The sequence below is a fragment of the Roseixanthobacter pseudopolyaromaticivorans genome (assembly GCF_043195145.2).
Classification (GTDB): Bacteria; Pseudomonadota; Alphaproteobacteria; order Rhizobiales; family Xanthobacteraceae; genus NCEH01.
Genome location: NZ_CM195539.1, coordinates 2,882,731 through 2,996,103, shown reverse-complemented (window position 1 = coordinate 2,996,103; position 113,373 = coordinate 2,882,731). Strand labels below are relative to the sequence as shown.

Annotated in this window: 106 protein-coding genes, 2 tRNA genes and 2 pseudogenes (2 of these 110 cut by a window edge); 63 read left to right on the top strand and 47 right to left on the bottom strand. The window is 66.0% G+C overall.

Annotated features, from left to right (window positions below):
- The 6 genes from V5F68_RS14395 to V5F68_RS14370 form a co-directional block, all read right to left on the bottom strand.
- Positions 1-66 carry the start of an alpha/beta fold hydrolase gene (locus V5F68_RS14395; protein WP_394013211.1) on the bottom strand. 717 nt of this gene lie to the left of the window's left edge, so the window shows 66 of its 783 coding nt (coding positions 1-66); it begins with the start codon at positions 64-66; the stop codon falls past the left edge of the window.
- Positions 67-69: 3 nt separating this feature from the next.
- A complete protein-coding gene (locus V5F68_RS14390; RefSeq protein WP_394013210.1) occupies positions 70-1,101 on the bottom strand; it encodes a beta-keto acid cleavage family enzyme in 1,032 nt (343 codons plus the stop codon).
- A gap of 22 nt (positions 1,102-1,123) precedes the next feature.
- Positions 1,124-2,341 carry an ABC transporter substrate-binding protein gene (locus tag V5F68_RS14385; RefSeq protein WP_394013209.1) on the bottom strand — a complete coding sequence of 406 codons (1,218 nt, stop codon included), beginning with the start codon at positions 2,339-2,341 and terminating at the stop codon, positions 1,124-1,126.
- A 199-nt stretch (positions 2,342-2,540) separates the two neighbouring features.
- The gene (locus V5F68_RS14380; RefSeq protein ID WP_394013208.1) at positions 2,541-2,969 is read right to left on the bottom strand and encodes a nuclear transport factor 2 family protein; all 429 of its coding nucleotides are present in this window, start codon (positions 2,967-2,969) and stop codon (positions 2,541-2,543) included.
- Between the two features lie 48 nt (positions 2,970-3,017).
- Complete coding sequence (locus V5F68_RS14375; protein WP_394013207.1) at positions 3,018-3,620, bottom strand: TetR/AcrR family transcriptional regulator; 603 nt, start codon at positions 3,618-3,620, stop codon at positions 3,018-3,020.
- Between the two features lie 79 nt (positions 3,621-3,699).
- Positions 3,700-4,158, bottom strand: a complete 459-nt coding sequence (locus V5F68_RS14370; protein ID WP_394013206.1) for a tautomerase family protein — start codon at positions 4,156-4,158, stop codon at positions 3,700-3,702.
- A 254-nt stretch (positions 4,159-4,412) separates the two neighbouring features.
- Here V5F68_RS14370 and V5F68_RS14365 point away from each other — a divergent pair, with 254 nt between their 5' ends.
- The 6 genes and pseudogenes from V5F68_RS14365 to V5F68_RS14340 all read left to right on the top strand — a co-directional run bounded on the left by V5F68_RS14365 (position 4,413) and on the right by V5F68_RS14340 (position 9,611).
- Entirely contained in the window at positions 4,413-4,853 is a 441-nt protein-coding gene (locus V5F68_RS14365; RefSeq protein WP_509274324.1) for an alpha/beta fold hydrolase, read from the top strand.
- 55 nt (positions 4,854-4,908) lie between these two features.
- Positions 4,909-5,439 (top strand): annotated as a pseudogene (locus V5F68_RS14360) (beta-keto acid cleavage family enzyme); the annotation flags it as partial.
- A 30-nt stretch (positions 5,440-5,469) separates the two neighbouring features.
- Positions 5,470-6,504: a branched-chain amino acid ABC transporter permease gene (locus V5F68_RS14355; protein WP_394013205.1), complete on the top strand. Its 1,035-nt coding sequence runs from the start codon at positions 5,470-5,472 to the stop codon at positions 6,502-6,504.
- Positions 6,501-8,288 carry a branched-chain amino acid ABC transporter ATP-binding protein/permease gene (locus V5F68_RS14350; protein WP_394100473.1) on the top strand — a complete coding sequence of 596 codons (1,788 nt, stop codon included), beginning with the start codon at positions 6,501-6,503 and terminating at the stop codon, positions 8,286-8,288. Before V5F68_RS14355 ends, V5F68_RS14350 begins: the two co-directional genes overlap by 4 nt.
- Positions 8,285-9,019: an ABC transporter ATP-binding protein gene (locus V5F68_RS14345; RefSeq protein WP_394013203.1), complete on the top strand. Its 735-nt coding sequence runs from the start codon at positions 8,285-8,287 to the stop codon at positions 9,017-9,019. Before V5F68_RS14350 ends, V5F68_RS14345 begins: the two co-directional genes overlap by 4 nt.
- 34 nt (positions 9,020-9,053) lie before the next feature.
- Positions 9,054-9,611: a DUF302 domain-containing protein gene (locus V5F68_RS14340; RefSeq protein ID WP_394013202.1), complete on the top strand. Its 558-nt coding sequence runs from the start codon at positions 9,054-9,056 to the stop codon at positions 9,609-9,611.
- Positions 9,612-9,902: 291 nt separating this feature from the next.
- Here the strand turns inward: V5F68_RS14340 and V5F68_RS14335 are convergent, their stop codons facing one another.
- Together V5F68_RS14335 and V5F68_RS14330 are read right to left on the bottom strand one after the other, a co-directional pair.
- Complete coding sequence (locus V5F68_RS14335) at positions 9,903-10,664, bottom strand: alpha/beta hydrolase (protein ID WP_394013482.1); 762 nt, start codon at positions 10,662-10,664, stop codon at positions 9,903-9,905.
- Positions 10,665-11,009: 345 nt separating this feature from the next.
- Complete coding sequence (locus tag V5F68_RS14330; protein WP_394013481.1) at positions 11,010-11,474, bottom strand: TetR/AcrR family transcriptional regulator; 465 nt, start codon at positions 11,472-11,474, stop codon at positions 11,010-11,012.
- Between the two features lie 35 nt (positions 11,475-11,509).
- Between V5F68_RS14330 and V5F68_RS14325 the strand changes: the two genes are divergently transcribed.
- The gene (locus V5F68_RS14325) at positions 11,510-11,707 is read left to right on the top strand and encodes a DUF302 domain-containing protein (protein WP_509274321.1); all 198 of its coding nucleotides are present in this window, start codon (positions 11,510-11,512) and stop codon (positions 11,705-11,707) included.
- A 50-nt stretch (positions 11,708-11,757) separates the two neighbouring features.
- On the opposite strand, the gene V5F68_RS14320 is transcribed toward V5F68_RS14325, so the two are convergent.
- Positions 11,758-12,717, bottom strand: a complete 960-nt coding sequence (locus tag V5F68_RS14320) for an AraC family transcriptional regulator (protein WP_394013201.1) — start codon at positions 12,715-12,717, stop codon at positions 11,758-11,760.
- 284 nt (positions 12,718-13,001) lie between these two features.
- Here V5F68_RS14320 and V5F68_RS14315 point away from each other — a divergent pair, with 284 nt between their 5' ends.
- Complete coding sequence (locus V5F68_RS14315; RefSeq protein ID WP_394013200.1) at positions 13,002-13,286, top strand: hypothetical protein; 285 nt, start codon at positions 13,002-13,004, stop codon at positions 13,284-13,286.
- A 236-nt stretch (positions 13,287-13,522) separates the two neighbouring features.
- On the opposite strand, the gene V5F68_RS14310 is transcribed toward V5F68_RS14315, so the two are convergent.
- Entirely contained in the window at positions 13,523-13,957 is a 435-nt protein-coding gene (locus V5F68_RS14310; protein WP_394013199.1) for a VOC family protein, read from the bottom strand.
- A 158-nt stretch (positions 13,958-14,115) separates the two neighbouring features.
- Between V5F68_RS14310 and crtY the strand changes: the two genes are divergently transcribed.
- From crtY to V5F68_RS14290, 4 genes are all read left to right on the top strand, one after another.
- Positions 14,116-15,255 (top strand): lycopene beta-cyclase CrtY, encoded by a 1,140-nt coding sequence (gene crtY, locus V5F68_RS14305; protein ID WP_394013198.1) that lies wholly within the window; start codon positions 14,116-14,118, stop codon positions 15,253-15,255.
- A gap of 125 nt (positions 15,256-15,380) precedes the next feature.
- Positions 15,381-16,934 carry a phytoene desaturase gene (locus V5F68_RS14300; protein ID WP_394013197.1) on the top strand — a complete coding sequence of 518 codons (1,554 nt, stop codon included), beginning with the start codon at positions 15,381-15,383 and terminating at the stop codon, positions 16,932-16,934.
- On the top strand, positions 16,931-17,854 hold the full coding sequence (locus tag V5F68_RS14295) for a phytoene/squalene synthase family protein (RefSeq protein WP_394013196.1): 924 nt from the start codon (positions 16,931-16,933) through the stop codon (positions 17,852-17,854). The genes V5F68_RS14300 and V5F68_RS14295 overlap by 4 nt, the downstream gene beginning before the upstream one ends.
- A complete protein-coding gene (locus V5F68_RS14290; RefSeq protein ID WP_394013195.1) occupies positions 17,851-19,110 on the top strand; it encodes a glycosyltransferase in 1,260 nt (419 codons plus the stop codon). Before V5F68_RS14295 ends, V5F68_RS14290 begins: the two co-directional genes overlap by 4 nt.
- A gap of 21 nt (positions 19,111-19,131) precedes the next feature.
- Here the strand turns inward: V5F68_RS14290 and V5F68_RS14285 are convergent, their stop codons facing one another.
- The 5 genes from V5F68_RS14285 to V5F68_RS14265 form a co-directional block, all read right to left on the bottom strand.
- Positions 19,132-19,944: a fatty acid desaturase gene (locus V5F68_RS14285; protein ID WP_394013194.1), complete on the bottom strand. Its 813-nt coding sequence runs from the start codon at positions 19,942-19,944 to the stop codon at positions 19,132-19,134.
- Complete coding sequence (locus V5F68_RS14280) at positions 19,941-20,438, bottom strand: sterol desaturase family protein (RefSeq protein ID WP_394013193.1); 498 nt, start codon at positions 20,436-20,438, stop codon at positions 19,941-19,943. Before V5F68_RS14280 ends, V5F68_RS14285 begins: the two co-directional genes overlap by 4 nt.
- A 200-nt stretch (positions 20,439-20,638) precedes the next feature.
- The gene (locus V5F68_RS14275; RefSeq protein WP_394013192.1) at positions 20,639-21,844 is read right to left on the bottom strand and encodes an ABC transporter permease; all 1,206 of its coding nucleotides are present in this window, start codon (positions 21,842-21,844) and stop codon (positions 20,639-20,641) included.
- Positions 21,841-22,821: an ABC transporter ATP-binding protein gene (locus V5F68_RS14270; protein ID WP_394013191.1), complete on the bottom strand. Its 981-nt coding sequence runs from the start codon at positions 22,819-22,821 to the stop codon at positions 21,841-21,843. The genes V5F68_RS14275 and V5F68_RS14270 overlap by 4 nt, the downstream gene beginning before the upstream one ends.
- Positions 22,818-23,786 (bottom strand): polyprenyl synthetase family protein, encoded by a 969-nt coding sequence (locus V5F68_RS14265; protein WP_394013190.1) that lies wholly within the window; start codon positions 23,784-23,786, stop codon positions 22,818-22,820. The genes V5F68_RS14270 and V5F68_RS14265 overlap by 4 nt, the downstream gene beginning before the upstream one ends.
- Positions 23,787-23,925: 139 nt before the next feature.
- On the opposite strand from V5F68_RS14265, the gene fni reads away from it, so the two are divergent.
- Positions 23,926-24,960, top strand: coding sequence for a type 2 isopentenyl-diphosphate Delta-isomerase (fni, locus tag V5F68_RS14260; RefSeq protein ID WP_394013189.1), 1,035 nt, complete (start codon positions 23,926-23,928; stop codon positions 24,958-24,960).
- A 28-nt stretch (positions 24,961-24,988) separates the two neighbouring features.
- Here fni and V5F68_RS14255 read toward each other — a convergent pair whose 3' ends face one another.
- The 4 genes from V5F68_RS14255 to V5F68_RS14240 form a co-directional block, all read right to left on the bottom strand.
- A complete protein-coding gene (locus V5F68_RS14255) occupies positions 24,989-25,783 on the bottom strand; it encodes an SDR family NAD(P)-dependent oxidoreductase (protein WP_394013188.1) in 795 nt (264 codons plus the stop codon).
- Between the two features lie 109 nt (positions 25,784-25,892).
- On the bottom strand, positions 25,893-27,377 hold the full coding sequence (locus tag V5F68_RS14250; RefSeq protein WP_394013187.1) for a mannitol dehydrogenase family protein: 1,485 nt from the start codon (positions 27,375-27,377) through the stop codon (positions 25,893-25,895).
- Between the two features lie 40 nt (positions 27,378-27,417).
- Positions 27,418-28,833, bottom strand: coding sequence for a glucuronate isomerase (gene uxaC / locus V5F68_RS14245; protein ID WP_394013186.1), 1,416 nt, complete (start codon positions 28,831-28,833; stop codon positions 27,418-27,420).
- Positions 28,834-28,836: 3 nt separating this feature from the next.
- Positions 28,837-29,682: a GntR family transcriptional regulator gene (locus tag V5F68_RS14240; RefSeq protein WP_394013185.1), complete on the bottom strand. Its 846-nt coding sequence runs from the start codon at positions 29,680-29,682 to the stop codon at positions 28,837-28,839.
- Positions 29,683-29,807: 125 nt separating this feature from the next.
- Here V5F68_RS14240 and V5F68_RS14235 point away from each other — a divergent pair, with 125 nt between their 5' ends.
- Positions 29,808-31,343: a D-arabinonate dehydratase gene (locus tag V5F68_RS14235; protein WP_394013184.1), complete on the top strand. Its 1,536-nt coding sequence runs from the start codon at positions 29,808-29,810 to the stop codon at positions 31,341-31,343.
- A 17-nt stretch (positions 31,344-31,360) separates the two neighbouring features.
- Here V5F68_RS14235 and V5F68_RS14230 read toward each other — a convergent pair whose 3' ends face one another.
- The gene (locus V5F68_RS14230) at positions 31,361-32,044 is read right to left on the bottom strand and encodes a GntR family transcriptional regulator (RefSeq protein ID WP_394013183.1); all 684 of its coding nucleotides are present in this window, start codon (positions 32,042-32,044) and stop codon (positions 31,361-31,363) included.
- Positions 32,045-32,192: 148 nt separating this feature from the next.
- On the opposite strand from V5F68_RS14230, the gene V5F68_RS14225 reads away from it, so the two are divergent.
- The 6 genes and pseudogenes from V5F68_RS14225 to V5F68_RS14200 all read left to right on the top strand — a co-directional run bounded on the left by V5F68_RS14225 (position 32,193) and on the right by V5F68_RS14200 (position 37,151).
- Positions 32,193-33,173: a TRAP transporter substrate-binding protein gene (locus V5F68_RS14225; protein ID WP_394013182.1), complete on the top strand. Its 981-nt coding sequence runs from the start codon at positions 32,193-32,195 to the stop codon at positions 33,171-33,173.
- A 65-nt stretch (positions 33,174-33,238) separates the two neighbouring features.
- Positions 33,239-33,805: a TRAP transporter small permease gene (locus V5F68_RS14220; protein ID WP_394013181.1), complete on the top strand. Its 567-nt coding sequence runs from the start codon at positions 33,239-33,241 to the stop codon at positions 33,803-33,805.
- A gap of 15 nt (positions 33,806-33,820) precedes the next feature.
- Positions 33,821-35,100: pseudogene (locus V5F68_RS14215) on the top strand (TRAP transporter large permease).
- Between the two features lie 23 nt (positions 35,101-35,123).
- Positions 35,124-35,963, top strand: a complete 840-nt coding sequence (kduI, locus tag V5F68_RS14210; protein ID WP_394013180.1) for a 5-dehydro-4-deoxy-D-glucuronate isomerase — start codon at positions 35,124-35,126, stop codon at positions 35,961-35,963.
- Positions 35,960-36,724, top strand: coding sequence for a 2-dehydro-3-deoxy-D-gluconate 5-dehydrogenase KduD (gene kduD, locus V5F68_RS14205; RefSeq protein ID WP_394013179.1), 765 nt, complete (start codon positions 35,960-35,962; stop codon positions 36,722-36,724). The genes kduI and kduD overlap by 4 nt, the downstream gene beginning before the upstream one ends.
- A 76-nt stretch (positions 36,725-36,800) precedes the next feature.
- On the top strand, positions 36,801-37,151 hold the full coding sequence (locus tag V5F68_RS14200) for a cupin domain-containing protein (RefSeq protein WP_394013178.1): 351 nt from the start codon (positions 36,801-36,803) through the stop codon (positions 37,149-37,151).
- A 3-nt stretch (positions 37,152-37,154) separates the two neighbouring features.
- Here the strand turns inward: V5F68_RS14200 and V5F68_RS14195 are convergent, their stop codons facing one another.
- The 3 genes from V5F68_RS14195 to V5F68_RS14185 form a co-directional block, all read right to left on the bottom strand.
- Complete coding sequence (locus V5F68_RS14195; protein WP_394013177.1) at positions 37,155-37,469, bottom strand: DUF167 family protein; 315 nt, start codon at positions 37,467-37,469, stop codon at positions 37,155-37,157.
- 5 nt (positions 37,470-37,474) lie between these two features.
- Positions 37,475-37,765, bottom strand: coding sequence for a YggT family protein (locus V5F68_RS14190; RefSeq protein ID WP_348847856.1), 291 nt, complete (start codon positions 37,763-37,765; stop codon positions 37,475-37,477).
- A gap of 272 nt (positions 37,766-38,037) precedes the next feature.
- Positions 38,038-38,232: a CsbD family protein gene (locus V5F68_RS14185; RefSeq protein WP_348847855.1), complete on the bottom strand. Its 195-nt coding sequence runs from the start codon at positions 38,230-38,232 to the stop codon at positions 38,038-38,040.
- A gap of 217 nt (positions 38,233-38,449) precedes the next feature.
- Between V5F68_RS14185 and ilvD the strand changes: the two genes are divergently transcribed.
- Both ilvD and V5F68_RS14175 read left to right on the top strand, forming a co-directional pair.
- Positions 38,450-40,306 (top strand): dihydroxy-acid dehydratase, encoded by a 1,857-nt coding sequence (ilvD, locus tag V5F68_RS14180; protein ID WP_394013176.1) that lies wholly within the window; start codon positions 38,450-38,452, stop codon positions 40,304-40,306.
- Positions 40,307-40,319: 13 nt separating this feature from the next.
- Positions 40,320-40,664, top strand: coding sequence for an STY0301 family protein (locus V5F68_RS14175; protein ID WP_394013175.1), 345 nt, complete (start codon positions 40,320-40,322; stop codon positions 40,662-40,664).
- Positions 40,665-40,685: 21 nt separating this feature from the next.
- Here the strand turns inward: V5F68_RS14175 and V5F68_RS14170 are convergent, their stop codons facing one another.
- Complete coding sequence (locus V5F68_RS14170; protein WP_394013174.1) at positions 40,686-41,156, bottom strand: CVNH domain-containing protein; 471 nt, start codon at positions 41,154-41,156, stop codon at positions 40,686-40,688.
- An 83-nt stretch (positions 41,157-41,239) separates the two neighbouring features.
- On the bottom strand, positions 41,240-41,743 hold the full coding sequence (locus tag V5F68_RS14165) for a hypothetical protein (protein ID WP_394013173.1): 504 nt from the start codon (positions 41,741-41,743) through the stop codon (positions 41,240-41,242).
- Positions 41,744-42,125: 382 nt separating this feature from the next.
- On the opposite strand from V5F68_RS14165, the gene V5F68_RS14160 reads away from it, so the two are divergent.
- From V5F68_RS14160 to trxA, 21 genes are all read left to right on the top strand, one after another.
- A complete protein-coding gene (locus V5F68_RS14160) occupies positions 42,126-42,746 on the top strand; it encodes a ribonuclease D (protein WP_394013172.1) in 621 nt (206 codons plus the stop codon).
- Between the two features lie 163 nt (positions 42,747-42,909).
- The gene (locus V5F68_RS14155; RefSeq protein WP_394013171.1) at positions 42,910-43,713 is read left to right on the top strand and encodes a hypothetical protein; all 804 of its coding nucleotides are present in this window, start codon (positions 42,910-42,912) and stop codon (positions 43,711-43,713) included.
- Positions 43,710-44,294: an LptA/OstA family protein gene (locus V5F68_RS14150; RefSeq protein ID WP_394013170.1), complete on the top strand. Its 585-nt coding sequence runs from the start codon at positions 43,710-43,712 to the stop codon at positions 44,292-44,294. The genes V5F68_RS14155 and V5F68_RS14150 overlap by 4 nt, the downstream gene beginning before the upstream one ends.
- 130 nt (positions 44,295-44,424) lie before the next feature.
- Positions 44,425-45,378, top strand: coding sequence for an LPS export ABC transporter ATP-binding protein (gene lptB / locus V5F68_RS14145; RefSeq protein ID WP_394013169.1), 954 nt, complete (start codon positions 44,425-44,427; stop codon positions 45,376-45,378).
- 67 nt (positions 45,379-45,445) lie between these two features.
- On the top strand, positions 45,446-46,990 hold the full coding sequence (gene rpoN / locus V5F68_RS14140; RefSeq protein WP_394013168.1) for an RNA polymerase factor sigma-54: 1,545 nt from the start codon (positions 45,446-45,448) through the stop codon (positions 46,988-46,990).
- Between the two features lie 99 nt (positions 46,991-47,089).
- Positions 47,090-50,677, top strand: a complete 3,588-nt coding sequence (locus V5F68_RS14135; protein WP_394013167.1) for a hybrid sensor histidine kinase/response regulator — start codon at positions 47,090-47,092, stop codon at positions 50,675-50,677.
- A gap of 218 nt (positions 50,678-50,895) precedes the next feature.
- The gene (locus tag V5F68_RS14130) at positions 50,896-51,102 is read left to right on the top strand and encodes a hypothetical protein (protein ID WP_394013166.1); all 207 of its coding nucleotides are present in this window, start codon (positions 50,896-50,898) and stop codon (positions 51,100-51,102) included.
- Positions 51,103-51,253: 151 nt separating this feature from the next.
- Positions 51,254-52,024 carry a bifunctional demethylmenaquinone methyltransferase/2-methoxy-6-polyprenyl-1,4-benzoquinol methylase UbiE gene (gene ubiE, locus V5F68_RS14125; RefSeq protein WP_394013165.1) on the top strand — a complete coding sequence of 257 codons (771 nt, stop codon included), beginning with the start codon at positions 51,254-51,256 and terminating at the stop codon, positions 52,022-52,024.
- Positions 52,025-52,079: 55 nt separating this feature from the next.
- Positions 52,080-53,648: a 2-polyprenylphenol 6-hydroxylase gene (ubiB, locus tag V5F68_RS14120; RefSeq protein WP_394013164.1), complete on the top strand. Its 1,569-nt coding sequence runs from the start codon at positions 52,080-52,082 to the stop codon at positions 53,646-53,648.
- A gap of 129 nt (positions 53,649-53,777) precedes the next feature.
- Positions 53,778-55,331 carry a hypothetical protein gene (locus V5F68_RS14115; protein WP_394013163.1) on the top strand — a complete coding sequence of 518 codons (1,554 nt, stop codon included), beginning with the start codon at positions 53,778-53,780 and terminating at the stop codon, positions 55,329-55,331.
- Positions 55,332-55,471: 140 nt separating this feature from the next.
- The gene (gene coaBC, locus V5F68_RS14110; protein ID WP_394013162.1) at positions 55,472-56,686 is read left to right on the top strand and encodes a bifunctional phosphopantothenoylcysteine decarboxylase/phosphopantothenate--cysteine ligase CoaBC; all 1,215 of its coding nucleotides are present in this window, start codon (positions 55,472-55,474) and stop codon (positions 56,684-56,686) included.
- Positions 56,683-57,162, top strand: coding sequence for a dUTP diphosphatase (gene dut / locus V5F68_RS14105; protein WP_394013161.1), 480 nt, complete (start codon positions 56,683-56,685; stop codon positions 57,160-57,162). Before coaBC ends, dut begins: the two co-directional genes overlap by 4 nt.
- A gap of 10 nt (positions 57,163-57,172) precedes the next feature.
- Positions 57,173-57,613: an RrF2 family transcriptional regulator gene (locus V5F68_RS14100; RefSeq protein ID WP_394013160.1), complete on the top strand. Its 441-nt coding sequence runs from the start codon at positions 57,173-57,175 to the stop codon at positions 57,611-57,613.
- Between the two features lie 54 nt (positions 57,614-57,667).
- Positions 57,668-58,648, top strand: coding sequence for a cysteine synthase A (gene cysK, locus V5F68_RS14095; protein ID WP_394013159.1), 981 nt, complete (start codon positions 57,668-57,670; stop codon positions 58,646-58,648).
- 197 nt (positions 58,649-58,845) lie between these two features.
- A complete protein-coding gene (locus V5F68_RS14090) occupies positions 58,846-61,350 on the top strand; it encodes a PAS-domain containing protein (RefSeq protein WP_394013158.1) in 2,505 nt (834 codons plus the stop codon).
- Positions 61,347-62,900 carry a tRNA (adenosine(37)-N6)-threonylcarbamoyltransferase complex ATPase subunit type 1 TsaE gene (gene tsaE, locus V5F68_RS14085; protein ID WP_394013157.1) on the top strand — a complete coding sequence of 518 codons (1,554 nt, stop codon included), beginning with the start codon at positions 61,347-61,349 and terminating at the stop codon, positions 62,898-62,900. The genes V5F68_RS14090 and tsaE overlap by 4 nt, the downstream gene beginning before the upstream one ends.
- 17 nt (positions 62,901-62,917) lie before the next feature.
- Positions 62,918-63,619, top strand: coding sequence for a nucleotidyltransferase family protein (locus tag V5F68_RS14080; RefSeq protein ID WP_394013480.1), 702 nt, complete (start codon positions 62,918-62,920; stop codon positions 63,617-63,619).
- Positions 63,620-63,717: 98 nt separating this feature from the next.
- On the top strand, positions 63,718-64,965 hold the full coding sequence (locus V5F68_RS14075) for a lytic murein transglycosylase (RefSeq protein ID WP_394013156.1): 1,248 nt from the start codon (positions 63,718-63,720) through the stop codon (positions 64,963-64,965).
- A gap of 112 nt (positions 64,966-65,077) precedes the next feature.
- Entirely contained in the window at positions 65,078-68,122 is a 3,045-nt protein-coding gene (addB, locus tag V5F68_RS14070) for a double-strand break repair protein AddB (protein ID WP_394013155.1), read from the top strand.
- On the top strand, positions 68,119-71,643 hold the full coding sequence (gene addA, locus V5F68_RS14065) for a double-strand break repair helicase AddA (RefSeq protein ID WP_394013154.1): 3,525 nt from the start codon (positions 68,119-68,121) through the stop codon (positions 71,641-71,643). The genes addB and addA overlap by 4 nt, the downstream gene beginning before the upstream one ends.
- A gap of 108 nt (positions 71,644-71,751) precedes the next feature.
- A complete protein-coding gene (trxA, locus tag V5F68_RS14060) occupies positions 71,752-72,072 on the top strand; it encodes a thioredoxin (protein ID WP_348847818.1) in 321 nt (106 codons plus the stop codon).
- 63 nt (positions 72,073-72,135) lie between these two features.
- Here the strand turns inward: trxA and V5F68_RS14055 are convergent, their stop codons facing one another.
- The 4 genes from V5F68_RS14055 to def form a co-directional block, all read right to left on the bottom strand.
- The gene (locus V5F68_RS14055) at positions 72,136-72,498 is read right to left on the bottom strand and encodes a hypothetical protein (RefSeq protein ID WP_394013153.1); all 363 of its coding nucleotides are present in this window, start codon (positions 72,496-72,498) and stop codon (positions 72,136-72,138) included.
- 116 nt (positions 72,499-72,614) lie between these two features.
- Positions 72,615-73,352 (bottom strand): tRNA pseudouridine(38-40) synthase TruA, encoded by a 738-nt coding sequence (gene truA, locus V5F68_RS14050; protein WP_394013152.1) that lies wholly within the window; start codon positions 73,350-73,352, stop codon positions 72,615-72,617.
- 4 nt (positions 73,353-73,356) lie between these two features.
- A complete protein-coding gene (gene fmt / locus V5F68_RS14045) occupies positions 73,357-74,280 on the bottom strand; it encodes a methionyl-tRNA formyltransferase (protein ID WP_394013151.1) in 924 nt (307 codons plus the stop codon).
- Positions 74,281-74,426: 146 nt separating this feature from the next.
- Positions 74,427-74,945 carry a peptide deformylase gene (gene def / locus V5F68_RS14040; protein ID WP_394013150.1) on the bottom strand — a complete coding sequence of 173 codons (519 nt, stop codon included), beginning with the start codon at positions 74,943-74,945 and terminating at the stop codon, positions 74,427-74,429.
- 80 nt (positions 74,946-75,025) lie between these two features.
- Between def and V5F68_RS14035 the strand changes: the two genes are divergently transcribed.
- The 4 genes from V5F68_RS14035 to V5F68_RS14020 all read left to right on the top strand — a co-directional run bounded on the left by V5F68_RS14035 (position 75,026) and on the right by V5F68_RS14020 (position 78,560).
- The gene (locus tag V5F68_RS14035) at positions 75,026-76,288 is read left to right on the top strand and encodes a DNA recombination protein RmuC (RefSeq protein WP_394013149.1); all 1,263 of its coding nucleotides are present in this window, start codon (positions 75,026-75,028) and stop codon (positions 76,286-76,288) included.
- A 130-nt stretch (positions 76,289-76,418) separates the two neighbouring features.
- Entirely contained in the window at positions 76,419-77,300 is an 882-nt protein-coding gene (gene mutM / locus V5F68_RS14030) for a bifunctional DNA-formamidopyrimidine glycosylase/DNA-(apurinic or apyrimidinic site) lyase (protein ID WP_394013148.1), read from the top strand.
- 136 nt (positions 77,301-77,436) lie between these two features.
- The gene (locus V5F68_RS14025; protein WP_394013147.1) at positions 77,437-78,210 is read left to right on the top strand and encodes an enoyl-CoA hydratase; all 774 of its coding nucleotides are present in this window, start codon (positions 77,437-77,439) and stop codon (positions 78,208-78,210) included.
- A 263-nt stretch (positions 78,211-78,473) separates the two neighbouring features.
- Positions 78,474-78,560 (top strand) — tRNA-Leu (locus tag V5F68_RS14020).
- Positions 78,561-78,895: 335 nt separating this feature from the next.
- Here the strand turns inward: V5F68_RS14020 and V5F68_RS14015 are convergent.
- The 5 genes from V5F68_RS14015 to V5F68_RS13995 form a co-directional block, all read right to left on the bottom strand.
- On the bottom strand, positions 78,896-79,381 hold the full coding sequence (locus V5F68_RS14015) for a hypothetical protein (protein WP_394013146.1): 486 nt from the start codon (positions 79,379-79,381) through the stop codon (positions 78,896-78,898).
- Positions 79,382-79,840: 459 nt separating this feature from the next.
- Positions 79,841-81,205, bottom strand: a complete 1,365-nt coding sequence (locus V5F68_RS14010) for a C2 family cysteine protease (RefSeq protein ID WP_394013145.1) — start codon at positions 81,203-81,205, stop codon at positions 79,841-79,843.
- Positions 81,206-81,351: 146 nt separating this feature from the next.
- Complete coding sequence (locus tag V5F68_RS14005; protein ID WP_394013144.1) at positions 81,352-83,337, bottom strand: ABC transporter permease; 1,986 nt, start codon at positions 83,335-83,337, stop codon at positions 81,352-81,354.
- A complete protein-coding gene (locus V5F68_RS14000; RefSeq protein ID WP_394013143.1) occupies positions 83,334-84,422 on the bottom strand; it encodes a quaternary amine ABC transporter ATP-binding protein in 1,089 nt (362 codons plus the stop codon). Before V5F68_RS14000 ends, V5F68_RS14005 begins: the two co-directional genes overlap by 4 nt.
- A 74-nt stretch (positions 84,423-84,496) precedes the next feature.
- On the bottom strand, positions 84,497-85,435 hold the full coding sequence (locus tag V5F68_RS13995; protein WP_394013142.1) for an ABC transporter substrate-binding protein: 939 nt from the start codon (positions 85,433-85,435) through the stop codon (positions 84,497-84,499).
- A gap of 290 nt (positions 85,436-85,725) precedes the next feature.
- On the opposite strand from V5F68_RS13995, the gene V5F68_RS13990 reads away from it, so the two are divergent.
- Positions 85,726-86,565, top strand: a complete 840-nt coding sequence (locus V5F68_RS13990; protein WP_394013141.1) for a helix-turn-helix transcriptional regulator — start codon at positions 85,726-85,728, stop codon at positions 86,563-86,565.
- A 15-nt stretch (positions 86,566-86,580) separates the two neighbouring features.
- Here the strand turns inward: V5F68_RS13990 and V5F68_RS13985 are convergent, their stop codons facing one another.
- The gene (locus tag V5F68_RS13985) at positions 86,581-87,825 is read right to left on the bottom strand and encodes a D-arabinono-1,4-lactone oxidase (protein WP_394013140.1); all 1,245 of its coding nucleotides are present in this window, start codon (positions 87,823-87,825) and stop codon (positions 86,581-86,583) included.
- A 25-nt stretch (positions 87,826-87,850) separates the two neighbouring features.
- On the bottom strand, positions 87,851-88,618 hold the full coding sequence (locus tag V5F68_RS13980; protein ID WP_394013479.1) for an SDR family NAD(P)-dependent oxidoreductase: 768 nt from the start codon (positions 88,616-88,618) through the stop codon (positions 87,851-87,853).
- A 295-nt stretch (positions 88,619-88,913) separates the two neighbouring features.
- Here V5F68_RS13980 and V5F68_RS13975 point away from each other — a divergent pair, with 295 nt between their 5' ends.
- The 4 genes from V5F68_RS13975 (at position 88,914) to V5F68_RS13960 (ending at position 91,661) form a co-directional block, all read left to right on the top strand.
- Positions 88,914-89,840 (top strand): sulfite exporter TauE/SafE family protein, encoded by a 927-nt coding sequence (locus V5F68_RS13975; protein WP_394013139.1) that lies wholly within the window; start codon positions 88,914-88,916, stop codon positions 89,838-89,840.
- Positions 89,837-90,604 (top strand): TIGR02186 family protein, encoded by a 768-nt coding sequence (locus V5F68_RS13970; protein ID WP_394013138.1) that lies wholly within the window; start codon positions 89,837-89,839, stop codon positions 90,602-90,604. Before V5F68_RS13975 ends, V5F68_RS13970 begins: the two co-directional genes overlap by 4 nt.
- A 105-nt stretch (positions 90,605-90,709) precedes the next feature.
- Positions 90,710-91,495 carry an enoyl-CoA hydratase-related protein gene (locus V5F68_RS13965; RefSeq protein ID WP_394013137.1) on the top strand — a complete coding sequence of 262 codons (786 nt, stop codon included), beginning with the start codon at positions 90,710-90,712 and terminating at the stop codon, positions 91,493-91,495.
- A gap of 91 nt (positions 91,496-91,586) precedes the next feature.
- Positions 91,587-91,661, top strand: a tRNA-Gln gene (locus V5F68_RS13960).
- A 26-nt stretch (positions 91,662-91,687) separates the two neighbouring features.
- Here V5F68_RS13960 and V5F68_RS13955 read toward each other — a convergent pair.
- Positions 91,688-91,843 carry a hypothetical protein gene (locus V5F68_RS13955; protein WP_394013136.1) on the bottom strand — a complete coding sequence of 52 codons (156 nt, stop codon included), beginning with the start codon at positions 91,841-91,843 and terminating at the stop codon, positions 91,688-91,690.
- Positions 91,844-92,016: 173 nt separating this feature from the next.
- Here V5F68_RS13955 and V5F68_RS13950 point away from each other — a divergent pair, with 173 nt between their 5' ends.
- Positions 92,017-92,274 carry a hypothetical protein gene (locus tag V5F68_RS13950; protein ID WP_348847788.1) on the top strand — a complete coding sequence of 86 codons (258 nt, stop codon included), beginning with the start codon at positions 92,017-92,019 and terminating at the stop codon, positions 92,272-92,274.
- On the opposite strand, the gene V5F68_RS13945 is transcribed toward V5F68_RS13950, so the two are convergent.
- Together V5F68_RS13945 and meaB are read right to left on the bottom strand one after the other, a co-directional pair.
- Positions 92,240-92,872 carry a pyroglutamyl-peptidase I gene (locus tag V5F68_RS13945; protein WP_394013135.1) on the bottom strand — a complete coding sequence of 211 codons (633 nt, stop codon included), beginning with the start codon at positions 92,870-92,872 and terminating at the stop codon, positions 92,240-92,242. The two genes, V5F68_RS13950 and V5F68_RS13945, sit on opposite strands and share 35 nt — an antisense overlap.
- Before the next feature lie 3 nt (positions 92,873-92,875).
- Entirely contained in the window at positions 92,876-93,889 is a 1,014-nt protein-coding gene (meaB, locus tag V5F68_RS13940) for a methylmalonyl Co-A mutase-associated GTPase MeaB (RefSeq protein ID WP_394013134.1), read from the bottom strand.
- Between the two features lie 134 nt (positions 93,890-94,023).
- On the opposite strand from meaB, the gene V5F68_RS13935 reads away from it, so the two are divergent.
- On the top strand, positions 94,024-94,230 hold the full coding sequence (locus V5F68_RS13935) for a CsbD family protein (protein WP_348847785.1): 207 nt from the start codon (positions 94,024-94,026) through the stop codon (positions 94,228-94,230).
- Between the two features lie 71 nt (positions 94,231-94,301).
- On the opposite strand, the gene folK is transcribed toward V5F68_RS13935, so the two are convergent.
- The 3 genes from folK to V5F68_RS13920 are packed head-to-tail and all read right to left on the bottom strand — an operon-like array spanning position 94,302 to position 96,043.
- Positions 94,302-94,787, bottom strand: a complete 486-nt coding sequence (gene folK / locus V5F68_RS13930; protein WP_394013133.1) for a 2-amino-4-hydroxy-6-hydroxymethyldihydropteridine diphosphokinase — start codon at positions 94,785-94,787, stop codon at positions 94,302-94,304.
- Positions 94,784-95,623, bottom strand: coding sequence for a dihydropteroate synthase (folP, locus tag V5F68_RS13925; protein WP_394013132.1), 840 nt, complete (start codon positions 95,621-95,623; stop codon positions 94,784-94,786). Before folP ends, folK begins: the two co-directional genes overlap by 4 nt.
- Positions 95,624-95,662: 39 nt before the next feature.
- Positions 95,663-96,043 (bottom strand): DUF2267 domain-containing protein, encoded by a 381-nt coding sequence (locus V5F68_RS13920; protein WP_348847781.1) that lies wholly within the window; start codon positions 96,041-96,043, stop codon positions 95,663-95,665.
- A gap of 152 nt (positions 96,044-96,195) precedes the next feature.
- Between V5F68_RS13920 and V5F68_RS13915 the strand changes: the two genes are divergently transcribed.
- The 4 genes from V5F68_RS13915 (at position 96,196) to V5F68_RS13900 (ending at position 101,020) form a co-directional block, all read left to right on the top strand.
- Positions 96,196-97,755 carry a helicase HerA-like domain-containing protein gene (locus V5F68_RS13915; protein ID WP_394013131.1) on the top strand — a complete coding sequence of 520 codons (1,560 nt, stop codon included), beginning with the start codon at positions 96,196-96,198 and terminating at the stop codon, positions 97,753-97,755.
- Positions 97,756-97,903: 148 nt separating this feature from the next.
- Positions 97,904-98,341, top strand: coding sequence for an ANTAR domain-containing protein (locus V5F68_RS13910; RefSeq protein WP_394013130.1), 438 nt, complete (start codon positions 97,904-97,906; stop codon positions 98,339-98,341).
- A gap of 242 nt (positions 98,342-98,583) precedes the next feature.
- Complete coding sequence (locus V5F68_RS13905) at positions 98,584-99,966, top strand: M20/M25/M40 family metallo-hydrolase (protein WP_394013129.1); 1,383 nt, start codon at positions 98,584-98,586, stop codon at positions 99,964-99,966.
- Positions 99,967-100,036: 70 nt separating this feature from the next.
- Positions 100,037-101,020 (top strand): zinc transporter ZntB, encoded by a 984-nt coding sequence (locus V5F68_RS13900; RefSeq protein ID WP_394013128.1) that lies wholly within the window; start codon positions 100,037-100,039, stop codon positions 101,018-101,020.
- 126 nt (positions 101,021-101,146) lie between these two features.
- Here V5F68_RS13900 and V5F68_RS13895 read toward each other — a convergent pair whose 3' ends face one another.
- Complete coding sequence (locus V5F68_RS13895; RefSeq protein WP_394013127.1) at positions 101,147-102,778, bottom strand: ArnT family glycosyltransferase; 1,632 nt, start codon at positions 102,776-102,778, stop codon at positions 101,147-101,149.
- Positions 102,779-103,125: 347 nt separating this feature from the next.
- Positions 103,126-103,722 (bottom strand): superoxide dismutase, encoded by a 597-nt coding sequence (locus V5F68_RS13890; protein ID WP_348847773.1) that lies wholly within the window; start codon positions 103,720-103,722, stop codon positions 103,126-103,128.
- Between the two features lie 194 nt (positions 103,723-103,916).
- Between V5F68_RS13890 and V5F68_RS13885 the strand changes: the two genes are divergently transcribed.
- Positions 103,917-105,128 (top strand): hypothetical protein, encoded by a 1,212-nt coding sequence (locus V5F68_RS13885; RefSeq protein ID WP_394013126.1) that lies wholly within the window; start codon positions 103,917-103,919, stop codon positions 105,126-105,128.
- A gap of 289 nt (positions 105,129-105,417) precedes the next feature.
- Positions 105,418-107,226 (top strand): sulfatase family protein, encoded by a 1,809-nt coding sequence (locus tag V5F68_RS13880; protein WP_394013125.1) that lies wholly within the window; start codon positions 105,418-105,420, stop codon positions 107,224-107,226.
- A 54-nt stretch (positions 107,227-107,280) separates the two neighbouring features.
- On the opposite strand, the gene V5F68_RS13875 is transcribed toward V5F68_RS13880, so the two are convergent.
- A complete protein-coding gene (locus V5F68_RS13875) occupies positions 107,281-108,237 on the bottom strand; it encodes an amidohydrolase family protein (protein ID WP_394013124.1) in 957 nt (318 codons plus the stop codon).
- A gap of 191 nt (positions 108,238-108,428) precedes the next feature.
- On the opposite strand from V5F68_RS13875, the gene V5F68_RS13870 reads away from it, so the two are divergent.
- Positions 108,429-109,175 (top strand): carbonic anhydrase, encoded by a 747-nt coding sequence (locus V5F68_RS13870; RefSeq protein WP_394013123.1) that lies wholly within the window; start codon positions 108,429-108,431, stop codon positions 109,173-109,175.
- Between the two features lie 73 nt (positions 109,176-109,248).
- Here V5F68_RS13870 and V5F68_RS13865 read toward each other — a convergent pair whose 3' ends face one another.
- A complete protein-coding gene (locus V5F68_RS13865; RefSeq protein WP_394013122.1) occupies positions 109,249-111,348 on the bottom strand; it encodes a S9 family peptidase in 2,100 nt (699 codons plus the stop codon).
- Positions 111,338-111,808 carry a peptide-methionine (R)-S-oxide reductase MsrB gene (msrB, locus tag V5F68_RS13860; protein WP_394013121.1) on the bottom strand — a complete coding sequence of 157 codons (471 nt, stop codon included), beginning with the start codon at positions 111,806-111,808 and terminating at the stop codon, positions 111,338-111,340. Before msrB ends, V5F68_RS13865 begins: the two co-directional genes overlap by 11 nt.
- 378 nt (positions 111,809-112,186) lie before the next feature.
- On the opposite strand from msrB, the gene V5F68_RS13855 reads away from it, so the two are divergent.
- Positions 112,187-112,603, top strand: coding sequence for a Ros/MucR family transcriptional regulator (locus V5F68_RS13855; RefSeq protein WP_348847769.1), 417 nt, complete (start codon positions 112,187-112,189; stop codon positions 112,601-112,603).
- A 758-nt stretch (positions 112,604-113,361) separates the two neighbouring features.
- Positions 113,362-113,373, top strand: the 5' portion of a protein-coding gene (locus tag V5F68_RS13850; RefSeq protein ID WP_394013120.1) for a hypothetical protein. The gene runs 447 nt beyond the window's last position; only the first 12 of its 459 coding nucleotides appear in the window; its start codon is at positions 113,362-113,364; its stop codon lies off the right edge, out of view.

The window sequence follows — 113,373 nt, the reverse complement described above, 5'->3', positions numbered from 1 at the left end:
CCAGCTGTGCGCCGCCATCACCTTGCGGGGGCCGTTTCCAACCACCGTGTAACCGAGGGGTGCCATGCCTCACTCCGCCGCGTTACGTGCGGGGCGCGCCTTGGCCAGCGCGAGATATTCGTGCGCTGGCATGAGATCGCGGCCGAGGTTTTCGGCGATGTCCCGCACCATGCGGAACAGGCCGGCGTTGCTCTCGATGAGGTCGTCGCGGTGCGGCCACTTCCACACCGTATCCTCCATGCCGACGCGTACATGAAGGCCCATGAGCAGGCCGAGCGTCGCCATGTGGCTGCTGGCGCGGCCACCGGCGCAGACCATGATCACCGCGCCCGGATCCACATGGCGGATGAGGCGCACCTGCCGCATCAGGCACTCGATCATGCTCTCCGGGCTGTACATGGGGCTGCATCCCGGCAGTCCGGCGAGCACCAGCCAGGTGAGGGGGCCGCAGATGAGGCCGCTGTCGATGAGCAGGCGCCGCGCATTGTCGATGTCGCCGTCGGTATAGACCGCGATCTGCGGGGTGAGGCCCGCCTCCAGCACCAGCCGTGTCTTCTCGATGATGGCATGGGGCGGCTTGACGAAAAGGTTGTCGCCCAGAATCAGCGCCGTGGTGTTGACCGGCACCGCATCGATGAGCCCCAGCTTTAGCATCTGCTCCAGCCCATCGCATTCCTCGTCATCCACGGCGACGAGGCAGGCATCGAAGGCGAGGGTGGGATGCGACGCCCTCAGGTGGCGCAGCACGTCGCCGAACAGCTGCGGGTCCAGCACGTTGTAGCCCTTGGCATCGCGCGCATGGACATGGATGACCTGCGCGCCCTCCGCAATGCAGGCCTCGGCGGAAGCGATGATCTCCTCCGGCGTCGTGGGCTGGTTGGGGTTCTGGGCCTTGGTGAAGAACGCGCCATTGATGGCGGCGGAGATGATCGCCTTCGGCGGGATCTCCCAGCGGGGCATGGGATCCGCGCCCGAGATGTGGCTCTTCGCGGTGTCCATGATGTCCGGCAGGCCGTAGGGACGCCAATAGGTGCGGATACGCTCGCGCTCCACGTTCTTGGCGACGCGATCCCAGTTCACGGTGTTGGTGTTCAAGGTCATGGCTGTCTGTCCTGTCTCGGGGTCACAGGGACGCGAGCGGGCATCCGCCCTTGTCGAGCGGGCGGAAGGCCTCAGGGCCGGGCACGGTGCGCAGGATCCTGTAAAGGTCCCATTCGCCCTTGCTCTGCGCCGGAGTCTTCACCTGTGCGAACAGCATGTCGTGCACCATGCGGCCGTCGGGCCGCAGGCGGCCGCCGCGGGCGAACATGTCGTCCACCGGCATCTCGCGCATCTTCTCCACCACCTTGGTGGTGTCGTCGGTATTCGCCGCCGCGATGGCCTTCAGATAGTGACGCACGGCGGAATAGGTGCCGGCCTGGAAGGAGGTCGGCATAGCCTGGCGCCGCTGATAGAATTTCTGCGACCAGGCGCGGGTGGCATCGTCATAGTCCCAATAGAAGCCCTCGGTGAGGTAGAGGCCCTGCGCCGCCTTGGTGCCCAGGGACTTGGCCTCGCTGAGGGTGATCAGAAGGGCGGCAAGGCGCTGCTTGCCGTCCGCTCCCACACCGAATTCGTTCGCCTGGGTCAGCGCGTTCGCGAAATCCTTCCCGGCATTGGCGAAGGCGATGATCTTCGCGCCCGACTGCTGGGCCTGCAGCAGGAAGCTCGAGAAATCCTGCGTGCCGAGAGGATGGCGCGCCGCGCCCAACACCTTGCCGCCGTTGGCTTCGATGAGGGCGGTGGCATCGGCTTGGAGCGCATGGCCGAAGGTGTAATCGGCCGTGATGAAGTACCAGGTGTCGCCGCCCTGCCGCACCAGTTCGCGCGCCGTTGAATTGGCCAGCGCATAGGTGTCGTAGACCCAGTGCATCCCCGTGGGCGAACAGGCCTTGCCGGTGAGGGCGGAGGTGGCGGCGCCGGTGGCCACCGAGATGCGGTTCTTCTCCCGTGCGATGTCCTGCACGGCGAGGGCAACGGCCGAGGAGACCATCTCGAAAATCGCACCGACACCTTCCACGTCGAACCAGCGACGGGCGATGCCGGCACCGATGTCCGCTTTGTTCTGGTGGTCGGCCTGGAGCAGCTCGACCGGGCGCCCGAGGACATTGCCCCCCAGCTCCTCGATCGCCATGCGTGCAGCCTCCACCGCACCCATGCCCGCAGGGTCCGAATAATTGCCGGACAGGTCCGTAAGCACGCCGATGCGGATCGGCTTTTTGTCCTGGGCGCGGGCAACGCCGGCTGCGCCAAGCGCCAGAACGGCTGCACCGCCGCGGATGAAGGCGGAACGCGTAATCATGGCTTCCTCCCGGGTTCTCTGTTTTTTGTTCAGGCTGTCGCCAGCCGTTGATGCGGACGACGCATCTCGGCGCGGCGGGGCCGGCCTTCGGCCAGGCGATCGGCAAGGCGCGCGTGTCCCTTCCGCGCCCTTGCCGATGCGCGGTGACTGCGCGGCATACGCGATGCCGCGTCAGGTCCTTGATGTCAGTGTGGGATGATCAGGCCGAAGCGCGCGAGGGGTGCTGCATCATCCCCTCCATCACATCGCGGCCCTTGGCTGTGTCGGCATAGATGCGGCCATAGACGATGCGACCGTTCTCGACCTTGAAGAGCATGCAATGCTCGTTTTCCATGAAGCGGCCGTTCTTCGCCTTGGCGCGGGCGACGACCGGAACCACCACGTGGCTGCCCGCATCGAGAACCGCGTGGGCGTCATAATTGAAATAATCGTAGTAATTGTCGTAGAGATCGGCCCAGAAGGCCTTGAATTCGTTGATACCCTTGTACTTTCCCCCATAGGGCAGGGAGGTTGGGAATTCAAACACCACATCCGGTGCCAGAAGCTCGACGAGCTTGCGCTTGTCGTTCGCCTCGAAGCCGGTAAACGCGGCGCGGCATGCCTCGATGATTGTGCTGTTGTCGCTCATTGGTTTCCTCCTGATTTTTGTGTCTCACCAGACCTTCTGCTTTTTGCTTCACACCAGAATGGTCTCGAAGATGATCTTGGTGGCCTCCTCCAGGGGCTTTACGCTCTGTGCGGCCTTCATGCGCAGCAAGGCTCCTTCCCAGCTGTTCAGGATGAAGTCGGCGAGGATCTCCGGATCGGTCTTCGACTTGATGTCGCCGCGGCGCTGCGCCTCGGCGATGGTCGCTGCCAACAGACCGCTCCAGATGCTGAAGTTTTCGGCCAGCCGCTGGCGCATCCGCTCGCTATGATCGGCGGTTTCCAGGCTGAGATTTCCCATCATGCACCCCTTCTTGAAGCCGAGGCGGACGAAGAAGCCGATGCGCTCATGGAAATAGCCGCGGAGCCGGTCGAGGGGCGGCAGCTCCGCCTTGTCGAAGAATTCCGCGATCTTGCTCCGGTGCCGCTCGAAATAGAGGTCGATGATCTCGGCTGCGAACGCTTCCTTGCTCTCGAACAAATTGTAGAAGGAGCCTTTCGGCACCTCGGCGGTCTTGGCGATGACATCCACGCCCGTGGCGTTGAAACCGCGTGCGTGAAACTCGGAAAGTCCCGCCGCTAGAAGCTTGGAGCGGGTCTCCGCGCCGCGCCGGTTCGGTGCGCGATTGGCCATCGTCAACATCCCTCTTGTCGGTCCAGTCGGCACGATCAATCAACAAGCCGACCGGTCTAATTTATCATGCTCCACGGGCTCATTCCACGAAATCCTGGGGAGAGACCGCAATCTGGCTGGCGCCGGAGAGATAGCCGGACGGGGGGAAGGGATAGCCCGCGATGCCCCAGTTCGCCCGCGGATATTCCCGCAGGATGCACCACACGCGCCCGGCATTGTCGGCGTCGATCGGCACGCCCTCCGTCTCCAGGACGAGCCGTGTAAGATCGCGCATGACGCCCTGCTTGGCACGGTCGTCCATGAGGCCCTCGATGGTGTGGACGCGAAACCGATAGCGCGGTCGACCGGGCGGCATGCCACCAATGAAGACGTGGCGCGGTTCGAGCTCATTCACGAAGGCCCAGGCGATGTTTCTCGCTTCGGGTGTGTCGGGGATCTTCTCCCACCACATCAGCGTCTTCACCGCCCGGTGCATCATCGCTTCCAGCTTGTCGGCCGGCAGCGCGCCCTTGGGCAGGGACAGGTCGATCATCGGCATTGCAGATCCTCCAGCCGGCGTCGTTGCACCGGGGTCCTGACTGTGTCTTCCGACTTGAGGGGGCGCCGGAATTGATATAAATTTGACCGGTCATCTTAAAGAGTCAAGAGCCTTGTTTCGCCTTGATGAAATACCGGGCCCGGAGAGCGGTTATGGAAGAGAGCAGGTTGGGCGGGCGCGTGGGGGAGGCTGCCGGCGGATCGAGATCTGAGTGTCGAAGCGTCGTCATCGCCACCAGTGACGGAGCCCGCCTGGTGGGCACGCTCTATACCCCACCGAACCACGCGGATCATGGCGCTGCGATTGTGATGTCCCACGGTTTTGCAGCGCTCGCGGCCCACTTCCTCTGGCGCTTCGCCGAGGCGTTCGCGGCGGCGGGCTTTGCGGTGCTCGTCTACGATCACCGCAACTTCGGCGGCAGCAGCGGCGAACCGCGCCATGAGATCGACCCCTGGCAGCAGATTCGCGATGCGCGGGACGTCATCACCTGGCTCAGCCTTCAGCCCGGTGTGAATAGCGACCGCATCGGGCTGTGGGGATCGAGCTACAGCGGTGGGCATGCACTGGTGCTGGGGGCTATCGACCGTCGGATCGCCTGCGTGGTCGCGCAGGTTCCGACCATCAGCGGCTATCAGCAATCCCTCCGTCGCGTGCGTCCGGATGCCATCGCGGCGGCACGGGCGCTCCAGTTATGACGGCCCCTTCGCAAGTCAATCCGAAGGACAGAACGGCCGCGCTCGAGGACAGGCAATGCAAACCAAGGTCATCATCACCTGCGCGGTGACGGGCGGCATCCACACGCCCACCATGTCGGACGCGCTGCCTATTACCCCCAGCGAGATCGCCGAGCAGGCCATCGCCGCCGCCGAGGCCGGCGCCGCCATCCTGCACCTCCACGCCCGCGACCCCAGGGACGGTCGGCCATCCCCGGATCCTTCTGTTTTCATGGAGTTTTTGCCCCGCATCAAGCAGGCCACCGACGCCGTGATCAACATCACCACCGGCGGCGGGCTGAATATGAGCGTGGAGGATCGCCTTGCGGCCCCACTGAAGGCGGCGCCCGAGATGTGCTCGCTGAACATGGGCTCCATGAACTTCGCCCTGCATCCTTTGGCGAAGCGATATTCGGGCTGGAAATACGATTGGGAAGAGCCTTACCTAACCGGAACCAAGGATTTCATCTTCCGCAATACGTTCGGGGATATCGAACGCATCTACAAGATGTTGGGCGAGGAACACGGCACCAAGTTCGAGCATGAATGCTACGACGTGGGCCACCTCTAAACCCGCAGATGTTCGGGAGACCGCACAATGGACATCCAGATTGCCTCTATCCTGGCCCAGGACGGAGCGGTGAATGGCGCCATCTATGCGCTGGTCGCGCTGGCGCTGGTGCTGACCTTCAGCGTGACCCGCGTCATCTTCGTGCCCCAGGGCGAGTTCGTCACCTACGGCGCGCTGAGCCTCGCCATGCTTCAGGGCGGGCACGTCCCGGCGACCTTCTGGCTGCTGGTGGCGATGACCATCTGGGCAGGCGGCGCCGAATGTGTGGCCCGTCTTGCCATGCCGGGCGGCACGGCCGGCCTCGCCGGCGCGCTTCTGCGCATCGTCGCGCCCACCGTCGTGGCCGCGGTGCTGCTCTTCGGGATTGACGCGCCGCGGGCGGGCTTTGCCGTGCAGGTGCTCGCAACCCTTTTCGTGGTGGTGCCGCTCGGGCCGCTTCTCTACCGCACCATCTATGCGCCGATCGCCGATTATTCGGTGCTGTTGCTGCTTATCGTCTCGGTGGCGGTCCACACGGCGATGGTCGGCTTCGGCCTGTATTTCTTCGGGGCCGAAGGCTTCAGGACGCCTGTTCTCATCCCGTTCGACGTCCAGATCGGCGATCTGCACCTCTCCGGCTCCGAAGTCTCGATCCTCGCCGTGACCGCGCTGGTGATGGCCGCGCTCGCCCTGGCCTTCGCCCTCACCACCTTCGGGAAGGCGTTGCGCGCCATGGCGTCAAACAGGCTCGGCGCGCGCATCGTGGGCATCCGGCCCGAGCGGGGCGGCAGCATGGCCTTCACCCTCGCCGCGCTGCTTGGTGCCGTCAGCGGCCTGCTGATGGGGCCGCTGACCACGCTCTATTACGACACCGGCTTCTTCATCGCCCTGAAGGGGTTCGTCGGCGCCATCATCGGCAACCTCGCGAGCTTCCCCATGGCGGTGCTCGGCGCCCTCTTCGTCGGGCTTACCGAGAGCTACGCCTCCTTCTTCGCCAGCGCCTTCAAGGAAGCCATCGTTTTCTTCCTGGTCTTGCCGGTGCTGCTCTGGCTGTCGGTTCGACACGGCTATTCGGAGGAATGATGAAAGCCCTTGCTCTCCTCCTCGTCAGCCTCGTGCTCGCGGTGCTCGTATCGCGCGTGCTGCCCGAATATTGGGTGACGCTGCTTGTCTATATCGGCCTTGCCGCATTGGTCTGCGTCGGCCTGGTGATGTTGACCGGCATCACCGGCGCCACCTCCTTCGGTCAGGCAACCTTCGCCGGCCTCGGCGCCTACGCCACGGCCATCGCGACGACCCAATACGGCCTGTCGCCCTGGATCGGGCTTGTGATCGCGCTGGCCGTCACGGGTGTCGCAGCGGTCTTGCTCGCGCTCGTCACGCTGCGCCTCTCGGGCCACTATCTGCCGCTCGGGACCATCGCCTGGGCCGTGGGCTTCTATATCGTCTTCGGCAACTTGGACATGACCGGCCGCTTCACCGGCCTGTCGGGCATCCCGCCCCTCTCCATTGGCTCCTATGTGCTGTCCACCGGGCGGGACATGCTGCCGGTGGTCATCGCCGTGCTCGCTTTCGCCTGCTGGATGTCCGCGAACCTGCTGAATTCCCGCGCGGGGCGGGTCCTGCGTGCCATCAACGGGCAGACGGTGATGGCCGAGGCCATGGGCGTCGACACCGCGCGCTACCGGCTGAAGGTGTTCATCTATGCGGCTCTGCTCGCCGGACTGTCGGGGTGGCTCTATGCGCATTTCCAGCGGTTCGTGAACCCGACCCCATTCGGCCTCGGCATGAGCATCGAATATCTCTTCATGGTCGTCATCGGCGGCATGTCGTCCATCGCCGGCGCGGTGCTGGGCTCGGTCATGGTCACGCTGCTGAAGCAGTGGCTGCAGGACCTGCTTCCGGCGCTGATCGGCGATGGTGCCCAGTTCGAGGTGATCGCCTTCAGCCTCGCGGTCATCGTGCTGGTGTGCTTTATGCCAGAGGGTCTTTGGCCGCGACTGGCGCGGCTCGCCGGCCGCTGGCTTTCGCGGGCGCCGACGCTGGCCTCGACTGTCACGTGCGATGCCGCTGCGCCTTCGGTGCTAACGCGCGGCCGGGACGCAGCCGGCGAAACCCTCCTTTCAATCACAGGCGCGCGCAAGGAGTTCGGCGGTCTCGCCGCCGTGCAGGACGTGGGGTTTGAGGTTCACCCCCGCGAGATTGTCGCGCTCATCGGGCCGAACGGTGCCGGCAAGAGCACCATGTTCAACCTCATCACCGGGGTTCTGCGGCCGACCGCCGGTGAGATCCGGCTGCGTGGCGCGCGGATCGACCGCAAGCCCGCCCGCGCCATCGCCTCGGACAGGATGGCGCGGACCTTCCAGCACGTGAAGCTGCTGGCGGATCGTCCAGTGATCGAGAACGTGATGCTCGGCGCTCATCGCGCCGCCTCGTGCGGCTTCGTCCGCAACGGATTGCGGCTCGACCGCACGGAGGAGGCGGTGCTGCGCGCCAGCGCCGAGCGCGCGCTCGGCGAGACCGGGCTTCTCGCGGAACGCGACCGGACGGCGGGCCAGCTTTCGCTGGGCCAGCAGCGCATCGTCGAAATCGCGCGGGCGCTCGTGCTGGAACCGGCGATCCTGCTGCTCGATGAGCCGGCCGCGGGCCTGCGCTATGCGGAAAAGCAGAGGCTGGCGGACCTGCTCGCCGGACTAAGGGCGCGCGGCATGAGCGTTCTGTTGGTGGAGCATGACATGGAGTTCGTCATGAACCTCGCCGACCGCATCGTGGTGATGGAATACGGCATCAAGATCGCCGAGGGCGTGCCCGCCGCCATCCAGAACGATCCGAAGGTCCTGGAAGCCTATCTGGGAGGCGTCGCATGAGCCTTCTTGAGATCACCGGCCTGCGGGTGGGCTACGGCCGCGCGGAGGCGCTCTTCGGCCTGGATCTGAAGGCCGAGCAGGGGCAGATCACCACCGTCATCGGCCCCAACGGCGCTGGGAAGACAACGCTTCTGGGCGCGACGGCCGGGCTCAACCGGCTGATTTCCGGCACCATCGTGTTCGACGGCACCGACATCTCGCGCATCCCCATCGAGGACCGTCTCGAAGCCGGGATCGCGCTGGTGCCGGAGCGGCGGGAATTGTTCTCCGACATGGCGGTGGAGGACAATCTCGCCCTCGGCGCCTATCTGAGGGGACGCGCCGGTGCGGCTAGCACCCGCGAGCGCATTTATGCGCTGTTTCCCCGGCTGAAGGAGCGGCGCCGCCAGCTTGCGGGCACGCTGTCCGGCGGCGAGCGGCAGATGCTGGCGCTCGGCCGGGCCCTGATGTGCGAGCCGCGGCTGCTGATGCTCGACGAGCCGAGCCTCGGGCTCGCGCCCCGGATCATCGCCCAGACCATGCAGATCATCGGCCAATTGCGCGACGGCGGCACCTCCATTGTGCTCGTCGAGCAGAATGCCCGCGCCGCCCTCGCCATCGCCGACCGGGGCTACGTGCTCGAATCCGGCCGCATCACGCTGGAAGGAAGCGCCCGCGATCTTGCCTGCGATCCGCGTGTCGCGGCGATCTACATCGGCACGTACGGCGGTGCCACCGCCACCGCCCGCTGACAAGACAACCAAACCATAAACGAAGGAGGGAACTATGAGGAAACATGTGACGGGACTGGTGCTTGCGGGCATCCTGTTCGCGGTGCCGGCGCTTGCCAGCGATGACGTGCGCGTGGTGTCCACGCCACTTCCGGTGGAGCACATCAAGGTGATCTCGCCGCGCGCCTACAAGGACGTGAAGGCCGACATCGAAAAGCTCGGGCGCCTGGACGAACTGCGCCAGTTCATCCGCAGCAACGATGTCGAATCCTTACGGGCCGGCGCCAAGCGCATCGCCGGCGAGGACGGGCTGGCGATCCACTACATCGCGCTGCATGGCGACCTGCTCGCGCTCAAGGGCGAGAAGCGGGAGCTCATCGCCTACTACATCGGGAACATTCTCTCCGCGACGGAGATGATGAACATCGACCCCGCCGCCGGCCTTTACGCCCCGCTGCGCGTCGTCGTCTACGCCAATAAGGAAGGGGGCACGACGTTGGAATACGACAAGCCGACCACGCTGTTCGGCCAGTTCAAGAATGCCGAGATCGATGCGGTGGCCAAGTCACTCGACGAGCGTATCCAGCGCCTTGTGCTGAAGGTGAGCCACTGACACCGGCACCAGCCGATCATAGACGCCGTGCGGCTTATGCCGCGCGGCGTTCCTCTAGAATGGATTCGGAAAAATCGCGTATGTCCGCCGGTTCCAAGGCAACGCTGCATTATGTCCGGGCTCGGAGGGGCAACGACCATCTGCGCTGGGAAGGCTGATGGCGTGAGATCAAAGGCCGGGCAGGCGAAAACCTGTCGGCCTTTGCGAAGTTGCCGTGATTAAAGCTCTCCAGGGTGCCGGCGACGCTATCGATTCCAGAACCGGGTCCAATAGCGTCGCACGGCGGTAAAATTACTTCGCGCCGGCCGCAGCCTCTATGACCGCCGCCACTTCTTTGGCATGCGAGGCGAGCGATGAATGGCTGCCTTCGACTGTGGTCACCTTGGCCTTGATGCGTTCGGCGAAGAAGGCCTGCGCGTGCGGATCGAGCAGCAGATCTTTCGCGCTGAGGACATACCAACTCGGCTTGACGTGCCACGCGGCGACCTCGGCCGGAGCATCGAACGCAGTGTGGTTGATGGGCATCTGATGCGCCGCCAGGTGCTCTCCGATTTCCTTCGGCAGATCGCCGGCCACCGCACTCGGGAACACGGCCGGATCGATGGTCAGATAACCCTTATTGTCCGGCCGGATGGCCTTGACGCCAGGGGTCGCAGGACCGCTTTTGGACAGCGCCGAAACGCTCTCGCCTTTATCGGGTGCGAAGGCTGAGACATAGACCAAGGCGGACACCTTGGCGTTGTTGCCGGCTTCGCCGATCACCACGCCGCCCCAGGAATGACCGACCAGGACGGTCGGTCCGTCTTGAGCGTTCAGCACCGCATTCGTCGCGGCGACATCGTCGGCGAGGGAGGTCAGAGGATTTTTGACGGTGGTCACATGGTAGCCCTTCGCCTTGAGGATTTCCGCCACGCCATTCCAGCTGGTCTCATCGACGAAGGCGCCATGAACCAGCACGATGTTCTTGATCGGTTGGCTCGACTGTGCCGAGGCCGTACCCGTGCCGAGCATGGCAGTGGACATCATAACGGCGGATAGAAAGAGGGTTTTCATTTTGGTCTCCATTGGCAGCGCCTTGCTGCGGATTGATTTCAGTCCGGATGATTTGCAATACTCAGGAATGTGCTGGCCGCCGCGATTTAACATCGGTTTCACGCCGGAAATGCTCTGAGTAATCCAAATTTCATTCGCTGAACGCATTCAAAACATAGGACTTGGCCAAATAAGACTCCATGATCTGAACCCCGCAAGTCATGCTCGATCGTCCGGATTTGCGAGCGTCCTGAGCCTTGGGCGCACCTCCCGTCACGCATGCCTTGGGCGTGAGGGTGACTGGGTCGTGTGGGAGAGCTAAGTCGCGTCTGGGCGCCGGGCTTTTGAATCCTGGAGCAGATTCCCTCAGCCGATGAGAGAGACGGCGGTTTCGAGAGCATGCTCGATGGCGCAGTTGGCCGCGTCGCCGTCCGGCATGGCGCGCGAGATCCCAATGGAGCCGACCATCATGGCAACGATGCTCCATGCACGCTGTTCGCGATCCTCTTCGGCGCCGCCGAGGACAGTCGACACTTTACAGATCAGTTCCAGCATCTTGAGCTTGTATGTCTCTCGAACCGCCGGGCTGGCGCGCGCGACGTCGGCGCTCAGAGTTGGCATGACGCAGCCCACTGCCGGATTCTCCCGATGATAGGCGCTGATGTATTCGTGGAGCCATGTCCGGAGAAGTTCCCGCCGTTCGGCTATGGCCCCGGTAGAATCGATGAAGGATTTTCCCAGACAAGCCTCGATGACACCTTCGAGGAGGGCCTCCTTGTTCGGGAAATTTGAATAGAACGCACCCGACGTCACACCGGCCGCGGCTGCCAGTCCGTCGACTCCGATCCCGTTAAATCCATTCGACGATGACTCGGCACAATCTTGGCGCTGCGCTCTATGCGCCTCTCCGCGTCGCCCTCTTTGAAACCGAAAACGGAGAGGCCGTGTTCGAATACGACAAACCTTCCACGCTCTTCGGCCAATTTGGAGACGAGCGGATTACGCAAGTCGGGCTGTATCTCGACCGAGAACTGGAAGCCGCACTCATCAAGGCGGCCGGCTGAACGGCAATGGCGCGCATGCGCTCGACGCACCTGGCAACCGCATCACGCGCTTAATAACTGTCACGACGAGTGATGGCTCTGGCCTCGCTTGGCGCATACCCGAAATGTGCCTTGAAGGCACGGCTGAAGGCTGCATCCGAGGCATACCCGCTTTGATACGCCGCTTCCGTCACTTTCAATCCGCCGCTGCGGAGCAGGTCGGCGGCTATGGTGAGGCGCCATCGCGACAGATAGCGTAGCGGCGGCTCGCCGACCGCAGCGGTGAACCGCTCAGCAAAAATCGAGCGGGACATTGTCGCGATCTCGGCAAGTGACTGAACCGTCCAGCGCCGGAAGGGATCGGCGTGCATGGCGCTCAGGACGCGTCCGATGCGCTCTTCTCCCAATCCTCCCAGCCAGCCTGTTCGGTTGGCTTCGCTCGCCGCCCAACTGCGCAGCGTGCGAATGACCAGCAGATCGATCAGTCGGGAAATCATCAGCGACGAGCCGGGATTCGGTTGCTGCGCCTCCGCGACGAGGAAGCGAGATATCGCAGCGAGCCAAGGTGGCGCACCAGCCTCGCCCCGAGGGATATGGATCAAGGGAGGAAGCGCGGACATGACCGCCGGAAGCGTGCTTCCCTCGAAGCTGAAGAAGCCTCCAACCAATTGGCTGACCGGCCCGTCGCCGCCATGCCGCAACACCAGTTCGTCGCGATCAAAATGGTCCGCAGCGACGACCCCGATATTTTCAGCCGGTGATTCCAAGGCATCGGTGATCACATGGCCCTTTCCCAGCGGCAACAAGACAAGATCACCCTGATTGATCCGCGTTGGCCTTTCGCCGGCTGGTGTCACCCAGACTTCGCCAGTCTCGACGAAATGAAAATGGGCGGGCCCGGGTTGAAAGCGGAGGCCCCAGGGCGCTCCTAGAAACGCCGTGTAGACCAGCTCTCCGCGCAGACGGATGAGCGTTAGCACCTCTGACAGCACATCATTTCGTGCCGCCGACATCCCAAAATCCGGCGTCATTCCGGACGATCCATCATGCAATCTGGAAATCGCGGCATATTCTGCCCGATCTCCACCGATTAGTTTTTGCCTATCGCAGGCCCAAACTACCAACGTAGCGACAAAAGAACAATGAAGTGATCTTCAGAAATTCCGCACCATCTTCTTCGGCGGACACCACCGGAGTGATTGCAGAAAAGCTGCTGCCGTCCTCGTATTAGGCGCTTTGTGCGCGGCTTTGAGTGAGGGCATGTTGCAGCGAAGCAGCAGGTCCTTGTGCACACTTTTAAGTCCGCAGGCGGCGTATGGCGGCAACCGCATCCGGTCGCATCGCATGGGACTTGAAACGCGTCGGTCGACCGCTTCGCCAAGGCCACCGCAAAAGCGACGGGCAGGGCGGAGCGGTCGATCCGGCAGGGACCGATCGTGATTTAGAGAATCGGGCCGTGTCCCAGGCCGCCGGTCAGCAACAGAACGACCAGGAGGACCAGGAGAATGCCGCCGATCCCGAAACCATGGTTTCGGTAGCGGCCGCCTCCATAGAACATTCCTCCGCCTCCAAAAACGAGGATGAGGACAATGACGATTAATAGAAGGCTCATAGCGATATCTCCAGCACCAAGCTCAAGCTAGTAATGCTGGAGGGGGCGATTTGTTCCTTCTTGCGTATTTTCGGACCGAAAAATCTCAAGCTGCAAACGAGAAATAGGCTTCCGAAACGCAGATATCGAATCGCATTCGCGCTGAAATCTTGCGCCAAATGGGCCGCGCGACCCGCGCCAACCCGCGAAACGATTCCATGCGGGATAAAGGCGAACGGGGCGGTTTATGCGGGCTCGCTCTTTCCTTTCGCTTTCGCGCCGCTCTTCTCGCCATACTTCATTCCCTCCAGCTTCATGCCGTCGGGATCGAGGAAGAACACCGCGTAATAATCCTCGTAATATTCGGCGGCGGGATCGACGATCTCCACCTTTTCCTGTTTGAGGAAATGCTCCAGATCATCCACATCCTGCCGGCTGCGCAGCTCGAAGGCGTAGTGGTGGAAGCCCACGTCGCCGATGCGGTATTTGTGTTTGCGGCCTTCCGCGTCGCACGGGCCGATCCAATAGCGTGTCTTGCCGTTGGTCCAGCCGATCATGTCGCCATAATCGCCCAGAACCTCGAAGCCCAGAAACGCGAACAGGCGGCCGTAGAAGGCCTTGGATTTCTCATAATCGCTGACGCGGACCACCAGATGATCGATGCCGACAACCTGAACCATGGCCGTTCTCCCGCTGGTTCCCTCTTGCGAACAATGTGGGGCAGAGGCCGGGGTTCCGGAATGACCGGCGTCAATCGCTGCCCCGCTGACCTCGGGCTTGTGCCCGCCCGATGGACGTGGGAGCGATAGAGCGGTGAGATGCGGGAGATGGATCGGCGATGGATATGGTGCTGGTGGGCGGCGGGCTCGCCAATGTGCTGCTCGCCCTGCGGCTGAAGCAGGCCCGGCCGGAGCTGAAGCTCGCTCTGTTGGAGGCGGGCGCGCAGATCGGCGGCAATCACACCTGGTCCTTCCACCAGACCGACGTGACGCCCGCGCAGCTGGATTTTCTCAAGCCTATGATCACGTCGCGCTGGCAGGGGCACAGCGTGCGTTTCCCCGCCCGCCGCCGCGCCCTCGCCGGCGGCTATGCCTCGATCGCCTCCCATCGTCTGGCGCAGGTGGTGCAGGACAGTCTCGGCGCGGCAATCCGCACGCATGCGCCGGTTGCCGAACTGCATGCCGACCGCGTGGTGCTGGAGGGCGGCGAGACGATTTCCGCGCGCGCCGTGGTGGATGGGCGCGGGCCGGGCGAGAGCCCGCATCTCGTTCTGGGCTATCAGAAATTCCTCGGCCTGGAGGTGCGTCTTTCCGCCCCCCACAGGCTCGCCGGGCCGGTCATCATGGATGCCACGGTGTCCCAGCTCGACGGCTATCGCTTCATGTATCTGCTGCCGTTCACGGCCGACACGGTGCTGATCGAGGACACCTATTATGCCGACGGGCCGGGCCTCGATCCCGGTTCACTGCGCGCGCGCATCCTGGCCTATGCGCTCGCCCAGGGCTGGCAGGTGGAGGAAATCCTGCGCGAGGAGGAGGGCGTGCTGCCGATCGCCTTGGGCGGCGATCTCGAGGCCTTCTGGCGCGCGGGGCCAGCGGGCGTGGTGCGCTCCGGCTTGCGCGCGGCGCTCTTCCACCCCACCACCGGCTATTCGCTTCCCGATGCGATGGGATTGGCCGATCTTGTGGCCACCCGCGCGGACCTGTCCGGGCCGGGGTTGGCGGATCTAGTGAAACATCACGCCTTCGCGACGTGGGAACGGCGTTCCTTCTTCCGCCTGCTCAACCGCATGCTGTTTCGTGCCGCGGCGCCGGCGCAGCGTTACACGGTTCTCCAGCGGTTCTACGGCCTGCCGGAGCCGTTGATCGCGCGCTTTTACGCCGCTCGCCTCACTCTGGCGGACAAGGCGCGCATTCTCACGGGCCGTCCGCCGGTACCGCTGGGGGCGGCGCTGCGCTGCCTGCCGGAGCCGGCCTGAAGGCCTCGGGCCGAGGCTGCGATATGCATTTCCGCACAAGATGCTGTATCGCAGGCGCGAGACGGCTCCGCCGAGTGAAATCGGCCGGATGAAACCGGCGACGTGAAACACGGATCCCGCGTGCCATGATGCTGACGAAGACGCACCCCAACGGCCATCGCAAGGCGGCGGTCATAGGCTCCGGCTTCGGTGGCCTCTCGCTTGCGATCCGCCTTCAGGCGGCGGGCTTCGACGTGACCCTGTATGAGAAGCGCGATAAGCCGGGCGGTCGGGCCTACGTCTATGAGGGTCAGGGGTTCACGTTCGACGGCGGACCGACCGTCATCACTGATCCGAGCGCGCTCGAGGAGCTGTTCGCCGTCGCCGGCCGCAAGCTCTCCGATTACGTAGAGCTGATCTCCATCTCGCCCTTCTACCGGCTGCTGTGGAGCGACGGCGCCCAGTTCGATTACGTCAACGACCAGGACGGACTGGACCGGCAGATCGCCGCCAGATCGCCGGTCGATGTCGAGGGCTACCGGAGGTTTCTCGCTTATTCCAAGGCGGTGTTCGAGGAGGGCTACATCAAGCTCGGCGCCGTGCCCTTCCTTTCGTTCAAGGACATGATCCGTGCCGCGCCGCAGCTCATGCGGCTGGAGGCCTGGAACAGCGTCTATGCCATGGTCTCGCGCTTCATCAAGGATGAGCATCTGCGCGAGGCCTTCTCCTTCCACTCGTTGCTGGTGGGCGGCAATCCGTTTGCCACCTCTTCCATCTATGCGCTGATCCATGCGCTTGAACGCAAATGGGGTGTGTTCTTCCCGCGCGGCGGCACCGGCGCGCTGATACAGGGCATGGTGCGCCTGTTCGAGGATCTCGGCGGCACGCTGAAGCTCTCTGCGCCGGTGGACGAGATCGTGCTGGAAAACGGCCGCGCCACGGGCGTGCGCATGGCGGACGGCAGCGTCACCAAATTCGACCTCGTCGCCTCAAACGCGGACGTGGTGCACACCTACGCCAAGCTGCTGCGCAACACGCCGCGCGGCAAGGCCGAGGGCAAGCGGCTCGGCAAGATGCGCCATTCCATGTCGCTGTTTGTGATCTATTTCGGCACGAAGCGCACCTATGACCATCTCCAGCACCACACGGTGCTGTTCGGGCCGCGCTATCGCGGGCTGATCGACGAGATTTTCGCGGGGCCCGATCTGCCGGAGGATTTCTCGCTCTATCTGCATGCCCCCACGGTCTCGGACCCGAGCCTCGCGCCGGAAGGCTGCACCGGCTTCTACGTGCTTTCCCCCGTGCCCCATCTCGGCAAGGCGGATATCGACTGGGACGTGGAAGGGCCGAAATATCGCGACCGCATCCTCGATTATCTCGAAGCCCGCCTGCTGCCGGGCCTCAAGGCGGATCTGGTGACGAGCCGCATCCTCACCCCTTTCGGCTTTCGCGACGAGTTGAACGCGCACATGGGCTCGGCCTTCTCGGTGGAGCCGCTGCTGACGCAATCGGCGTGGTTCCGGCCGCACAATCGCGACGACAAGATCCCCAATCTCTACATCGTCGGGGCGGGCACCCATCCGGGTGCGGGCGTGCCGGGCGTGGTCGGCTCTGCGAAGGCGACCGCCGGTCTCATCATCGCGGATTTTCCCACCCTTTCCATGGACAGGGTCGGTTCCGCAAAGGAGGGCCGGGCGTGAGCGATGTTCTCACCGCGAGCGAAGCGGCCATCGCCAACGGGTCGAAAAGCTTCGCGGCGGCGGCCAAGCTATTCGATCCGCGCACGCGGGCGGACGCCGTGATGCTCTACGCCTGGTGCCGCCATTGCGACGATGTGGTGGACGGACAGGAGCTGGGTCATGGCCGGGTGGCGCAGACCGAGAGCGCACAGGCGCGCCTGGATGGCCTGTATGAGGAGACACACCGCGCCTATCGCGGCCTGCCGACCGCGCACCCCGCCTTCGCAGCCTTCGCCGAGGTGATCCGCCGCAACGATATTCCCGAGCGCTATCCCCTCGATTTGCTGGAGGGATTCCGCATGGATGTGGAGGACCGCAGCTACGAGACAATCGAGGACACGCTTTCCTATTGCTACCATGTGGCGGGAGTGGTCGGCGTGATGATGGCGCTGATCATGGGCGCGCGCGAGGAGCAAGTGCTCCATCGCGCTTGCGATCTCGGCCTCGCCTTTCAGCTCACCAATATTTCCCGCGACGTGGTCGAGGATGCCGGCATCGGCCGCGTCTATCTGCCGGCGGACTGGCTGCGGGCCGGCGGCGTGGAGCCGGGCGACGTGGCGTTGCCGGAAAACCGCCAGAAGGTGGCGGATGTGGTGGCGCGGCTGCTCGATCTGGCCGAGCCTTATTACGACTCGGCGCTGATCGGCATGCGGGCGCTGCCGTTCCGCTCCGCATGCGCCATCGCGACCGCGCGGGCGGTGTATCGCGCAATCGGCACCAAGGTGCGCGCGGCGGGATCTCACGCCTGGGACGAGCGACGCTCCACCAGCAAGGCCGAGAAGATCGGCTTCGCCGCTTCCGGGGCAGTACAGGCGGCGCTGTCCCGCCTCGCTTCGGCCGAGGTCTCCCGTCCCAAGACCCTCTGGACCCGCCCGGCATGACCTCGCTGCATTTCGCGGTCGTTGCCCCGCCGCTCTCGGGCCATTTCAACCCGCTGATGGCGCTGTCGCGCACGCTGGTCGCGCGCGGGCATCGCGTGACTTTCTACCACATGGCGGATGCGGCCGACATGGTGCGCGATGCGCCGGTCGGCTTTCGCGCTGTGGGCCTTTCGAGCCACCCGGCAGGTGCGCTGAAGGCGCATCTCGATACGCTCGCCAATCCCACCGGGCCGCTCGGCCTGCTGCGGGTGATCCGCGAGACCGCCGACATCACCGACATGCTCTGCCGCGATCTTCCGGATGCGTTTCGCGCCGAAAGGATCGACGCGGTGATCGCAGACCAGACGGAAGCCGCCGGCGCGCTGGTGGCACGGCATCTGAAGCTGCCGTTCGTTTCCACCGCCACAGCCCTGCCGCTGAACCGCGAGATCGGCCTGCCGCCGCCGTTCGTGGACTGGCCTTACGACCCCACGGAGAAGGGGCGGTGGTGGAGCGAGGGCGGCTGGAAGGTCACCGATTTCCTCATGAAGCCTATGGCCAAGGTGGTGGCGCGCCATGCCGAAGCCTTTGGGCTCGATCCGCTGGCGGACCAGGGCTTCTCGCCGCTGCTACAGGTGGCGCAATGCGTGAAGGGGCTGGATTTCCCGCGCAACGAACTGCCGCTGTGCTTCCATTATTGCGGCCCGTTCCGCACGCCGGAGGTGGACGCGCGCCTGGATTTCGATCTGCATGGCGACGGGCGGCCCTTGGTGTTTTGCTCACTCGGCACCTTGCAGGGCGCGCGGGCGGACCTGTTCCAGGCGGTGGCGAAGGCGGCGCAGAAGCTGAACGTGCGCCTGGTACTCGCCCATGGCGGGCTTCTGAGCGATGAGGCAGCCCGCGCGCTGCCGGGCGATCCCGTGGTGCGGGCCTTCGTGCCGCAGCGCCAGGTGCTCGCCCATTGCAAGGCGGCAGTGATCCACGCCGGCTTCAACACGGTAATGGACGCCTTGAGCGTGGGCGTGCCGCTGGTGGCCATGCCAATCGCCTTTGAGCAGCCCGGCATTTCCGCGCGCCTGCTCTATAGCGGGGTCGCGCGCATCTTTCCGGCCAAGAAGGCATCGGCGCGGCGGGTGGAAGAGGCCCTCGGCCTCGTGCTATCCGACCCCGCCTATGCCATCGCCGCGCGGCGCATCCAAAGCGAGATCACGGCGAGCGGCGGAGTGGGCGAGGCGGCGGACCTGATCCTGTCGGCGGTGGCCCGGGCGCAGGGATAGACAGAGCGCCGGGCGAAACGCTCAGCCGCGTCCCGCAGTATTCTCCCGCCGATATTTCGGCAGCCGCCACCACGGCACATAGGGCGCCTCGTGGTGTTCGTGGTGATAGCCGAAATGAAAGCAGGTCAGCAGCGACCAGACATAGCTGAACTCGTTGCTGCGGGCATTGTGGGCGTCAGCGAATCCGGGTTCGCCGTGGCGGTGCGGCCGATAGGTGCCGAAATAGAACAATTGCAGCGCCGAGAGCAGCGCCGGCAGCGCCCAGAACAGCAGCACGTTCACCACCGGCGCGCCGATAACGAGGATATAGACCGCCAGAACAGCGGTGAGGATGCCGAACTCGCGCCAGCCGAAATAGGTACGCATGAAGCGCAGGAACCAGGGCCAGAAGCAGTCGGGATGGTCGGCGTCGAAATCGGGATCGTCCGCCGTGCCGGAATGCCGGTGGTGGTCGTGGTGCTTCGGCAGGAGGCGATCGTAGCTGAAGGCCGCATAGAGGCCGAGCGCGATCCGGCCTACCCAGAGGTTGATCTTCGGCCGGAACGGCGCCAACGAGCCATGCATGCAATCGTGCGCGATGATGAACAGGCCGACATCAAGCCAGGTCTGGAGCGCGATCACCAGCGGCGCGGCGTAGATATCCGGCGGCGCGAGGCGTAGGAAGAAGACGCCGAAGATGTGCCCCGCCAGCCAGCCGCCGATGACGAGCGCCGCGAGGGCGAGGCCGATGGCGCCCTGGCGGGCATAAGCGCGCTTCATCTCCACCGCCGCCGCGCTGGGTGCGCGCGGGCGGCGCGGGTTTTCGCCGGTCCGCTCGGAAGGTGCGAGACTCACGAACGGGTGTCCAGGTTCTTCAGCGAACCGCCATGGGTCTCTCGCAATTGGTCGCGCAGCTTCTGCACCGGCTGGGCATAGAGGAAGCCGAAGGAGACGCAGCCCTCCTTGCCGTCCACCGCGTGATGCAGTCGGTGCGCCTGCACGAGGCGCTTGAGATAGCCGTTGCGCGGCACATAGCGGAACGGCCAGCGCTGGTGGGTGAGCCCGTCATGCACGAAGAAATACAGGAAGCCGTAGACCGTCATGCCCACGCCGACCCAATAGATCGGGCCGAAGCCGTTCGCCCCATAGATGATCAGGCCGATGGCGAGCAAAGCGAACACGACGGCATAGAGATCGTTGCGCTCGAACACATCCTCGTGCGGCTCGTGGTGGGAGCGATGCCAGCCCCAGCCCCAGCCGTGCATGATGTATTTGTGCGCCGCCCAGGCGACGCCTTCCATGATGGCGACGGTGACGAGGACGATCAGCGTATTCAAGGCGATGGTCATGGTTCAAAACTCAGGTTCAGGATGCCCGCCCCGGATGCTGGATTGCGGTGGAGGCCGCTCCCGGACAATGCGGGCGCAACAAATGCCCCCATCATGCGAGCAAAATGCGGACCCGCGTGCCTTGTTCTGCCTCAAGCTTCCGTTAGCGGCCTGGACTTGGGCGCGGCGGCCGCACGCGACGCCTCAGCCAAACCGCGCCTTCAGCCAAGCCGCACATGGCGCCGCGCAAGCACCATGCTGATTATAAGGCCGGCCACAGCATAGCAAATAAGAACGAAAAGCGCAGGCGCCAACTCGTTCAATGCGGCGCCCCGCCACAGGCTGGCCTGATAGGCCTCGATCACCCAGGCATTGGGCGTGATCCAGCCGGCGCTCTGCAGCCACGCGGGCATGAGGAAGCGCGGCACCATGCTGCCCCCGATCGCCGAGAGCATCAGCACGGCGAAGGTGGAGAGCGTCTGCGCCTGCTGCCGCGTGCGCGCGGCGCAGGCCAATGCCAGGGCGAGGCTGGAAGTCGCGGCGGCCGCAGCGATCGTGGTGATGAGCCAGCTGCCGAAATGCGGCAGCACCGCCACACCATAGACGAGCCCTGCGACGGCGAACAGAAGCGTCACCTGCAACACCCCCTGCAGGGTAATGAAGGCGAATTTGCCGAGCACCATCACGCTGCTGCCGCCGGGCATCATGACGAGGCGGTCGAAGATGCCGGAGCGGCGCTCCTCCACCAAAGAGGCGGCGCCCTGTACCGAAGAGAACAGCAGGAACAGCACGGCGATGGCGCCGGCATAATAGGTGACGGTGGGCAGGGCCTTCAGCGAATCCACGGTCTGGCGGGCGAAGAAATCGCCGCCGCGCGGCTTCTCGCCCTTGGCGACGCTTTCCGCGCTCGCCTCCAGGGCAAGGTTGAACTGCTCGGTCTGCTCGGGCGTGAAGGTGCCGACGATGGACTGCATCTGCGCGCCGAGCCGCTTCAGCCCGACCTCCGGCAACCGCTCGGAAATGAGGCTCTGCACATGGGCCATCAGCAAGCCCGCAGCCGCCGCCCTGCCGGGATCGGCCAGGATCAGCAAGGGCGCCGCATTGCCGCCCGCCGAAGGGTCGGAGACGATCACCAGCCCGGCGTCGGCGTCGCCGGAGCGCACCGCTTCGCGCACGGCGGCTTCATTCTTGACCGGGATCGCCTTCACCAGCGGCGCGTTATGCATGGCCAGGAAAAGCGCATGTCCGCCTTCGCTGCCGGACGCGTCGGCGATCGCAGTCTTCACCGGCGCATCGTCGCCGCTCACGCCGGTGAAGACCGCGGCGAACACCAGGAACATCAACGGCGGCAGGATGAAGGTCATGACCAGCGCGCCCTTGTCGCGCAGCAAGGTGAGCCCCATGGCTTTCATGATGGCGCCGATCATCGCCCCGCCTCGGCGAGCACGTCGGCATAGAGCGCCGCAAGGTCCGGCTCGCGCACGGAGACTTCGCGCGGCATCACCTGGCGCTGCTCAAGGGTGAGCAGGAGATCGGCCAGCGCCCCGGTGCCGGCGGGGAGCCTGCCGACATAGGTGGCACCGGTCGCGTCCGGCAGGATCGCGAGAGCGGTGAGATGGGCGCGAGTGTCCGCGTCGGGCGGATGCGACCACCGCAATTCCACCCGCCGCGCACCCTCGAAGCGCCGCGCCACGAGCGCGCGCACCGGACCCTCCAGCGCCACATGCCCGTTCACCAGAACGGCGACGCGGTCCGCCACCGCCGCCGCCTGCTCCAGATCGTGTGTCACGATCAGCACCGCGAGCCCGGCTGCCGCGAGCGCGCGCAGCAGGTCGGCGAAGCCCGAGAGCGCGTCGCGGTCCACGCCTACGGTGGGCTCGTCCAGCACCAGCAGCGCCGGTTCGCCCACCAGGGCCGCGGCGATATTGGCCCGGCGCTTCCAGCCTCCGGAAAGGCGGTCGATTCGCTCGTTCGCCCGCGCGCTCACGCCGGCGGCCTCCATCACGGCGGTCACCCGTCCGGGGATGCCGGCGCGCGGCATGCCGGCGAGGCGGGCGAAGACGTCGAGATTTTCCCGCACCGTGAGGCTTGGATAGAGCGCCAGTTCCTGCGGCACGAGGCCGATGCGCCGGCGCGCTTCGCCCAGATGGGCGTCATGGCCCTTCACCCGCACCGTGCCGTGGGCGGGGCGCAGGCGTCCGCAAATGGTGCGGATCAGCGTCGTCTTGCCGGCGCCGTTGGGGCCGAGCAGCACCGTGATTTCACCTGCCGCGACCGCAAGCGAGGTGTCGCGCAGCACCGCGCGGGCGCCATAGTGGGCGCTCACATGGGAGACCTCGAGCACGGGTGCGCTGCGCGCCGCCGATGGGGCCTCGGCAGCCCGCAGGGGCAATGGGGCGTTCACGGCAAGGCGACGCCCGGCAGGCCCGCGAAGGCATGGCGCAGGAAGTCCCGCAGCGGGTCGGCGACATCGCTGCGGCGGGAGATGCGGTCGGAGGCGTCCGCCGCGCCGCGCAGATGGCTGTCGAGCAAGCCCGCCGCGCGCGAGGCGCCGAGGGAGGCGATGACCGTGGCCTTGCCTTCGTCCTTGCCCACGTCCTTACCGAGCGCGGCGGCGGAGGATTGCACATCCAGCAGATCGTCGAGGATCTGATAGGCGCGGCCCACATGATTGGCGAAATCGCGTAGCGCTTCCATGTCGTCCGCGCGGGCCTCATGCACGAGGCCCGCCGCTTCCACTGCGGCCGTGAACAGCAGGCCGGTCTTGCGGCGGTTGACGTCTTCTGTGGCGGCGAGGCTCCGCCCGGGGACCGGCCGCAGATCGTCGAACTGCCCGCCGCACAAGCCGAGGGAGCCGACCGCGCTCGTATAGATCGCGAGGATCTCCACCCGCGCCGCCGCGGGCACGGCGGCGGACGTGGCGACCACCCCATAGGCGCGCGTCAGCAAGGAGATGGCGGCCAGCACCGCCACGTCCTCGCCGAACTGGACGTGGGTCGCCGGCTGGTTCCGCCGCAGCTTCGCGTCGTCCATGCAGGGCAGATCGTCGATGATGAGCGAGGCGGCGTGGATCATCTCCAGCGCGCAGCCGCAATCCAGCACCGCATGCTCGTCGGCGCCGAGACGCAGGGCCGCCGACATGGCGAGCAGGGGGCGCAGGCGCTTGCCGGGTGCCAGCAGGATATGGCGCATGGCGGCATGCAGCGTGGCGGGATTGGAGGCCGTGGTCGGCAGCAGCAAGCCCAGGCGGCGGTCGACCACCGAACGCAGATAGCTCAGATCCGGCGAGCGCTCGCTCGCGCCCACCATCGCCGACCCGCCCTCGACGGCATGCAGCACTTCGCCGTCCCGGGATTTGCCATGGGTCATCAGGCCGGCCCTTCCTCGCTCTCCGGCCCGCGTGGCCCCTTCGGGGCGGGCTCGGCAGATTCCATGCGCTTGCATGATGTTAGATCAGACCCTAGAACCCTTGAAGGTGGCTTGCTGTCAAGCAGAAGAGATTCAGGCGATGAACGCGGAAAGCGAGATCCAGCGCCGCAAGCAAGACCATATAGACATCGTGATGGCGGACCGGCGTGCCGCGTCCAGTGCAAAAACCGGTTTCGAAAGCCTGATTTTCGAGCACCGCGCGCTGCCTGAACTGCATCTGGACGATGTGGATCTCACAACGACGTTTCTTTCGCGCCCGCTCGCGGCACCTCTGCTTATTTCTTCAATGACTGGCGGACCGGCGGCCGCGGGGCTGATCAATCGCCATCTGGCGGAAGCGGCGCAGCATCTTGGCATCGCGCTCGGCGTCGGCTCCCAGCGTGTGGTGCTGGAGGGGGGGCAGGCGGCCGGGCTCGATGCCGGATTGCGCCGGATTGCGCCGAATATTCCCCTCTTCGCCAATCTGGGCGCGGCCCAGCTCGCACAGGGCTATGGGCTCGACGAGGCACGCCGCGCGGTGGATATGATCGAAGCGGATGCCCTGATCCTGCACGTCAACCCACTTCAGGAATCGATCCAGGCGGGCGGCGATCGGGATTGGCGCGGCCTGTTGTACGCCATCGGCGCGCTCGCGCGCACCCTGTCGGCTCCCGTGATTGTGAAGGAAGTGGGCTTCGGAATCGCCGCCGATCTTGCGCGCCGGCTTGTGGATAACGGCGTCGCCGCGATCGATGTCGCCGGTGCGGGGGGCACGAACTGGGCGCTGGTGGAAGGCGCGCGCGGCACGGGGGCCCAGCGCGCCGTCGCGGCAGCCTTCGCCGATTGGGGCATCCCCACCGCGCGGGCGCTGGCCGAGGTGCGGGTGGCGTGTCCACACGTGCCCTTGATCGCCTCCGGCGGGTTGAGGGATGGCGTGGACGTGGCGAAAGCGATCCGCCTCGGCGCGGATCTTGCGGGGCAGGCGGCGGGGGTGCTGTCCTCCGCCGTATTGTCGAGCGAGGCGGTCGTGGCGCATTTCGAGGTGATCATCGCGCAATTGCGCATCGCCTGCTTCTGCACCGGGTCCCGCGATCTCGCCGCGCTGCGCACCGCACGGCTTCTGGCGGGGGAATAGGGCGCGCGGCAAGGCGCGCCCGTCATCGTCACGGCATGTATTGGCCGCCGTTCACCTCGACCACCTGTCCCGTCACGTAGCCGCTCGCAGCCGCCGAGGCGAGATAAAGGAAGGTGCCGACGCATTCATCCGGCACGCCCAGCCGGCCCATGGGAATGGTGGCTTGCATGGCCGTCATCTGCGCCGGGGTCGAATAGCGGTCGTGGAACGGGGTTTCGATCACGCCCGGTGATACGGCGTTCACGCGGATGCCGGTCTGCGCCAGTTCCTTCGCCCAGCCGTGGGTGGCGGTGGAAATGAACCCCTTGGCCGCCGCATAGAGCACCGATCCGCCCGCCCCGCCGTGGCGCGCGGCGATGGAGGAGACGTTGATGATCGACCCGCCGCGGCCTTGGGCGAGCATCAGCGGCACCGCTTGGTGCATGAACGCCACCACGTGCCGTACGTTGAGGTCGAGCACGGCGTCATAAAGCGCATCGCTATATTCGCCGATGGGCACCCGCTTCACGAGGCCGCCGGCGTTGTTCACCAGCACGTCGAGGCCGCCGAAGGCCTTCAAGGTCGCGGCCAGAATGGCCGCGGGCGCATCCTTATGTGTGACGTCGCCGCCCACGAGTATGGCGTCTCCGCCGGCCGCGCGCACGCGCTCGGCCACCTGCTCGGCCTTGTCACGGCTGGCGTTGTAATGCACCGCCACGCGCGCGCCGCTGCGGCCGAAGCCCTCGGCGGCCGCAGCGCCGAGGCCGGTGCTGGCACCGGTGATGAGCACCGCCTTGCCCTTGAGATCCGGGAAAACGGGGAGGGCGTGCTGAATGTCCGTCATGAAAAACTCCTGAGGAGAAAGACCGGCGAGCGCCGGCGTGATGGGGTTCGAGGGGAGATCTGGCAGGGTAAAATGGCAGAGCGGGGCCACGTGCTAAAGCGCACGCGGATCAAGAGGTCGTGGCGGCAACGGCTCGCGCGGCGCGGGCAATCGCGCCCTCGCGATACAGATCCGCAAGGGCCTGGGCGACGGCGCCGGTGAACCGGCCGTCGGCGGGAAGATCGGTGCCGAACACCTCTCGCACGCCCATCAGGCCGCCGGCGAGGCGCCCGGGATCGCCCTGCGCTTCGGACGCGATGGCGGCGAAGCGCGCGGCCAGCGGATCGCGCACGTCGATGGGCTGGCCGGCCTCGTCGCTGCCCGCCACATAGCGCATCCAGCCCGCGACGCCGAGCGCCAGCAGCTCAATGCCAGCCCCAGCCGCCAGCCGATCACGGATCGGCGCCAGGAGGCGTTGAGGCAGTTTCTGAGATCCGTCCATGGCGATCTGCCACGTGCGATGCTGGAGCGCCGGGTTGGCGAAGCGTTCGCGCAGTGCGCGCTTGTAATCTTCGAGATCGGCGCCCGGCGGTGCCGGCACGGTCGGGGTGACCTCGCTGTCCTGCACCGCGCGCACGAGCGCCGCGAAGGCGGGCTCGGCCATGGTATCGGCGATGGTCTCCTTGCCCGCAAGATAGCCAAGATAGGCGAGGGTGGAATGGGCGCCGTTCAGCAGTCGCAGTTTCATCAGCTCGTAGGGCCGAACGTCCGCGACCATCTGCACGCCGACCTCTTCCAACCGCGGGCGGCCACTGGGGAAATGATCCTCCACGACCCATTGGGAGAATGGTTCGGCCATCACGGGCCATGCATCCTCAAGCCCGAGGCGCGTGGCGATGCGGGCGCGGTCTGAAGATGTCGTGGCGGGCACGATGCGGTCCACCATTGTGCAGGGGAAGGCGACCTCGCCGGATACGAACCGGCCGAGGTCGGCATCGCGCAAGGCCGCGAACCGCGCCACCACCCGCGCGACGACCTTGCCGTTGGCGGGAAGATTGTCGCAGCACAGTACGGTGAACGGCGCGATGCCGGCGGCGCGGCGGCGGGCCAGCGCCTCCACCAGGAGCCCCGGTACGCTACGCGGGGCATGGGGCGCCGCAAGGTCGGCGATGATGTCGGGATGGGCTTCGTCCAGCGCGCCGGTCGAGGGATCGTGGCAATAGCCCTTTTCCGTCACCGTCAGGCTGACGATGCGCACGCGCGGGTTGCTCATCGCCGCCAGCAGGGCTTGGGGATCGCGCGGGGCGACGAGCAGCCGGCGCAGCGCGCCGATGACCCGCAGGTCTTCTCCCGCGCCGGAGCGCACCGCGAGCGTGTAAAGACCATCCTGCGGATCGAGCGCGTTCGAGGTTTCGGCGGACCGCAGGCTCGCTCCGCAGATCGCCCAGTCGCGCGCGCCCCGCGCCAGGCAATCGTCGAGATAAACCGCCTGATGGGCCCGGTGAAACGCCCCGCCTCCGAGATGGACGATGCCGATTTCGACGGTGTTCAGATCATAGGCTGGCAGCCGCACGTCGGGGGGCAATCGGGCAAGGGTGGTGGACGATAGGCGCATCAAGGATCTCTCGGGCTTGGAGCGGGACGCAGAGCGCCCCTCACAGCTTGTAGGCGGCCTTGGCAAGGCCATAGGCAAGGGCGTGCGCGACCTCGTGCGCCTCGTCCTCATCCAGGCGATGGGTGGTGACGAGATCGGCGAGATACGCGCAATCCACCCGCCGCGCGACATCATGGCGGGCGGGAATGGAGGGGAAGGCGCGGGTGTCGTCGTTGAAGCCGACCGTGTTGTAGAAGCCCGCGGTCTCGGTCGCCAGTTCGCGGAAGCGACGCATCCCCTCGGGGCTATCGAAGAACCACCAGGGCGGCCCAAGTCGCAACACGGGATAATGGCCCGCCAGCGGCGCCAGTTCGCGGGAATAGGCGGTCTCGTCCAGGGTGAACAGCACGATGGTGAGGTCGCTTTCGTTGCCGAAGCGGTCGAGCAAGGGCTTCAACGCGTGGACATATTCGGTTCGGCTCGGGATGTCGGCCCCCATGTCACGGCCGTGGCGGGCGAAGACGCCGCCATTGTGGTTACGCACCGCGCCGGGGTGGATCTGCATCACCAGCCCGTCCTCAAGCGAGAGGCGCGCCATTTCAGTGAGCATCTGCGCCCGGAACAGTTCGGCATCATCCGGACGAGCGCCTTCCGCGCCGGTGACGCGGGCGAACAATGCCTCTGCCTCGGCATGGGGCAGGTCCGCCGTACGGGCGCTCGGATGGCCGTGGTCGGTGGAGGTGGCGCCGAAACTCTTGAAGAAGGCGCGTCGTTTGCGGTGCGCTTCCAGATAACCGTGCCAGGAAAAGGTGTCTTCCCCCGTCACCTCGCCGAAGCGAGCGATATTGGTGCGGAAGTTCTCGAATTCAGGGTCCACCACGGGATCGGGCCGATAGGCGGTGACGACCCGGCCGGTCCAGCCGGACTCGCGGATCATCCGGTGCCATTTCAACGGGTCGAGCGGGCTCTCGGTGGTGGCGATGGCCTCGATGTTGAAGCGCTCGAACAGTGCGCGTGGGCGGAAGGCGTCGGTCGCGAGCTTATCCGCGATCAGATCGTACAGGCGGTCGGCATTTTCAGCGTTCAGGCGCTCCTCGATACCGAACAAGGTGGAGAACGCATGGTCCATCCACAGCCGCGTCGGGGTGCCGCGAAACAGATGATAATGGGCGGCGAATAGCCGCCAGATGGCAGGGCCGTCGGTTTCCGCCGGGCCGCCGTCGCGGCGCGGAACACCGAGTTTCTCTAGGGGGATGCCTTGGCTGTAAAGCATGCGGAAGATGTAATGATCCGGCACCACGAACAATTGCGCCGGGTCGGGGAAGGGCGCGTTTTCGGCATACCAGCGCGGGTCCGTGTGACCGTGAGGCGAGATGAGCGGCAGATGCGCCACGCGCTCATAAAGGCGGCGGGCGACGGCGCGGGCGGTGGGATCAGCCGGAAACAGGCGGTCCGGGTGAAGCAGGGCGCGCGTCATGGTCTATGAGGTCCTTTTCTTGGCGGCCATGGCCCCGGTGCCGTGGCGCGGTGCGGGCTCGACCGGGCGCTGGTCGCAGTGCGCCTCTGGCTCGCTTGACGGGGGCGGCTCCGGCGGGAGCGAGGATTCCTCGAAATAGGTGGGATGCGCCTCCACCAGTGCCGCCACCGAAGGCAGCACCTTGCCGAGATGGTGGAGCAGCGCCTGTTCCGCTGCGTCGGGATTGCCGGAGGCGATGGCGTCCACGATCGCGGCATGGTCCGCCACCACCCCGGCGCGGCGCCCCGGCTGGGGCAGGGTGAGGATGCGGCAGCGGTCCACATGGGCCTTTTCCTGCCGGATCACGCGCCATAGATTGGGATGGCCCGCGACTTCCGAAATCGTCTGGTGGAACGTTTCATCGGCCGCGTGGAAGGCGGGGAGGCGGCCGGCTTCGTGCAGGGCGCGCTGTTCCACGAGCAGCCCGCGCAGGGTGGCGATATCCTCCGCCGTGGCGCACGCCGCCGCCGCGCGCACGGCCGCACGCTCCAGCGCTTCGCGGATCACCATGGCATCGTGTATGGCCGGGATGGAGATACGCGCGACGAAGGTGCCGTACTGGGGGAAGATATCCACCAGCCGCTCGTCCGCGAGCTTCAGCAGCGCTTCACGCACCGGCGTGCGGCTGACGCCGCAGGCGAGCGCGATCTGTTTTTCCTGGAGCAGTGCACCAGGGGCGATCTCCATGCCCACGATCTGCTCGCGCAGCGCGCGGTGGATGCGGGCAGAGGCGGGGATCGCCCGCATGCTCTTGCCGGCGCTCGCGTTTCTCGTCCCCTTCTGCCGCGTCGTGCCGCGCGCCGTGGCCACGCTCGCTTCCTCCCCGAGAGGTGTGCGGCCGCTTCGGGATCCGCTTTTCTTTACTAATATATTAGCATATCATTGTGTCAACATCCATGGCGGAGCCGGGCATGGGCTTGCTCGCGGGAAACGAGATGGCTGCAACGAGGACGCATTCGGCGCCCCGCGCCCTACGCCTGGGGGCGAGCGACAATGTTGCCGTGGCGTTGGACGGGTTTCCGGTCGGCGCGCGGACCCTGGGAGTCGAGATCACCGGGCGCATTCCGCGCGGGCACAAATTCGCGCTGGGGCCGATCGCCGAGGGCGCTCCGGTGCTCAAGTTCGGGCAGATCATCGGCTTTGCCGCATCGTCCATCGCGCCGGGCGCGCACGTGCACGAACACAATGTGGTGCTGCACGATTTTGTCCGCGATTATGCCTTCGCCGCCGATGCGCGCGACGACCGCCTGCTGCCGGAGGCGGAGCGCGCCACCTTTGAGGGGTTTCGCCGCTCCAACGGGCGCACAGGCACGCGCAATTATCTCGGCATCCTCACCAGCGTGAACTGTTCGGCCTCGGTGGCGACGTTCGCGGCCCGGGCGCTGGAGCGCTCCGGCATTCTGGACGACTTTCCGGGCATCGACGGCATCGTCCCCATCACGCACGGCACCGGCTGCGGCATGGCCGGAAAGGGCGAGGGCTTCGATGTGCTCAGCCGCACCTTGTGGGGCTATGCGACCCACCCGAATTTCGCAGCGGTGGTCATGGTCGGCCTCGGCTGCGAGATGTTCCAGATCGCCCGGTTCAAATCCGACTACCAGGTGAGCGAGAGCGACACCTTCCGCACCCTCACCATCCAGGAGGAAGGCGGCACGCGCCGGGCCGTCGATCATATCACCGGCGCGCTTCGCGAGATGCTTCCCGCCGCCGGCGCGCTGCGGCGCGAGACGCGGCCTGTGTCGGAACTCGTGCTGGCGCTTCAATGCGGCGGATCGGATGGCTATAGCGCGCTCACCGCAAATCCCGCGCTGGGTGTCGCGTCCGATCTACTGGTGCGCCACGGCGGCACGTCCATCCTTTCCGAGACGCCTGAGATCTACGGCGCCGAGCATCTGCTCACCCGCCGCGCGGCCGACCGCGCCATCGGCGAGAAGCTGGTAGAGCGCATCCGCTGGTGGGAGGACTATACCGAGCGGAACCGTGGCGAGATGAACAACAATCCCTCACCCGGCAACAAGGCGGGTGGCCTCACCACGATCCTTGAAAAATCGCTCGGTGCCGCAGCGAAGGGCGGGGCAGCGACGTTGCGCGCGGTCTATGAATATGCCGAGCCCGTTGAGGCGCGCGGCTTCGTCTTCATGGATACGCCAGGCTACGACCCGGTGGCAGCCACCGGGCAGGTGGCGGGCGGCGCGAACGTCATCTGCTTCACCACAGGCCGCGGCTCGGCCTTCGGCTGCAAACCCACGCCCTCGCTGAAGCTGGCCACCAATACCGACCTTTATGCCCGCATGAGCGAGGACATGGACATCAATTGCGGGGACGTGCTCGACGGCGTGCCGCTGGAGGCCAAGGGTCGCGAAATCTTCGACGCGGTATTGCGGACCGCCTCCGGTGCGCGCACCAAATCCGAGGCGCTCGGCTATGGCGACGCGGAATTCGTGCCCTGGCAGATCGGCGCGGTGATGTGATGGCGCGCTCGCCCGCTCTATTCGAACAGGTCGGGATGCTCCGTCTCCACCCTGGGCAGGGCGCGCAGGATTTCCCGCAGATGCCGGTGCATGGCTTCGCCCGCCGCGTCCGGCGCGCGCGCATCCACGGCCGCGATGATGGCCCGGTGCTGTGCGACGAGGCTCAGCATGGTGGCGCTGTCGCTCAAGGTCAGGTGACAGGCGCGGTCCATATGGGCTTTGATGTCGCTGATAGCCTCCCAGGCGAGGCCGCAGCCAGCGCCTTCAGCGAGGGCGATGTGAAACATCTCGTCATAACGCTGGAAGGTGGCGTGATCGTTGCGGCCGGCGGCTTTCTCCTGGAGGTCCAGCAGGTCGTCGATCCGCACGCGGGCGACGGGGTCGAACGCCTCAGCGGCGCGTTGGGCGACAGCGGTCTCGATGGCCTCGCGCACGAAGCGGGCCTCCATCATTTTCCGGGTAGAGATCTTCACCACCACCGTGCCGCGCTGGGGCAGGATCTCCACGAGGCGCGTGCGCGCGAGCCCGATGAACGCCTCGCGCACCGGCTGGCGGGAGACGCCGTGGGCGGCCGCGATCTCGTGCTCCGACAGGCGCGTGCCCGGCGGAAGATCCATGGCGATGATGGCCCGCCGCAACTCCGCTTCCAGCCTCTGCGCCACCGAGCCCTGGCCCGGCGATATCATCGCGTCCACGTCCATTCCCCCTGTTGCAACCTGAATAATACTACCATACAAGTTTAAGAAAAGCGCCTCCTTCCGCACTGGGGACAACATCCGGGCGGCCGGGGCTCCAAAAAGAACAGGCCTTGAAGGCCTTCGCAAAAAAACAGAGTCAGGGAGAACGCCCATGCTGAACCGACGCCACGCGCTGGCGCTGGCCGCTGCCTTTTCGCTCGCCCCGCTGTCCGGGGCCCTTGCGCAAACCGTAACGCTCCGTTCCGCCGACATCCACCCCGACGGGTATCCGACCGTCGAAGCGGTCAAGTATTTCGGCGATCTGGTCTCGCAGAAGACGAACGGAAAATACAAGGTTCAAGTGTTCAACTCCGGGCAGCTCGGCCAGGAAAAGGACACCATCGAGCAGACGCGCTTCGGCGTCATCGATCTCAACCGGGTGAATACGGGCCCCTTCAACAATCTCATTCCCGAGACGGCGGTTCTCGGCCTGCCGTTTCTGTTCCGCTCCGTCGACCACATGTATCACGTGGTGGACGGCCCCCTCGGTGCGGAGATCGGCAAGGCGTTTGAGCCGCACGGACTGATCGTCCTCGGCTTCTTCGATAGCGGCGCCCGTTCCATTTATAATTCCAAACGGCCCATCCGGACCCTGGAAGACATGAAGGGCCTGAAGATCCGGGTGCAGCAGTCGGATCTGTTCATCGCGCTGATCAATGCGCTGGGGGCGAATGCGACGCCGATGCCGTTCGGCGAACTCTATGGCGGCCTTCAGACCGGGCTCGTCGACGGGGCGGAAAACAACTTTCCCTCGTATGATTCCGTGAAGCATTACGAGGTCGCCAAATACTTCTCGCTCACCGAACATTCCATGGCGCCGGAAGTGTTCGTCATGTCCAAGCGGTCCTGGGACAAGCTTTCCGCGGCGGATCAGGCGATCTTCAAGGAGGCGGGCATTGCCGCCACGAAGAAGATGCGGGAATTGTGGGCGCAGCGCGACACCGAGGCGCGGGAGCGCGTGGTCAAGGGCGGCGCCATCGTCAATGAAGTGGACAAGCAACCCTTCATCGACGCCATGAAGCCGGTCTACGACAAGTTCGTTACCACCGAAAAGATGAAGGACCTCGTGGCCCGCATCAAAGCCACGCAATGAGCCGTGCGGCCCGGCACCGGAACGGGATTCTGCGTGCCGGGCTTGCCCTTTAGAGGATGCTGCCGATGAGCGATCACTCTCTTCGAAGGTCCCAGGCCATGGGCTTCATTCCCGCCCTCGTCGTCTTGCGCCATCTGGTGCGATGGTGCGCCAGGGCCGCGCTATACATATCCGGCGCGGGCCTCGTCATCATGACGGGCGCTGTCTTCTATCAAGTCGTCGGCCGATACGTGATGAACGATTCGCCGAGCTGGACCGAACCTTTCTCATTGCTCCTGATGAGTTGGTTCATTCTGCTGGGCGCGGCGGTCGGCGTGCGCGAAGGCGACCATCTCGGCTTCGAGATCGGCCTGCATTTCGCCTCTCCGCCGGTCCGGCGCGGCATGGAGCTCATCACCCACGTGCTCGTCACGCTGTTCGGCGGCGCCATGGCCTATTACGGCTGGGATCTCGCCATGGAAACCTGGTCGGCCAAGATGGCCGGCATCGATCTGCCACAAGGCGTCGATTATTTGCCGCTGGCCGGTGGCGGCGCGCTTATCGCCTTGTTCTCTTTCGAGAAAATGCTCTCCGATCTGCTGATGCCGAACGTCGCCCGCGTGCCGCTCGGCGCTGATCATTCCACCGATTGAGCCGGGACACCCGCCATGGCCATGACCATCCTGTTCGGCGTCTTCGGCGCTCTGCTGCTGCTGGGCACACCGGCGCTTTCTGCCTCGGCCTCGCCGCGTTGGCGACCGTCATCTACATGGATCTGCCGCCGATCGTGGTGTTTCAGCAGATCAACTCCAATATGAACGCCTTCTCCATGCTGGCGATTCCGTTCTTCATCTTTGCCGGCGATCTGATGATGCGTGGCGGCATTGCCGACCGGCTGATCAGCATGGCCGCCTCCATGTTCGGGCACCTGCGCGGCGGTCTTGGGCAGGTGAACGTGGTTGCCTCTTTCCTGTTCGGCGGGGTCTCGGGATCGGCTGTGGCGGATGCCTCGGCGATCGGCGGCATCATGATTCCCCAAATGGCCAAGCACGGCTATGCGCGTGATTACGCTGTCAATGTGACCGTGAACGCTGCGATCATCGCGCTGATGGTGCCGCCCTCCCACAACATGATCATCTATTCGCTGGCGGCCGGCGGCACGATTTCCATCGCCGATCTGTTCACGGCCGGCATCGTTCCGGGCATTCTGCTGGCGATCGCCTTGATGATCACGGCCTATATCGTGGCGCGCCGGCGCGGCTATCCCGCGGGCGTGTTTCCAGGATGGTACAATGTGCTGCGCTCGGTGGTCGCGGCATCCCCGGGCATCGTGCTGATCGCCATCATTTTCGGTGGCGTGCGCTCGGGCGTGTTCACCGCGACCGAAAGCTCCTGCATCGCGGTGATCTATTCGCTGCTCATCACGCTGCTGGTGTATCGCGGGCTGAATTGGAACACCTTTGTGCATTCGGTGCTGGGCGCGGTGCGCACCACCGCCATGGTGTTGCTGGTGATCGGCACCGCCGGCGCGTTCGGCTGGCTCATGGCCTTCCTGCAGGTGCCGGCGGCCACCATCGAGCTGATGCAGACCATTTCCTCGAACAAATACGTGATCCTGCTGCTCATCAACATCCTGCTACTGGTGCTGGGCACGTTCATGGACATGGCGCCCATGATCATCATCTGCACGCCGATCTTCCTTCCGCTCATCAAGGCGTTCGGCATCGACCCTGTGCAGTTCGGGATCATCCTGATCCTGAATGCCGGCATCGGGCTGAACACGCCGCCGGTGGGCTCGGTGCTGTTCGTCGGCTGCGCGGTGGGCAAGATCTCTATCGGCGAGGCCATGAAGACCATATGGCCGTTCTTCGGCGCCAGCATCGCGGTGCTGATGATGGTGACCTACATTCCGGCCATCACCCTGTGGCTGCCCTCGCTCTTCCGCTGACCTTTGCCTTTTCGAGGTTTCTCATGATCATCGACGTGCGCCAGGCCTCCCATCCCGAAGCCGTGTGTGGTTTCGATACCGAGCAACTGCGCCGCCATTTCCTGGTCGAACGGCTGTTCGAGCCGGGCGTGGTGCTGCTCACGTACAGCCATATCGAACGGTTCGTGATCGGCGGTGCCATGCCGCTGAGTTCGCCTCTGAAGCTGGAGAGCGACAAGGCGACCATCGGCGCGCCGAACTTCCTCGACCGGCGGGAGCTGGGCGTGTTCAACATCGGCGCGCCGGGCAAGGTGGAGGCGGATGGCGTACCCTACGCGCTCGGCCATCGCGACGCGCTTTATGTGGCGCAGGGCACGAAGGAGGTGCGGTTTCTTTCCGACGATCCCGACCACCCGGCAAAATTCTATTTGCTCTCGACCCCTGCCCATGCGCGCCACGAGACCAAGGTGGTGAAGGTCTCGCAGGCCAAGGCGCTGACGGTGGGCGACCAGGCGACGGCCAACAAGCGCACCATCTTCCAGATGATCCATCCCGACGTGGTGCAGTCCTGCCAATTGGTCATGGGCATGACGAGACTGGAGGAGGGGAACATCTGGAACACCATGCCCTGCCACGTCCACGACCGGCGCTCGGAAGCCTATCTCTATTTCGACGTGGCGCCCGACGCGCGCGTGATCCACATGATGGGCGAGCCGGACCAGACGCGGCATCTCGTGGTGGCGGACGGGCAGGCCGTTCTGTCGCCGCCTTGGTCGATTCATTGCGGTGTCGGCACGCGGGCCTATACCTTCATCTGGGGCATGGGCGGCGACAATATCGACTATACGGACATGGACGCGGTTTCCATGGACCAGCTGCGGTGAGCGCCGTGACCTCTCCCTTCGATCTTTCCGGCAAAAGGGCGCTCATCACCGGCGCCAATACGGGCCTCGGGCAGGCCATCGCGGTCGCGATGGCGCGGGCCGGTGCAGCGGTGGTGGCGGTCGGCCGCTCGCCCATGGTCGAGACGGCGCCCCTCGTGGCGCCGACGGGCGTGCCATTCACCGAGGTGCGCGCCGATCTTTCGACCCTGGAGCCGATCCCGCGCATCGTCGAGGAGGCGTGTGCCGGCGGTCGCATTGATATTCTGGTCAACAATGCCGGCATCATCCGCCGCGCCGACGCCCTCGATTTCACCGAGGCGGATTGGGATGCGGTGATGGATGTGAATCTGAAGAGCACTTTCTTCCTGACCCAGGCGGTGGCGCGCACCATGCTGGCGGACGGGCAGGGCGGCAAGGTAGTGAACATCGCCTCGCTCCTGTCCTTTCAGGGCGGCATCCGCATTCCCTCCTATACGGCCAGCAAGAGCGGCCTTGCGGGGCTGACGCGGCTTCTGGCCTGCGAATGGGCTGGAAAGGGCATCAATGTGAATGCAATCGCGCCGGGATATTTCGTCACCAACAACACCGAGGCCCTTCGGGCCGATGAAAAACGTTCTGCCGATATCCTCGCCCGCATCCCGGCGGGCCATTGGGGCGATCCGTCCGAGTTGGGCGGGGCGGCGGTGTTCCTCGCGTCCGCGGCCGCCAATTATGTGCACGGCGTCGTGCTGCCGGTGGATGGCGGGTGGCTGGCACGCTAAAACGTTTTAACCCATTGGCGGATCGCAAGTGGAGCCGCGCGTTTCGCGCGCCCGGCTGATCCGGAAGGAGCATGTCATGTCGCAGGAAAAGGGCGCGGTTTTCGCCTTCGCCGCAAAGGTGCCGGTTGAGGTGGTGGATGACGTCGTCCAGCGTCAGATCCTGACCTACAATGACGAAATCATGGTTGTGCGGGTGATTTTCACTAAAGCCGGTCCCGGCGGGGTCCCGCACAGCCATCCCCACGTGCAGGTCACCAGCGTGGAAAGCGGCGTCTTCGACATCACCATCGACGGGCACACCGCGCGGCTTTCGGCGGGGGACAGCTTCTATGTCCCCTCGGACGTGCACCATTCCGCGGTCTGCGTTGAACCCGGCGTGCTGGTGGATGTGTTCACGCCCATGCGCGCGGATTTCGTGGCGGCGTAACGCTCAGCCTTCGGAAACGGCGCGCGTCAGCGCCGCCTCGAGTGCGGGTGCATCGCCGCTGATGCGGAAAACCTTCAGCCGCGCGGTTGCCCCGGACAGCAGCGCGACGCGGGAGGGGGCCACCCCGGCCGTTTTCGCGAGCACCCGCGCCACCGCATCGGTCGCGGCGCCGTCCTCAGGCGCGGCGCGCACGCGGATCTTCAACACCTCGCGCCCGTCGGACAGGGTCACGATTCCATCCAGAGCATCGCGGCCGCCCTTGGGCGTCGCGCGTACGCTGACGTCCAAGCCGCCCGCATGGATCTGGAAGAAGGCCACAGCCGCTAGAAGACGTAAGGATAGATATAAAGCCCGATCACCCGCTCGATGAAGATGATGAGGAGAATGAGCACCATGGGCGAAAGGTCGAGCCCGCCTAGAGAGGGCAGGATGCTGCGCAGCGGCGCAAGCAGCGGCTCGGTGATGCGGTAGATGAACTCGCCGATGGTGCGGACGACGGGATTGTAGGCGTTCACCACATTGAAGGCGAGCAGCCACGACAGCACCGCGGCGATGATGAGCACCCAGGTGTAGAGTTGCAGGACAAGCAGGATCACGTCGAGAAGGGCGCGCATCTTGGGACAATTCCTCGCGGCGGCAGGGTCAGGGCAGAAATAGCCAAGCCGGCGCCGCTTGAACAGGGCGTTCCGCCTGCCGAACGGTCAATAGCGCGTTTGTGGCACATGGTGGGACGCAGTGGCGCGCCAGACCCATATTGCCGAAAAGCCGCCCGGAGGGGCGGCTACGCATTTCGCGGTCCTGTCGGTGAAGCTCCGTTCAACACCGTGAACGGCACGCGGCCGGGCGATGGGGAATCGCCCGGCCGCGTGTCACCAATCGGTGGAAATCACAGGTTGCGGTTGACGGTGTCCTTCACCGCATCCTTGGCCTTGCCCATGGCCTGCTGGCCTTCGCCCTTGATTTCCTGCACCTTGCCCTCGGCCTGGAGCCGGTCGTTTCCGACGGCCTTGCCAATGCCTTGCTTCGCATTGCCGACGGCTTCGTTGGCGGTGCCCTTGATCTTGTCGCTGGTGCTGCCCATGGGGTATTCCTTTCGACTTGGTGAACTTGCCCATACAACGGTGGCGGGCGACATGCGTTCCGTGCCGGGGTGAAAAAGCGGCACCGATGCCCTGAACGCATGGCCGGGCGGACAGCTCTCGCGCCGAAATGATTCCGTTCAGCCTGAATTCGCTCTAAGAGAGCTGTCACAATGTTGCGCAGGACACCCCTGTCGCGAATATAAAAGGTAAGAGGACATGCCTGCTTATCGTTCCCGCACCTCCACCCACGGCCGCAACATGGCCGGCGCACGGGGCCTCTGGCGCGCCACCGGCATGAAGGACGGCGATTTCGGCAAGCCCATTATCGCTGTGGTGAATTCCTTCACGCAGTTCGTGCCGGGCCATGTCCACCTGAAGGATCTCGGCCAGCTCGTTGCGCGCGAGATCGAGAAGGCCGGCGGCGTCGCCAAGGAATTCAACACCATCGCGGTGGATGACGGCATCGCCATGGGCCATGACGGCATGCTCTATTCCCTGCCTTCGCGCGAGATCATCGCCGACAGCGTGGAATATATGGTCAATGCGCATTGCGCGGATGCGATGGTCTGCATCTCCAATTGCGACAAGATCACCCCCGGCATGCTGATGGCCGCCATGCGCCTCAACATCCCCGTGGTGTTCGTCTCCGGCGGCCCGATGGAAGCCGGCAAGGTGATCCTCTCCAACGGAGAGAAGAAGTCGGTCGACCTGATCGACGCCATGGTCTACGCCGCCGACAGCCGCGTCTCCGACGAGGACGTGAAGGTGATGGAGCGCTCCGCGTGCCCCACTTGCGGCTCCTGCTCGGGCATGTTCACCGCCAATTCCATGAACTGCCTCACCGAAGCGCTCGGCCTGGCGCTGCCGGGCAACGGCTCCGTGCTCGCCACCCATGCCGACCGTGAGCGGCTGTTCGTGGAGGCCGGTCATCTCATCGTCGATCTCGCGCGCCGCTATTACGAGCAGGAGGATGCGAGCGTCCTGCCGCGCAACATCGCCACCTTCAAGGCGTTCGAGAACGCCATGACGCTGGATATCTCCATGGGCGGCTCCACCAATACGGTGCTGCATCTGCTCGCTGCCGCCAACGAGGGCGAGGTGCCCTTCACCATGGCCGACATCGACCGCCTGTCGCGCGGCGTTCCGGTGTTGTGCAAGGTCGCCCCTGCGGTTGCCAATATCCATGTGGAGGATGTGCACCGCGCCGGCGGCATCATGGCCATTCTCGGCGAATTGGATCGCGCCGGCCTGATCCACACCGACCAGGCCACGGTGCATGCTCCCACCATCGGCGATGCGCTGGACCGCTGGGACGTGATGCGCACTTCCTCCGAGAGCGTGCAGACCTTCTATCGCGCCGCGCCCGGCGGCGTGCCGACCCAGGTCGCGTTCAGCCAGTCGCGCCGCTGGGACGATCTCGACATCGACCGGGAAAAGGGCGTGATCCGCGATCTCGCCCACGCTTATTCCAGGGATGGCGGCCTTGCGGTGCTGTATGGCAACATCGCGGAAGAGGGCTGTATCGTGAAGACGGCCGGCGTGGATGCCGCCTCGCTCACCTTCTCCGGCCCTGCGCGCATCTTCGAGAGCCAGGATGCGGCCGTGGAGGCCATTCTCGCCAACGGCAAGGTGGTCGCCGGCGATATCGTGCTGATCCGCTATGAGGGGCCGCGCGGCGGGCCGGGCATGCAGGAGATGCTCTATCCGACCTCCTATCTGAAGTCGAAGGGCCTCGGGAAGGTGTGCGCGCTGGTCACTGACGGGCGCTTCTCGGGCGGATCCTCGGGCCTGTCCATCGGCCATGTCTCGCCGGAAGCGGCCGAGGGCGGCGCCATCGGCCTGGTCGAGGAAGGCGATATCATCGAGATCGATATCCCCAACCGCCGCATCCATCTCGCGGTCTCGGACGAGGTGATCGCCCATCGCCGCGCGGCCATGGAAGCGAAGGGTGACGCCGCCTGGAAGCCGGCGGCCCGCACCCGCGTCGTTTCCCAGGCGCTCCAGGCCTATGCGGCGCTCACCACATCGGCCGCCCGCGGCGCGGTGCGCGACGTGAAGGCGCTGCGCCGCTGAGCAGCGGCGCGCCATGCCCCGCGCGGCTGTAGCATTCCTCGGGGCACTCGTCGGTGTCCTGATGGGTGCTGCCGCCGCTTGGGGCGCCGTGGAATGCCCCCCATCCATGGACGGTCATCCGTTGGAACGGGTGTCCGTTTTCGATGGGCCGCCTTCGGAGATGGTGGACCTGCGCCCGGACGGGCGCGGGCGCACCGATGTGTGGGCAGACCTCGACAAGAGCGACCGTCTCGCCACCCTGGTCTGCCGCTACAAAAGCGTCAGCCGGACAGCTGCATTCGTCCTGCCGGCGGGCACCCGCACCTGCGAGGGCGTGCGCAGGCCGGATGACACCTATCGGAGCATCGTCTGCCGTTAGAGCGCAGGTGGTGGACGCAGCTCAGCGGCAGGTGAGCCGGCCGTCCATATTGGCGATGTCGCGGCCGGCACTGCACCAGCTCGCCGCGGTCGTGGCATCCACCCAGCGGCCGCGTGAATCCTGACACGTGGCCTTCAGCCAGCCCGCCACCATGCGGATGTCCCGGCAGGTTGCCATGTAGGAGCCGTAAGGGATCTTCTCACCATAGCTGGACGGCGCCGACGGGCTGCCAAATCCGGCGGATGCGGTCTTGCAGACCAAGCGCCCGTTCTCGTTGGCAATGTCATTGCCAAGCGGGCACCAGCCTGGAACCGTGCTGGCCTCGGCCCAGCCCCCGAAGCCGTTCTGGCAGGTCGCCTTCAGCCAGCCCGCTTCCTCGCGGATGTTCGTGCAGCTCGCCAGATAGCTGCCCTGCCGAACCTGTGCACTGGCCGGCACCGGAGCGAAGGCAAAGAACAGGATGAAAGCGGCTGAGAAAAGTCTCACGAACATCGTCATGTCCGGTCCCTTCATCATCTGGATCGCAGGCCGATCAGCCCGCATAGCGGGCTGATCGGATGATGGATGGGGCTAAATCAGCGGCAGGCGAACTGCCCGTTGATGTTGGCGATGTCGCGGCCCCGGCACAGGCTCGGGAAGATGCTGGTTTCGCGCCACCGGCCCCGCTGGTCGCGGCAGAGGGCATTCAGAGTGCCACCCGCCATATTGACGTCGCGACAGGAGGCCAGATAGGAGCCCTGCGGCACCGGGCCGGGGCCGCGGCCGCCGCCGTTATAACCGGGCCCGGGATTATAGCCGGGTCCAGGATTATAACCGGGATTGTAGCCCGGTCCGGGCATGGGGCCCGGGCCGCCGCCATTTCTCACGCGGCAGGTGAGGGTGCCGTTGGAATTCGCGATGTCGGAGCCGGGCACGCAGCCGCCCACCATGAGGAATGCCGGCACCGAAACGCCGAGCTGGTTGCGGCAGAAAGCCGTGAGCATGCCGTTGGCGATCTTCGCCTTCTGGCAGGAGTACAGGTAGCTGCCCGGAGGTACCTGCTGGGCCTGGGCCAAAGTGGAGAAGAGCGAAAGGCTCAAAAGCCCAGCCGCGATACTCAAAATCTTCGCGCGCACCCGCATGATCCGTCATACTCCAATCGATCGCCATGGCCATTCGCAGAGGGGCCGCCGTGCCGCGCCGTCAGCGCCCCCTGTTTCTGTGCTTTCACACCAAAATTCGACCCGGTGACAGAATAATTTCCATAATCCGCGCAGAATATTACACGGGCCTGACAAGGCGCTCGAAAATCCCTGTCGGTGCCTGAATAGCGTGAGGCTGTGTCGATCCGGCCGCGCCGGTGTCTTCGTTTCGTTGGCTAGGCTCCTGTCGCGGTCTCGATTGCGGGGCCTGTCGGCATTGGACGGCGGGCGCGGTGTCCGCTAGAAGCCGTCAGCTCCTGCAAATTCGAAAAGCGCATCCATGACCATCCGCCTGCATCGCGGCGACTTGCCCGACACGTTCCGGCCGGCCGCCACCGTCGCCATCGATACGGAGACGCTGGGCCTCAACCCGCATCGCGACCGGCTGTGCCTCGTGCAGCTGTCCAATGGCGACGGCAGTGCCGATCTGGTGCAGATCCCGGCCGGTGCGACCGCCGCGAGCGCCCCTAATCTGGTGCGGCTGCTCAGCGACCCGGCGGTGCTGAAGCTGTTCCACTTCGGCCGGTTCGATATCGCGGTGCTGAAGCACACATTCGGCGTCACCACCGCCCCGGTGTTCTGCACCAAGATCGCCTCGCGCCTCGTGCGCACCTATACCGATCGGCATGGTCTGAAGGATCTGGTGCGCGAACTGGTGGGCGTGGACCTCTCCAAGCAGCAGCAGAGCTCCGACTGGGCGGCGGCGGAGCTTACCGACGCGCAGATGGCCTATGCGGCCTCCGACGTTCTGTATCTGCACGAGTGCAAGGCGAAGCTGGAAGCCATGCTGACCCGCGATGGGCGGGCGGAGATGGCGCAGGCCTGTTTCACGTTCCTGCCGGCGCGGGCCACGCTGGATCTCGCCGGCTGGGCTGAAGAAGACATTTTCGCGCATTCCTGAGGCCGCGTGAGATTCCACCCGCCTTGCCCGCACCCCATTGTGCCCCCATATGGGGCGCGCGAAGCGGGGGCGTTCGTGGCATCCCAGCGGGTGTTTGGCGTGGCGCGCCGGTCGTTCCGGTGGGGGTATGCCGTTTGTCCGCCGGCCGGTTAGAATGCGAGACATGAGCGAACAGCCAACGCCCCACGGCAGAGAGCAGATCAGCACCTACGGGGCGCGGGCGCTGCCGGATTTCCGCCGCGCCCAGCGCCACAGCGCCTTCGTGCGGTTCGTGAAGCGCGCATTGCCCATCGGGCTCATCGTCGCCCTGGTGGCGATGATCGCATTTCCCTTGATCGCCCAGTTCGGCATGAAGATCGAGCTGCCGTTCGAAGTGGGCGCCATGCATTTCAGTGGCACGCGCCTGACGATGGAAAAGCCGAAGCTCTCCGGCTTCACCGACGACAATCGCGCCTACACTGTTAATGCCGCCACCGCCTCGCAGGACCTGACCAATACCGACGTGCTGGATCTGACCGTGGTCTCCGCCCGCATGGAGCTGGCGAACAAGGGATGGGCGACGGTGAAATCGGCGACGGGCACGGTGGATATGAAGCGGCAGTTCATCATGCTGCGGGGCGGGGTGGACCTTGCCACCAATGGAGGCTATGCCGGATTCCTCAAGGATGCGGACGTTGACGCGAAGGCCGGCTCGCTGACAACCGACAAGCCGGTGCTCCTGACCTATATGGACGGGCGCCTGGTGGCAGACAGCATGAAGGTGTTCGACCGCGGCACCCGCGCCTTTTTTGAGGGGAATGTGCAATTGGATTTCCGCCTGGCCAATCTGTCCAACCCCGCCGCGCCGGGCGCCCCGGCTTCGGCGCCTTCTGGCGCGCCCGCAGCGGCGCCGCCCGCCGCCACACCTCGCGCCACGCCTGCCCCCGCCGCCACTCCCGCCCCCTCTGCAGCGACACAGAAGCGATGATCCGCACCCGTCTCTTCGGCCTCATTGTCGCGGCTGCGACATGCACCGCAGCCCTCGCCCTTCAATCTGAGGTTGCCGTGGCGCAGGGCAGCAATGTCCCGAATGCGCTCCAGGGCTTCGCCAAGAATCGCGACGAACCCGTGCGGATCAATTCCAACACGCTGGAAGTGCGCGACAAGGAAAAGACCGCGGTGTTCGCCGGGAACGTCATCGTCACCCAGGGCGACACGACCTTGAGAAGCCCGCAATTGCTGGTTTTCTACGATGGTTCGGCGGCCCCGGCCGACGGCCAGCCCAGCAAGTCGAACCAGATCCGCCGGCTTGAGGCGACCGGCGGCGTGGTGGTGCAGACCAAGGACCAGACCGCAACAGGCGATATCGGCGTGTTCGACGTCAAGAGCAACACCGTTACGCTGACTGGCAAGCCGGTGATCCTCACCCAGGGGCCCAATGTCATTCGTGGCCAGAAGCTGACAGTCGATTTGACGACTGGCGTGTCGCGTTTCGAGGGCGGGCGCGTTGAGAGCCTTATCTTGCCCGGCAGCGTGAAGCAAGAAACGCCAGCAGCGCCAAAGCGTTAGCATTTCGGGGTTAAAAACTCCCGGCATTTTGGCGCAAGTTTAATTCGCGGCCTGAATTTTGCATGTTGCATTGCGGCGCTGACGGGAGAAGACTAGCCGGGTCGGAGGGGCTCCGTCTCGGAGGTATCGGGTGAACGTCTTTTCCATGTTCGGTAAAAGCAGGCCGCGACCTGCCCAGCAGGCGGCCCGAGACCTCGGGTCCGATGCGCCGTACGATCCGATTGAGGCGGACGAAGACGCCGCGTGGGACGACGATGTCGTCCTGGATGAAGCCTATGCCGCTTCCGCCGCTCCAGTCGGCGATGCCGAGGACGAGGCGAGTGCCCATCTCGGCTACGGCACGCCGCATGCCGATCTCGTGCAGCACTCCCTCGCCGCTTTCGGCCTCGCCAAATCCTATGGCGGCCGCAAGGTGGTGCGTGACGTCAGCGTGCACGTACGGCGCGGCGAGGCGGTGGGCCTGCTCGGCCCAAACGGCGCCGGCAAGACCACGGTTTTCTACATGATTACCGGCCTCGTGAAGGCCGACGCCGGCCGCATCGAGCTGGAGGGGCATGACGTAACCCCCATGCCCATGTACCGCCGCGCGCGCCTCGGCATCGGCTATCTGCCGCAGGAAGCCTCGATTTTTCGGGGCCTGTCGGTGGAGGACAATATCCGCGCCGTGCTGGAGGTCACCGAGCCCAACCGCAAGCTGTGGCGGGAAGAGACCGACAAGCTGCTGGAGGAGTTCAAGATCACCCACGTTCGTAAGTCGCCCTCGATCGCGCTTTCGGGCGGCGAGCGGCGGCGCCTTGAGATCGCGCGCGCTCTGGCGAGCCGGCCCGCCTTCATGCTGCTGGACGAGCCGTTCGCGGGCATCGATCCCATCGCGGTGGGCGACATCCAGGCCCTGGTGCGCCATCTCACGACACGCGGCATCGGCGTGCTCATCACCGACCACAACGTGCGCGAGACACTAGGCCTGATCGATCGCGCCTACATCATCCACACCGGCGCGGTGCTCATGGAAGGCGACCCGGATTCCATCGTCAACAGCCCCGAGGTGCGCCGGCTCTATCTGGGTGAGGAGTTCCGCCTGTGAACCGCCTGACCTATATGGCTGAAACCCGGGTGCGGAGCGGCACCCACAGCTGCGGGGAGTGCGGCTGATGGCTCTCTCGGCGCGGCTCGAATTCCGGCAGAGTCAGTCGCTGGTGATGACCCCGCAGCTGATGCAGGCCATCAAGCTGCTACAATTGTCCAACCTTGAACTCAGCGCCTATGTGGAGGCGGAGCTGGAGCGCAACCCGCTGCTCGAGCGGGTGGCGGAGCCGGAAGGCGGCGCGCCCGAGCCCGAGCCGGAGGCACCCGCCGCGGCGGCAGCCGAGGAGCGCGAGATTCCAGCCTCCGGGGATTTTCTCGACGGCGACGCCGAGCCGAGCCGGGCGAAGATGGAGGACCAGCTCGACACCGATCTCGGCAATGTGTTTCCCGACGACGTTCCCGCCGAACCTGGCGTGGGGGCCGGCACCTCGAGCGCGGTGGAATGGGGCAGCGGCGGCGGTGGGGAGCGGGGCGAGGATTACAATCCCGAAGCCTTCCTCGCCAGCGAGAGCACGCTCGCCGACCATCTGGAGGCGCAGCTTTCGCTCGCAGAAACCGACCCGGTGCGCCGCATCATCGGCCTCAACCTCATCGGCATGATCGACGAGACCGGCTATCTGGTCGGCGATATGACGGCACTGGCCGAGCAGATGAAGGTGTCCATTGAGGAGGTGGAGAGCGTGCTCCGCCTCATCCAGACTTTCGAGCCGACGGGCGTCGGCGCGCGCACACTTTCCGAGTGCCTTGCGCTGCAATTGCGGGAGCGCAACCGCTGCGATCCGGCCATGGAAGCGCTGCTCGCCAATCTCGAACTGCTCGCGCGTCATGACCGCAACGCCCTCAAGCGCGTCTGTGGGGTGGATTCCGAGGATCTGGCGGAGATGATCGGCGAGATCCGTGCGCTCGATCCCAAGCCGGGCCTGATCTTCGGCAGCGGCGTGCTGCACCCGCTGGTGCCGGACGTGTTCGTGAAGGAAGCGTCCGATGGCTCCTGGCTGGTGGAGCTGAATTCCGACACTCTGCCGCGCGTGTTGGTGAACCAGACCTACCATGCCTCCGTGGCCAAGGCCGTGCGATCCTCGGAGGAGAAGACGTTCCTCGCGGACTGCCTGCAAAGTGCCGGCTGGCTGACGCGCTCGCTTGACCAGCGCGCCCGCACCATCCTGAAAGTGGCGAGCGAGATCGTGCGCCAGCAGGACGCCTTCCTGGTGCACGGCGTGCGCCACCTGCGCCCGCTGAACCTGCGTACGGTGGCGGATGCCATCGGCATGCACGAATCCACGGTCTCGCGCGTGACCTCCAACAAATATATCTCGACCCCGCGTGGTGTACTGGAGCTGAAGTTCTTCTTCTCCTCATCCATCAATGCGTCCGGAGGGGGCGAGGCGCATTCCGCGGAGGCCGTGCGTCACCGCATCAAGAGCCTGATCGATGCGGAAAACGCGAGCGACGTGCTCTCCGACGACACGCTGGTGCAGAAGCTCAAGTCCGACGGCATCGACATCGCCCGCCGTACCGTCGCGAAATATCGGGAGAGCATGAACATCGCTTCCTCGGTCCAGCGCCGGCGCGAGAAGCAGGCACAACGCGCGGAGGCATCCTACAGCTAGAGGGCAGCCGGTGCGGCTGGTGGATTTGCCGCCCGCCGACCCTGGACGTGCAGGAGATAAGAACGCCGCAATAGAAACAAGCGCGGTTGGATGGGGGATATGCTTCAGGTCTGGGTCGTTGTTCTGGTGGCGCTCGGCTATATCGGTTTCCTGTTCGCCGTGGCGAGTTTCGGGGACCGGCAGCGCGGCCGCGCCCTGTCCGGCGCCGCCATGCCGGAGGGCGGTGGCGCGGCGCCCGGGAGCTCCGGCGGCCGGCTCCTGCAGCTGTGGCGCGGAAAGCCACGGGGCGTGCGGCCCTTCATCTATTCGCTGTCGCTTGCGGTCTATTGCACCTCCTGGACCTTCTTCGGCTCGGTGGGCCTCGCCACTCTCCAGGGCTTCGACTTTCTGACCATCTATGTCGGGCCGATCCTCGTGATCGCCATGTGCAGCCCGCTGCTGATTCGGGTTGTGGAGCTGGCGAAGGCGCACAACATCACCTCCATCGCCGATTTCCTGGCTGCCCGCTACGGCAAGAACCAGGGCATCGCGGCGCTGGTCTCGGTGGTCGCGATCGTCGGCTCAATCCCCTACATCTCCCTGCAGCTGAAGGCGGTCTCTGCCTCGCTGCTGGCGGTGATGGGGCCGCTCGGCACCACGCCCCTGGCGCTGCCGGTGGGCGGCGACCTGGCGCTGTTCGTGGCCTTCGCCATGGCGGCATTCGCTGTGCTGTTCGGCACGCGCCACACCGATGCGACCGAGCATCAGGACGGGCTGATGCTGGCGGTCGCGACCGAATCCATCGTCAAGCTGGTGGCCTTCCTCACAGTCGGTTTCGCCGTGACCTTCATCATTTTCGATGGGCCCATGGCGTTATGGTACGCGGCCCGCGAGACCGGCGTGACCAAGCCTTTCGAGCAGGGCATCTCGCTGGAAAACTGGGTGACCATGACGGTGCTCTCGGCCGGCGCCTTTTTGCTGCTGCCGCGCCAATTCCATGTCGCCGTCGTTGAGAACAAGGGGGTCGCGGAAATCCGCCGCGCGCGCTGGCTGTTTCCGCTCTACCTCATTCTCATCAATCTCTTTGTGGTGCCGATCGCGCTTGCCGGCATGACGCTGTTTCCCCTCGGCACGGTGGATCGCGACGTGTTCGTGCTCGCGGTGCCGCTGTCTGCGGGACACGATTTCCTGGCGATGCTGGCGTTCGTCGGCGGCCTGTCCGCCGCCACCGCCATGGTGATCGTCGAGACGGTGGCGCTGTCGATCATGATTTCGAACGATCTCGTGATGCCGCTGCTGCTGCGGCGGCGCGCCTCGGGCCATCTCACGCAGCAATCGCCCCACGACATGGTCGGGGTGCTGCTGCTGGTGCGCCGCGCCGCCATTTTCGTGCTGCTGCTGCTGGTTTATCTCTATTACCGCACCACCGGCGAGGTGCAGCTGGCGCAGATCGGCCTGCTCTCCTTCGCCGCGATCGCCCAGGTGGGGCCGGCGTTCGCCGCCGCCTTGTTCTGGCGGCGGGCGACGGCGGCGGGCGCGATCGCGGGCATCGTCGCGGGCATGGTTGTGTGGATCTACACCTTGCTTGTGCCGAGCCTCGCCGACGCCGGGATGTTCTCGCAGGCGCTCATCGCGCGCGGGCCGTTCGACATCGCTCTGCTGCGCCCTACAAGCCTGCTCGGCCTCTCCGCTTCGCCGCTCGCTCATGGGGTCGCCTGGAGCCTCGGGCTGAATACGCTGCTGCTGTTCGTGGTGTCGCTGCTCACCAAGCCCTCGGCCATCGAGCAGGTGCAGGCCGGCCTGTTCATGGCGCGCGACCAGGCGCTGGTGCGCCCAGCCTTCCGCCGCTGGCGCTCTTCGGTCACGGTCGAGGAATTGATCGCCACCGTCGCGCGCTATCTTGGCGAGGATCGTGCCCGCTCCGCCTTCGCGACCTTCGCGCGCGAACAGGGGCTGTCACTCGAGCCCAAGCGCGAGGCCGACGCGCAATTGGTGCGCCAGACCGAGCATCTGCTCGCCTCCGCCATCGGCGCGGCGTCCTCGCGCCTCGTGCTGTCGCTGCTGCTGCGCAAGCGCGCGGTCTCCACCAAGGCCGCGCTGCGCCTGCTCGACGACGCCTCGGCTGCAATTCAATACAATCGTGAGTTGCTCCAGACCGCCATCGATCATGTGGGCCAGGGCATCGCCGTGTTCGATCGCGAATTGCGCCTAGTGTGCTGGAATCGCAGATTCGGCGAAATGCTGGACCTGCCGCCGGAATGCTATGCGGTGGGCGTGCCGCTGCGCGAGATTCTTACCCATTCCCAGATGGAGGACGAGGACGCGCCGAGCGACCTCGACCATCGCCTGGTGCTCTACGCCGCCCAGAGCGGGCCCTGCCAGGAGCGGTTGCGCCATGGCGCCATGATGATCGAGGCGCGGTCCGATCCGTTGCCCGACGGCGGCATCGTCGTAACCTTCACCGATATTACCGCCTCTGTGCATGCCGAGATGGCCTTGGAGCGGGCCAATGAGACGCTGGAGCGGCGCGTGCGCGAGCGCACCGAGGAATTGGAGGACCTCAACCAGGCGCTGGAAAAGGCCAAGGCCAATGCCGACGATGCCAACCTTTCCAAGACCCGGTTCCTCGCCGCCGCGAGCCACGACATCCTCCAGCCGCTGAATGCGGCGCGCCTCTATGTGACCAGCCTGGTGGAGCGCGCGCGGGGGCCGGAGGAGGGCCGGCTTGCCGCCAATATCGATTCCTCGCTGGAGGCGGTGGAGGAGATCCTGGTCGCGCTGCTGGACATCTCGCGCCTCGACAGCGGCGCCATGCGCCCGGAGATCGCCGCCTTCCGCATCGGCGACGTGCTGAAGCAGCTGGAGCTGGAATTCGCGCCGCTTGCCGCCGAGAAGCAATTGCAGCTCACTTTCGTGCCGTCCTCGCTTGCCGTGCGCTCGGACCGGCGGCTGTTGCGGCGGCTGTTGCAGAACCTGATTTCCAACGCGGTGAAATACACGCCCAAGGGGCGGGTGCTGGTGGGCTGCCGCCGGCGCAAGGGCAAGGTGCGCATCGAGGTGATCGATACCGGCCTCGGCATTCCGCGCTCCAAGCACAAGCTGATCTTCCAGGAGTTCCAGCGCCTCGACCAGGGCGCACGGGAAGCGCGCGGGCTCGGGCTCGGCCTTTCCATCGTCGAGCGCATCGCCCGCGTGCTGGGCCATCCGGTGGCGATCCGTTCCGCCGCCGGGCGCGGCTCCAGCTTCACGGTGGAACTGCCCGTGGCGGTGCCCCTGCCGGAGGAGGACGTGCAGCAGTCGCGTCCCGCCCGCGCCACCGCGCCGCTCGATGGGCTGTGCATCCTCGCCATCGACAACGAGCCGGCCATTCTCGATGGCATGGAACTGCTGCTCACGGGCTGGGGCTGCAAGGTCATCAAGGCCGGAGACGTGCAGACCGCCCTGCGCGAGGTGCGCGCCGCCAAGGCGCGGCCGGACGTGTTCCTGATCGATTATCATCTCGACGGTGGCCACGGCATCGATGCCGTGATGAGCCTGCGCTGGAAGCTCGGCAAGATGCCGGCCATCCTCATCACCGCAGACCGCAGCCGCAAGGTGCGCGATGCCGCCGCGGCCGTGGATATGGCCGTGCTTCACAAGCCGTTGAAGCCGGCAGCGTTGCGCGCAATCCTCGCGCAATGGCGTTTGTCGCGCGCCGCCGCAGAATAGTTTTCATCCTTAATATTTGATGAATATCCCCAATGGTGGATGGCGCCATGGGATGATCTTGCTTCGCCCCCATCTCGGACAAATAATCGCCCCGATCCGCAGGCGTTCTTGGGGTGTCGCGGCAAGCGGGTGTTTGCACAGAGGTGTGAAACATTCGGAAATATTTGCCGGGATGAGTTGAGACCGTTTCGGTTCCCCTAACGTACCTGGAGATCGCCATGACCTTCACGATTCATGTTCCGATCTTTCCCTTGCGGCGGGAAATCATGCTGCGCAAGCAGCGCAAGGGTGTGGCGGGGGTTTCTCCCTCCGGCGCGCCGAAGTCACGCTCGCGCGATGAGGACGGCTTTCTGGAACTGGAATTGCTGCCGGTGGACGAGCTCAATCTCCTCGGCCGCAAGGCGCGGCGGCGTCGCGGCAGCTGACGGCGCCGGCCACCCGACCGGCTTCGGCGGGCGGCCCCTGCGGCGGGCGGCCGCTTGAGGCGGGTCGCCACACGCGCGGCGCGTGGCGTCCGGCGGGACGATCCGGTAAGGTTCGGCGCAATCGTCGCCACGAAGTTCGCCGGAACCCCTGATGCAAGCCTCTTCCGAAGACCAGCCGGACACCCATTTCGGTTATCGCACCGTGCCGCTGGGTGAGAAGCAGACCCTGGTGGATGAGGTGTTCCACAAGGTCGCCCGGCGCTACGACATCATGAACGATTTCATGTCCGGCGGGCTGCACCGGGCCTGGAAGGACGCCATGGTCTCCAAGGTGCGGCCGCCCCAGGGCACGCGGCCGTTCCGCCTGCTGGATCTGGCCGGTGGCACCGGCGATGTTTCGTTTCGCGTGGTCGGCGCGGGCGGCGAGGGGACCCGGGCGGTGGTCGCCGACATCAATCGAGAGATGCTGGCGGTGGGCCGCGAGCGGGCCGAGAAGCGCGGCCTCTCCGACAAAGTGGAATTCGTCGACGCCAATGCCGAGTCGCTCCCCTTCGCGGATTCGAGCTTCGATGCCGTCACCATCGCCTTCGGCATCCGCAACGTGCCCCGCATTCCCCTTGCGCTCGCTGAGATGAAGCGGGTGCTCAAGCCCGGCGGGCGTGCGCTGGTGCTGGAATTCTCGCGGGTCGACGTGCCCCTGCTCGACAAGATCTATGATTTCTACTCCTTCCGCGTGATCCCCGAGCTGGGCCGTCGGGTCGCGGGTGAGGCGGAGCCCTATCAATATCTTGTCGAATCCATCCGCCGCTTTCCCCCGCCCGCGACCTTCGCGCAGATGATGCGCGATGCGGGTTTCGGCCGCGTGGATTTCACGCTCATGACCGGCGGCGTGGTGGCGCTGCATTCCGGTTTCCGGATTTGAACGGCTTCGTTCTTCCGCTTTCCTCCGGGAGCGGGAAGGACAAAAGGATGTGCGCGTGATCTTTCTTCTCGCCGATGCCGCCCGCCTGGCGCGGGCCGCCTATGTGCTCGCCCGCGAAGGGGTGCTGAGCTTCGTGCCGCCGCTTGCGGTGCCGCCGCCGGCGCGGCCGCTGCTGAAGCTCGCGCGCCTGATCGCCCGGCCCGACGCTGGCCCGCGCTCCGCCCGCCTCTCGGCGGCGCTCAGCCGGCTCGGCCCGTCTTATGTCAAGCTCGGCCAGTTCCTCGCCACCCGGCCGGACGTGGTGGGCACCTCCATCGCCCGCGATCTCGAAGTGCTCCAGGATCGCATGCCCGCCTTCGGGCAGGAGATCGCCGAAGCCATGGTCGCCGAAGCCCTCGACCGGCCGGTGTCTGCGGCGTTCGCGGTGTTCGGCCCGGCGGTTGCCGCCGCGTCCATCGCCGAGGTCCACAAGGCCGAGGTGGTGGAGGAAGATGGAACGCGCCGCGACGTGGCGGTGAAGATCCTTCGTCCCGACATCGGCCGCCGCTTCGGGTCCGACATGGCGACGTTCCGCCGGGTCGCCGCCTTCGCGGAGCGCACCTCACCGGAAGCCCGCCGCCTGCGCCTGGAAGCCGTGGTGGAGACGCTCGCCCGCTCGGTGAGCATGGAGATGGACCTGCGGCTCGAGGCAGCGGCTTACGCCGAACTCGCCGAGAACACCCGGGACGACGCCGAGATCCACGTCCCCGCCGTGGATTGGGAGCGCTCCGGCCGCGAGGTGCTGACCACCCAATGGATCGATGGCATAAAATTGTCCGACCGCGCGGCGCTGGAAGCCGCCGGCCATGACCTGAAGGCGCTTGCACGCATCGTCATGCAGTCGTTCCTGCGACAGGCCATGCGGGACGGCTTCTTCCATGCCGACATGCATCCGGGGAACCTGTTCGTCGATGCGCAAGGGCGCCTCGTGATCGTCGATTGCGGTATCATGGGCCGGCTCGGTGCGCGCGAGCGGCGCTTTTTGGCGGAGATTCTCTACGGCTTCATCACCCGCAATTGGCGCCGCACCGCGCAGGTGCATTTTGATGCCGGATACGTGCCGCGCCATCATTCAGTGGAGGATTTCGCCCAGGCCATCCGTGCCATCGGCGAGCCGATCCATTCCCGCAGCGCCGAGCAGATTTCCATGGCGAAGCTGCTCTCCCTGCTGCTGGAGGTCACCGGTCTGTTCGACATGAAGACCCGGCCCGAACTTCTGCTGCTGCAGAAGACCATGGTTGTGGTGGAAGGCGTCGCGCGCTCGCTCGACCCGCAGTTGAACATGTGGACCACCGCCGCCCCGGTGGTGGAGGATTGGATCGCGCGCAACCTCGGCCCGGTCGGCCGCATCCAGGAAGCGGGCGGCGCCATTGGCGAAGTCGGCAGCTTCCTCGCCGATGTGCCGGATCTGCTGGGCCGCGCCGGGCGCGTGGTCACACAATTGGACGAGGCGACCCGCGAGGGGCTCAGCCTCTCGCCTCAGACTCTGGAAGGCATCGGCCGGGCCGAGGCGCGGCGCGCGTTCTGGGGCAATGCGGCCCTGTGGGTGATTGCGCTTTCGCTGCTGATCCTCGCGCTGAAGTAGGACGCATGCACTGCGGTCCGTATCCGGCCACGAAGGATGCGAGAATACACGTTTTCAGATTAAATTTTGTTTAAATGCAACCTGTGGTTTGTTGCGCTTTCCCCAGTCGGACGACTGGGGGAGGGGACGATGCGTATCCTGCCGGCATTTGCCTTTGCCGCGGTGTTAGGGGCGGCCAGCTTTTCCACGCAAGACGGCTTTGGTCAGGGGACGTACGTGCCAAAGGCGCAATTGTGCGCGAACGGCACGCAGACGCTCTGCTCCACCATCCCGGCCTATATCGGCCCGGACCCCGAGCTTTCCCCAGGCCTCGGTTACAACGGCATTTTCGGGCAGATCACCAGCGCGGCAAACGATTCCCAGACACCGTTCGACAATATGTCGTGGCAGAGCTTCATCGGCCTAAACTGGGTCGAGGGCTCGCAATCCGCGCCAGCGGCCCGCGGGCTCGCGGCGACCGGCGCGCGGGTGTGGCAGAGCTGGGTGAAGCCGGATTTCCTCTTCGGCAGCGGGCCGGTGAAACCCTCGTGCGGGGCGACGGCTTTGCCGGTGATCACCATCGCCAGCGACGGAAAGGGCGCGCCCTCGGTCAAGAATGACGAATATTATCAAGCTTCGACCAACCTGCCGCTGATCGACATCTACGGCAATTGGACCCTCTACGAGCGCCGCCTGAACACCACCGAAATGCTCTATCTGGTGGCCCCGAACGGCCAACTGCTGGACAATCTGGTGACCATCGCGGGCCAGACCAAGTTTGTCACGGACAAGAACAAGGTGGCCTTCCCGACCTCCGCGATCGATCCCCTGGGCTCGCGGGGCGCCATGGAGCTGAAGATCGCCTGGCGGATCCTTGGGCCCAATGACACAAAGAGCCGCTATTTCACCATCGACGCCCAGCTGGCCGTTGCGGGCGATCTGGTCAGCGGGGGGCAGCAGATCTGCGAGACCGTGACGCTCGGGATGGTGGGCATGCACATCATCCAGCGCAATCCTTATTATGACGGCAACAAGGTGCTGCTGGCGCAATGGATCTGGTCCACCTTCGAGCATGTGGACAATGCGCCCGTCGCCGCCGCCGCTTGCGATCCGGCCACGCCCGGCCCCTGTCCCACGATCAACCAGCCAAGCTGCGGCGCGGCGCCGGCGTCATCTGGAAATTATTCCTATTTCGTCGGCGGATCGACCGCGCCGACGAATAATCCGCCCTCGGCCGGCGCGCAGAAGAACTTCGCCTGGAATGCGAAACCGCCTTATGCGGGCGCCTATGCCCAACCCGTCACCAGTGGCGGGCAGACGCTCTATGTCGCCCCGCAGGTCGTGCGCTGCTGGAGCATCTACGGCCTGACCGCGAGCCTGAATACCCAGTGGCAGGGGGCTTTGGCCCAGGCGGGCTCGGTGTTCGCCAATTACGCGCTGGTGGGCACGCAATGGGGCACCTCGGGCCTCGAAGTGCGGCTGCCCAATTACCCGATCGATGCGGTGCCGGGCCTGCTCTCCAACCTGACGCTGGAAACCTATATCCAGAACAATGCCGTGGCCACAACCAGCGGCGGCGTCGGCTCCTGCGTCGGGTGTCACGGACAGGCAACGCTGGCGGTCGGCAATGCGCCGTCCGACTTCAGCTTCCTGCCCAGCCTCGCCTCGCCCCTGCCGGCGCGGCCGGTGTTCAGCGTGAAATAGCCAATGGCCGGCGCGGGGCGGGTGTCTTGCCCGCCCTTCTGTCATTGAGGCGCCGGTTCTCCCCCACGGGCAAAAGTCTCCCCTGCCGCTGAGGCGATTTTTCGGCTATCGCAGGGGCTTCGCCCGGCCGGGAGACCGCCATGCTGCATCAGCGACGCATTCTGCTCATCATCGGCGGCGGCATCGCCGCCTATAAGTGCCTGGACCTGATCCGGCGGCTCAAGGAGCGCGGTGCCACGGTGCGGGCCATATTGACCCAGGCGGCCCAGCATTTCGTAACGCCGCTTTCGGTCGGTGCGCTGACCGGCGAACGGGTGTTCACCGATCTGTTCGACCTCACCGCCGAGCACGACATCGGCCACATCCAATTGTCGCGCGAGGCCGATCTGATCGTGGTCGCGCCCGCCACCGCCGATCTCATGGCCAAGGCCGCGAATGGCTTTGCGGACGATCTCGCCACGACAGCGTTGCTCGCCACCGACAAGCCGGTGCTGATGGCGCCCGCCATGAACCCGCGCATGTGGGCGCACGCCGCCACCCGGCGCAACGTCGCGCGGCTGAAGGAGGACGGGGTCTATCTCATCGGCCCCAATTCCGGCGCCATGGCGGAGCGGGGCGAATTCGGTGAAGGGCGCATGGCCGAGCCGCTGGAGCTGCTCGCCGCGATCGAGGCCCGCTTCTCCGATCAGGGGTTGCTGCTGAAGGGTCGGCGCATTCTCATCACCTCCGGTCCCACCCACGAGCCCATCGACCCGGTGCGCTATATCGCCAATCGCTCCTCCGGCAAGCAGGGCCACGCCATCGCCGCCGCCGCCGCCGCCGCCGGGGCGGAGGTGGTGCTGGTCTCCGGCCCGGTGGCGGTCGCCGATCCGCGCGGCGTGCGCATGGTGAAGGTGGAGAGCGCGCGCGAGATGCTGGCGGCGGTGGAGGAGAATCTTCCCGTGGACGCCGCCGTGTTCGCCGCGGCGGTCGCCGATTGGCGGGTCGCCGGCGCCGCCGACCAGAAGATCAAGAAGGGCGAGGCGGGCACGCCCGAGCTTGATCTGGTGGAAAATCCGGACATTCTCGCAAGCATCGCGCGGCACGGCACGTTGCGGCCGCGCCTTGTCGTGGGTTTTGCGGCCGAGACGCAGAACGTGGTGCCCCACGCCCAGGCCAAGCTTGCCCGCAAAGGCTGCGACTGGATCGTCGCCAACGACGTTTCGCCGGAAACCGGCATCATGGGCGGCGATCTCAACACCGTGCGTCTGGTGAGCGCCGACGGGGTGGAGGATTGGCCTTCCGCCAGCAAGACCGAGGTAGCCCGCCGCCTCGTTGCCCGCATCGCCGGCGCGCTTGCGGGAGAACGGGCATGAGCGCGGCGGTCGGCGTGCCCGTCCTCCGCCTGCCCCACGGGGCGGACCTGCCGCTGCCGGCCTATGCGACCGCCGCGTCCGCCGGGCTGGACCTCATGGCCGCCGTGCCGGCCGATGCTCCCTTGGTTCTGAAGCCCGGCACGCGCGCGGCCATTCCCACCGGCCTGTCCCTCGCTCTGCCGCCCGGCTTCGAGGCACAGGTGCGTCCGCGCTCGGGCCTCGCGCTGAAATTCGGCGTCACGGTGCTCAACGCGCCGGGCACGATCGATGCCGACTATCGCGGCGAAGTTCTGGTTCTCCTTATTAATCATGGAGATGCCCCGGTAGAGATCAGCCGCGGCATGCGCATCGCGCAGATGGTGGTGGCGCCGGTGACGCATATTCTGCTGGAAGAATCCGGCAAATTGGGAGAAACTGCACGGGGCTCCGGTGGTTTTGGGTCAACAGGGCTCGACGGGGCGCACGGATCGAGATAGCCACAGTCCCATGCCGCGTTTATCCGATAAAAGCTTGCTCGCCATCGCCGCCGTCGTGGATGTCGCCGTCCATGCCCGTGGCGTTCCCGTTGCCGCGAAAGCCTTGGCCGCCCGCCACGGTTTGCCGCCCCGCCGGCTGGAGCCGGTGTTGCAGGCGCTGGTGCATGCCGGTGTGCTGAAGGGGGTGCGCGGCCCGCGCGGCGGTTATGAGCTGGCGCGTGAGCGCCGGCGCGTCTCGGTCGCCGAGATCGTCCGCGTGGTGGAAGGTGCCGAGGAGGAGAAGGAGATCATCCTTCCCCCGCTGGTGCTGGAAGTGGTGCAGCCTGCTGTCGCCTCCGCCGAGGACACGTTCGATAAGGCGCTCGACACCGTGACGCTCGAAGACCTCTGCCGCTCCGCGGACGACAAGGGCCATGGCTCCGAGCACGATCGCATCGACTTTACCATCTGAACCCGGCGGCGCCCCTCAGGGCGCGACGCCAAGAGACAATCGAGGGAGAATCCAATGGCAGAATCGGCAAGCAAGCCGGCCGGCGACATCGCTCCGGGCCGTGGCCGGGTGTATGATTCGATCACCCAGACCATCGGTGATACGCCCTTGGTCCGCCTGCAGCGCCTCCCGCAATTGCGCGGCGTGAAGGCCGAGATCCTCGCCAAGCTCGAGTTCTTCAATCCCATCGCGAGCGTGAAGGACCGCATCGGTGTCGCCATGGTGGACGCCATGGAAGCCGAGGGCGTGCTGGATGCCGACACGGTGATGGTGGAGCCCACCTCGGGCAACACGGGCATCGCGCTGGCCTTCGTCGCCGCCGCGCGCGGCTATCGGCTGATCCTGGTGATGCCGGAATCCATGTCGGTGGAACGCCGCAAGATGCTGGCGCTGCTCGGCGCCGAACTGGTGCTCACCCCGGCCCAGCTCGGCATGAAGGGCGCCGTCGGCAAGGCCGAGGAATTGCTGCGCGATCTGCCCAAGGCGGTGATGCCGCAGCAGTTCAAGAACAAGGCGAACCCCGCCATCCACCGCAAGACCACCGCCGAGGAAATCTGGAACGACACGCACGGCAAGGTGGATGTGGTGGTTTCCGGCGTCGGCACCGGCGGCACCATCACCGGCATCGGTCAGGTGCTGAAGCCGCGCAAGGCCTCGCTGCGAATGGTGGCGGTGGAGCCGGAGGACAGCCCGGTGCTCTCCGGCGGGCAGCCGGGCCCGCACAAGATTCAGGGCATCGGCGCCGGCTTCGTGCCGGAAGTGCTGGACCGCAGCGTCATCGACGAGGTGGTGACGGTGGGCAACCAGACCGCGTTCGACACCGCCCGCGCGCTTGCCCGCTATGAGGGCATTCCCGGCGGCATTTCCTCCGGCGCGGCGATTGCTGCGGCGCTGGAACTCGGCGCGCGGCCGGACTATGCCGGCAAGGTCATCGTCGCCATTGTCCCGTCGTTTGCGGAGCGCTACCTCTCCACCGCTCTGTTCGAAGGACTCTGAGCGCAAGGCGCCGTACGCGCGGCGCCTTCTTCTCCGCACCGGGCGGCTTCGCTAAAGTCGAAAGTGATTCGGCGCCGGCCGAAGGGCGCCCGTGGCGGGGCGCCGGCTGAGGGAGGTCGCGAGAGCGCATGGAGGGTGGACCTGCGGACAGGGCCGCGAAGGCCGCAGGCGTTGCTTCGGCGCGCGCGCGATCGGCCGTGCGTGCACTGGCGCCCGTGCCTCGGGCGCCGCTTCTGGCCCGGACCTTCCGCCGGGCTTCCCTCCGCCACTTTGCCCGCGGCCTCCTGTGCGGTTCGGTGCTGGCGGGCGGCACGGCTCACGCCTCCGCAGCGGCATTTGGCAATCTCGATTCCAATGTGGTGCTGCTGAGTGCGCTCGGCATCGGTGGGCTTGCGGCTGCGGTGGTGATGGCCGTCGCGTGCAGTTTCTGGCTCGGGCGCATCTCGCGCAGCGAAAAGGCCGCCTTGCGCAGTGCGGCGCACGCGCGGGCCGATGCCTATGCGGTGAAGAGCCTGCTTGCCGGAGATACGCTCGGCACCGTGCTTTGGGTGGTGGGCGACCCGCTGCCCCATCTGCTCGGCGCCGCAGCCGTGCTGGACCGCCAGATCCCCTCCGGCGGAAAGCCCTCGGAAGATCTGGTCCGGCTGGATTTCGCACCCTGGCTCGGTGCACCGGCCGCGGCCGCGCTTGCCGCGCCGCTGGAAGCCCTGCGCGGGCAGGGGCGCGCCTTCACGCTTCCGCTGACCGGCCCCGACGGCGCCCACTGGATCGCCGAGGGCCGCGCCCACGACGGCAGCCGCATGCTGAGCGTGCGGACCGCGCCCATGGCGGGGGCGCAGGCCGAGCGCGTGCAGGAAGAGGATACCGCGCGCGGCATCCTTGCCGCCCTGTTCGCCGCCGCACCGTTTCCCGTCTGGCTGCGCAACAAGGCCGGTGCGCTGATGCGGACCAATTCGGCCTTCGCCCAAGCCGTGGGCGCGCCCACGCCCGAGGAGGCGGTGGGACGCGGCATGGAATTGCTGGACCTCAGCGCACGGGAATCGGCCGCTGCCACGCGCCGGGACGGCAAGCCTTATCAGACGCGGGCGCGGCTCGTGGTGGGCGGGCACAGGCGCGTGCTGGAGGTGCTGGAGGTGGACGACCCCGCCGGCGCCGGCGGCCTCGCCATCGACATCACGGAGGCGGAGGCGGCGCGCGCCGAGGTGGCGCATACCATCGCCGCCCATCGCCGTACGCTCGACCAATTGGCCACCGCCGTGGTGATGTTCGGCGCCGACGAGCGCCTGGCGTTCCACAATTCCGCCTATGAGGGCCTGTTCGGCCTGGATGCCGCGTTCCTCGACACGCGCCCCACCGAGAGCGAGATCCTCGAGACCCTGCGCACCGCCCGCAAGGTGCCCGAGCAGGCGGACTTCCGCGCCTGGCGCGAGCAATTGCGCGAGGCCTATCGGGCGCTGGAGCCGATCCACGATTGGTGGCACCTGCCGGGCGGGCAGATGCTGCGCGTGGTGGTCACCCCCAATGCCGAGGGCGGCATCACCTATCTGTTCGAGGATGTCTCCGAACATATGGCGCTGGAGAGCCGCTACAACAGCCTGATCCGCATCCAGGGCGAGACGCTGGACGAACTGGCCGAGGCGGTGGCCGTGTTCGGCAGCGACGGCAAGCTGCGGCTTCACAACCACGCCTTCCTGTCGCTCTTGTCGCTGAGCGCCCAGGCGCTGAGCGACAAGCCGCATATCGATGCGGTCGCCGCCATGTGCCGGCCGCTCCATGCCGACCTCGACAGCTGGGCGCGCATCCGCGCCGTGGTTACGGCGCTCGAACATCGCAGCGGCACCCATCTGCGCATGGAGCGCGTGGACGGGCTGGTGCTCGACGGCGCCGCCCAGCCCTTACCCGACGGCGGCACGCTCGTGACCTTCCGAGACGTGACCGACAGCGTGAAGGTGGAGCGGGCGCTGATCGAGCGCAACGAGGCGCTGGAAGCCGCCGACGCGCTGAAGAATGCGTTCGTCCGCCATGTCTCCTACCATCTGCGCACGCCGCTCAACACGCTGATCGGCTATTCCCACATGCTCGGCGAGCCGAGCGTCGGCCCACTCAACGGCAAGCAGCTGGAATTCCTCGACCATGTGCGCCAGTCCTCGGACGCGCTGCGCGCCCTGATCGACGACATTCTGGACCTCGCCAGCATCGATGCGGGGGCCATGGCGCTCGATCTCGGCGAGGTGGACGTGCGCGCGACCTTGGAAGCGGTGGGCGAGGCGGTGCGCGACCTCCTGGCCGAACGGCAGGTGAGCCTGCAGATCGACGCCCCGGCCGAGATCGGTACCTTCACGGCGGACCGGCGGCGGGTGCGGCAGATCCTGTTCAACCTGCTGTCCAACGCCATCGCGGTCTCGCCGCCCCACGGCGTCGTGACGCTGAGCGCGCGACGCACCGAGGGCGCGTTGAACGTGGAGGTGCGCGACCAGGGGCCGGGCATTTCGGGCGAGATCGCGGGCAAGGTGTTCGAGCGGTTCGAAACCCATGGCGCCGGCGCCGAGCACGGCGGGGTGGGCCTCGGCCTCTCGCTGGTGCGCTCGTTCATGGAATTGCACGGTGGCTCCGTCTCGCTCGCCACGGCCGAGGGCGGCGGCGCGCGCGCCGTGTGCCGGTTTCCCCTTGCGGCGGCGCGCCGCGATGAGGCTGCGGAATGAGCCCCCTGATTTCCCGTGTTCCCGGCCTCCCCAATGCCTTCCGCATGGACCTTTCGGATCTGCAGGCGACGGGCCAGTTGGCGGCGCTGCTTGCGCCCTGGCTGGCGCCGGGGGATCTGGTGGCGTTGCGCGGCGATCTCGGCGCAGGCAAGACAGCCTTCGCCCGTGCCCTGGTGCGGGTGCTTGCGGATGATCCGCTGCTGGAGGTGCCGAGCCCCACCTTCTCCGTCCTCGTGGGCTATGAGTTCGCGCGGGTGAAGGTGGTCCATGCCGATCTCTACCGCGTCGAGGACCCGGACGAACTGGACGAACTCGGCTGGGATGAACTTTCCGCCGATGCCATCGTCATCGTCGAATGGCCCGACCGGGCGGCCGAGCGTCTCGCCGCTGACCGGTTGATCCTGGAATTTGATCTCGCGCCGGATCTCGGCCCGGAGGGGCGGCGGGTAATCCTGTCCGGAAGCGGGGAATTCATCGAGCGTCTGGACCGCCTCCACGTGTCGGAACTGTTGATCGATGCCTCCGGCTTCGGCGCGGCGGAGCGGCGCTTTATGCAGGGCGATGCCTCGAGCCGTTCCTATGCGCGCCTCGTGCTGCCGGATCGCTCGGCGGTGCTGATGAACGCGCCGCGCCGGCCCGACGGCCCGCCGATCCGGCGCGGTCTGCCATACAGCCGCCTTGCCCATCTGGCGGAGGACGTGCGTGCCTTCGTTGCCGTGGCGCGGGGCCTGCGGGCGCAAGGCTTCTCCGCGCCGCAGATCTATGCCGCCGACCTCGACCGGGGCCTGCTGGTGATCGAGGATCTCGGTGACGGCGGTGTTCTCGGCGGAAGTCCGCCCGAGCCCATCAAGGAACGTTATGAGGTCGCGGCGGAGGTGCTGGCTGCCCTGCACACACGCGCGCTGCCGCACGTGCTGCACATCGCTCCGCAAAGCGAATACGTGCTGCCGGTCTATGGGGTCGAGGCGTTCCTGATCGAGCTGGAACTGATGCTCGACTGGTATCTGCCGTTCCGCAATGTGCGCGCCGATGCGGTGGTGCGCGACGAATTCCTGATGCTCTGGCGCAATGCCCTGAGCCCGGTGCTCAACGAGCCGCAGACCTGGGTGCTGCGCGACTACCATTCCCCGAACCTGATCTGGCTGCCGCAGCGCGAGGGGCTCCAGCGCATGGGGCTGATCGATTTCCAGGACGCTGTGCTGGGGCCGGCGGCCTACGACCTCGCGTCCCTGGCCCAGGACGCGCGGGTGGATATTCCCGAGACCCTCGAGTTGCATCTCGTCGGCCATTATGTGGCGCAAAGGCGCGAGGTGGATCCCACCTTCGATGCGCGCGCCTTCACCCATCTCTATGCGCTGATGGGCGCGCAGCGGGCGACCAAGATTCTCGGAATTTTCACCCGTCTCCACCAGCGCGACGGGAAACCGCAATATCTGCGTCATCTTCCTCGGGTTAGGCGCTACCTTGCGCGTTGTCTCGGGCATCAGGAACTCGGTTCGTTGCGCATGTGGTACGAGGCTGTTCTGCCATCTAAGGACCTTCAGACGTGACGACCGTTCAAAAAGCCATGGTGCTCGCCGCCGGCATGGGCACGCGCATGCGTCCGCTCACCGAGACCATTCCCAAGCCGCTGGTCAAGGTCGCGGGACGCCCGCTGATCGACCACGTGCTCGACCGGCTGGAGGCCGCGGAGATCCGCGACGCGGTGGTGAACGTGCATCACCACGCGGACCTGCTGGAGGCGCACCTCGCGACCCGCACCGCGCCGCCCCACCTGCACATCCGCGACGAGCGCGGCCTTCTGCTGGATACCGGCGGCGGGGTGAAGAACGCGCTGCCCCTGCTCGGGGATGCACCGTTCATTGTGATCAATTCCGATACCATCTGGATCGAGGGCGTGACGCCGAACCTGGTGCGTTTGCAGCACCAGTTCGATCCCGCCCGCATGGACGCGCTGCTGCTGGTGGCGGCGAGCGCGCTCTCCATCGGCTATGACGGCACCGGCGATTTCACCATGGACGCCGAGGGCCGGCTCGCCCGCCGCAGCGAGCGCATGGTGGCGCCCTTCATCTATGCCGGCGCCTGCATTCTCGCGCCCGCTTTGTTCGAGGGCGCGCCGCAGGGGCCGTTCTCGCTCAATGCCATCTTCGATCGCGCCGGCGAGGCGGGGCGCCTGTTCGGCCTGCGGCTGGAAGGCCTCTGGATGCATGTCGGCACTCCCGACGCGATTCCCGCCGCGGAAGAGGCGATCCGCCGCTCGAGCGACTAATCCTTGGAACCGTGCGGCGTGCCGGCTGGCTCCCCGCGGCGTTCACGATCGGACCGCTGCGTGCTAGCCTTGCCCATGCATCATCTGGATCCCAAGGAATGAGCGGTTCCGTGCAATCAGCTTGCCGCATCATCCTTCTCGCCCTGCTGGCCGTGGCTCTGGGCCTGCCATCCATCGCCCATGCGGCGGATGCTGCCTTCGCGCAATTCATCGCCTCGCTCTGGCCCGAGGCGCAGGCGGCCGGGGTTTCGCGCGCGACGTTCGAGCGCGAAACGCGCGGCCTCGAACCGGACTACAAGCTGCCCGACCTCGCCCTGCCGGGGCGGCCCGTGACCGGGGCGCGGGCGCAGGCCGAATTCGTCCAGGTGCCGGCGGACTATGTGAAGGAGGCCACCATCGCGCGGCTGGCTGTGGAAGGGCAGCGGCTGATGCAGAAGCACCGCGCCGCGCTCGACCAGATCGAACGGCAATTCGGCGTGCCGGCCACCATGGTGCTCGCGATCTGGGGCCGAGAGACTGATTTCGGCCGCTATACCGACCCCTATGACACGCTGCGCGTGGTGGCAACGCAGGCTTATGTGGGGCGGCGCAAGGATCAGTATCGCGAGGAATTCATTCTCGCGCTGAGAATCCTCGACGAAGGCGCGGTGACGCGCAAGGAGTTTCGCTCGTCCTGGGCCGGCGCCACGGGCCTGACGCAATTCCTGCCGTCCGAATATTACAAGCACGGTGTCGATCTGGACGGCAGCGGGAGGGTCGACATCTGGCATTCAGTGCCCGACGCGTTGGCCTCCGCCGCCAAGCAATTGGCCGACAAGGGCTGGCAACCGGGCCTGCGCTGGGCCTATGAGGTGCGCGCGCCGGCCAACGCCGATTGCACGCTTGGGGTCCCCGAGGTCCAGCGGCCGATGGGCGAGTGGCTGCGCGCGGGCTTCGTGCCCGTGGGCGGGGCTTCGCCCTCGTCCGCCGAGCTCGGGCAGCCCGCCTCGCTGCTCCAGCCCGAGGGGATCTACGGCCCCTCGTTCCTCACCACGAAGAATTACTTCGTGATCAAGCAGTATAATTTCTCCGATCTCTATGTGCTGTTCGTCGGCCATCTGTCCGATCGCATGGTGACTCCGCAGCCGTTCGCGACCCCCTGGGCGGCGTCCACGCAGATGCGCACGACCGCGGTGGAGGCGATGCAGAAGCATCTGACGCGGATCGGCCTCTATGGCGATAAGATCGACGGCAAGGCCGGTATGCTGACCCGCGCGGCGCTGGGTGCCTATCAGAAATCCGCCGGGCTCAAGGTGGATTGCTGGCCGAGCGAGGCGGTGCTCCAATCCATGAGCGCGGCGCGATAGCCGCTTGGACACGCTGCGCCCCCATCCCGCGCCGCCGCGCCCCGCTTGCGACTCGCTGCCCCAGCGTGAAAGGTGAGGGCGCGTTCCGGCCGTCGCGCTTTCATGGGTGTTCATGACACGGGTTTTCTCCATCCCCACTTCGGCGCCGTTCCTGCCCACGCTGGCGCGCGCCTTGCTGGATGGGGACTTGGTGCCGGGCTTCGCGCCACGCGGGGATCCCCTGGCGCTCGCGTCGGCCACGCTCTATCTGCCCACCCGGCGCGCGGGGCGCATGTTCGCGGACGCCTTGCTGGAGGCGAGCGGTGGAGAGGCGCTGCTGCTGCCGCGCATCGTGCCGCTCGGCGATGTGGACGAGGACGCGCTCGTGTTCGCCGAGGAAGCACCCCTGCTCGCGCCGCCGCGCGCGGTGGCGAGCGTGCACCGGCGGGTGGCGCTCGCCGCTTTGGTGGAGCGCTGGCGCGATGCCTTGGCCGAAGGGGCGGGGCAGGCGGCGGTGGCGGCGGGCCCGGCGGCGACCGTCGCGCTCGCGGATGAACTCGGCCGCCTGTTCGACCAGATGAGCACGGCCGGTGTCGCCTGGGAGCGACTCGACGGCCTGGCGCCGGAAGAGCACGACCGTTACTTCGAAATCAGCCTGGATTTCCTGCGCATCGCTCGGCGCGCCTGGTTGGCGCACCTGGATGCTTTGCAACTGGTGGAGCCGGCGGTGCGGCGCGACGTGCTGGTGGGGGCGGAAGCATCCCGCCTCGCCCGGCTCGGGATCGCGGCGGGGCCGGTGATCGCCGCCGGCTCCACCGGCTCGCTTCCCGCCACCGCGCGGCTGCTGGCCGCCATCGCCCGCTTGCCCCAGGGCGCGGTGGTGCTGCCGGGCCTCGATCTCGACGCGGAAGACGACGCCTTCACGATGCTCACCGCGCCGGCGACGCTGGCGCCCGACCATCCGCAATACGGCCTTGCCCATCTGCTGCCGCTGCTCGGCGTCGCGCGGCGCGACGTCATGGAGCTGGGGCCGCGGGCGCGAGACGGGCGCGAGCGGCTGCTGAGCGAAGCCATGCGGCAGTCGGAAACCACTGACCGCTGGACCTCGCTCGCGACCCGCCTGCCGGACGCCGCACGCGACGCGGCTCTGGAGGGGCTGACCCTGATCGCCGCCGCCGATCCGCGCGAGGAGGCGCTTGCCATCGCCTTGGTGCTGCGCGATACGCTGGAGCGTCCCGGCGAGACGGCGGCGCTGGTGACGCCGGATCGGGATCTTGCCCGAAGGGTCGCGGCCGAATTGAACCGCTTCGGCATTTCCATCGACGATTCCGCCGGCGTGCCGCTGGCGGAAACCGCGCCCGGCCGGCTGGCGCGCTTGGTGGCGCGGGCGGCGGCGGAAGCCTGCGCGCCGGGGCCGCTGTTCGCCCTTCTGACCCATCCCTTGGCGCGGTTCGGCCTTGAGGCCGACGCCAAGCGTGAGGCCGTGGCGGCGCTGGAGCTGGTCGCCTTGCGGGGGCCGCGCCCGCGCGCCGGCATCGCCGGGCTGGCGGCGACGGTGACGGCCTTCGATCCTGCGTCCCTGCGCGAGGGCGATCCGCGCCGCCGGGTCGATGATGCGGGCCTCGCGGCGGCCTCCGATCTGGTGGCGCGGCTCGGCGCGGCGCTGGCGCCGTTGTTCGCCTGCACGGGAAAGGCCCCGCTGCCGGATCTGGTCGCCGCCCATCGCGCGGCCGTCGAGGCCATGGCCGGACCGTTCGACCCGGCGGATGCGGACCCGGCGTCTGCCGCGCTCGCCCACGCCTTCGAGGAGATCGCCGCCGGCGCCGCTGACGGCCCGGCGCTGCGGCTTGAAGATTATGCCGAGACCGTCACCGCTTTGTTCGCCGACCAGATGGTGCGTCCGCCCCGCCAGGCGCAGGAGCAGGTGCGCATTCTCGGCCCGCTGGAGGCGCGCCTGGTCCATGTGGACCGGATCATTCTCGGCGGGCTGGTGGAAGGCGCATGGCCGCCGCAGACCCGCACCGACCCCTGGCTGAGCCGGCCCATGCGCAGCGAATTGGGGCTCGACTTGCCGGAACGGCGCATCGGCTTGTCCGCCCACGATTTCGTGCAGGGGTTCGGCGCGCGCGAGGTGATCCTGACCTATCCCGGCAAGGTCGCGGGCACGCAGACCGTCGCTTCCCGCTTTCTGCAGCGGCTCGCCACCGTGGCGGGCAAGGACCGCTGGGCGGTGGTGCGGGCGCGCGGCGAGGGCTGGCGGCTTGCAGCAGCTTCGCTCGACCAGGGGCCGAGCGTGCCGCGCGCCGAGCAGCCGGCGCCCGCCCCGCCGCTGGAGTTGCGGCCGCGCCAGCTCAGCGTCACGGAGATCGAGACCTTCCTGCGCGATCCCTATTCCATATTCGCGCGCCACGTGCTGCGCCTGCGGCCGCTCGACCCGCTGGATGCCACGCCGGGGGGCGCGGAGCGGGGCAGTGCGCTCCACGAGGCGCTCGGAGCCTTCACCGCCGCCTTTCCCGAGGATTTGCCGCCGGACGCGCTCGACCAGCTTCTGGCCCATGGACGGGCCGCATTCGCGCCGCTCGCAGTCTATCCGGCCGAACATGCGGTGTGGTGGACACGGTTCGAGCGGGTCGCCGGCTGGGTGGTGGCCTTTGAGCGCGAGCGCCGCGCGGGGCTGCGCCGGGTGGTGCCGGAAGTCTCCGGCCGCCTGGATATCGCGCTGACGCGCGGGCCGTTCCGCCTCACCGGCCGAGCCGACCGCATCGAGCTGCGCACGGACGGGCGATTGTCCATTCTTGACTACAAGACCGGCTCCGTACCAAGCACGCGCCAGGGCGCGACCTTCTCGCCCCAATTGCCGTTGGAAGCCGCCATGGCGGCGCGCGGCGCATTCAGGAATGTGCCGGCGGCCGAGGTGGAGGATTTTCGCTATGTGGAGCTCAAGGGCGGCGCCGAGCCCGGCCGCGAGAAGCCCGGCGTGCACAAGGAGACCACCGCCACCCAGATGGCCGAGGATGCGCTGGCGCGGTTGACCGAGCTTCTGCTCGCCTTCGAGGATCCGAACCAGGGCTATCGCGCGCTGGCCGCGCCCCAATGGCAGGGGCGCTTCGGGGCTTACGATCATCTGGCGCGGGTGCGCGAATGGGCGCTCGGCGGCGGCGAGGAGGGCGAGGCGTGAGCGAAACCGCGCAGATCGCCAATGCCGCAAAGGCGGACGCCACCCGCCGCCAGGGGGAAGCTTCCCATCCGCACACCTCGGCCTGGGTCTCGGCCAATGCGGGTTCGGGCAAAACCCATGTGCTGGCGCAGCGGGTGATCCGCCTGCTGCTCTCCGGCACCCCGCCGGGCCGCATCCTCTGCCTGACCTATACCAAGGCGGCCGCCGCCAATATGGCGAACCGCGTGCTGGACATTCTCGGCCGCTGGGTGGGCCTGGGCGATCGCGAACTCGATGCCGAGCTGGTGCGCATCGATGACCGCCCGCCCAATGGCGATCTGCGCGCGCGGGCGCGGCGTCTGTTCGCGGCAGCGCTGGAGACGCCGGGCGGTTTGAAGATCCAGACCATCCACGCTTTCTGCGGCGGGCTGCTGCATCGCTTTCCGTTCGAGGCAGGGGTCGCGGCGGGCTTCTCCGAGCTGGACGATGCCGGCCGGCTCGATCTCATGGCGCGCATCCGTGCCGCGCTGATCGTGGAGGCGACCGGCGCACCCGCCGGTCGGCTGGGGCAGGCGCTGTCCGCCCTCATCGAGAGCCTGTCGGATGCCGGGGTCGATGCGCTGCTGGAGGCGGCGGTGGATGCGCGCGCGCTCATCGAGCCGCTGGGCGGCGACGCAGACGCGCGGCGCGCGGCGGTGGCGCGGGTGCTCGGCGTAGCGCCGGAGCAGTCCCCCGAGGAGGTGCGGCGGGAGATGCTGGCGAGCCCGCATGTGCCGCGCAGCGAATGGCCGAGCATCGCCGCCTGTCTGCGCGAAGGAGCAAAGACCGATCAGGCATTGGGCGAACAGCTTGCGCTTGCCGCAACCGCCGGTTCCGAGGCGGAGGCGCTGCCGGCTTATCTCGGCGTCTTCCTCACCGACAAATACGAGCCGCGTGCCGCCTCACGCTTTCTCACGAAGGGGCTGCGCACCGCCTATCCCGCGCTGTGCGGCCGGCTGGACGCGGAAAAAGAGCGCATCGCCGGCCTTTTGGACCGCCTGCGCGCGGTGGAGACCCTGGCGCGGACCGATGCCGCCTTGACCCTGGGCGCAGAAGCCTGCCGCCGCTATGCGCGCGAGAAGGCCCAGCGCGGCCTGCTGGATTTCGATGATCTGATCGGCCGTACCGCCGAGCTGTTGAACCGGGTGCCCGCCTCCTGGGTGCATTTCAAGCTGGATCGCGGCATCGACCATGTGCTGGTGGACGAGGCGCAGGACACGAGCCCGGAGCAATGGAAGGTGGTCGAGGGGCTGATCGCCGATTTCTTCTCCGGCGAGGGCGCCCGCGAGGGGCTGACGCGCACCCTGTTCGTGGTGGGGGACGAGAAGCAGTCCATCTTCTCCTTCCAGGGCGCCGATCCGCGCACCTTCGGCGACATGCACGCGCGCTTCGCCGGCGCGGCGGGGCCGCAGGATTTCCGCAACGTGCGCCTGCCCCATTCCTTCCGCTCGGCGCCCGGCGTGCTGGAGGCGGTGGACCGCATCTTCGCCGCCGAGGCGGCGCGGCGGGGCCTCACGGGCGATAATGCCCCGCCCGTCCATGCCGCCATCCGCGCCGATGCGCCCTCCCTGGTGGAGGTGTGGCCCACCACCGTGCCGGCCCCCAAGCCCAAGGTGGACGATTGGCGCCGGCCGCTCGATGCGGTGCCCGCCGACGACCCGGTGAACCAGCTCGCCCAGCGCATCGCCGCCTTCGTGCGGGCGGGCATCGAGGAGCGCCTCGCCATTCCCTCGCGCGAGGGCCGCGCCATGCAGGCGCGCGACGTGCTGGTTCTGGTGCGCCGGCGCGGGCGCCTGTTCGAGGCGGTGATCCGCGCTTTGAAGACCGCCGGCCCCGGCGTGGACGTGGCCGGCGCCGACCGGCTCGTGATCGCCGACCATATCGCCGCGCTCGATCTGATGGCGCTGGGCGATGCGCTGCTCTCGCCGGACGACGACCTCGCCTTGGCCAGCGCGCTGAAAAGCCCGCTGTTCGGCTTCACCGATGACGACCTGATCATACTCTGCCCGCCCCGCGCCGGGCGGCTCGGCGACGCTCTGGCCGGGGCGGCGGGGCGGTTTCCCCATTGGGGCGCGGCGGCGGCGCGGCTGGAGACATGGCGCGGGGAAGCCCCGCTGCTGCGGCCGTTCGATTTCTACGCCCGCGTGCTCGGCCGCGACGGCGGGCGCCGTGCCATGCTCGCGCGCCTCGGGCCGGAAGCGGCGGACGTGCTGGACGAGTTCATGGCGCTCGCGCGCACCTATGAGAGCACCGAGCCGGCGACGCTCGCCGGCTTCCTCGCCTTCCTGCGACGCGGCGGCGCGGAGACCAAGCGCGACATGGAAAGCGGGCGCGACGAAGTGCGCGTCATGACCGTGCACGGCGCCAAGGGCCTGGAGGCGCCGATCGTGATCCTCGCCGATACGGTGGACGTGCCGAAGGCGCGCACGGCCGGCGGCCTGCTGCCGGTACCGGACGGGGCGGGCGGCATCGTCCCCATCCTCGCCGGGCGTAAGGACGACGGCCCCGCGGTGCTCGGCCTCGCGCGGGGCGCGGCGCTGGAGCGCGAGCGCGAGGAATATCGCCGGCTGCTCTACGTGGCGCTGACGCGGGCGGAGGATGCGGTGATCGTCTGCGGCGCCGAGACGCGCCTGCCCGGCAAGGACAAGCCGCACGCGCGCCCGGAGGGCTGCTGGTACGATCTCGTGCGCGACGCCTTGGCCGACGAGGCCGTGGAGGTGGAGGCGCCCTATGCCCAGGGCCCGGTGCTACGCTGGCGCAAGGGCGAGGGCTTCGCGCCCGCCCGTGCCGCGCCTTCGTCGGCGGTTTCGTCTGCTGCGGGCGAAAAGGAAGCGGGGCGAGGTGCAGGCGTCGCCTTCCTCCAAGCCAGTCCGTTGCCTGCTGTGCCTTTGCATGTCGCGCCGCTGCGGCCCTCCCGTGCGGCAGAACAAGCTCCGCGGCCGCCCAGGCAGCGCGCTGCGGCCGAGAGCGACGGACTGGATCCGATCCTGCGGGGCGATCTCGTCCACCGCCTGCTGGCCGGCTTGGCAGGTCTTGAGCCGGCGATGCGGGGCGATGCCGGCCGCCAGCTTCTGCGGCATGTCGCCTCTGCCCTGCCGGCGGAGATCCACGACGCCCTCGCGGCCGAGGCGCAGGGTGTGCTGGACCATGCGGAGCTCGCGGAGCTGTTCGGCGAGGGAAGCGTGGCGGAAGTGCCCATTGTCGGCCGTTGGCGTGCGCAGGGCGGCAGGTTGATGTCGGTCTCCGGGCGCATCGACCGGCTGGCGGTGAGGCCCGACCGCATCGTGCTTGCGGATTTTAAGACCGATTCGGTGCCCCCGCGCCGGTGGGAAGAGGTCGGCGGCGCCTATGTTTCCCAACTGGCGATCTATGGCGAGGTGCTGCGGCGCGCTTTTCCTGGCAAAGCGGTGGAGGCCATGGTGGTCTATACGCGCGGGCCGGTGATCCATTCCCTGCCGCCCGAGGCGCTTGCCGCCGCATTGGCGCGCAACGCGGATCTGTGACCCTGGGGCAGTGGTCACGAGGGCGCGACTTGCCTTGACGGGAGGGGGAGGGGCTACCTACGTTGGAGCCATATCGGGATTCCCCCTTCGCCCCCTTCGAGGTGTGCCATGGCCGTTGAAAAAGTATCTGATCAGAGTTTCGAACAGGACGTCCTCAAGTCCGGCGAGCCTGTTGTGGTGGATTTCTGGGCCGAATGGTGCGGCCCCTGTCGCATGGTCGGCCCGATCCTCGATGAAGTGTCCGGCGAGCTGACCGGCAAGGTGAAGATCGTGAAGCTGAACGTGGACGAGAATCCCGAGACGGCTTCGAAGTATGGAATCATGTCGATTCCCACCCTGCTTCTGTTCAAGGACGGCAAGATCGCCTCCCGCCAGGTCGGCGCCGCTCCCAAGGCGAAGCTGGTGCAGTGGATGACTGCCGCCATCTGAGCGGGTCTCTTCAATAGAAAAAGGCGGGCTAGGCCCGCCTTTTTTGTTGCCCGGATATTAACCCTAGTCCTCGGCGAGGTCGCGCACCGACACCGCCCGCCACAGATCCCCATGACCGGGGGCGAAGGCATTCAGCCGGTTGGCCTGCGCCTGCGCGGCACCGCTGTCGCGGAACGGCCAGGCCTCGTCGACGAAAAAGGCAGCGCCCGGAATAATGACCGGCGCGCCCTTGGCCGTATCCACCGTCTCCTCGCCGTCGAAAAACAGCCAATTGGACGGGGCGGCATGGGCCACGCGGGCGACGACGAAGTCCGTATCGCGCACGCTTGCGCGCGCATGGAAACCGCTGCGCCGCAGGAGGGTCCGGTCGAGAAGGGGCAGGCTGAAGTTCATCATGGTCTCACGCACCTGAGGCGGAACAGACATCTTCAGCCTCTTGAATGAGATAAATGCGGACCGGGCCTTCTTGTTCCGCCCGGCTCAGGCCGTGTTTGCAGATCTGCTCCGCGTCGCACACAAGGCGGAGGGATGGGGTGCCCCGCTCAATAGCTCACGGCTGCCAGATAGAGACCGGCGGCGGGCGCCATGGGGCCGCAGCGCCGGCGGTCGCAGGCGGCGAGGGCGTCGGCGAGATCGTCCGCGCTCCAACGCCCTTCACCAACCCGCAGCAGGGATCCCACCATGGACCGCACCTGATGGTGCAGGAACGAGCGGGCGCAGGTGGTGACGCGGATTTCGTCTCCGCTGCGCACCACATCGAGCTGGTCCAGCGTCTTCACCGGAGAGGCGGCTTGGCACTCGGCGGCACGGAAGGTGGTAAAATCGTGATTTCCCAGCAGGCGCTGGGCGGCGACATGCATCGCCTGCGCATCCAGCTTCTGGGGAATGCGCCACGCCCGGTCCCGGTCCAGGGCCAAGTCGGCACGGCGGTTCACGATACGGTAGAGGTAATGCCGTTTGGTCGCTGAAAAGCGCGCGTCGAAATCCTCCGCCACCCGCTCGGCGGCGAGCACCGCCACCGGATGGGGCCGCAGATGGGCGGTGAGCGCATCTCGCACCACATCCGGGCGCCAATCCCTGGCGAGATCCACATGGGCCACCTGTCCCGTGGCATGCACACCCGCATCGGTGCGCCCGGCACCGGCCACGTGGGTCTTGCTCCCCGTCAGCCGCTCCACCGCCTCCGCCAGCACGCCCTGAACGGTGGGCAGGTCCGCCTGCATCTGCCAGCCCGCGAAGGCGGTGCCGTCATATTCGATGATGAGCTTGTAGCGGGGCACGGGTTCAGCCGAGCCGCGTGCCGGCGGACAGCGCGTTGCCGCGCAGGAACATCTCCGCGCCCATGGGCTGCTTGCCGGCCTTCTGCAATTGCACCAGCCGCACCGCCCCTTCGCCGCAGGCGATGGTGAGGCCGTCGTCCAATACAGTGCCCGGCGCGCCGGCGCCTTCGGCGAGGGTGGCGCGCAGCACCTTCACGCGCGCCTCGTCCGCGCCCAGCGGGAACCAGGCGCCGGGGAAGGGGGAGAGGCCGCGAATCTGGTTGTGCACCTCGCGCCCCGGCCGGCTCCAATCGATGCGCGCTTCGCTCTTGGCGATCTTGGCGGCGTAGAGCACACCCTCCTCGCTCTGGGGCGTGAAGTGCAGTCCGCCGCGCTCCAGCGCCGCCAGCGCCCGCCCCATGAGGTCGGCGCCGAGCACCATCAATGCATCATGTAGTTCGCCAGAGGTCATGTCCGGGCCGATGGAGACACGCTCCAGCAGCCCGACCGGGCCGGTATCGAGCCCGGCTTCCATCTTCATCACGGCGATGCCGGTTTCCGTGTCTCCGGCCATGACCGCCCGCTGGATCGGCGCCGCTCCACGCCAGCGGGGCAGCAGGGAGGCGTGCAGGTTCAGGCAGCCGAGTTCGGGCGCGTCGAGAATCGGCTGGGGCAAGATCAGCCCGTAGGCGACCACAACCGCCACGTCGGCCTTCAGCTCGCGCATCTGCGCCGCGGCTTCCTCGGTGCGCAGGGTCTTGGGGGTGAAGACCGGCAGGCCGAACTTTTCGGCCACCGCATGGACGGGCGAGGGCGTGAGGTCGAGCCCCCGCCGGCCGGCGGGGGCGGGCGCGCGGGTGTAGACGGCGACCACGTCATGGCCGCGCGCGACGATCTCGGAGAGGGTCGGCACCGCGAAGTCCGGCGTGCCCATGAACACGATGCGCATCACACTGGTCTCCGCCGCCGCCCCGCGCCGGGCGCTGCGGCAAGCTGTGGTTTGGGCCGCGCGCAAGGGGCAGCGCGGCGTCGCGTTTTAGGGCAAGGGGTGGGGGCGCGGCAATGCGGAACGCGCGGGCGCTCGGCTCCGGCCGCTCAGCCCTCGGCCTCCCGGCGGGCGGCCTTGGCGAACTTCTTCGTCACACGGTCGCGCTTAAGCTTGGAGATGTGGTCGATGAACAGCACGCCGTTGAGATGGTCGATCTCGTGCTGGATGCAGGTCGCGAACAGGCCGTCCGCCTCGGTCTCGACGGTCGCGCCCTCGAGGGTTTGGAACCGCACCGTCACCCGCGCCGGCCGCTCGACCTCCTCATAATATTCCGGGATCGAGAGGCAGCCTTCGCTGTAAACCGAAAGTTCGTCCGAAAAGGCGATAATTTCCGGATTAATCAGGGCGAGAGGCTTCTTCTCCTCGCCTTCGCGCGTGGCATCGATGGTCACCACGCGCCGCATCACGCCCACCTGTACCGCCGCGAGCCCGATGCCGGGCGCGTCGTACATAGTCTCGAACATGTCCGTGACCAGCTTCTTCACCTCGTGATCGATCTTGGCGACCGGTTCGGAGATGAGCCGCAGCTTGGGTTCCGGGATGATGAGGATGGGGCGTATGGACATAAAACGCAGATAGGCGAAGGTCCGCGCGGCGTCAACATGTTCGCGCTTTGTTCGGTGCAAGAATCGGGTTATGGAAGCTGATGAGCGACGTGCTGTTTTTCCTCGCAGGTCAACCCATAACCGCTGGGGCCGCCCTCGCAGCAATTGCAGCGGGCGTTTTCCTCTTGCTGTTGCTCATGCTTTTCGCGTCCCGGCGCACCGCGCGCCAGCGGGCCGAGGAGGCGGACGAGGCTGCGGCGCGGGCCCTGGAGATGGAAGCGCGGCTGCGCGATCTGGCGCGAATCCAGGCGGAAACCTCGGGCCGGGTCCAGACCATGGCGGAAGTGCTGGCCCAGCGGCAGAGCGAGCTGGCGCGGGCGGTTTCCGAGCGGCTCGATTCCACCTCCCACCGGCTCGGCGAGAGTTTCAACACCTCCGCTCGCGCCACCCATGAAAGCCTCACCAAGCTGGCCGAGCGGCTGGTGATGGTGGAGAAGGCCGAAAAAAGCCTGACGGATCTGTCGTCCCAGGTCATTTCGCTGCGCGAGACGCTGTCCAACAAGCAGGCGCGCGGCGCCTTCGGGCAGGCGCGCATGGAGGCGATCGTCGCCGACGGACTGCCCAAGGGCAGCTTCGCCTTTCAGCACACGCTGTCCAACGGCCGGCGGCCGGACTGCGCGATCTTCCTGCCGGGGGATACCCGCCCGCTGCTGGTGGATTCCAAATTTCCCCTGGAGGCCGTCACCGCCTTCCGCGAGGCCCCCACGCCTGAGATACGAAAGCTTGCTGGAGCGCGTCTGACGCAGGACATGATGAAGCACGTCAACGATGTGGCGGAACGCTATCTGTTGCCGGGAGAGACGCAGGATATCGCGTTGATTTTCGTGCCGTCTGAGTCGGTCTACGCTGAAATCAACGAGAATTTCGACGATATCGTCCAGCGCGCCTTTCGCGTGCGCGTGGTGCTGGTCTCGCCCTCGCTGCTGATGCTGGCGATCCAGCTCGTCCAGGCCATCTCCAAGGACGCGCGCATGCGCGAGCAGGCGGATCGTATTCGCGCCGAAGTGGGCGCCCTGGTTTCGGACGTCGGGCGCCTGCGCGAGCGGGTGGGCGAACTTTCCCGTCACTTCGGCCAGGTCGGGGACGATGTATCGAAGGTGCTGATTTCTGCCGACAAGATCGCCAAGCGCGGAAACCGGCTGGAGCAGCTCGAATTCGAGGTTCCGCCGAGTCCGCCGGCCCGATCCGTTGGGCAAAATGATGGGGACGGTACGGACCCCCGCGCAGAGGCGCCCGCCATCGCGCCCAGCCCTGCCGCGGTGCGATCTTCCCCCCGTCTTGGGCTGCACGGCGCTGCGGAATGAACGCACGCGTGCGGGTGTGAGCAGCCAAGATTGCACCTTGCGTCGTCGTGCCGCGTAGGTAGCTTCATAGGAGCGTTACGAATCGAGGCGGATGACTGGGAGACCGGCGCCGCGGAGTGTAAAGGAAGAAATGCCCGAATTACCCGAGGTGGAGACCGTCCGCCGCGGTCTTATGCCGGTGTTGCAGGGGGCCGTTATCGAATCCGCGGAAGCGCGCCGGCCGGATCTGCGTTGGCCCTTGCCGGAGAGCTTCGCCGAACGCCTCGCAGGCCGGCGTGTCGAAGCCGTGGGCCGGCGGGCCAAATATCTCCTCGCGGACCTCGACGGCGGCGAAGTGCTTGTGGTGCACCTCGGCATGTCGGGCTCGATCCGCATCGAGGGCGGCGACAATGTGCGCCGGCCCGGCGTGTTTCATTATCCGCGCGGCGAACCGGGCCCGCACGACCATGTGGTGCTCCACCTCTCCAGCGGCGCCACCGTGACTTTCAACGATCCCCGACGCTTCGGCGCGATGCTGCTGGTGCCCTATGATCGGCTGGAGAGCCATCCGCTGCTGCGCAATCTCGGCCCTGAGCCGCTCGGCAATTTATTCGACGCCGCGCATTTGGCGCGGGTGTGCGCGGGGCGGCGCGCCAATCTGAAGGCGACACTGCTGGATCAGAAAGTGGTTGCGGGGCTTGGCAATATTTACGTCTGCGAGGCGCTACATCGCGCCCATTTGTCCCCCAGGCGCCTCGCCACCACTCTCGCCACGACGGCCGGTGGCCCGACCGCGCGCGGCGAGCGCCTGGTGATGGCGATCCGGGACGTGCTGCGCGAGGCCATACAGGCCGGCGGATCGAGCCTGCGCGACCATCGGCAGGTCAATGGGGAACTGGGGTATTTCCAGCACGCCTTCCGGGTCTATGACCGGGAGGGCCAGCCTTGCCCGACGCGCCATTGCAAGGGCACGGTCCAGCGCCTGGTGCAAGGCGCGCGCTCGACCTTCTTCTGTCCCATGTGCCAGCGCTGAGCTCCTGCGCGGTGTTCCTCGCCTGGCCAAATCCGTCAGGAAGGCAGGCTGTTCCGGGCATTGGGCACCTCTCGCTTGAGTGCTACAGCATGGGGCGCGCGTGCGCTTTAAGCCCGCGCGTGAGGGAGGATGAAGAATGGCGTATGAGACCATCCTGGTGGAGACCCACGGCCGCGTCGGCCTGATCCGGCTGAACCGGCCGCAGGCGCTGAACGCGCTGAACGCGCAGATCATCAGCGAGCTGAACACGGCGGTGGACCTGTTCGAGGCGGACCGTGAGATCGGCTGCATGGTCCTCACCGGTTCCGAGCGCGCCTTTGCTGCCGGGGCCGATATCAAGGAGATGAAGGACTTCAGCTATCCCGCCACGTACCTGGATGATTTCATCACCTCCTGGGAGCGTCTTTCGCGGGCACGCAAGCCGGTGATCGCGGCGGTGGCCGGCTTTGCACTCGGCGGCGGATGCGAACTCGCCATGAGCTGCGATTTCATCCTGGCGGCGGATACGGCTAAGTTCGGGCAACCCGAGATCAAGCTGGGCGTCATGCCCGGCGCCGGCGGCACCCAGCGGCTTACGCGCTTCGTCGGCAAGGCTAAGGCCATGGAAATGTGCCTCACCGGCCGCATGATGGGGGCAGAAGAGGCGGAGCGGGCAGGGCTCGTCTCGCGCATCGTGCCGGCTGCCGAGCTCGTGGACGAGGCGTTGAAGGTCGCCGCCACAATCGCCGCCATGTCGCTGCCCGTGGCCATGATGACCAAAGAAAGCGTCAACCGCTCCTACGAGACGACACTGTCGGAAGGCATCCGCTTCGAGCGGCGGGTCTTCCACGCCCAGTTCGCCCTGGCGGATCAGAAGGAAGGCATGGCCGCCTTCTCGGAAAAGCGCCCGCCCAATTTCACCAACGGCTGAGGCGCTTAGCACCGGGCGGGGCAGTCCCCTTCCGCCCGGTGCCCGCGTCGGGCAGAACGAGGGGCCGGCGAAAGGCGTCGGCCCCTCGGCCCGAAATCAGTGCCCTTAGCCATTGAGGCGGCTTGGGGAGGGGCCCGGCGGAAAGTTATCCACCGCACGAACGCTGATCCGGCAATCTTTCTTCGCAAGCCGCCTGGAAGGCGTTGACAAGGCGGGACCTCCCCCCTTATGTCTCGCCTCCTCTCGACGGCCAAGGCCTTCGAGCCCAGGTGGCGGAATTGGTAGACGCGCTGGCTTCAGGTGCCAGTGGCTTAACGGCCGTGGAGGTTCGAGTCCTCTCCTGGGCACCATTCGCTCTTCTCAGAGCGTCTCGCAAAGCTTCAAATTCATTTAAGAGCAACGGCTTGAACCCCTTTCAAGGGGTCGTGGCGTATCTCGCTCTCCCGTTGCATCTCATCGATTTGTAGGCACGTTCGTAGGCATCGGTCTCGTGCCTACAAAAGAGATGCCTACACAGGTCGCTCACCGACCTCGCGCTTCGCAACGCCAAGCCGAAGGACAAAGCCTACAAGCTGTTCGATGGCGGCGGCTTGCATGTGCTCGTCAGCCCGAACGGCAGCCGTATCCGGCGCCTGGGCGCGTGTTCGGGACCCCTGTCACATGACCCGCTTCCGGGCCATCATCCTCAGCACGCAACGCCCCAGGTGCCGCGCAGGATCCGCGAAACGCCGCCTTGGCCGCTCGATAGCTGCGCCGGCCCGGTGCTGCTGTCGCTGGCGGGGTGATGCTTGATGCTCCCTGTGCGACGAAGCTTCAGGCTGATCCCATCGCAAACTGCGGCTTCTCTTGCATCCATGAACGCGTCGGCATTCGCGATGTGGCAAACATGAAGTCCCGAAAGCGTGCGGAACATCAGCTCCCCGTCGATCAGTTGGACATAATCCTTGGGAGGAACGCTAAACAGAAACATGCAGCCGCTCTGCTTCGAGCTCGTCTCGTCCGCCTCGGAAAGCGGCACCAAACTCACGGCATCTTGTGGCGATGGCGGGCTAGAAGTGCTTTGAGTGTGCCTCGTCTCCCCAGCAAAAGCACCATGCCCCACAATGAGCGTGACCGCTGAAATCGACAGAACAAGCACGGCGATGGCCGCGAGGGCACGAGATCCATTCATGAACGCGGCTCCCAAGAGCTAAGCGGCTTAAGGTGGTTCGACGTTCGCTTTTCACAGCAGGTTTGAATTCACATTTCAACCTGCTGATGTTCGCTCGTGACCTTCTGCCGAGGCTCGGAAGCCCCGATTTTGAGCAGATACCTCTACGGTTCACCGAAGGGGTGCAAATGACTCCATTCCTTGCGGCTGAAGGCTAAGTTTTTGCAGTCTCTAGTTGAAAGTTGAGGCTGTTCGTTAAGGTAAATGGGGAGCGGAATGCGATTTGACGAAATGCGGGAATTCGACGATGGCGGCAAATGCGCGTCGCACGCATACAGGAACGCTTTACGGAAGCTGCAGCAAGTGTGTAACGAAAATTTTCGACAAAGATTTGGATGTTCCGGGGGAAGCGAAGGTTACCCTTCCCATCAGATAAGCTGAGACGAGAGAAGACAGAGCGCGGGAGGCCGCGATGTCGTTTCAGGCGGTGGGCGCTTTGACCGGGCCGTTGGAAATCGTGATCTTTTGAAAACGCTTGGCTAGGTCGGTGATTTCCAGCAAGAAGGCGCCGTGTTCAAGCTTACCGACCTTGTTGCAATAGGCATCGACATTGGAAATCTCGCGCACCTGACGCGCCGAGAGAACAGTGACGTTCTGTTGGTTCCCACTGGCGTTGGTTACGGTTTTGACCTTGGCATCATAAGTTCGCACATCCTTAATCCAAGGATTGCGCAGCATGACGAAGCGCAATTGCGTGGTATCGTCGATACAGGCGCCAAAAACTTGATATTCGTGGTTCTCCGCAAGGCCCCGCGTGGTGCTTGAATTTGGATCTTCCCGTCCGATCTTGATGTTTGTAGAGGCTGTTATGAATGCCTTCTTTTGAAGCGCAGCCTGTATTTGGGTAAATAGAAGCTCATCCTGGCAGGAATAAAGCCCGGTGCCTCGTTTTCCGGAAAAATTCTTCTGCACATAGGTCGTCAGGGCAAGAGCGGCGGACTTATCGAGGTTGGGGAAGCGATTGTTCACGAACTCAATCACATCATCGCGCCGCAAGAAGTTGGCATTCTTGAAGTGTGTGACGAAATCATCGTGAATCGTGCTGTTTGCGATATATTTCAGGAAGTTCGTGCAATCCTTGATGTTGTTGGTGCCGAATATTCGGTCGAGATAGAAATTCGCATTCGCGCGGGTGACAGGATTCTTGCTCTCATACTGCGAAAGCGGGATCCGCAGAACTTCCTTCAGCGTGTAATAGGGCGAATCAATATCGTCATTGACGGTGGAGCTGTAGATTCTAAGGACTGATGCGGACTTATCGCCGAGCAAAATGCGGAACGATTCTTTCGCTTCGCCACCGTCGAGCGCTTCGCGATATTCCAGCGTTTTGCCATTACGCTTCGCCTTGCTGATGCGCGCCCAGGCAAAGGCCTTCTCAATCATGTAGACCCAATAGGCGTTGTGATGCTGCAATCCGCTGCGCTTCAGAAAACCAGAGCTGAAAGTAACGTAAGTCTTCTCAAACTTGTAAAAAACGGGCGCCCCGTTGTCGTCATACAGTCGAACAACGACACTTCCCCCACGCAGATCCTTCATCATTCCCGAAATGAGCGTTGGATCAATCTGGATGATGCTGTTGAGGGCGGACAGCAGGAAGCAATTGCCGAGCCGTCCCTGGGCCGCGTCGGAAATCTGCGGCGGGTGGGGAAACAGGTCCGTTTTATAGAGGAATGTGCTGATCTTCGAGAAGCTGTCGCCGCGCTGGAGGAGGAACTCGCTGTCGCGGACCGTGGTGAGGGTCTTGGTATCAAATCCGTTCAGGTCACCGTTGACATCATGCGGCATGGTTGAATCCGTCCATACACGCGATCTGGCTGTCGTTTCGCGTCGCCCGCGAATAGATCAAACAAGGCTGACAATAATATAACCGGAGCGCGGCCCGGATCGACGGGTGCGAGCAGGTGCCCGCACCCGAGGAAGAGGCGCAGCGTTCACACCAGCCCCATCTGTGCCTTGCGAGCCGCCACCCATCGCCCGATCATGCGGTCGGTCAAAATGCCGAGGAAGGCGATGGCGAGGCCGGCCGAGAGGCCCTTGCCGGGATCGGCCTGGGAAATGGCCACCTGGATCTGCTTGCCGAGATCGTTGGTGCCGACGAAGGAGGAGACCACCAGCATGCTCAGCGCCATCATGATCACCTGGTTCACTCCCAGCATGATCTCGGGCAGAGCATAGGGCAGCTCCACTTTCAGCAGGCGCTGCATGGGCGTGCAGCCGGCCATCGTCCCCGCTTCGGTGAGGCTGGGCGGCACGCGGCGCAGCCCGTGGTCGGTGAAGCGGATCGCCGGCACCAGCGAATACAGCACGATCGCCACCATGGCCGAGACATCACCGATGCGGAACAGCATCACGACCGGCAGCAGGTAGACGAAGGCCGGCATGGTCTGCAGCGTGTCGCACAGGGTGCCGAGGAATTTGTGCAGCCGATCCGAGCGGCTGCCGAGCACTCCGAGCGGAACGCCGATGAGAATCGCGAGGATCGCTGAGATGCCGCACAGATAGATGGTGGTCATTCCGCGCTCCCAGAGCCCGGCCACCGGGATGAAGGCGATGAGCGCCATCATGCCGAGCGCGAAGCGCCAGCCGCCGAGCCGCCAGGCGCCGGCGCCCACCACGGCGATCAGCGCGGGCCAGGGCAGTCCGATGAGGGCCTTCTTCACCGGCAGCAGCAGGTTTAGCAGGATGAAGGTGCGGAACGCCTCGGCGGTGGTGAACAGATGGGTGTTCACGAAACTCACCACTTCCGACCACATGCTGCCGGTGGAGACGCGCCAGTCGCGCGGGAGGACCTCCAGTTCGGGTATGGCGAACGACAGGAGCGTGAAGCCGAGCAGGGCGATGAGCCCCGCCCAGAAGAAGCGACGGCGCGTAATCGCTGCGCTTCCGTGCACGGGCCGCAGTTCGACCACCGCGCGGCTCATGCGGTCGAGCACGATCGCGAGCGCCACCACGGCCATACCAGCTTCCAGGCCCTTGCCGAGGCCGTTCGGCTGGCGCAGCGCGTTGAGCACGTCGAAGCCGAGCCCGCCGGCGCCCACCATCGCCGCGATGATGATCATATTGAGCGTCAGCATGATCACCTGGTTGACGCCGATCAGCAGGTCGTCGCGGGCCGAGGGGACGAGCACTTTCCAAAGCGCCTGGCGGGTGGTGCAGCCGGTCATGCGGCCGAGTTCGTCCAGTTCCGGCGGCACGGCCTTCAGCGCCATCATGGTCACGCGCACCATGGGCGGCATGGCGTAGAGGATGGTCGCCATGAGGCCGGAGACCGGGCCGACGCCCACCAGGAAGATCAGCGGCACCAGATAGGCGAAGGTGGGCACCGTCTGCATGAAGTCCAGCGTCGCCACCACGGCGGGCTGCGCACGCGGGGTCCGGAAGGCCCAGATGCCGAGCATCAGGCCGGAGGCGACGCCGAATGCCACGGCCAGGACAACCTGGGACAGCGTCACCATGGCGCTGTCCCATTGCCCGAACAGCGCGATATAGCCGAACCCGAGCGCCCCCAGCGCCGCGAGCCGCACCCCGCCCAGCATGTAGCCCCAGATGCCCATGGCACATACGATGCCGGCCCAGGACAGCCGGGGAATGTGGAACCCGCCCTCGCCGAAGGTAAAGCCGGTGGAGAAGATTGCCTTCGGTATCTCCAGCGCCCCCGCGAAGAGGGAGGAGACGAAGCGCGTCATGTCCTTGAAGGTGAACAGGCCAAAGGAAAGATCCCGCACCAGCCAGAACAGGAAGGCGCGCAGCCAATCGGAGATCGGCACCACCCAGGCGGTGGGATAGACCAGCGCCCATTGGAACAGATTCGGCGCGGCCAGCGGTGCCACCAGCACCACCGCCACTGCGACGGCGATCAGCCAGCCGACGGAGAGGCGGATGCCCCGCCGGGCGGGGGCGACGGCGACATCGCTCATGCCCGCGCCCCGCTGACCAGAACCTCGATGACATCGGCGCGCTGCAGCTTACCGACGAGGGCGCCGGCATCGTCCAGAACCGCGAGTGGCGCGGTGCTGTCCACGGACATCGCGGCGATCTCCGCAATGCGCGCGCTGGCGCTCACGGCGGCGCCGAGATGTTCGCCCGCGAACGTCGGCACCGCCACGGTGCCGACGCGCAGCACCTTGGCGCGCGAGACATGCTTGGTGAAGGCGGAAACATAGTCGGATGCGGGAGCGACCACGAGCTGCTCGGGCGTCCCCACCTGAATCACCGCGCCGTCCTTCATGATGGCCACCCGGTCACCGAGGCGGATGGCCTCGTCGAAATCGTGGGTGATGAAGACGATGGTCTTCGACAACAGGCGCTGAAGGCGCAGGAACTCGTTCTGCATCTCGTGTCGGATCAAGGGGTCGAGCGCGGAGAAGGGCTCGTCGAGGAACCACAGGTCCGGCTCCACCGCGAGGCTGCGGGCGATGCCGACGCGCTGTTGCTGGCCGCCGGAGAGTTCGCGCGGATAATGGCCGGATTTCTCCCCGAGCCCGACCAGCTCGATCACCTTGAGCGCACGCGCCTCGCGCTCCGCCTTGCCCATGCCCTGGACTTCCAGCGGGAAGGCCACATTTCCGAGCACGGTGCGGTGCGGCAGCAAAGCGAAATTCTGGAACACCATGCCCATCTTGTGCCGGCGCAACTGGATCAGCTCCTCGCTGGTCATGCGCAGCAGGCTCTTGTGCTCGAAGAACACGCCGCCGGCGGTCGGCTCCACGAGGCGCGACATGCAGCGCACGAGGGTGGATTTGCCGGACCCGGACAGGCCCATGATGATGAAGATCTCGCCGCGCCCCACTTCCAGCGTTACGTCGCGCACGGCGGCAAACAGTCTCGCCTGCCGGATGTCCTCGGGGGTCGGGGTTTCGTTCGCCTGCATGAAGGCTGCGGCGCCGTCGCCATAGACTTTCCAGAGATTGCGGCAGGTGAGCGCCACCGGGCGCTCGGCGGGGGCCAAGGTCTTTGCTGCGACGGGCGGCGCGACGGTGGCGGCCTGGGAGGCTGCGGCCATAAGCTCTCATTCCAAGATCAAAAAGGGAAAAGACGCCGGCCCCGCGGGGCCGGCGGTTCACTGTTCAATTCGGATCAGTACTGACCCTTGTGATCGGCCATCCACTTCGCCACGACGTCGTCGATGGACTTTCCATCCACATCCACCGCCTTCACCATCAGGTTCAGCTCGGGGCCGTCGACCTTGAAGTCCTTGAGCGCCTTATAGGCGTCGGGCCACTTGGTCTTGGCCTTGGCGGAGATATATTTATAGATCTCGCCATGCGGCTTGCCGCAATCGAAGGCGAGGTCGGGGTTCACGCCCCATTTCGGGTCGGTGTAGCAGGCGTCGGTATATTCGGGGAATTGTACCCATTCGCCTTCGAATACCGAGGGTACCCAATGGGGCGAATACACCCACAGGATGATCGGCGCCTTGCGCTCGTAGGCGGACTTCAATTCGGCGAACATGGCGGCTTCAGTGCCGGCATCGACGGCGACGAACGGAAGGTTGAGGGCCTTGATGCGCTCCGGATCATGCCCGCCCCAGGTGGCTTCCATGCCGAGATAGCGGCCCTTGGGGGCGGTCTCCGGCACCGCGAAGGCTTCGCCGCACTTCAGCAGCGCGTGCCAGTCCGGCAGGCCAGGGCACTTCTCCTTCATGTACAGCGGGTACCACCATTCCTCCTTGGCCTTGGGGCCGAGTGGGCCGAGATTTTCGGTCTTGCCGGTGGCGTCTGAGGCCTTCATAGCGTCGCCCGCGGTGGTCGCCCACAGCTCGGACATGAAGGTGATATCGCCATTTTCCATGGCAGTGAGGCCGGTCAGATAGTCGATGGTGACGTATTCGACCTTGTCGCCCTTGGACTTCACGATCTCGCCCGCGATGTGGGAGGTGATCGCCTGGCCGGTCCAGTCGTGCAGGGCGATGATGATCGGGTCCTTGGAATCGGCCGCAAGGGCGGCAGGCGCACCCGCGAAGACGGACATCAGCCCGCCCGCAACGACCGCAGCTTTCACATATTTACCCAGCATCTGCTTTCCCCTTTGTTCAGATCGTCGGATGCCACGCGAGCAATCGCGGCTCACGGTCGTGGAGGCTCGCCGACAGGGTCCCATGCAATGCCTGGGCCGTTGTGTGGGGGAGGCGGGCGCCAGGCTCTGACGCCCTGCTGATCCCCGGTTCGAGCCGTCTGAAGGGGATTGTTCGCGCTCGCTCCGAGGCGAGCCATATCCCTAAAGGGGTATGCCGGACGATCTTTCGGCGAAGATTATTTTCTTCTGACGCAAAAAAGGCCCCGTTCTTGCAAGGCTTTTAAGGCCAGATGAACGGAGGTCAGGACGTGTTCACTCCCGAGAAGACGGCGCGATTGATCGAGCATATCGGCGAGGAAAGCCTCATTCAGGTTCTGGATGAGCTGCTTGGGGAGATCGTAAGTTTCGATTTTTCAACGATATTCGCCTACCCATTCGGGCGTCGTCCGTTATTTCTGCACGATGGATACCAGCATTATGCCTCCGCTCAGGCGCTCGATGCCTATCTCGGCGGCACTTATCTTCTTGATCCGTTCTATACCGCCTGCGTCCATGGCCACACGTCTGGCCTCTGGCGCATGGCGGAACTTGCGCCGGACGATTTCTTTTCGTCCGATTTCTTCAATTCCGCCGAGGTCCACCCATGCGTCTCGATGGAACCGGGCGCGCTGGTAGAAGAAATCGGCTTCATCGTGCCGCTGAAGGGCGGCAGTTCGGCGGTCTATTCTCTGATGCGCATGCGTGGGCACGCGGCCTTCTCAGAGGCTGAGATGGAAGCGCTGCGTGCCACCGAACCGGTGGTGCGGCAGACGCTTCGGAGCCATTTCCGCTCCCTGGAAGAATTCCCGGTGCCGCGCCAGACCCTTATGGAAGCTGCCTTCGAGCGCTTCTGCGAAAGCAGCCTCACTCACCAGCAGCGGCGGATCGTGCAGCTTATTCTGCGCGGCCATTCCAGCACCTCGATCGCCGAGATCCTGGAGCTGTCCGAGGGCACGGTGAAGATCCACCGCAAGAATATCTACCGGCGGCTGAATATCTCGAGCCAGACCGAGCTGTTCAATCTGTTCATCCAGGACATGAACCGCCGCCCGCTGATGGTTCAAAGGGCGACGGCAGCCGCGCGGCCCTAGGGCCGGGCTTGAGGTTCAGGAAAACAGCAAGCCCAGGTGATCATTGAGAAACATCCCGTCGGGATCGAGCTTGCGCCGCAGGTCGCGGAACGCATTCGCCTTGGGATAGAGCGCGTCCACATCCTCGCGGTTCATGAAGTGCAGCTTCCCCCAGTGGGGCCGCGAGGCATATTGGCGCAAAATGGCATCCACCTCCCGAAGGTAGGGCCAATAGGCGATGCCCGGTCCTCCAGATACGGATACGGTCACGCTGTCCTGCTCATAAAATGGGCTTATCCAGCCTTTATCACTGGCAGTAAAACGGTATTCCAGAGGGTAAATGCAATCCAGGTGCTTGGCCTGCATCAGCGCCCGCACTTCGCACAGCGCGTCCTTTCCCTTTTCGAGCGGCACCGCATATTCCAGCTCGTGGAAATTCGGCACATATTCGATGGGGTAGATTTCCGAGGAATAGGCGATGCGCTCGAATTCGCCTTCAGCGGCCTCGGGCGGTTCGTCGGTGATGTCCATCACCTTCATCTCGCACACGTCCGACAGCTTCGACGTGGTTGAAACCGGCGCCGTATCGGGCAGGCAATAGAGGTGCCGGCTCTCCGGCGTCGGGCACCAGAAGAAGCCGAAATGGCGGTGCTCTGCCGCCAACGCGTCGTGATGGGCAAGGCAGGTTTCGAAATCGTCGCGCCACAGCCGCTCGCGCAGATTATAGGCGTCCATGACCTGCAGCGTGACTTCCGAAACGATACCCAGCAAGCCGATGGACACGCGCGCCGCGTTGAGCAGGTCAGGGTCCGCGTCGGTGATCTCGAGGATTTCGCCGGACGGCTGGACCAGCCGCATGCCGACCACCTGGGAGGCGAGATTGCCGAGCTTGATCCCGGTGCCGTGCGTGCCGGTCGAAAGCGCGCCGGCAAACGCCTGCGTGTCGATATCGCCCTGATTGGTCAGCGACAAGCCCAGGCCCTTCAGGGCGCGGCCGGCATCGCCGATGCGGGTGCCCGCCGCCAGGCTCACGCGCTTGCGCGCCATGTCCACCTTGCGGATGCCGCTCAGCTTTTCCAGCGACAGGCGCAACCCCGGTGTCGCCACCACGGGCGTGAAGGAATGGCCCGATCCGGCCACCCGCACCTTCAGTCCGCGCCGCCCCGCTTCGGCCACCAGCGCGCACAATTCCTCTTCGCTCTCCGGCACCGCCGCGTGCTGGGAAATGAAGGATTGGTTGCCGACCCAATTATTCCAGTGGCCGCCTGCTCCAAGTTCCATGATGTCGTCCCTTAGGCTTCGCCCGTCACATGGCGGTGAAGCAATTATCGACAAAAAGATGCGTCCCGCTTACGAAGCTCGCATCCTCGCTCAAGAGGAACAAGGCGGCCTTTGCCACCTCGTCCGGCCGGCACAGGCGGCCCTGCTGGGCGGCGAGGGCAGCATCCGAGACATCGATCCCGTAGCGCGTCAGCTCTTCCACCTCGCGGATGCCGTGCGGCGTACGGATGAAGCCGGGGCACACGGCATTGCAGCGGATGTTGCGGTCGCGGAATTCCACCGCGATGGCGCGGGCGAACATGTGGCAGGCGCCCTTGGTGGTGTCGTAGAGCACTTCCATGGGTGTGCCCGCCACCGCCGAGATGGACGAGGTGCATACGATGGCGCCGCCGCCGGCGGCGATCATCCCCGGCAACACGGCCTTGGTCATCAGGAACATGCTGCGCACGTTGATGCCCATGAGGCGGTCCCATTCCTCTTCCGTCGTGTCGAGGAAGGGCTTCACCACGAGCGTGCCGGCGTGATTGAAGAGCGCCGTCACCGCGCCGAAGGTCGCCTCCACCTGAGCGACTGCCGCATTCACCGCCGCGCTGTCGGAAACGTCCGCGGCAGCGAACATGGCCTGTCCGCCGGCGGCGTTGATCTCCTGCACCAGTGCAGCGCCGGCGCTGCCCGGCAGATCGACGATGGCGACCTTCGCGCCTTCCTGAGCGAACAGTTCGGAGGCCGCGCGCCCGCATCCCCCGGCGCCCCCGCTCACCAATGCGACGCGCCCTTCGAGCCGCCCGCTCATCGCCACGCGCGCCATGCCGGCGCCCGGCCGGTGGCCTCCGATGCTGTCGCGGTTTCGCGCGCCTGGCGCCTGTGTCCGTCTCCCATGCGCTTGCCTCCTTGTCCTGCGTCTTCACCCGTCGCTGATCGTGCCCACATTGTTCGAGCATGGGGCAGGGGTGCCCATATCCCCAAAGGGATAGAGGCGCCCGGAAACGATTCCGCGCCACGGGGAATCTGCTATAGCCGACAGCGAACCCGCGTGGATCGTGGGGAATGGCCGCTTCGGCCGCGGCATCGCACACCGGACGCCTGCCTTGACGATCTATCTTCCCATCGCCGAACTGCCTGTCGCCATTTTCGCGATCTTCGCGATGGGGCTGGCGGTCGGCTTCATTTCCGGGATGTTCGGTGTCGGCGGCGGTTTTCTCATGACGCCGCTGCTGATCTTCACCGGCGTGCCGGCGGCGGTCGCGGTGGCCAGCGTCTCGGCGCACATGGCGGCCTCCTCCTTTTCCGGCGCGCTGTCCTATCTGCGCAAGGGGCTGATCGACCTGCCCCTGTCTGGCGTGCTGCTGCTGGGCGGTCTTGTCGGCACCGTCGCCGGTGTCGCCACCTTCACGCTGCTGCGGGCCTATGGCCAAGTCGATCTGGTGATCGGCCTATCCTACATGACCCTGCTCGGCAGCGTGGGTGGGCTCATGCTAGCGGAGAGCGTGCGGGCGATCCTGCGCTCGCGGCGCGGCGAGGCGGTCAGCATTCGCCGGCCCGGCACCCACGGCTGGCTGCTGCGCCTGCCCCTGAAGGTGCGCTTCCGCCGGTCGCGCATCTATGTGTCGGCGATCCCCGTGGTGGTGATTGGCTTCGGCATTGGTTTTCTCGGAGCGCTGCTGGGCGTTGGTGGCGGGTTCCTGCTGGTGCCGGCGCTGATCTACCTGCTGCGCGTGCCGACCCAGACGGCGGTCGGCACCTCGCTGGTGTTGACCCTCGTCACCATGACGGCAGCCACCATCCTCCAGGCGGTGGCCAACGGAACCGTGGACGCGGTGCTGGCCCTGATCCTCATGGTGGGCGGGACCATGGGCGCCCAGTTCGGCGCCCGGGCGGGCCAATCGCTCAAGGCGGAGCACCTTCGGCTGCTGCTCGGCCTGCTGGTGCTCGCGGTGGGCCTGCGCATGGGCATCGACCTCGCCCGTCCGCCGGCGGACCCGTTTGCCGTCACCGCGAAGGGGAGGGGGAGTTGATCCGCCTCCTGCTCGCCTTGAGTCTGCTCCTGCTGGCCTGCGCGGGCGCGCGGGCGGAACGCCTGATCCTGTCGGTGTCCGAGCCGCATGTGCTCATCAATTCCAATTTCACGGGCGCCGATCTGGTCCTGTTTGGCGTGGTCGAGGGCGTGCCACAGGCGGATGCCCCGCCGCGCTATGATTTCGCGGTGACCGTGCGCGGGCCGCAGGAGACTTTCGTCACCTGGCGCAAGTCGCGCGTGCTCGGCCTTTATGTGAACACGGATAGCCGTACCTTCGTGGATTGCCCGGCGGTGCTGGCGGTCGCCACCAATCGTCCGGCCGAGGAGATAGCGGCGCCGGAGATGCTGCGGCGCGAGCAGATCGGGCTGAAGCGCAATATCTTCCTCCAGCGAGTGGGGCCGGATTTTGCCGACGTGGTGCCGGACGACCCCTTCCGCCTCGCGTTCCTGCGTATCAAGATCGATGAAGGGCTTTATGGCGAGGCGCCGAACGGGGTCAGCCTGCTCTCGGCCACCGCTTTCCGCACGAGCTTCCGCATTCCCGCCCGGGCGCCGGTGGGCACGTATGAAGTGAGCGTAAAGCTGTTTTCCGACGGGCAGTTGATCCAGGCCGCCACAACCTCGGTGGTGGTGGAGAAGGGCGGCTTCGAGCAGCAATTGGCGCGCTTCGCCGAACGCTACGCGTTGTTTTACGGCCTTGCGGTGGCGATCGGCTCCCTGGTGGTGGGCCTGGTCGCGAACCTGCTGTTTAAGCGCGACTGAACGTCCGCCCCGTCCGCAAGAAGGTTGGCGCGCGCCCAGGAGATGCGCTAGGCAATCATTGCGTTTCAATGCAGGCGGCGGCGTTTCGCGCGCATGGGGGGATACATGGCCTCAGGTGATGTCTCTGTTTCCATCGAGGGCGGCGTCGCGCGGTTGACTTTGTCGAACCCGGAACGGCGCAACGCCATTTCCAGCGGCATGTGGCGCGCGCTTGCCGCCTTCGCGTCCGACACCGCCAAGCGCACCGACATCCGCGTCGCGATCATCCGGGGCGAGGGGACGCTCGCCTTCTCCGGCGGCGCCGATATTTCCGATTTCGATGCCGCCCGCTCGGACAGTTCGGGCGCGCAAACCTATGACGAACTGGTGGAAGGTGTGTGCGCCGCGATCGAGGCCGTCGCTTTCCCGACCATCGCGCTCATCCACGGGGCCTGCGTGGGCGCCGGGGCCGCGCTGGCCGCCAGCTGTGATCTTCGGGTGGCCGCGGAAGAGGCTTTCTTCGCTATTCCCGCCGCGCGCCTGGGCCTCGGCTATGACCCGCGCGGTGTCGCGCGTTTCGTGCGGGTGTTCGGCAGCCAGGGTGCGCGCCAGCTGTTCTTCGGCGCCGAGCGGCTGAAGGCCATGCGCGCCTATGAGACCGGCGCGGTGGATCAGATCGCCCCGGCGGCCGAGGTGGATGCGCTGGCGGAGAAGGCGGCGCTTCGCATCGGCGAAAATGCGCCGTTGACGCTGCGCGCCGCAAAGGCCTCGATCCGCGCGGCCGAAGGGGCGGGCCACGCGGTCGCGGCCGAAGCGCGGCGGCTGACCACCCTCGCCAACGCCAGCGCCGATTATCGCGAGGGTCGCCTTGCTTTCGCGGAAAAGCGCGTACCTCGCTTCACCGGCAATTGAGCAGCGCCAGCCCCCGGATAGGGGCTGGAAAAGGCAGGTCAGGCCGTTGCATTTGTGCCGCTTTAGCGGATATGGTCCGCGCCCATCGCGATGGGGCGTCGCCAAGTGGTAAGGCAGGGGATTTTGATTCCCCCATTCCCAGGTTCGAATCCTGGCGCCCCAGCCATCGCAAATTCCCGTCAGATCTGAAACTCAGCGGCCGGGCGGGTCGATCTTGATGCCGCCGGGACCGATGGTGATTTCGGTGGAATTCTGTTTCCGCTGATATTCCTGATAAGCGTAATAGCTGCCGGCGCCGACCACGAACACAAGAGCGATGATTACGGCGTACAGGGCACTGCGGGGCATTCTTTGAACTCCTTGAGCTTGCTCAAGGTCAACGCCAAAGCCACGCCTGAGTTCCATGTGACGCTCAAGGCAGGCGTCGCACGCGTTTGCCGCATGGGACGGGGGCGTTGCCGTCTCGCCACACGGCGGCCAAAAGCTTGGCCTAAAGTCCGAACCCTATCAGGATTGGATCCATGACCCGCTTCTTCTCGACGTTCCGCAGTGTTGGCATTCTCCTCGCCGTCGCCCTCGGCGCGGTGCTGCTTTTCACCCTGCTCGGAAGCCTGCTGATTGCGGTCGGCCTGTTCGTCACGGCCCTGGTCGTGATTGGTGGCATTCGCTATCTGCTGACCGGCAAGGGCGTGGTCGAAGTGCGCACGCAGACCTATCGCGCGGGCGAATTCGAGATGATCGACGTTACCCCGCCCAAGCCGCCCCGCCGGGACCGTTGAGCCGGCCCGATAGCGCCACAAGACACCCGGACAGACCGTTGACCAGGCGGTCTTCCCATGCGCGACCGCGCGCTTCCGGTCCGCCCGGCAGATGCACGAACACCACCGGTACGTTGCGCCCCGCCGTGAGCGTCAGGATTCGGTAATAGAGCCCATTGCAGAGATAGCGCCCGGCATCGCGGGAGAGCGCAGTCGGCAGATCGCTGGCGCGCAATGCCGCGAGAAGGCGGGGCAGATCGGCTGAGCTGCGCATTTCCGCAGGCCCTTCGGCCAGCTTGCCCGCCTTCAATGCCGTGCCGCCGGCGTCGGGGAATGCGCCGGCTGCATTTTGGGCGCGGGCCTCCACACACACCTTCCGCCGGCGCGCCGCGATCCCCAGCAGCAGGATGGCGTCCGGGCGTTGCTCGCGCACCCGCGCTTCGGCCTGGTCGAGCGCCGCCCAGCGGGTGGGCAGGATCTCCACATGCCGTTCCGTATCGGCAAGGGCGGGACGCGCAATGCGGCCGAGACGCTGCGCGACCGCTGCCGAAGGGTTCTTCGGCACACCAGGGAACGGCCCGAAGCCGCAGATCAGAATCCGCCGCTTTGCCCGATCCACCCGCTAAAGCCCGAGCAAAGCCGCGATCTCGTTCGCGGCGAGGGTGGGGGAAAGTGTGCCTTCGGCGACATCTTTTTCCAGCGCAGGAACGCGGGCCTTGATGGCGGGATCGCTGGCGACGCGCTCCGCCACCTTCTCATGCAGCAGGGTCCACATCCAGCGCACCTGCTGGGCGCGGCGGGTCGCGGCGAAAGCGCCGGCCGCTTCCGCGCGGACGCGATGGTTGAGGACTTCCGCCCAGAGCTTGTCGATGCCCTCGCCGGTGAGGCCGGAATAGGTGAGCACCGGCGGCGACCAATGCGGGGCGCGCGCGCCAAGCAGATGCAGCGCCGCACGATACTCGCCCGCCGCCGCGCGTGCGCGGTTGAGATTGTCGCCGTCGGCCTTGTTCACCGCCACGATATCGGCGAGTTCGAGCACGCCCTTTTTGATCCCCTGGAGTTCGTCCCCGGCGCCCGGAAGCATCAGCACCAGGAAGGTGTCGGTGAGATCAGCCACCGCCGTTTCCGACTGGCCGACGCCCACCGTCTCCACCAGCACCACGTCGAAGCCGGCGGCCTCGCACAGCAGCATGGTTTCGCGCGTCTTGGCGGCGATGCCGCCGAGCGTGCCGCTGGACGGGGAGGGGCGCACGAACGCGTTGGGATCGACGGAGAGGCGGGCCATGCGCGTCTTGTCGCCGAGGATCGAACCGCCGGTGCGCGTGGAGGAGGGGTCCACCGCCAGCACCGCCACGTTGTGGCCCTGTTGCGTGAGATAGGTCCCCAGCGCGTCGATGGTGGTGGATTTGCCGACGCCGGGCACGCCGGTGACGCCGACGCGATATGCGTTTCCAGTGCGCGGCAGCAGGCCCTGCAGAAGGATTTCGGCGCGGCGGCGGTGATCCGGGCGGCGGGATTCGATCAGCGTAATGGCGCGCGCGAGGGCGGCGCGCTCGCCCCGGATCACCCCTTCGGCGAGCCTCGCGTCGTCATCCTTTACCAGCGTCATGACATCCCCTTCGGCGGTCGCGGCCATTTGCACTCCTCGCATAGGCGATGCGGCTGCCGCGAGCATGCCGGCTCTGCGCGCTACGCTCAATGGGCCGGCGCGGGAACATCACGCCCACGGTCGCGTTGTAGGGGCATCTTCCCCCACACAGGAGTTCGCTCATGAACTGGGATCGCATCGAAGGCAATTGGAAGCAGTTCACCGGCAATGTGAAGAGCCAATGGGGCAAGCTGACCGACGACGATATTGCCGAGATCAAGGGCAATCGTGAGATTCTGGAAGGCAAGCTTCAGGAGCGCTACGGCCTCGCGAAGGACGAAGTGAAGCGTCAGGTGGATTCCTGGGCCGACAACAGCCGCCTCAACTGAGGCGCGCGGGCCGTACGGTCCGCACAATGCCGCAAGGCGCCGGGTCGCAAGACCGCGGCGCCTTTTGCGTTTTAGGCGACCTTGACGATGGCGCTCGCATCCAGCCGCGCCAGTGCGTCCGCTGCCCGCACGCCCGCGATCCGCAGCTCCGGCGCGATCTCCACCAGCGGCACGAGAGCGAAGGCGCGCTCCATCAGGCGCGGATGGGGCAGTTGGAGATCGCTCTCCTCGATCCGCGCATCGCCGAACACCAGGATATCGATATCGATGGCGCGCGGGCCGAAGCGGACCTCGCGGGCGCGGTCGCGGCCCAGCATGCGCTCCACCAACAGCACGAGATGGAGCAGGCCGCGCGCGTCGAGCGGGCAGTCCACGGCCACCACCTGGTTGAGATAGGGCGGCTGGGGCACCGGACCCCAGGGGGGCGTGCAGTAGAGCGCGGAGCGCGCGACGATGGTCAGCCCCGCCCGTGCCAGGGTTGCCACCGCGAGGGCAAGCGTCTCGCGCGGCGTCCCAACGTTGGCGCCTAGACACAGATAAGCACGAGTGAGGCTCATTTCGCGTCGCGGATCGCTTCCGCAACGCGCGCGGCCTGAACATGGGCGGCCACATCGTGCACGCGGATGATCTCCACCCCCGCCATGATGCCGATGACGTTGGACGCGATCGTGCCGGGCACGCGCTCCGCCGGCAGGCTATCGATGACCTTGCCGATGAGGGATTTGCGTGAGGTGCCGAGCAGCAGGGGATAGCCGAGCACGCGCAGTTCCGGCAGGCGGGCGATGGCGGCCAGATTCTGCGGGAAGGTCTTCCCGAAGCCGATGCCGGGATCAAGCACGATGCGATCCTTGCGCACGCCGGCGCGGACCGCGCGCTCCAGCGCGCCCTCGAAGAAGGCCAGCAATTCGTCGATGATATCGAGGCTCGCGTCCACCTCCGTGCGATTGTGCATGAGCACGGCGGCGGCCTCGCTGTCCGCCACAACCGGGGCCATCTCGGGATCGCGGGTGAAGCCCCACACATCGTTCACGATCACCGCTCCTGCGGCGATGGCGCGGCGCGCGACGTCGGCCTTGGAGGTGTCGATGGAAATCGGGATGCCGGTTTCCGCCCGCAAAGCTTCCAGAACCGGCCCGACCCGCGCCCATTCCTCCTCGGATGGTACCGGCACATGGCCGGGCCGGGTCGATTCCCCGCCAATGTCGAGAATGTCCGCCCCTTCGCTGGTGAGCCGGCGTGCTTTGGCGAGCGCATCCTCCACGGCAAAGCTGCGCCCGCCGTCGGAGAAGGAATCGGGGGTCACGTTCAATATGCCCATGACCAGGGTGCGCGGACCGAGAGGCAGGGTGCGGCCACGGGCCTGGAGCATGCGGGGGGCGGCAGGTGAAGTCATGACGCGCGTAAACTCCGTTGCCAGCTCAATCCCGCCGGCTCACGCCACCTGCCGCAAGCCGGGAATGGCGGCGACGATGCGGTCCACCAGGTCCGAGCCCGCCTTTTCGCGGGCGAATGCCACCACTTCGCGCGTCGCATCCTGCACCTGGGACATGGTCATGCCGTTTTCCATCATCTGGTCGGCGATCCGCATCAACCGCGCCATGCCGCCGAAATGGCCGGTGGCGGCGGGAAAGGCGGCTTCGTCGGGCGGCATCTGCAATTCGCCCTTCAGGTCCGGGATGGCCGCGACGAGTTCGGCAATGGCGGCGGGCGGCGCCTCGCGCGAGAGAAACGCCAGCACCAGTTCGATGGCGGCGCGCGCGGTCTGCTCGCTCACCCCGACCTTGTCCATGAGTCGAGCGGTCAACTCATCCATGGGCAACTCCTTCTCGCGGTTTCGTCGGGACGGCGCGGCGGGATATTGACCGCGCCGCACCATGGGCGCAAGCGCGCAAAAGCGGTTAACGCCACTTGCCGGCACCGTGTTGCCCGCGCGACAAAGCGGACAGCGAAGTTTGGGAGGACGGCATGGCGAGCCCCGATTCGGATGGCAAGATCTTTCTCGGCGCGAGCGTGGCCGCAAAGAGCGTGCATCCCCAGTACCTCACCTTGCGGCTTGCCAATCGCCACGGCCTCGTCACCGGCGCGACGGGCACCGGAAAGACGGTGACGCTCCAGGCCATGGCGGAAGGCTTCTCCCGCGCTGGGGTGCCGGTGTTTGCGGCCGACATCAAGGGCGACCTCTCCGGCGTCGCGGCGAAGGGCGAGGGCAAGGACTTTCTGCTGCAGCGGGCGAAGGAGGTGGGGATCGCCTATGAGGCCGACACTTTCCCGGTGATCTTCTGGGACATGTTCGGCGAGCAGGGCCATCCCATCCGCGCCACGGTTTCCGAGATGGGCCCGCTGTTGCTGGCCCGCCTGATGGGCCTGAACGACACCCAGGAAGGCGTTCTGAACATCGTCTTCCGCGTCGCCGACGAGCAGGGCCTGCTGCTGCTGGATCTGAAAGACCTGCGGGCCATGCTGGTGTGGGTGTCGGAGAACGCCAAGAGCCTCTCCGCGCAATACGGCAATGTCTCCGCCACCAGCGTCGGCGCGATTCAGCGCCAGCTTCTGATGCTTGAGAATCAGGGTGGGGGCCGGTTCTTCGGCGAGCCGGCGCTCGACATCAAGGACCTCATGCGCATCGACCGCTCCGGCTACGGCACCATCTCCATTCTTACCGCAGACAAGCTGATGGGCGCGCCGCGGCTCTATTCCTGCTTCCTGCTATGGCTGCTGTCCGAGCTGTTCGAGCAATTGCCGGAAGTCGGCGATGTCGAGAAGCCCAAGCTCGTGTTCTTCTTCGACGAAGCTCACCTGCTGTTCGACGAGGCGCCGAAGGCGCTGCTGGAGAAGGTTGAGCAGGTGGTGCGGCTGATCCGCTCCAAGGGAGTCGGTGTCTATTTCGTCACGCAGAATCCCCTCGACGTTCCCCAGAGCGTCCTCGCCCAATTGGGCAACCGGGTGCAGCATGCGCTGCGTGCCTTCACGCCGCGCGACCAGAAGGCCGTGAAGGCGGCGGCCGAGACCTTCCGGCCCAATCCCAAGCTCGACACCGCGCAAGTCATCATGGAACTGGGCAAGGGCGAGGCCCTGGTCTCGATGCTGGAGGGCAACGGCACGCCCACCATGGTGGAGCGCACGCTCATCCGTCCACCCTCCGCGCGCATCGGGCCGCTGACCGAGCCGGAGCGCCGCGAAATTCTGCGGCAGAGCCCGGTGGGCCATCTCTACGACACCCCCATCGATCGGGAATCGGCGTTCGAGATTCTGCAGCGCAGAGCCGCCGAGAAGAGCGCGCCCGAAAAGAGCGGCCCCGCAAAGAGCGCGCCGGAGCGTGTTCCGCCCGCGGGCCCCTGGGGCCGTCCCACCGTGCCGCAGACCGGCACCGCGCCTTCGCGGGCACCGTCGCGCGCCCCTTCCTCAAGTCGCATGACCACAACGGAAGTCGTGGTGCGGCAAGTCGCGCGCTCCGTGGCGTCGCAGGTCGGAACCCAGCTCGGAAAGGCGATTTTGCGCGGTATTCTCGGCAGCATCAGCCGTTGATGGGGCCGTGCGCCACGGTTGCGTCCACGGTGCGATGTGGTATCAATATAGTCGAGTCGAACGTGATTGCGGGGTTGCGTTCGGCCGGAGCTGCTTAACCAGCGCCCCGGCCGTGCAGCGGCCGGTGTGCTTCCAATGGGAGCGCCCCATGAAGGTGTTGCCAACTGCCCGTGTTCTCATAGTCGATTCAGATTCCACGCGCCGCGAAATCACGTGCACCGGCCTGAAGGCGCTTGGCGTCGGGGCCGTGACGGAAGCCGCCTCCATAGACGAAGCGCTGAATGCTCCGCGCGCTTTTGACGTGATCGTGGTGCAGGCCGCCTCCATGGATCTCGTGCCCGACCATCCATTCCGCGATGGTCCGGACGCCGTGCCTGGCATTCTCGTGACAGAAGGTCCGCCGACCGTGCTGGCCCGGCTTGCCAGCCGGGCGGGCTATGACGCAGCGGTCGCCATGCCCTTGCTTCCGCGCCTGCTCTATCGGCGCATCGGCTCCGTGCTGCAGCGGGCGCGCCGGGCTCAGAGGCCCGCCTTGTCGAGCCATGAGGACGCCACGGTGCGCAGTCCGCTGCTCGCCGCCAGCTGAGATGACTGCCAGCTGAGGTCGCCGCGCGGCCATTGCGCCATCCCTCCTTCAGCGGGGTGGATCGCCAGGTAAATCAATGGCTTGGTCCGGCAATGGCAGATCTCCTTGCAGACTGTGACTAGCGTCGTCCGCTCAGGACGTCGCCCGGTATTGCCCAATCCATCTTGCCTCCACGCCCGGCACGGCCCAGCATCGCGCCCGATTCCCTGGCCCGGCGGGCCGGGGCGGAGGAGGAGAGGCAGATGGCGCTGGACCGGGTTCTCGATCGGATCGACGCGCAACTCGACGCGAGCCTTGCCCGGCTCAGCGATTTCCTGCGCATCGAGAGCATTTCCACCGATCCGGCGTTCGCGGACGAATGTCGCCGAGCTGCGAAATTCGCCGCCGATTCCCTGCTTGAACTCGGCTTTTCGGCTGAAGTTCATGCAACAACCGGCCATCCCGTCGTCGTCGCCCGCACGGACACCGGCGCCGCCCGCCGGGTGCTCTTCTATGGCCATTACGACGTGCAGCCGGTCGACCCCCTGGAGCTGTGGGACAGCCCGCCGTTCGACCCGCAGATTCGCACCAGCCCGGACGGCCGCCCCCAGATCGTCGCGCGCGGGGCCAGCGACGACAAGGGACAGATCTTCACCTTCCTCGAAGCCCTGCGGGCGCATCGCGACATCACCGGCGCGCTGCCGGTGGACGTGACCGTGATGCTGGAAGGGGAGGAGGAGTGCGGCTCGCCCAGCATGCCGGCTTTTCTGAAGGCCCACGGGGGAGAACTCGGCGCCGATGTGGCCCTGGTCTGCGACACCGGCATGTGGGATCGCGACACCCCGGCCATCACCACCGCGCTGCGCGGCATGCTGCATGCCGAGATCACCGTGACGGGCGCCAGCCGCGACCTGCATTCCGGCCTGTTCGGGGGCGCGGCGCGCAACCCGCTGCATGTGCTCTCCCGCCTCATCGCGGACGTGCATGACGCAAAGGGCCGGGTGACGATTCCCGGCTTCTATGACGACGTGCGCGAGCCGACCCCCGCCGTGCGCGCCCAATGGGAGGGGCTCGGCCTCACCGCCGAGGCGTTTCTCGGCCCGGTCGGCCTGTCGATTTCCACCGGCGAGACCGACCGGCTGCTGATCGAGCAGATCCAGTCGCGCCCCACATTCGAGGTGAACGGCCTGTTCGGCGGCTACATGGGGCAGGGCACCAAGACCATCATTCCCGCCAAGGCCACTGCCAAGGTGACCTTCCGCCTGGTGGCAGACCAGGACCCCAAGGCGATCCGTGCTACCTTCGAGGCGTTCGTGAAAGCCCGCATCCCGGCCGATTGCAAGCTCGACCTGACGCTCGGCGAGGGCAGCCCGGCGGTGATGGTGCCGCCGGACAGCCCGGATCTCGCCAAGGCGGCGGCCGCCCTGGAGGCCGAATGGGGTGTCGCTCCGGTGACCATCGGCAGCGGCGGCTCCATTCCCATCGTCGGGCAGTTCAAGGCGGCGCTCGGCATGGATACGCTGCTCATCGGCTTTGCCCTGGAGGACGACCGCATCCATTCGCCGAACGAGAAATATGACGTGCGCTGCTTCCGCCAGGGCACCCGCAGCTGGGCTCGAATTCTCAGCGCTTTGGCGGCGGAATAAGGGTCCGCACGGCTTCCCCCCTCGCGCCATTTCTGGCACGTAACCGGCGAAGCCGGTGCGGGGTGAAGCCATGACGGATGCGGAAGCCGAAGGTCTGGTCGATGCGTGGGCGTTCGATGGCAAGGGGCGCGCCACCAAGCTGAGCTGGCAGGAGGTGGAGGCCGGCACAGCGCCCGAGGGCGGCTTCATCTGGCTGAATTTCCGCCATGTGCAGCGGCGCCCTCAGGAATGGTTGCGCACCAAGGCGGGCCTCGACGCGACCATCCTTGAGGCCATGCTGGACGATGAATCGCGTCCGCGCTGCTCCATGTTCGCGGACGGGGCCATGCTGGTGCTGCGCGGCATCAATCTGCATCGCAACTCCCTCCCCGAAGATCCGCTTTCGGTTTATTTCTGGGTCGATGCCAAGCGGGTGATTTCATTTCACCACGAGCCGGTTTCGGCGCTTGCGGACTATGCCGATTCCCTGAGCCGGCGGCATTGCGCCCATACCCAGGGCGAGATGGTGGCGGAAGTCGCCATGCGCCTCGTGGACCGGCTGGACGCGGTCGTTGCGAGCCTCATGGACGAGGCGGACGAACTGGAAGACCTCGTGCCCACCACCGGCGCCGGCGAAATGCTGCCGAAGCTCGCGGTGCTGCGGCGGGTGTCCATCAAGCTGCGCCGTCACATCGCGCCCCAGCGCGAGGCGCTCAATCATTTCTCGCTGGAGGACGATCCCTGGATCGGCCCGAAGGACCGCAACCGCTTGCGGGATGCCGGCGACCGGGTGGCGCGCTTCACCGAAGAGTTGGATTCAATCCGCGAGCGGGCATCGCTGATCCGCGATCAATTGGTGGATCGGCGGGCCGAGCAGATGAACCAGTCCATGCTGGTGCTGGCGGTGGTGACGGTGGTGTTCGCGCCGCTGACGCTGATTTCCGGCCTGTTCGGCATGAATGTGGGCGGCATTCCCGGCACGCAGGACCCGGATTCCTTCTGGGTCATCACCGTCATCCTGGTGATGTTCGCCACCGGTCTCGTGGTGCTGTTCCGCCGCCTCAAATGGATCTGAAGCCGGCGCATCGCCGTGTGTGAGGGACGTCCGGGCGCTTGAGTGGCCGTGCGGGACAGGGCCTGAACATGAAAACACCGGACCAGAAGGCTGGCCCGGTGCGTTTCGTTTCGCTCGATCTGTCGATCAGTTCTTGCTGCCGGCGAACACGCTCGGGAAGGTGCGGCCGCGCACGTCATAGACGCGTGCATAGATCACGCCCTCGCGCTCCACTTGCACCAGAACCGGGGCCTGGACCTGGGCACAGTAGAATTCGCCCAGCATCAGCGCGAAATCCGCGCCCTCGGTGTCGTAGGTGGTCTCGAAGCGCGGGCCGAGTTCCACCGCCGCCGCATGGTGCGGCCCGCAGACCGCCACCTTGAACTTGCGGCCCTGGGGCAGGGAGCGGCGGTGCTCGTCCACATATTCATCCAGCTGGGCGGAGGCCTGTTTGAAGGCGAGGCCCCAGTAATCCAGCATGAACTGGCTGTCCGCGCCGCGCACGCCGCCGACGAGATGGTTGTAATAGGTATATTGATAAGGATGGATCTCGGCGAATTCCACCGCCGGGAACGCCAGGCCGACCATGAAGAGGCCGGCCACAGCGGCCCGCGCGGTGCGGTTGAAGCCTGCCACCCATTGCCAGATCCAGTTGCCGGCGAGGCCGCCGAGCAGCGCCAGGGCAGGGGTGACGAACACGAAATGGCGGATGCCATTGTACATCACCGGCCGGGTCACCACGGTCAGCAGGATCGGGAACGCGGCCGCCGAGACGATCAAGAGCAGGCCGGCGCGGCGCGTGCTGCTGCCCTTGCCGAAGAAGGCGGCAACCAGCGCGCCGGCGGCACCCGAGAGCGACAGGCCCAGGAACAGCTCCGGCATCTGGACGGCAAACAGGGTCGGCACATAAGTGCGCGGCATGTCGGGCACGAGCACCGGGCTGCCCTCATACAGCTCGCGCCAGGGCACTTCCCAGAAGTTGGAATAATAAGCCAGCGCACGCAGAGGGTTGAGCGGCTCGATGACCGCCCATGGCCAGATCAGGCCGAGCACCAGATAGGACAGCGGCAGGCCGAGCGCCATCAGGCCGAGGAAGCCGGCGGCGCGCCCCAGCATTTTCTTGAAGCCCATCTGGCGCCATTCGATCGCCATCAGCAGCAGGAAGGCGAGCCCGGCATAGCCGACCGCGATCAGCCCCAGCACGCGGGTGCCCACCGCAAGGCCGAGGCAGAGCCCGAACAGGGTGACGCTGCGCCAGGTCGGCTTGGGATATTCGTCCAGCACCCGCACGATGGAATAGAGCAGGCCGGCCACCGCCACGGCGAAGGGCGCATCCTTCGCGTTCATGAACATATGGCCGTAATAGAGCGGGCAGATCACCAGCAGGCACAGCGCCACCAGGCCGCAGACCGGGCCACCGAGCCGGCGACCGGTGCGCCAGACGATGACGAAGCCGATCACGCCGACCGTCGCGCCCAGGAGCCGGCGGATGCTGAAAATATCGACCGCCGGGAGCCATTTGTGGATGGCCGAGGCGATCAGATCGAACCCGCCGCCGTAATAATAAAGGTTGACGAAGGAGAACACCTTATCCTGCGTCAGGCGGGAATCGAAATATTTGTACAGCAAGTCGCCGTATTGGGAGTGGGTGAAGTCGTCCCACCCCAAGCCGTAGTCCCCGAAGGTAAAGACGGCGAGCAGAAACACGGCCACAATAATGGCCAATGCCACGCGATCAACGCTGGACGCGGGCAGACGAAAGGCACTTGCGACTCGCATGGAGGGAAGCATCCAACTCTTACGCTGTGCACCAGCTCCGAAAACATGACCGGCGCAGGGCAGCTTGGCCTGCACCATCAGTCACGTAACCGTGAGCGAAAGACTATTTCTGGCGAGCGTGAGCGATGCAAGAAGTTTATGCATTGCGACGCAGCAATTATCACCACTCGTCAAGATTGTGCTGCGTAAATCAGCTTCATGGCAAAAGCTTGCGCGGACCTTGTGCAGGCACGGCGGAATTTAGCCGGATATAAGAAAGGCCGGAGCAACAATTGCTCCGGCCCAGAGAGGCGGTACTATTCTGCGCCGTCACTGCAAGAGGTCCGAAGGGCCGGACCGTGCTGTGCTCAGGCGGCCTTGCTGTACAGCTCGGCCACATAGTCCCAATTGACCATGTGCTCGAGGAAGGCCTTGAGATAGTCGGGGCGGCGATTGCGGTAGTCGATATAGTAGGAATGCTCCCACACATCGACGCCCAGCAGCGGCGTGCCGCCGTGCACCAGGGGATTCTCGCCGTTCGGGGTCTTGGTGATCACGAACTTGCCGTCCTGGAGCGCGAGCCAGGCCCAGCCGGAGCCGAACTGGCCGATGCCGGCGGCGGTGAAGTCTTCCTTGAACTTGTCGACCGAGCCGATGTCCGAGATGATCTTCTTTTCGATCTCGCCGGGGATCGCGCCGCCGCCATTGGGCTTCATCCACTGCCAGAAATGCAGATGGTTGTAATGCTGGGCGGCGTTGTTGAAGAGGCCGGCGTTCTTGCCGAACGACCCCTTGACGATCTCCTCAAGGGATTTTCCCTCGAATTCAGTTCCCTTTAGGAGATTATTACCATTATTGACATAAGCGAGATGATGCTTGTCGTGATGATATTCCAGCGTCTCGCGCGACATATAGGGTGCGAGGGCGTCGTAAGAATAAGGCAGTTCGGGAAGCGTGAAAGACATCTGGCGTCTCCGCGTTCGATCCGGGAGGAGTTCTACGACCTCCCTGCCGGTGACCGGGCAAGGGCGGGCGCCTGAACTGGGACCTAGATAGGCCGGGCTGGGGCGAGGGACAACAGCGCATCGGGCTGAATTGTTTCTTTCTCTTTCTAATGTATGAGACCGGAAGCACGCCGGTCGTGCGTGGAGTTGAGAGAATGTGGCGAATCCTGGTGGCTCTCGGTGGGCTCCTCGTGGCGGCGGGCCTTGTGTCCCTTGCGCTCGGGGCGGCGATCTTCGTGTCCAATTTCGGCAATGCACTGATCGCCACCGGGGCGGTCAGCGTCAGCGGCGGCATCGTCGTGATCTGCATTGCCCTGGTTCTCAAGGAAGTGGCGCGGCTCAACGCGCGCTTCGATGCCCTTGAGGGCCACGACCTTCCCGCCGGCGCCGCCCCGCTGGCGCTCGCCGACGAGCATGCCGAACGCGAGGCGCACGAGGCGGATTTCACGCCGCTTGAGGATTACGAGCCGCCCGCGCAGCTGCGCGAGCCGGCCCCGCGGGCGCGCCTGCCGTTCGGCGACGGCGTCCCGGCGGACCAGCGCCGCGGCCGGGTGCTGGATCGCCCCCAGGACCGGGTGGAGGAGCCGGTGCCCGAGCGCGTCGCGCTGGAACGGGCCGGCATGGAGCGGGCCCTCGACCGGTCGCTGGAACGCGCGGTGGAGCAGATGCCCGAACGCGCCGAGCGCCCGGCCTTCGATCGGCCCCCGGCGGCGCGCAATCCTCTGGACCGTCCGCCCCAAGATCGCGGGCCTCAAGATCGCGGGCCTCAAGAGCGCGCGCCGCAGGAGCGTCCGGCGGAGCGCAATCCCCTGGATCGCAACCCGCTGGACCGCAACCCCTTCGAGCGTATCCCCGCGGACCGCATGCCGCTCGGCGGCACGCCCGATCAGCTGCTGCCCGAGCGGGCCCCTCCGGAACGGGCGCCCCAGCCGCGCGCCCCTCAGGATCGCCCGCCCCAGGATCGTGCGCCTGCCGAACGGGTCGCCCCGCCGCGCCCGCCGCAGGATCGCTTCCCCCCCGAACGGCCCCCTCAGGAGCGTCCGCCGCAGGATCGTCCGGCGCGTCCGCGCATCGGTTCCGACCTGTTGCCCGAGCGCGTGATGCCGGAGCGCTCGGCGGACCTGCCGCCGCCCGAGCCACCGGCCGCGCCCACCATGCCGGTGCCGAACCGCCCCTATGGCGCACCGCCGGCCCGCCGCACCGAGATTCCGGAGCCGACCGTTCTCAAGTCCGGCATCGTCGGCGGCATGGCCTATACGCTCTATTCCGACGGCTCGATCCAGGCCGAGCTGCCGGACGGCGTGCTGCGCTTCTCCTCGCTCCAGGAATTGCGGGACCACGTTTCCAAAACGCCCCCCGCGAACTGAGCGGGGCGGACCCGACACGGATCGACATCGCGGACCCGAACAGGATCCCGGAACGCCACGGCGCTCCGGGATTTTTTATGCCCGGCACTCCCCCGCGTCCGTCACGCGCGCTAGGGCGGGCTGCTGAGCGGCATCCCGCGTGCGTGCGCTTGTCGCAGCCGCCGCCGGATCTTTGCGCCTCGAAGCCGGATAAGCGGAAGCGTTGCTGTCGTATATTCGATGGCCGGAAGGCTTATTATGTTTCCAAGGCGACGGCCCAGGGGCGCCGCGTCGGCATAAGGGGGCAGACGTGACCAAACCGGACCAGCCATCAAGCCCGTCGCGGCGTGCGGTTCTCACCAGCGGCGCGGCGCTGCTCGGCGCGAACCTGCTGCCCGAGGTCGCCGCGGCGCAGACCTCCGCCGCGATCACGGCGCCGGCAGCGCCCGCGCGCCCCGTGGTGGCGCCCGCCGTGCCCCCCGCCGGCTACAACATCCTCTTCATCCTGGTGGACCAGGAGCATTATTTCGAGAAATGGCCGTTTCCGGTGCCGGCGCGCGAATGGATCAAGGCCAACGGCATCACTTTCACCAATCATCAGGCGGCGTCCTGCGTGTGCTCGCCCGCTCGTTCGACCATCTATACGGGCCTCCACATCCAGCACACCGGCATTTTTGACAATGCCAATTCGCTCTGGCAGCCGGACATGTCGACCGACGTGAAGACCATCGGCCATCGCATCGCGGAATTGGGCTATCACGCCTCCTACCAGGGCAAGTGGCATCTCTCGGTCAATCTCGATCAGGCGAAGGACGCCATCGACGCGCCGTTGCTGGCCTATCGCAAGATCATCGAGACCTATGGCTTCGACGATTTCTTCGGCGTCGGCGATATCAACGACACCACGCTCGGCGGCTACAATTACGACGACACCACCACCGCCTTCAGCACCCGCTGGTTCCGCACCAAGGGCGAGGAAATGCGCGAGAGCGGCAAGCCGTGGTACCTCGCGATCAATTTCGTCAATCCGCACGACGTGATGTATGTGAACTCCGATCTTCCGGGCGAGTCCGTTCAGGGCGCGCAGTCGGCCATGAAGATCGCCCGGCCGCCCTCGGATGAGATCTATCAGGCGACGTGGGACGTGAAGCTGCCGGCCACGCGCAGCCAGCCCTTCAATGCGCCCGGCCGGCCCAAGGCACAGCAGATCTATCAGGAAGTGCAGGACGTGCTGGTGGGCGCGTGGCCCGACGAGGATCGCCGCTGGCGCCTGCTGCGGGACTATTATTACAATTGCATCCGCGATTGCGACCGGCAGGTGATGAGCGTGCTCAATGCGCTCAAAGCCAACCACATGGACAAGAACACCATCATCGTGTTCACCGCCGACCATGGGGAATTGGGCGGCAATCACCAGATGCGCGGCAAGGGCAATTCCACCTATCGCCAGCAGAACCATCTGCCGCTGATGATCGTCCATCCCGCCTATCCCGGTGGCGTGGAATGCAAGGCCGTGACCTCGCAGGTGGATTTGACCCCGACCCTGCTCGCGCTCACCGGCGTCGGCGCGGATGGGGTGAAGAAGGCCGCCGAGGGGCTGAAGGGCCGGGACTTCTCTCACCTGCTCGCCGATCCGGCGAAAGCGGCGGTGGATGCGCTGCGCCCGGCCGCCCTGTTCAATTACAACATGCTGTCGTTCCAGGACGCCAAATGGGCGCGGCAGATCGACGACTTCATGGATTCGACCGAGGTGCCCACCGCCGAGAAGATCAAGGTGCTGTTGAAGGCGGAGCCTGATTTCCACGAACGCTGCGCGATCCGCAGCATCTTCGACGGGCGCTATCGCTTCAGCCGCTATTTCGCGCCGCTGGATTTCAACACGCCCACCACGTTCGAGGACCTGATGGCGAAGAACGACATCGAGATCTACGACCTCGATGCCGATCCCGAGGAAATCAACAACCTCGCCCTGGACGCGGTCAAGAACCGGGATCTGATCCTGTCGCTGAACGCGAAGCTGAACCAGCGTCTCGCCGAGGAAGTGGGCGTGGACGACGGCAGCTTCCTGCCGCTCAGGAACGGGAAATGGTATTTCCCGACCGCCGCCCAGCGCGGCTGATGCGGCGCGTCCTTGGCTGAAGCGGCGCGGCTGGAGCCGCGCCGTGCGTTCGCCTCAGAGCTTCAGCTTCATCAAGGTGGCGGCATTGAGCCGGGCCACCTTCTCGCGGGTTGCGGCGTCGAGCGGCGCATCGTCGAGGAATTTTCCGGCGACGGCGGAATCCTCATAGGGATAATCCACCGAGAACAGCACATGCTCGGCCCCGATGCCGCCGATCGCCGCCAGCAGCGGGACGTTGTCGCATTGGCCAGAGGTCGTGACATAGAGGTTGCGACGGCAATAGGCCGAGGGCGCGAGCTGCAGCGGCCGCTTGCCGACGATCAGCTCGGACCGACTGTCGAGGCGCCACAGGACATAGGGCAAGGTCTCGCCCATGTGGCCGAGCACGATCTTCAGGCCGGGGAAACGGTCGAACACGCCGGCGAAGACCAGGCGCAGAAAATGGGACGAGGTCTCGATGTTCCATTCCCAGGTCGGCTTCAGCAACTCCGGCGCGCCTTCCAGCACATAGGGCAGGCGGTAGGAATCGCCAGGGTGCAGGTAAAGCGGCAGGTCGAGCGCCTGCAGGCGCTCCCAGAACACGTCGTAGCGCGGATCGTCGAGATAGATGCCGTTGGTCTGCCCGTTGACCATGGCGCCGGCAAAGCCCAGCTCGCGCACGCAGCGTTCCAGTTCGGCGGCGGCGGCGGCGGCATCCTGCATGGCGAGATGGGCGAAGCCGCCGTAACGATCGGGGCGCTTGGCGACCTCTTCCGCCAGAAGATCGTTCGCGCGCCGGGCCATCTTCACGGCGATCGCGGTGTCGGTCTCCACCTGCACGCCTGGGCCAGAGAGCGAGAGGACGGCGAAAGCCACGCCGGCGCTGTCCATGGCGGCGAGGCGCTGCTCGCCGAAATCCGACATGGCGGCGATCAGGTGCGCACGCCCTTCGTCCGAGACCTTGGGCATGGCCTGGTCCAGATAGGGAATGAAGTCCGGCAGCATGAAGTGTTCTTCGAGGGCGATTTTCATGGCTCGGCCTTTGGGATGGAGCGTGTTCCGCGCGATTGCGCCGAAGGAGGACATCCGGCGGCAAGGGATCTGCGCGGTGTTCCGGCAAATCCAGCTTGACCCTAGCCTAGGCATGTTACCTCAATGAGAAAAGCGGCGGCGCCTTCAAGAGCGCGGCGATGGTCTTGGGTTCACGTCCCGGAGGAAACGCCATGTGCCAGAAGTGTATAGATAATCGTCTGCAACCTTCCCGCCGCCATCTGCTGGGCGCCGGGCTTGCCATGGCCGGCCTTGCCGCGACCGTGCCGCTGTTCGGCTCGTCCGCCTTCGCGCAAGCGGCCGCGCCCGAAGCGGCCAGCGCGCCGCCCAACGCCATATCGCCCGATGCGGCGCTATCGCGGATCATGAAGGGCAACGCCCGCTACGCCGCCAACACGCGCATCAACAAGGATTATTCCGCCGGCCGCATGGAACGGGCGCGGGCGCAATATCCCATCGCCGCGATCCTGAGCTGCGCGGATTCGCGCGTCGCCCCCGAACTCGCCTTCGACCAGGGGCCGGGCCGCCTGTTCGTGGTCCGCGTCGCCGGCAATTTCGTCAATGACGATGGCTTGGCGAGCCTGGAATATGGTGTGAAGGTCCTGGGCGTGCCGCTCATCATGGTGCTCGGCCATTCCGGCTGCGGCGCGGTTGCCGCCACCATCAAGGTGATCCAGGACGGCACGACGCTGCCGGGGCATTTGCCGGAACTGGTGGGCGCGATGAAGCCCGGCATCGAGGCGGCGATCGCCCGCAAGCCGAAGGATCTGCTCGTCGAAGCTACCGCCGAAAACGTGCGCTACAACACCCGGCGGCTCGCCGAGGCCAAGCCGATCATTGGCGAGATGGTGGGCGCGGGCAAGGTGAAGGTGGTCGGCGCCGTCTACGACATCGCCACGGGCAAGGTGAATCTGCTCTGAGGCGGATGGCGCGCAGGCGGGACGGCGCAACACCAGGTCGCGCCGTCCCAAGCTTGATGCAACGGCCGGCGTCCTAGCCGGCGGCTTTCTCCACCAGCGACAGCGCGAACACATAGGTGAGCGCCACTTCGTCCAGCCGGTCGAACCGGCCGGCGGCCCCGCCGTGTCCGGCTTCCATGTTGGTGCGCAGCAGCAGCGGGGCGGACGAGGTGCTGCGCGCGCGCAGCGTCGCCACCCATTTCGCCGGCTCCCAATAGGTCACGCGCGGATCCGTGATGCCGGCCAGGGCGAAGATGGCCGGGTAGTCCTGCGCGCGCACATTATCCACCGGCGAATAGGCGCGGATGCGCTCGAACGCCGTCATGGAGGCGATGGGATTGCCCCATTCGGGCCATTCCGGCGGGGTCAGCGGCAAGGTGTCGTCCAGCATAGTGGCCAGCACGTCGACGAACGGCACTTCGGCGATAATGCCCTTGAACAGGTCCGGCCGCATGTTGGCGATGGCCCCCATCAGCATGCCGCCCGCCGAGCCGCCCTGCGCGACGATGCGCTCCGGCCGGGTGAGGCCGGCGGCCACCAGATGTTCGGCGGCGGCGATGAAATCCGTGAAGGTGTTGATCTTCTTCTCCATCTTGCCGTCGGCATACCAGCGCCAGCCCTTATCCGTGCCGCCGCGCACATGGGCGATGGCATAGACGAAGCCGCGATCCACCAGCGACAGGCGATTGGTGGCGAAACCCGCGGGAATCGTGATGCCGTAGGCGCCATAGCCGTAGAGCAGGCACGGGGCCGAACCGTCCAGCGGGGTATCGGCGCGATAGAGCAGGGAGATGGGCACGCTCTCCCCGTCCTTGGTCGGGGCGAAGATGCGGCGGGTGACATAGGCGGCGGGATCATGTCCGCTCGGCACTTCCTGGCGCTTCAGCAGCGCCCGGCCGCGCGCGTGCATGTCATAGGCCCACACCTCCGCCGGCGTGGTCATGGAGGCATAGGTGAAGCGCAGTTCCGTGGTCTCGAACAGATAGCCGCCATTGAGGCCGAGCGCGTAGGCTTCCTCGGCGAAGGCAACGTCGTGTTCCTCGCTGGAGAACACCGCGCGGATGACGATCCGGGGCAGGCCGTTTTCCCGCTCCAGGCGCACGATAAAGCCGCGATAGGCCACATGGCTCAGGATCATCCGGCCCGGCCGGTGCGGCACCAGATCCACCCAGCTCGTGCGATCCGAGCAATGGCTGGGGGCGGTCACCAGCTTGAAATCCTCCGCCCCGTCGGCATTGGTCAGGATGACCAGGCTGTCGTTGCCGTCGAGATCGGGATGGTGCTCGACGTCATAGCGCACGCCGGTTTCGCGTGGGGCAACGCAATGGGGCTCGGGTTCCGGCAGGGCAAGGTCCAGCAGGTGGACCTCGGAGGTCTCGTGATCCCCGCAGGCGATCAGGCCGAACGCGCGCGACTGGGTTTTTCCCAGCGAGACGAAGAAGCCCTTATCCTTCTCCTCATAGACCAGCACGTCCGAGGCGGGGTCGGTGCCGATGCGGTGGCGATGGACAAAGGCCGGGCGATGTTCGGCATCGCGCTTGATGTAATAGAGATGTTCGCCATCGCTCGACCACAGCATGTCGCCGGTGGCGTCTTCCAGCCGGTCCGGCAGATCCGTGCCGGTCTCCAGGTCGCGCACGCGGATGGTGAACATCTCCGAACCCTGCTCGTCCGCCGCCCAGGCGAGGCGGCGGTGATCGCGCGTGTGGCTGTTGACGTAGAGGCGGAAATTCGGCTTGCCCTCGGCCTCCTTGTCGCCGTCCAGCATCACCTGTTCCGGGCCCTCGGGCAGCGGAACGCGGCAGAGAAGCGCGTGCTGCCCACCCTCGCGATGGCGCGAATAATAAGCGAACGCACCATCCGGGGACGGGACGGAGGAATCGTCCTCCTTGATGCGGGCGCGCATTTCGGCGACGAGCTGCGTCTTCAGCGCGCCGAAGGGCGCGAAGAAGGCCGCCGCATGGGCATTCTCCGCCTCCAGATAGGCGCGGATGTCCGGTGCGAGGACGGAGGGATCGCGCATGACGTCGCGCCAATTGTCGGCCCGCAGCCAGGCGTAATCGTCGGTGAGGGTGAGGCCGTGGACGACCCGCTCGGTGGGGCGGCGGTCCGCCCGGGGCGGATCAACCTGCATCGGAGGCATCGGAAGCGGGCGTTTCGTCCAGCTTCAGGTCCAGCGCCGTGCCGTTCATGCAGAACCGCAGGCCTGTGGGCTTGGGGCCGTCGGGGAAAACGTGGCCGAGATGGCTGTCGCAGCGCGCGCAGCGGCTTTCCACCCGCACCATGCCGTGGGCGCGATCCTCGTGATTGGTGACGGCCTTCGGATCGAGCGGGGCATAGAAGCTCGGCCAGCCGGTGCCGGAATCAAATTTGGTCTGGGAACTGAACAGCGGCGCCCCGCAGGCGGCGCAGACATAAGTGCCGGCGCGCTTCTCATCCCAATAGGGGCCGGTGAAGGCATGCTCGGTGCCCTGTTGGCGCAGCACGCGATATTGGGTGGGGGACAGCTCCGCGCGCCATTCGGCCTCGCTCTTCACCACCTTGTCACCGGTCGGGATCTGGCTGGATGTCGGGGCTTTGGGTTCGGTGCTCACGGGCTCTCTCCCAGTATTTCGCTTCCCCGAAGTAGGCATTCCCACGCCGCCCCGCAAGTCGCGGCCTTCGCGCCGCCGCCCCGCCGGCGCGGTTTGGGAAGCGCTTGATATGACGGGACAATATGCAACTGGTCTTGGACCAGCCTAGTGGAGCGCTGGGGTTCGTGCACGATCGCGTAATAGCGGGGAAGAAGAGTTGTACTTTTCGCGAGAATGAACTTGCAATTCCTTTCCCTTCAACATAACTAGCTATGGCGGTGTCATCGTCGAGTCGATGCAAGCGTCGCTTCGCGGGCCGAAGACCAGCGTTGGTGAGGCAACGGTTTCGCCGGTCCCGCATGCTAATTCGATTTCCGTTTCAAACCAGAAGAAAGTCCCATGAGCGAAGCATCGGAATCGACCACTTACATCGAGCTGGCTGCGGATATCGTCTCTGCCTACGTCAGCAATAATTCCGTGTCAGCCGCCGAACTGCCCGCCCTGATCAATGAAGTGCATGCCGCGCTTCAGCGCGTTTCCAAGGGCGAGGTCGAGGCCGCGCCGGAGCCGCTGAAGCCTGCCGTGCCTGTAAAGAAGTCGGTGACGCCTGATTTCATCGTCTGCCTGGAAGATGGCAAGAAGTTCAAGTCGCTCAAGCGGCACCTGCGCACGCAGTACAATATGAGCCCGGAGCAGTACCGCGAAAAGTGGTCGCTGCCGGCGGATTATCCCATGGTCGCTCCCAATTATGCCGCAGCGCGCTCTGAGCTTGCCAAGCAGATGGGTCTTGGCCAGCAGCGCCGCCGTCGCCGCTGATCGTCTCGCCCGGTGCGCAACCGCCGGGCACGGGGCCGCGATCGCTCCGACGCGGGGCTGGGTGAAAATCCGGCCCGAGACGTTGGGCGGAGAGGCTGCCAAGAAAACGGTTACAAGCAACGCCGCCCCTCCGGGCGGCGTTTTTTATTTGCCTATTGCTCTCTCCCTGCTCTTCGCACCGGGTCATGAGCTGTCGGCGGGCGGCCATTGACGGGGCAAAACAGCGTCCGTGGGCTCCGTCCCGCCTTGGCAATAGGTGGAAACGAGCCGCCGCAAAGCGGCATGCCGGATAGGATCATAACATTGCCCGCTGCGGGCGGAACGTCGCACGGCACGCAATGCACTTTCCGCGGCCGCGCGATTATTTGCGGTCAATAAGGTCAATCCTTCGAGCCGCGCTTTGATCGACTCTTCCTTCTCCGCGCAGCGAAAGGCGCGGATGCCGCGCGCATGGCCATGCGCTGCCGTTTGGGAAGATGCTGCGGGTTGGCAGGAGGGCGTGCGGGAGCGGCGGTGGATGGGGAGCTGGGTGCCATGAGTGCGTCCTTCGGCTGAAAGAGCAGCATGACGCAGCTTGTGAATGTGGGGATTATTTCCTATAAAAGGGTGCGCAAAGATGTGCCCAAAAATCGCGCTAAAACCATGATGTTAATTGGTAAAAATATTTAACGAGATCGTATTAAGGGCCGAGATTTTTCCCCGCATTGATTTTCTCGCCATCTCGATATAGGAATAAATACTCTATTTTGGAGATTGCGATGCGACCCCAA

Bases quoted from the DNA above. Each gene is read 5' to 3' on its own strand.
- V5F68_RS14390 (WP_394013210.1), bottom strand. From the start codon at position 1,101: ATGACCTTGAACACCAACACCGTGAACTGGGATCGCGTCGCCAAGAAC.
- V5F68_RS14385 (WP_394013209.1), bottom strand. From the start codon at position 2,341: ATGATTACGCGTTCCGCCTTCATCCGCGGCGGTGCAGCCGTTCTGGCG.
- V5F68_RS14380 (WP_394013208.1), bottom strand. From the start codon at position 2,969: ATGAGCGACAACAGCACAATCATCGAGGCATGCCGCGCCGCGTTTACC.
- V5F68_RS14375 (WP_394013207.1), bottom strand. From the start codon at position 3,620: ATGGCCAATCGCGCACCGAACCGGCGCGGCGCGGAGACCCGCTCCAAG.
- V5F68_RS14370 (WP_394013206.1), bottom strand. From the start codon at position 4,158: ATGCCGATGATCGACCTGTCCCTGCCCAAGGGCGCGCTGCCGGCCGAC.
- V5F68_RS14355 (WP_394013205.1), top strand. From the start codon at position 5,470: ATGGACATCCAGATTGCCTCTATCCTGGCCCAGGACGGAGCGGTGAAT.
- V5F68_RS14350 (WP_394100473.1), top strand. From the start codon at position 6,501: ATGATGAAAGCCCTTGCTCTCCTCCTCGTCAGCCTCGTGCTCGCGGTG.
- V5F68_RS14345 (WP_394013203.1), top strand. From the start codon at position 8,285: ATGAGCCTTCTTGAGATCACCGGCCTGCGGGTGGGCTACGGCCGCGCG.
- V5F68_RS14340 (WP_394013202.1), top strand. From the start codon at position 9,054: ATGAGGAAACATGTGACGGGACTGGTGCTTGCGGGCATCCTGTTCGCG.
- V5F68_RS14335 (WP_394013482.1), bottom strand. From the start codon at position 10,664: ATGAAAACCCTCTTTCTATCCGCCGTTATGATGTCCACTGCCATGCTC.
- V5F68_RS14325 (WP_509274321.1), top strand. From the start codon at position 11,510: ATGACTCGGCACAATCTTGGCGCTGCGCTCTATGCGCCTCTCCGCGTC.
- V5F68_RS14320 (WP_394013201.1), bottom strand. From the start codon at position 12,717: ATGACGCCGGATTTTGGGATGTCGGCGGCACGAAATGATGTGCTGTCA.
- V5F68_RS14315 (WP_394013200.1), top strand. From the start codon at position 13,002: ATGGCGGCAACCGCATCCGGTCGCATCGCATGGGACTTGAAACGCGTC.
- V5F68_RS14310 (WP_394013199.1), bottom strand. From the start codon at position 13,957: ATGGTTCAGGTTGTCGGCATCGATCATCTGGTGGTCCGCGTCAGCGAT.
- crtY (WP_394013198.1), top strand. From the start codon at position 14,116: ATGGATATGGTGCTGGTGGGCGGCGGGCTCGCCAATGTGCTGCTCGCC.
- V5F68_RS14300 (WP_394013197.1), top strand. From the start codon at position 15,381: ATGATGCTGACGAAGACGCACCCCAACGGCCATCGCAAGGCGGCGGTC.
- V5F68_RS14290 (WP_394013195.1), top strand. From the start codon at position 17,851: ATGACCTCGCTGCATTTCGCGGTCGTTGCCCCGCCGCTCTCGGGCCAT.
- V5F68_RS14280 (WP_394013193.1), bottom strand. From the start codon at position 20,438: ATGACCATCGCCTTGAATACGCTGATCGTCCTCGTCACCGTCGCCATC.
- V5F68_RS14275 (WP_394013192.1), bottom strand. From the start codon at position 21,844: ATGATCGGCGCCATCATGAAAGCCATGGGGCTCACCTTGCTGCGCGAC.
- V5F68_RS14265 (WP_394013190.1), bottom strand. From the start codon at position 23,786: ATGACCCATGGCAAATCCCGGGACGGCGAAGTGCTGCATGCCGTCGAG.
- fni (WP_394013189.1), top strand. From the start codon at position 23,926: ATGAACGCGGAAAGCGAGATCCAGCGCCGCAAGCAAGACCATATAGAC.
- V5F68_RS14255 (WP_394013188.1), bottom strand. From the start codon at position 25,783: ATGACGGACATTCAGCACGCCCTCCCCGTTTTCCCGGATCTCAAGGGC.
- V5F68_RS14250 (WP_394013187.1), bottom strand. From the start codon at position 27,377: ATGCGCCTATCGTCCACCACCCTTGCCCGATTGCCCCCCGACGTGCGG.
- uxaC (WP_394013186.1), bottom strand. From the start codon at position 28,833: ATGACGCGCGCCCTGCTTCACCCGGACCGCCTGTTTCCGGCTGATCCC.
- V5F68_RS14235 (WP_394013184.1), top strand. From the start codon at position 29,808: ATGGCTGCAACGAGGACGCATTCGGCGCCCCGCGCCCTACGCCTGGGG.
- V5F68_RS14230 (WP_394013183.1), bottom strand. From the start codon at position 32,044: ATGGACGTGGACGCGATGATATCGCCGGGCCAGGGCTCGGTGGCGCAG.
- V5F68_RS14225 (WP_394013182.1), top strand. From the start codon at position 32,193: ATGCTGAACCGACGCCACGCGCTGGCGCTGGCCGCTGCCTTTTCGCTC.
- V5F68_RS14220 (WP_394013181.1), top strand. From the start codon at position 33,239: ATGAGCGATCACTCTCTTCGAAGGTCCCAGGCCATGGGCTTCATTCCC.
- kduI (WP_394013180.1), top strand. From the start codon at position 35,124: ATGATCATCGACGTGCGCCAGGCCTCCCATCCCGAAGCCGTGTGTGGT.
- V5F68_RS14200 (WP_394013178.1), top strand. From the start codon at position 36,801: ATGTCGCAGGAAAAGGGCGCGGTTTTCGCCTTCGCCGCAAAGGTGCCG.
- V5F68_RS14190 (WP_348847856.1), bottom strand. From the start codon at position 37,765: ATGCGCGCCCTTCTCGACGTGATCCTGCTTGTCCTGCAACTCTACACC.
- V5F68_RS14185 (WP_348847855.1), bottom strand. From the start codon at position 38,232: ATGGGCAGCACCAGCGACAAGATCAAGGGCACCGCCAACGAAGCCGTC.
- ilvD (WP_394013176.1), top strand. From the start codon at position 38,450: ATGCCTGCTTATCGTTCCCGCACCTCCACCCACGGCCGCAACATGGCC.
- V5F68_RS14175 (WP_394013175.1), top strand. From the start codon at position 40,320: ATGCCCCGCGCGGCTGTAGCATTCCTCGGGGCACTCGTCGGTGTCCTG.
- V5F68_RS14170 (WP_394013174.1), bottom strand. From the start codon at position 41,156: ATGTTCGTGAGACTTTTCTCAGCCGCTTTCATCCTGTTCTTTGCCTTC.
- V5F68_RS14160 (WP_394013172.1), top strand. From the start codon at position 42,126: ATGACCATCCGCCTGCATCGCGGCGACTTGCCCGACACGTTCCGGCCG.
- V5F68_RS14155 (WP_394013171.1), top strand. From the start codon at position 42,910: ATGAGCGAACAGCCAACGCCCCACGGCAGAGAGCAGATCAGCACCTAC.
- V5F68_RS14150 (WP_394013170.1), top strand. From the start codon at position 43,710: ATGATCCGCACCCGTCTCTTCGGCCTCATTGTCGCGGCTGCGACATGC.
- rpoN (WP_394013168.1), top strand. From the start codon at position 45,446: ATGGCTCTCTCGGCGCGGCTCGAATTCCGGCAGAGTCAGTCGCTGGTG.
- V5F68_RS14135 (WP_394013167.1), top strand. From the start codon at position 47,090: ATGCTTCAGGTCTGGGTCGTTGTTCTGGTGGCGCTCGGCTATATCGGT.
- V5F68_RS14130 (WP_394013166.1), top strand. From the start codon at position 50,896: ATGACCTTCACGATTCATGTTCCGATCTTTCCCTTGCGGCGGGAAATC.
- ubiE (WP_394013165.1), top strand. From the start codon at position 51,254: ATGCAAGCCTCTTCCGAAGACCAGCCGGACACCCATTTCGGTTATCGC.
- V5F68_RS14115 (WP_394013163.1), top strand. From the start codon at position 53,778: ATGCGTATCCTGCCGGCATTTGCCTTTGCCGCGGTGTTAGGGGCGGCC.
- coaBC (WP_394013162.1), top strand. From the start codon at position 55,472: ATGCTGCATCAGCGACGCATTCTGCTCATCATCGGCGGCGGCATCGCC.
- dut (WP_394013161.1), top strand. From the start codon at position 56,683: ATGAGCGCGGCGGTCGGCGTGCCCGTCCTCCGCCTGCCCCACGGGGCG.
- V5F68_RS14100 (WP_394013160.1), top strand. From the start codon at position 57,173: ATGCCGCGTTTATCCGATAAAAGCTTGCTCGCCATCGCCGCCGTCGTG.
- cysK (WP_394013159.1), top strand. From the start codon at position 57,668: ATGGCAGAATCGGCAAGCAAGCCGGCCGGCGACATCGCTCCGGGCCGT.
- tsaE (WP_394013157.1), top strand. From the start codon at position 61,347: ATGAGCCCCCTGATTTCCCGTGTTCCCGGCCTCCCCAATGCCTTCCGC.
- V5F68_RS14080 (WP_394013480.1), top strand. From the start codon at position 62,918: ATGGTGCTCGCCGCCGGCATGGGCACGCGCATGCGTCCGCTCACCGAG.
- V5F68_RS14075 (WP_394013156.1), top strand. From the start codon at position 63,718: ATGAGCGGTTCCGTGCAATCAGCTTGCCGCATCATCCTTCTCGCCCTG.
- addB (WP_394013155.1), top strand. From the start codon at position 65,078: ATGACACGGGTTTTCTCCATCCCCACTTCGGCGCCGTTCCTGCCCACG.
- trxA (WP_348847818.1), top strand. From the start codon at position 71,752: ATGGCCGTTGAAAAAGTATCTGATCAGAGTTTCGAACAGGACGTCCTC.
- V5F68_RS14055 (WP_394013153.1), bottom strand. From the start codon at position 72,498: ATGTCTGTTCCGCCTCAGGTGCGTGAGACCATGATGAACTTCAGCCTG.
- fmt (WP_394013151.1), bottom strand. From the start codon at position 74,280: ATGCGCATCGTGTTCATGGGCACGCCGGACTTCGCGGTGCCGACCCTC.
- def (WP_394013150.1), bottom strand. From the start codon at position 74,945: ATGTCCATACGCCCCATCCTCATCATCCCGGAACCCAAGCTGCGGCTC.
- V5F68_RS14035 (WP_394013149.1), top strand. From the start codon at position 75,026: ATGAGCGACGTGCTGTTTTTCCTCGCAGGTCAACCCATAACCGCTGGG.
- mutM (WP_394013148.1), top strand. From the start codon at position 76,419: ATGCCCGAATTACCCGAGGTGGAGACCGTCCGCCGCGGTCTTATGCCG.
- V5F68_RS14025 (WP_394013147.1), top strand. From the start codon at position 77,437: ATGGCGTATGAGACCATCCTGGTGGAGACCCACGGCCGCGTCGGCCTG.
- V5F68_RS14015 (WP_394013146.1), bottom strand. From the start codon at position 79,381: ATGAATGGATCTCGTGCCCTCGCGGCCATCGCCGTGCTTGTTCTGTCG.
- V5F68_RS14010 (WP_394013145.1), bottom strand. From the start codon at position 81,205: ATGCCGCATGATGTCAACGGTGACCTGAACGGATTTGATACCAAGACC.
- V5F68_RS14005 (WP_394013144.1), bottom strand. From the start codon at position 83,337: ATGAGCGATGTCGCCGTCGCCCCCGCCCGGCGGGGCATCCGCCTCTCC.
- V5F68_RS14000 (WP_394013143.1), bottom strand. From the start codon at position 84,422: ATGGCCGCAGCCTCCCAGGCCGCCACCGTCGCGCCGCCCGTCGCAGCA.
- V5F68_RS13995 (WP_394013142.1), bottom strand. From the start codon at position 85,435: ATGCTGGGTAAATATGTGAAAGCTGCGGTCGTTGCGGGCGGGCTGATG.
- V5F68_RS13990 (WP_394013141.1), top strand. From the start codon at position 85,726: ATGAACGGAGGTCAGGACGTGTTCACTCCCGAGAAGACGGCGCGATTG.
- V5F68_RS13985 (WP_394013140.1), bottom strand. From the start codon at position 87,825: ATGGAACTTGGAGCAGGCGGCCACTGGAATAATTGGGTCGGCAACCAA.
- V5F68_RS13980 (WP_394013479.1), bottom strand. From the start codon at position 88,618: ATGAGCGGGCGGCTCGAAGGGCGCGTCGCATTGGTGAGCGGGGGCGCC.
- V5F68_RS13965 (WP_394013137.1), top strand. From the start codon at position 90,710: ATGGCCTCAGGTGATGTCTCTGTTTCCATCGAGGGCGGCGTCGCGCGG.
- V5F68_RS13955 (WP_394013136.1), bottom strand. From the start codon at position 91,843: ATGCCCCGCAGTGCCCTGTACGCCGTAATCATCGCTCTTGTGTTCGTG.
- V5F68_RS13950 (WP_348847788.1), top strand. From the start codon at position 92,017: ATGACCCGCTTCTTCTCGACGTTCCGCAGTGTTGGCATTCTCCTCGCC.
- meaB (WP_394013134.1), bottom strand. From the start codon at position 93,889: ATGGCCGCGACCGCCGAAGGGGATGTCATGACGCTGGTAAAGGATGAC.
- V5F68_RS13935 (WP_348847785.1), top strand. From the start codon at position 94,024: ATGAACTGGGATCGCATCGAAGGCAATTGGAAGCAGTTCACCGGCAAT.
- folK (WP_394013133.1), bottom strand. From the start codon at position 94,787: ATGAGCCTCACTCGTGCTTATCTGTGTCTAGGCGCCAACGTTGGGACG.
- folP (WP_394013132.1), bottom strand. From the start codon at position 95,623: ATGACTTCACCTGCCGCCCCCCGCATGCTCCAGGCCCGTGGCCGCACC.
- V5F68_RS13920 (WP_348847781.1), bottom strand. From the start codon at position 96,043: ATGGATGAGTTGACCGCTCGACTCATGGACAAGGTCGGGGTGAGCGAG.
- V5F68_RS13915 (WP_394013131.1), top strand. From the start codon at position 96,196: ATGGCGAGCCCCGATTCGGATGGCAAGATCTTTCTCGGCGCGAGCGTG.
- V5F68_RS13910 (WP_394013130.1), top strand. From the start codon at position 97,904: ATGAAGGTGTTGCCAACTGCCCGTGTTCTCATAGTCGATTCAGATTCC.
- V5F68_RS13905 (WP_394013129.1), top strand. From the start codon at position 98,584: ATGGCGCTGGACCGGGTTCTCGATCGGATCGACGCGCAACTCGACGCG.
- V5F68_RS13900 (WP_394013128.1), top strand. From the start codon at position 100,037: ATGACGGATGCGGAAGCCGAAGGTCTGGTCGATGCGTGGGCGTTCGAT.
- V5F68_RS13895 (WP_394013127.1), bottom strand. From the start codon at position 102,778: ATGCGAGTCGCAAGTGCCTTTCGTCTGCCCGCGTCCAGCGTTGATCGC.
- V5F68_RS13890 (WP_348847773.1), bottom strand. From the start codon at position 103,722: ATGTCTTTCACGCTTCCCGAACTGCCTTATTCTTACGACGCCCTCGCA.
- V5F68_RS13885 (WP_394013126.1), top strand. From the start codon at position 103,917: ATGTGGCGAATCCTGGTGGCTCTCGGTGGGCTCCTCGTGGCGGCGGGC.
- V5F68_RS13875 (WP_394013124.1), bottom strand. From the start codon at position 108,237: ATGAAAATCGCCCTCGAAGAACACTTCATGCTGCCGGACTTCATTCCC.
- V5F68_RS13870 (WP_394013123.1), top strand. From the start codon at position 108,429: ATGTGCCAGAAGTGTATAGATAATCGTCTGCAACCTTCCCGCCGCCAT.
- V5F68_RS13865 (WP_394013122.1), bottom strand. From the start codon at position 111,348: ATGCAGGTTGATCCGCCCCGGGCGGACCGCCGCCCCACCGAGCGGGTC.
- V5F68_RS13855 (WP_348847769.1), top strand. From the start codon at position 112,187: ATGAGCGAAGCATCGGAATCGACCACTTACATCGAGCTGGCTGCGGAT.